Origin of the sequence: Nocardia sp. NPDC050717 (assembly GCF_040654275.1) — a bacterium.
In the GTDB taxonomy this organism is placed as follows: Bacteria; Actinomycetota; Actinomycetes; order Mycobacteriales; family Mycobacteriaceae; genus Nocardia.
In genome coordinates, this window is sequence record NZ_JBFAHR010000007.1 from 169,485 (window position 1) to 279,534 (window position 110,050).

Annotated in this window: 115 protein-coding genes, 1 pseudogene and 1 riboswitch (2 of these 117 only partly in view); of the genes and pseudogenes, 45 read left to right on the top strand and 71 right to left on the bottom strand. The window is 70.3% G+C overall.

Annotated features, from left to right (window positions below):
- Window positions 1-148, bottom strand: the start of a protein-coding gene (locus tag AB0H56_RS16525) for a hypothetical protein (protein WP_357163331.1). It extends 458 nt beyond the left edge of the window; only the first 148 of its 606 coding nucleotides appear in the window; its start codon is at window positions 146-148; its stop codon lies off the left edge, out of view.
- Between the two features lie 12 nt (window positions 149-160).
- Window positions 161-251: riboswitch (SAM riboswitch) on the bottom strand.
- A 222-nt stretch (window positions 252-473) separates the two neighbouring features.
- On the opposite strand from AB0H56_RS16525, the gene AB0H56_RS16530 reads away from it, so the two are divergent.
- Window positions 474-971: a GNAT family N-acetyltransferase gene (locus tag AB0H56_RS16530; RefSeq protein WP_357163333.1), complete on the top strand. Its 498-nt coding sequence runs from the start codon at window positions 474-476 to the stop codon at window positions 969-971.
- A 28-nt stretch (window positions 972-999) separates the two neighbouring features.
- On the opposite strand, the gene AB0H56_RS16535 is transcribed toward AB0H56_RS16530, so the two are convergent.
- From AB0H56_RS16535 to AB0H56_RS16555, 5 genes are all read right to left on the bottom strand, one after another.
- Window positions 1,000-1,611 carry a class I SAM-dependent methyltransferase gene (locus AB0H56_RS16535; RefSeq protein ID WP_357163335.1) on the bottom strand — a complete coding sequence of 204 codons (612 nt, stop codon included), beginning with the start codon at window positions 1,609-1,611 and terminating at the stop codon, window positions 1,000-1,002.
- Window positions 1,612-1,710: 99 nt separating this feature from the next.
- Window positions 1,711-2,049, bottom strand: a complete 339-nt coding sequence (locus AB0H56_RS16540; RefSeq protein ID WP_110039998.1) for an esterase — start codon at window positions 2,047-2,049, stop codon at window positions 1,711-1,713.
- 189 nt (window positions 2,050-2,238) lie between these two features.
- Window positions 2,239-3,324: a metallophosphoesterase gene (locus AB0H56_RS16545; RefSeq protein WP_357163338.1), complete on the bottom strand. Its 1,086-nt coding sequence runs from the start codon at window positions 3,322-3,324 to the stop codon at window positions 2,239-2,241.
- A gap of 37 nt (window positions 3,325-3,361) precedes the next feature.
- Window positions 3,362-4,588, bottom strand: coding sequence for a hypothetical protein (locus AB0H56_RS16550; protein ID WP_357163341.1), 1,227 nt, complete (start codon window positions 4,586-4,588; stop codon window positions 3,362-3,364).
- Between the two features lie 193 nt (window positions 4,589-4,781).
- The gene (locus AB0H56_RS16555) at window positions 4,782-6,260 is read right to left on the bottom strand and encodes a sugar porter family MFS transporter (protein ID WP_232998930.1); all 1,479 of its coding nucleotides are present in this window, start codon (window positions 6,258-6,260) and stop codon (window positions 4,782-4,784) included.
- 180 nt (window positions 6,261-6,440) lie between these two features.
- Here AB0H56_RS16555 and ppk2 point away from each other — a divergent pair, with 180 nt between their 5' ends.
- Window positions 6,441-7,376, top strand: a complete 936-nt coding sequence (ppk2, locus tag AB0H56_RS16560; RefSeq protein WP_357163345.1) for a polyphosphate kinase 2 — start codon at window positions 6,441-6,443, stop codon at window positions 7,374-7,376.
- Between the two features lie 5 nt (window positions 7,377-7,381).
- On the opposite strand, the gene AB0H56_RS16565 is transcribed toward ppk2, so the two are convergent.
- Window positions 7,382-8,110, bottom strand: a complete 729-nt coding sequence (locus AB0H56_RS16565) for a hypothetical protein (protein WP_357163348.1) — start codon at window positions 8,108-8,110, stop codon at window positions 7,382-7,384.
- A gap of 81 nt (window positions 8,111-8,191) precedes the next feature.
- On the opposite strand from AB0H56_RS16565, the gene AB0H56_RS16570 reads away from it, so the two are divergent.
- On the top strand, window positions 8,192-8,914 hold the full coding sequence (locus AB0H56_RS16570) for a Sir2 family NAD-dependent protein deacetylase (protein ID WP_357163351.1): 723 nt from the start codon (window positions 8,192-8,194) through the stop codon (window positions 8,912-8,914).
- Between the two features lie 33 nt (window positions 8,915-8,947).
- Window positions 8,948-9,604: a CPBP family glutamic-type intramembrane protease gene (locus tag AB0H56_RS16575; RefSeq protein ID WP_357163354.1), complete on the top strand. Its 657-nt coding sequence runs from the start codon at window positions 8,948-8,950 to the stop codon at window positions 9,602-9,604.
- A 20-nt stretch (window positions 9,605-9,624) separates the two neighbouring features.
- Here AB0H56_RS16575 and AB0H56_RS16580 read toward each other — a convergent pair whose 3' ends face one another.
- From AB0H56_RS16580 to AB0H56_RS16600, 5 genes are all read right to left on the bottom strand, one after another.
- Window positions 9,625-10,059, bottom strand: a complete 435-nt coding sequence (locus tag AB0H56_RS16580) for a DUF5990 family protein (RefSeq protein WP_357163357.1) — start codon at window positions 10,057-10,059, stop codon at window positions 9,625-9,627.
- A 25-nt stretch (window positions 10,060-10,084) separates the two neighbouring features.
- Window positions 10,085-11,569 carry a hypothetical protein gene (locus tag AB0H56_RS16585; protein ID WP_357163360.1) on the bottom strand — a complete coding sequence of 495 codons (1,485 nt, stop codon included), beginning with the start codon at window positions 11,567-11,569 and terminating at the stop codon, window positions 10,085-10,087.
- A gap of 87 nt (window positions 11,570-11,656) precedes the next feature.
- Entirely contained in the window at window positions 11,657-11,851 is a 195-nt protein-coding gene (locus tag AB0H56_RS16590) for a hypothetical protein (RefSeq protein WP_357163363.1), read from the bottom strand.
- Between the two features lie 7 nt (window positions 11,852-11,858).
- Window positions 11,859-13,106: an MFS transporter gene (locus AB0H56_RS16595; protein WP_357163366.1), complete on the bottom strand. Its 1,248-nt coding sequence runs from the start codon at window positions 13,104-13,106 to the stop codon at window positions 11,859-11,861.
- 42 nt (window positions 13,107-13,148) lie between these two features.
- Window positions 13,149-13,523 carry a nitroreductase family deazaflavin-dependent oxidoreductase gene (locus tag AB0H56_RS16600; RefSeq protein ID WP_357163369.1) on the bottom strand — a complete coding sequence of 125 codons (375 nt, stop codon included), beginning with the start codon at window positions 13,521-13,523 and terminating at the stop codon, window positions 13,149-13,151.
- Window positions 13,524-13,620: 97 nt separating this feature from the next.
- Here AB0H56_RS16600 and AB0H56_RS16605 point away from each other — a divergent pair, with 97 nt between their 5' ends.
- Window positions 13,621-14,325 (top strand): TetR/AcrR family transcriptional regulator, encoded by a 705-nt coding sequence (locus AB0H56_RS16605; RefSeq protein ID WP_357163372.1) that lies wholly within the window; start codon window positions 13,621-13,623, stop codon window positions 14,323-14,325.
- Here the strand turns inward: AB0H56_RS16605 and AB0H56_RS16610 are convergent.
- The 4 genes from AB0H56_RS16610 to AB0H56_RS16625 all read right to left on the bottom strand — a co-directional run bounded on the left by AB0H56_RS16610 (window position 14,319) and on the right by AB0H56_RS16625 (window position 18,359).
- Complete coding sequence (locus tag AB0H56_RS16610; RefSeq protein WP_357163375.1) at window positions 14,319-14,621, bottom strand: hypothetical protein; 303 nt, start codon at window positions 14,619-14,621, stop codon at window positions 14,319-14,321. The two genes, AB0H56_RS16605 and AB0H56_RS16610, sit on opposite strands and share 7 nt — an antisense overlap.
- Window positions 14,622-14,698: 77 nt before the next feature.
- A complete protein-coding gene (locus AB0H56_RS16615; RefSeq protein WP_357163378.1) occupies window positions 14,699-15,232 on the bottom strand; it encodes a DUF4334 domain-containing protein in 534 nt (177 codons plus the stop codon).
- A gap of 17 nt (window positions 15,233-15,249) precedes the next feature.
- On the bottom strand, window positions 15,250-16,914 hold the full coding sequence (locus AB0H56_RS16620) for a GMC family oxidoreductase (RefSeq protein WP_357163381.1): 1,665 nt from the start codon (window positions 16,912-16,914) through the stop codon (window positions 15,250-15,252).
- Window positions 16,911-18,359 carry an NAD(P)/FAD-dependent oxidoreductase gene (locus AB0H56_RS16625; RefSeq protein WP_357163385.1) on the bottom strand — a complete coding sequence of 483 codons (1,449 nt, stop codon included), beginning with the start codon at window positions 18,357-18,359 and terminating at the stop codon, window positions 16,911-16,913. The genes AB0H56_RS16620 and AB0H56_RS16625 overlap by 4 nt, the downstream gene beginning before the upstream one ends.
- Window positions 18,360-18,483: 124 nt before the next feature.
- Here AB0H56_RS16625 and AB0H56_RS16630 point away from each other — a divergent pair, with 124 nt between their 5' ends.
- Window positions 18,484-19,134 (top strand): TetR/AcrR family transcriptional regulator, encoded by a 651-nt coding sequence (locus AB0H56_RS16630; RefSeq protein ID WP_357163388.1) that lies wholly within the window; start codon window positions 18,484-18,486, stop codon window positions 19,132-19,134.
- A gap of 6 nt (window positions 19,135-19,140) precedes the next feature.
- Here the strand turns inward: AB0H56_RS16630 and AB0H56_RS16635 are convergent, their stop codons facing one another.
- From AB0H56_RS16635 to AB0H56_RS16645, 3 genes are read right to left on the bottom strand one after another with little or no spacing between them, the layout of a single operon-like run.
- Window positions 19,141-19,767 (bottom strand): TetR/AcrR family transcriptional regulator, encoded by a 627-nt coding sequence (locus AB0H56_RS16635; protein WP_357163391.1) that lies wholly within the window; start codon window positions 19,765-19,767, stop codon window positions 19,141-19,143.
- Between the two features lie 28 nt (window positions 19,768-19,795).
- Window positions 19,796-20,884, bottom strand: a complete 1,089-nt coding sequence (locus AB0H56_RS16640; protein WP_357163394.1) for an NAD(P)-dependent alcohol dehydrogenase — start codon at window positions 20,882-20,884, stop codon at window positions 19,796-19,798.
- Window positions 20,884-21,354 (bottom strand): DUF4334 domain-containing protein, encoded by a 471-nt coding sequence (locus AB0H56_RS16645; protein WP_357163805.1) that lies wholly within the window; start codon window positions 21,352-21,354, stop codon window positions 20,884-20,886. Before AB0H56_RS16645 ends, AB0H56_RS16640 begins: the two co-directional genes overlap by 1 nt.
- A gap of 94 nt (window positions 21,355-21,448) precedes the next feature.
- Between AB0H56_RS16645 and AB0H56_RS16650 the strand changes: the two genes are divergently transcribed.
- Entirely contained in the window at window positions 21,449-22,009 is a 561-nt protein-coding gene (locus tag AB0H56_RS16650; RefSeq protein ID WP_357163397.1) for a TetR family transcriptional regulator, read from the top strand.
- Between the two features lie 109 nt (window positions 22,010-22,118).
- Window positions 22,119-23,591 carry an NAD(P)/FAD-dependent oxidoreductase gene (locus AB0H56_RS16655; protein WP_357163400.1) on the top strand — a complete coding sequence of 491 codons (1,473 nt, stop codon included), beginning with the start codon at window positions 22,119-22,121 and terminating at the stop codon, window positions 23,589-23,591.
- Here AB0H56_RS16655 and AB0H56_RS16660 read toward each other — a convergent pair.
- Entirely contained in the window at window positions 23,473-25,005 is a 1,533-nt protein-coding gene (locus AB0H56_RS16660) for a carboxylesterase/lipase family protein (RefSeq protein ID WP_357163403.1), read from the bottom strand. The two genes, AB0H56_RS16655 and AB0H56_RS16660, sit on opposite strands and share 119 nt — an antisense overlap.
- Before the next feature lie 79 nt (window positions 25,006-25,084).
- On the opposite strand from AB0H56_RS16660, the gene AB0H56_RS16665 reads away from it, so the two are divergent.
- Window positions 25,085-25,846 (top strand): uracil-DNA glycosylase, encoded by a 762-nt coding sequence (locus AB0H56_RS16665; RefSeq protein WP_357163406.1) that lies wholly within the window; start codon window positions 25,085-25,087, stop codon window positions 25,844-25,846.
- A gap of 262 nt (window positions 25,847-26,108) precedes the next feature.
- Here the strand turns inward: AB0H56_RS16665 and AB0H56_RS16670 are convergent, their stop codons facing one another.
- Genes AB0H56_RS16670 through AB0H56_RS16685 form a run of 4 tightly spaced genes read right to left on the bottom strand, consistent with a single transcriptional unit; the run spans window position 26,109 to window position 29,589 of the window.
- Window positions 26,109-26,318 (bottom strand): hypothetical protein, encoded by a 210-nt coding sequence (locus tag AB0H56_RS16670; RefSeq protein WP_357163409.1) that lies wholly within the window; start codon window positions 26,316-26,318, stop codon window positions 26,109-26,111.
- Window positions 26,319-26,356: 38 nt separating this feature from the next.
- Window positions 26,357-27,040, bottom strand: coding sequence for a type 1 glutamine amidotransferase domain-containing protein (locus AB0H56_RS16675; RefSeq protein ID WP_357163412.1), 684 nt, complete (start codon window positions 27,038-27,040; stop codon window positions 26,357-26,359).
- Between the two features lie 36 nt (window positions 27,041-27,076).
- A complete protein-coding gene (locus AB0H56_RS16680) occupies window positions 27,077-28,663 on the bottom strand; it encodes a succinic semialdehyde dehydrogenase (RefSeq protein ID WP_357163415.1) in 1,587 nt (528 codons plus the stop codon).
- Window positions 28,660-29,589, bottom strand: a complete 930-nt coding sequence (locus AB0H56_RS16685; RefSeq protein WP_357163418.1) for an acetoacetate decarboxylase family protein — start codon at window positions 29,587-29,589, stop codon at window positions 28,660-28,662. Before AB0H56_RS16685 ends, AB0H56_RS16680 begins: the two co-directional genes overlap by 4 nt.
- A 379-nt stretch (window positions 29,590-29,968) precedes the next feature.
- On the opposite strand from AB0H56_RS16685, the gene AB0H56_RS16690 reads away from it, so the two are divergent.
- Both AB0H56_RS16690 and AB0H56_RS16695 read left to right on the top strand, forming a co-directional pair.
- On the top strand, window positions 29,969-31,681 hold the full coding sequence (locus AB0H56_RS16690) for a glycoside hydrolase domain-containing protein (RefSeq protein WP_357163421.1): 1,713 nt from the start codon (window positions 29,969-29,971) through the stop codon (window positions 31,679-31,681).
- Window positions 31,682-31,764: 83 nt separating this feature from the next.
- Window positions 31,765-32,238 (top strand): hypothetical protein, encoded by a 474-nt coding sequence (locus AB0H56_RS16695; RefSeq protein ID WP_357163424.1) that lies wholly within the window; start codon window positions 31,765-31,767, stop codon window positions 32,236-32,238.
- A gap of 10 nt (window positions 32,239-32,248) precedes the next feature.
- On the opposite strand, the gene AB0H56_RS16700 is transcribed toward AB0H56_RS16695, so the two are convergent.
- Complete coding sequence (locus AB0H56_RS16700) at window positions 32,249-32,872, bottom strand: LysE family translocator (protein WP_357163427.1); 624 nt, start codon at window positions 32,870-32,872, stop codon at window positions 32,249-32,251.
- 43 nt (window positions 32,873-32,915) lie between these two features.
- Between AB0H56_RS16700 and AB0H56_RS16705 the strand changes: the two genes are divergently transcribed.
- Entirely contained in the window at window positions 32,916-33,719 is an 804-nt protein-coding gene (locus tag AB0H56_RS16705) for a GTP pyrophosphokinase family protein (protein ID WP_357163430.1), read from the top strand.
- Window positions 33,720-33,729: 10 nt separating this feature from the next.
- Here the strand turns inward: AB0H56_RS16705 and AB0H56_RS16710 are convergent, their stop codons facing one another.
- Both AB0H56_RS16710 and fdxA read right to left on the bottom strand, forming a co-directional pair.
- Complete coding sequence (locus AB0H56_RS16710) at window positions 33,730-34,338, bottom strand: DUF1345 domain-containing protein (protein ID WP_357163433.1); 609 nt, start codon at window positions 34,336-34,338, stop codon at window positions 33,730-33,732.
- Window positions 34,339-34,401: 63 nt separating this feature from the next.
- Window positions 34,402-34,737, bottom strand: a complete 336-nt coding sequence (gene fdxA, locus AB0H56_RS16715) for a ferredoxin (protein ID WP_357163436.1) — start codon at window positions 34,735-34,737, stop codon at window positions 34,402-34,404.
- A 110-nt stretch (window positions 34,738-34,847) separates the two neighbouring features.
- Here fdxA and AB0H56_RS16720 point away from each other — a divergent pair, with 110 nt between their 5' ends.
- The 4 genes from AB0H56_RS16720 to AB0H56_RS16735 all read left to right on the top strand — a co-directional run bounded on the left by AB0H56_RS16720 (window position 34,848) and on the right by AB0H56_RS16735 (window position 39,623).
- Complete coding sequence (locus AB0H56_RS16720) at window positions 34,848-35,801, top strand: LysR family transcriptional regulator (protein ID WP_357163439.1); 954 nt, start codon at window positions 34,848-34,850, stop codon at window positions 35,799-35,801.
- Between the two features lie 80 nt (window positions 35,802-35,881).
- Window positions 35,882-37,279 carry a sensor domain-containing protein gene (locus AB0H56_RS16725; protein ID WP_357163442.1) on the top strand — a complete coding sequence of 466 codons (1,398 nt, stop codon included), beginning with the start codon at window positions 35,882-35,884 and terminating at the stop codon, window positions 37,277-37,279.
- A gap of 8 nt (window positions 37,280-37,287) precedes the next feature.
- Window positions 37,288-37,929 (top strand): response regulator transcription factor, encoded by a 642-nt coding sequence (locus AB0H56_RS16730; RefSeq protein WP_110040107.1) that lies wholly within the window; start codon window positions 37,288-37,290, stop codon window positions 37,927-37,929.
- A 62-nt stretch (window positions 37,930-37,991) separates the two neighbouring features.
- Complete coding sequence (locus AB0H56_RS16735) at window positions 37,992-39,623, top strand: FAD-dependent monooxygenase (protein ID WP_357163445.1); 1,632 nt, start codon at window positions 37,992-37,994, stop codon at window positions 39,621-39,623.
- A gap of 28 nt (window positions 39,624-39,651) precedes the next feature.
- On the opposite strand, the gene AB0H56_RS16740 is transcribed toward AB0H56_RS16735, so the two are convergent.
- Complete coding sequence (locus AB0H56_RS16740; RefSeq protein WP_357163448.1) at window positions 39,652-40,008, bottom strand: hypothetical protein; 357 nt, start codon at window positions 40,006-40,008, stop codon at window positions 39,652-39,654.
- A gap of 84 nt (window positions 40,009-40,092) precedes the next feature.
- Window positions 40,093-40,536, bottom strand: a complete 444-nt coding sequence (locus tag AB0H56_RS16745) for a helix-turn-helix domain-containing protein (RefSeq protein WP_357163451.1) — start codon at window positions 40,534-40,536, stop codon at window positions 40,093-40,095.
- 85 nt (window positions 40,537-40,621) lie between these two features.
- On the opposite strand from AB0H56_RS16745, the gene AB0H56_RS16750 reads away from it, so the two are divergent.
- Entirely contained in the window at window positions 40,622-41,791 is a 1,170-nt protein-coding gene (locus AB0H56_RS16750) for an MFS transporter (RefSeq protein ID WP_357163454.1), read from the top strand.
- Between the two features lie 143 nt (window positions 41,792-41,934).
- Window positions 41,935-43,497, top strand: coding sequence for an FAD-binding protein (locus AB0H56_RS16755; RefSeq protein WP_357163457.1), 1,563 nt, complete (start codon window positions 41,935-41,937; stop codon window positions 43,495-43,497).
- Window positions 43,498-43,503: 6 nt separating this feature from the next.
- On the opposite strand, the gene AB0H56_RS16760 is transcribed toward AB0H56_RS16755, so the two are convergent.
- Window positions 43,504-44,322: a cyclase family protein gene (locus AB0H56_RS16760; protein WP_357163460.1), complete on the bottom strand. Its 819-nt coding sequence runs from the start codon at window positions 44,320-44,322 to the stop codon at window positions 43,504-43,506.
- 51 nt (window positions 44,323-44,373) lie between these two features.
- Window positions 44,374-45,186, bottom strand: a complete 813-nt coding sequence (locus AB0H56_RS16765) for a shikimate 5-dehydrogenase (RefSeq protein WP_357163463.1) — start codon at window positions 45,184-45,186, stop codon at window positions 44,374-44,376.
- Window positions 45,187-45,444: 258 nt separating this feature from the next.
- On the opposite strand from AB0H56_RS16765, the gene AB0H56_RS16770 reads away from it, so the two are divergent.
- Genes AB0H56_RS16770 through AB0H56_RS16780 form a run of 3 tightly spaced genes read left to right on the top strand, consistent with a single transcriptional unit; the run spans window position 45,445 to window position 47,869 of the window.
- Window positions 45,445-46,686, top strand: a complete 1,242-nt coding sequence (locus AB0H56_RS16770; protein ID WP_357163465.1) for an oxygenase MpaB family protein — start codon at window positions 45,445-45,447, stop codon at window positions 46,684-46,686.
- A 28-nt stretch (window positions 46,687-46,714) separates the two neighbouring features.
- Window positions 46,715-47,038: a hypothetical protein gene (locus tag AB0H56_RS16775; RefSeq protein ID WP_357163467.1), complete on the top strand. Its 324-nt coding sequence runs from the start codon at window positions 46,715-46,717 to the stop codon at window positions 47,036-47,038.
- Between the two features lie 51 nt (window positions 47,039-47,089).
- On the top strand, window positions 47,090-47,869 hold the full coding sequence (locus AB0H56_RS16780; protein ID WP_357163470.1) for a GAF and ANTAR domain-containing protein: 780 nt from the start codon (window positions 47,090-47,092) through the stop codon (window positions 47,867-47,869).
- Window positions 47,870-47,933: 64 nt separating this feature from the next.
- Here AB0H56_RS16780 and AB0H56_RS16785 read toward each other — a convergent pair whose 3' ends face one another.
- The 3 genes from AB0H56_RS16785 to AB0H56_RS16795 all read right to left on the bottom strand — a co-directional run bounded on the left by AB0H56_RS16785 (window position 47,934) and on the right by AB0H56_RS16795 (window position 49,332).
- Window positions 47,934-48,560: a PAS and ANTAR domain-containing protein gene (locus AB0H56_RS16785; protein ID WP_357163473.1), complete on the bottom strand. Its 627-nt coding sequence runs from the start codon at window positions 48,558-48,560 to the stop codon at window positions 47,934-47,936.
- 147 nt (window positions 48,561-48,707) lie between these two features.
- Window positions 48,708-48,881, bottom strand: coding sequence for a hypothetical protein (locus AB0H56_RS16790; protein WP_357163476.1), 174 nt, complete (start codon window positions 48,879-48,881; stop codon window positions 48,708-48,710).
- A complete protein-coding gene (locus AB0H56_RS16795; RefSeq protein WP_357163479.1) occupies window positions 48,874-49,332 on the bottom strand; it encodes an STAS domain-containing protein in 459 nt (152 codons plus the stop codon). Before AB0H56_RS16795 ends, AB0H56_RS16790 begins: the two co-directional genes overlap by 8 nt.
- Before the next feature lie 263 nt (window positions 49,333-49,595).
- Here AB0H56_RS16795 and AB0H56_RS16800 point away from each other — a divergent pair, with 263 nt between their 5' ends.
- Window positions 49,596-49,730 carry a hypothetical protein gene (locus AB0H56_RS16800; RefSeq protein WP_357163482.1) on the top strand — a complete coding sequence of 45 codons (135 nt, stop codon included), beginning with the start codon at window positions 49,596-49,598 and terminating at the stop codon, window positions 49,728-49,730.
- Window positions 49,731-49,806: 76 nt separating this feature from the next.
- The gene (locus AB0H56_RS16805) at window positions 49,807-51,588 is read left to right on the top strand and encodes a thiamine pyrophosphate-requiring protein (RefSeq protein ID WP_357163484.1); all 1,782 of its coding nucleotides are present in this window, start codon (window positions 49,807-49,809) and stop codon (window positions 51,586-51,588) included.
- A gap of 261 nt (window positions 51,589-51,849) precedes the next feature.
- Here AB0H56_RS16805 and AB0H56_RS16810 read toward each other — a convergent pair whose 3' ends face one another.
- Complete coding sequence (locus tag AB0H56_RS16810) at window positions 51,850-52,203, bottom strand: hypothetical protein (protein WP_357163487.1); 354 nt, start codon at window positions 52,201-52,203, stop codon at window positions 51,850-51,852.
- A 98-nt stretch (window positions 52,204-52,301) separates the two neighbouring features.
- Between AB0H56_RS16810 and AB0H56_RS16815 the strand changes: the two genes are divergently transcribed.
- Entirely contained in the window at window positions 52,302-53,003 is a 702-nt protein-coding gene (locus tag AB0H56_RS16815) for a hypothetical protein (protein ID WP_357163490.1), read from the top strand.
- Window positions 53,004-53,006: 3 nt separating this feature from the next.
- On the opposite strand, the gene AB0H56_RS16820 is transcribed toward AB0H56_RS16815, so the two are convergent.
- From AB0H56_RS16820 to AB0H56_RS16850, 7 genes are all read right to left on the bottom strand, one after another.
- On the bottom strand, window positions 53,007-54,116 hold the full coding sequence (locus tag AB0H56_RS16820) for a metallophosphoesterase (protein WP_357163808.1): 1,110 nt from the start codon (window positions 54,114-54,116) through the stop codon (window positions 53,007-53,009).
- Between the two features lie 157 nt (window positions 54,117-54,273).
- Window positions 54,274-56,880, bottom strand: coding sequence for a rifamycin-inactivating phosphotransferase (gene rph, locus AB0H56_RS16825; protein ID WP_357163493.1), 2,607 nt, complete (start codon window positions 56,878-56,880; stop codon window positions 54,274-54,276).
- Between the two features lie 112 nt (window positions 56,881-56,992).
- Entirely contained in the window at window positions 56,993-57,616 is a 624-nt protein-coding gene (locus AB0H56_RS16830; protein ID WP_357163496.1) for a class I SAM-dependent methyltransferase, read from the bottom strand.
- A 61-nt stretch (window positions 57,617-57,677) separates the two neighbouring features.
- A complete protein-coding gene (locus AB0H56_RS16835; protein WP_357163499.1) occupies window positions 57,678-58,208 on the bottom strand; it encodes a VOC family protein in 531 nt (176 codons plus the stop codon).
- Between the two features lie 193 nt (window positions 58,209-58,401).
- On the bottom strand, window positions 58,402-59,787 hold the full coding sequence (locus AB0H56_RS16840; RefSeq protein ID WP_357163502.1) for a styrene monooxygenase/indole monooxygenase family protein: 1,386 nt from the start codon (window positions 59,785-59,787) through the stop codon (window positions 58,402-58,404).
- Window positions 59,788-59,831: 44 nt separating this feature from the next.
- Window positions 59,832-61,262: an LLM class flavin-dependent oxidoreductase gene (locus AB0H56_RS16845; RefSeq protein WP_357163505.1), complete on the bottom strand. Its 1,431-nt coding sequence runs from the start codon at window positions 61,260-61,262 to the stop codon at window positions 59,832-59,834.
- The gene (locus AB0H56_RS16850; RefSeq protein WP_357163508.1) at window positions 61,259-62,479 is read right to left on the bottom strand and encodes an acyl-CoA dehydrogenase family protein; all 1,221 of its coding nucleotides are present in this window, start codon (window positions 62,477-62,479) and stop codon (window positions 61,259-61,261) included. Before AB0H56_RS16850 ends, AB0H56_RS16845 begins: the two co-directional genes overlap by 4 nt.
- 104 nt (window positions 62,480-62,583) lie before the next feature.
- On the opposite strand from AB0H56_RS16850, the gene AB0H56_RS16855 reads away from it, so the two are divergent.
- Window positions 62,584-63,867: an MFS transporter gene (locus tag AB0H56_RS16855; RefSeq protein ID WP_357163511.1), complete on the top strand. Its 1,284-nt coding sequence runs from the start codon at window positions 62,584-62,586 to the stop codon at window positions 63,865-63,867.
- A 1-nt stretch (window position 63,868) separates the two neighbouring features.
- On the opposite strand, the gene AB0H56_RS16860 is transcribed toward AB0H56_RS16855, so the two are convergent.
- Window positions 63,869-64,696, bottom strand: coding sequence for an NAD(P)H-binding protein (locus AB0H56_RS16860; RefSeq protein WP_357163514.1), 828 nt, complete (start codon window positions 64,694-64,696; stop codon window positions 63,869-63,871).
- Between the two features lie 83 nt (window positions 64,697-64,779).
- Here AB0H56_RS16860 and AB0H56_RS16865 point away from each other — a divergent pair, with 83 nt between their 5' ends.
- The gene (locus tag AB0H56_RS16865) at window positions 64,780-65,580 is read left to right on the top strand and encodes an LLM class flavin-dependent oxidoreductase (RefSeq protein ID WP_357163517.1); all 801 of its coding nucleotides are present in this window, start codon (window positions 64,780-64,782) and stop codon (window positions 65,578-65,580) included.
- A gap of 26 nt (window positions 65,581-65,606) precedes the next feature.
- Here AB0H56_RS16865 and AB0H56_RS16870 read toward each other — a convergent pair whose 3' ends face one another.
- From AB0H56_RS16870 to AB0H56_RS16905, 8 genes are all read right to left on the bottom strand, one after another.
- Entirely contained in the window at window positions 65,607-66,020 is a 414-nt protein-coding gene (locus AB0H56_RS16870; protein ID WP_357163520.1) for a helix-turn-helix transcriptional regulator, read from the bottom strand.
- Between the two features lie 324 nt (window positions 66,021-66,344).
- The gene (locus AB0H56_RS16875) at window positions 66,345-67,253 is read right to left on the bottom strand and encodes a LysR family transcriptional regulator (protein WP_357163523.1); all 909 of its coding nucleotides are present in this window, start codon (window positions 67,251-67,253) and stop codon (window positions 66,345-66,347) included.
- A gap of 33 nt (window positions 67,254-67,286) precedes the next feature.
- Window positions 67,287-67,538: a TetR/AcrR family transcriptional regulator C-terminal ligand-binding domain-containing protein gene (locus AB0H56_RS16880; RefSeq protein ID WP_357163526.1), complete on the bottom strand. Its 252-nt coding sequence runs from the start codon at window positions 67,536-67,538 to the stop codon at window positions 67,287-67,289.
- An 18-nt stretch (window positions 67,539-67,556) separates the two neighbouring features.
- A complete protein-coding gene (locus tag AB0H56_RS16885; protein WP_357163529.1) occupies window positions 67,557-68,552 on the bottom strand; it encodes an iron-containing redox enzyme family protein in 996 nt (331 codons plus the stop codon).
- A complete protein-coding gene (locus AB0H56_RS16890) occupies window positions 68,549-68,758 on the bottom strand; it encodes a CDGSH iron-sulfur domain-containing protein (RefSeq protein WP_232998997.1) in 210 nt (69 codons plus the stop codon). Before AB0H56_RS16890 ends, AB0H56_RS16885 begins: the two co-directional genes overlap by 4 nt.
- A complete protein-coding gene (locus AB0H56_RS16895; RefSeq protein WP_357163532.1) occupies window positions 68,736-69,404 on the bottom strand; it encodes a HemK2/MTQ2 family protein methyltransferase in 669 nt (222 codons plus the stop codon). The genes AB0H56_RS16890 and AB0H56_RS16895 overlap by 23 nt, the downstream gene beginning before the upstream one ends.
- A 51-nt stretch (window positions 69,405-69,455) precedes the next feature.
- Window positions 69,456-70,010, bottom strand: a complete 555-nt coding sequence (locus AB0H56_RS16900; RefSeq protein ID WP_357163535.1) for a type 1 glutamine amidotransferase domain-containing protein — start codon at window positions 70,008-70,010, stop codon at window positions 69,456-69,458.
- Between the two features lie 26 nt (window positions 70,011-70,036).
- On the bottom strand, window positions 70,037-70,270 hold the full coding sequence (locus tag AB0H56_RS16905; RefSeq protein WP_357163538.1) for a hypothetical protein: 234 nt from the start codon (window positions 70,268-70,270) through the stop codon (window positions 70,037-70,039).
- Window positions 70,271-70,395: 125 nt separating this feature from the next.
- On the opposite strand from AB0H56_RS16905, the gene AB0H56_RS16910 reads away from it, so the two are divergent.
- The 6 genes and pseudogenes from AB0H56_RS16910 to AB0H56_RS16935 all read left to right on the top strand — a co-directional run bounded on the left by AB0H56_RS16910 (window position 70,396) and on the right by AB0H56_RS16935 (window position 76,014).
- The gene (locus AB0H56_RS16910; protein WP_357163541.1) at window positions 70,396-70,884 is read left to right on the top strand and encodes a DUF6328 family protein; all 489 of its coding nucleotides are present in this window, start codon (window positions 70,396-70,398) and stop codon (window positions 70,882-70,884) included.
- Between the two features lie 96 nt (window positions 70,885-70,980).
- Window positions 70,981-71,468 (top strand): annotated as a pseudogene (locus AB0H56_RS16915) (NAD(P)H-dependent oxidoreductase); the annotation flags it as partial.
- A gap of 117 nt (window positions 71,469-71,585) precedes the next feature.
- Entirely contained in the window at window positions 71,586-72,956 is a 1,371-nt protein-coding gene (locus tag AB0H56_RS16920) for an MFS transporter (protein WP_357163544.1), read from the top strand.
- Window positions 72,957-73,002: 46 nt separating this feature from the next.
- Window positions 73,003-73,662: a response regulator transcription factor gene (locus tag AB0H56_RS16925; protein WP_357163547.1), complete on the top strand. Its 660-nt coding sequence runs from the start codon at window positions 73,003-73,005 to the stop codon at window positions 73,660-73,662.
- 16 nt (window positions 73,663-73,678) lie between these two features.
- Complete coding sequence (locus AB0H56_RS16930; protein ID WP_357163550.1) at window positions 73,679-75,100, top strand: HAMP domain-containing sensor histidine kinase; 1,422 nt, start codon at window positions 73,679-73,681, stop codon at window positions 75,098-75,100.
- Entirely contained in the window at window positions 75,097-76,014 is a 918-nt protein-coding gene (locus AB0H56_RS16935) for a TAXI family TRAP transporter solute-binding subunit (protein WP_357163553.1), read from the top strand. Before AB0H56_RS16930 ends, AB0H56_RS16935 begins: the two co-directional genes overlap by 4 nt.
- 5 nt (window positions 76,015-76,019) lie before the next feature.
- On the opposite strand, the gene AB0H56_RS16940 is transcribed toward AB0H56_RS16935, so the two are convergent.
- Together AB0H56_RS16940 and AB0H56_RS16945 are read right to left on the bottom strand one after the other, a co-directional pair.
- The gene (locus AB0H56_RS16940; RefSeq protein ID WP_357163556.1) at window positions 76,020-76,643 is read right to left on the bottom strand and encodes a TetR/AcrR family transcriptional regulator; all 624 of its coding nucleotides are present in this window, start codon (window positions 76,641-76,643) and stop codon (window positions 76,020-76,022) included.
- Window positions 76,640-78,100 (bottom strand): alpha-L-fucosidase, encoded by a 1,461-nt coding sequence (locus AB0H56_RS16945; protein ID WP_357163560.1) that lies wholly within the window; start codon window positions 78,098-78,100, stop codon window positions 76,640-76,642. The genes AB0H56_RS16940 and AB0H56_RS16945 overlap by 4 nt, the downstream gene beginning before the upstream one ends.
- A 253-nt stretch (window positions 78,101-78,353) precedes the next feature.
- Here AB0H56_RS16945 and AB0H56_RS16950 point away from each other — a divergent pair, with 253 nt between their 5' ends.
- The 3 genes from AB0H56_RS16950 (at window position 78,354) to AB0H56_RS16960 (ending at window position 81,609) form a co-directional block, all read left to right on the top strand.
- Complete coding sequence (locus tag AB0H56_RS16950) at window positions 78,354-79,538, top strand: LLM class flavin-dependent oxidoreductase (RefSeq protein WP_357163563.1); 1,185 nt, start codon at window positions 78,354-78,356, stop codon at window positions 79,536-79,538.
- A 2-nt stretch (window positions 79,539-79,540) separates the two neighbouring features.
- Window positions 79,541-80,614: an alcohol dehydrogenase catalytic domain-containing protein gene (locus tag AB0H56_RS16955; RefSeq protein WP_357163566.1), complete on the top strand. Its 1,074-nt coding sequence runs from the start codon at window positions 79,541-79,543 to the stop codon at window positions 80,612-80,614.
- Between the two features lie 137 nt (window positions 80,615-80,751).
- Window positions 80,752-81,609, top strand: coding sequence for a tyrosine-protein phosphatase (locus AB0H56_RS16960; RefSeq protein WP_357163811.1), 858 nt, complete (start codon window positions 80,752-80,754; stop codon window positions 81,607-81,609).
- Window positions 81,610-81,683: 74 nt separating this feature from the next.
- Here AB0H56_RS16960 and AB0H56_RS16965 read toward each other — a convergent pair whose 3' ends face one another.
- The 4 genes from AB0H56_RS16965 to AB0H56_RS16980 all read right to left on the bottom strand — a co-directional run bounded on the left by AB0H56_RS16965 (window position 81,684) and on the right by AB0H56_RS16980 (window position 86,219).
- Window positions 81,684-82,502 (bottom strand): IclR family transcriptional regulator, encoded by an 819-nt coding sequence (locus AB0H56_RS16965; RefSeq protein ID WP_357163569.1) that lies wholly within the window; start codon window positions 82,500-82,502, stop codon window positions 81,684-81,686.
- A 118-nt stretch (window positions 82,503-82,620) separates the two neighbouring features.
- Complete coding sequence (locus AB0H56_RS16970; RefSeq protein ID WP_357163572.1) at window positions 82,621-84,195, bottom strand: LuxR C-terminal-related transcriptional regulator; 1,575 nt, start codon at window positions 84,193-84,195, stop codon at window positions 82,621-82,623.
- A 4-nt stretch (window positions 84,196-84,199) separates the two neighbouring features.
- On the bottom strand, window positions 84,200-84,859 hold the full coding sequence (locus tag AB0H56_RS16975; RefSeq protein ID WP_357163575.1) for an AAA family ATPase: 660 nt from the start codon (window positions 84,857-84,859) through the stop codon (window positions 84,200-84,202).
- Between the two features lie 130 nt (window positions 84,860-84,989).
- Window positions 84,990-86,219 (bottom strand): FAD-dependent monooxygenase, encoded by a 1,230-nt coding sequence (locus AB0H56_RS16980; protein ID WP_357163578.1) that lies wholly within the window; start codon window positions 86,217-86,219, stop codon window positions 84,990-84,992.
- 91 nt (window positions 86,220-86,310) lie between these two features.
- Here AB0H56_RS16980 and AB0H56_RS16985 point away from each other — a divergent pair, with 91 nt between their 5' ends.
- Complete coding sequence (locus AB0H56_RS16985) at window positions 86,311-87,282, top strand: WYL domain-containing protein (protein ID WP_357163581.1); 972 nt, start codon at window positions 86,311-86,313, stop codon at window positions 87,280-87,282.
- 48 nt (window positions 87,283-87,330) lie between these two features.
- Here the strand turns inward: AB0H56_RS16985 and AB0H56_RS16990 are convergent, their stop codons facing one another.
- The 4 genes from AB0H56_RS16990 to AB0H56_RS17005 form a co-directional block, all read right to left on the bottom strand.
- Complete coding sequence (locus tag AB0H56_RS16990) at window positions 87,331-88,548, bottom strand: cytochrome P450 (RefSeq protein WP_357163584.1); 1,218 nt, start codon at window positions 88,546-88,548, stop codon at window positions 87,331-87,333.
- Between the two features lie 126 nt (window positions 88,549-88,674).
- Window positions 88,675-90,273, bottom strand: coding sequence for an ATP-binding cassette domain-containing protein (locus AB0H56_RS16995; protein WP_357163587.1), 1,599 nt, complete (start codon window positions 90,271-90,273; stop codon window positions 88,675-88,677).
- A gap of 411 nt (window positions 90,274-90,684) precedes the next feature.
- Window positions 90,685-91,932, bottom strand: coding sequence for a GDSL-type esterase/lipase family protein (locus AB0H56_RS17000; RefSeq protein ID WP_357163590.1), 1,248 nt, complete (start codon window positions 91,930-91,932; stop codon window positions 90,685-90,687).
- Between the two features lie 28 nt (window positions 91,933-91,960).
- The gene (locus AB0H56_RS17005) at window positions 91,961-93,151 is read right to left on the bottom strand and encodes an MFS transporter (RefSeq protein ID WP_357163593.1); all 1,191 of its coding nucleotides are present in this window, start codon (window positions 93,149-93,151) and stop codon (window positions 91,961-91,963) included.
- Window positions 93,152-93,291: 140 nt separating this feature from the next.
- Here AB0H56_RS17005 and AB0H56_RS17010 point away from each other — a divergent pair, with 140 nt between their 5' ends.
- Window positions 93,292-94,218: a LysR family transcriptional regulator gene (locus tag AB0H56_RS17010; protein ID WP_357163595.1), complete on the top strand. Its 927-nt coding sequence runs from the start codon at window positions 93,292-93,294 to the stop codon at window positions 94,216-94,218.
- Window positions 94,219-94,227: 9 nt separating this feature from the next.
- Here the strand turns inward: AB0H56_RS17010 and AB0H56_RS17015 are convergent, their stop codons facing one another.
- From AB0H56_RS17015 to AB0H56_RS17030, 4 genes are all read right to left on the bottom strand, one after another.
- Window positions 94,228-94,545, bottom strand: coding sequence for a GYD domain-containing protein (locus AB0H56_RS17015; RefSeq protein ID WP_357163597.1), 318 nt, complete (start codon window positions 94,543-94,545; stop codon window positions 94,228-94,230).
- Between the two features lie 141 nt (window positions 94,546-94,686).
- A complete protein-coding gene (locus tag AB0H56_RS17020) occupies window positions 94,687-95,766 on the bottom strand; it encodes an alkaline phosphatase family protein (protein WP_357163600.1) in 1,080 nt (359 codons plus the stop codon).
- A gap of 85 nt (window positions 95,767-95,851) precedes the next feature.
- Window positions 95,852-96,709 carry an acyl-CoA thioesterase domain-containing protein gene (locus AB0H56_RS17025; RefSeq protein WP_357163603.1) on the bottom strand — a complete coding sequence of 286 codons (858 nt, stop codon included), beginning with the start codon at window positions 96,707-96,709 and terminating at the stop codon, window positions 95,852-95,854.
- Window positions 96,710-96,769: 60 nt separating this feature from the next.
- Window positions 96,770-97,462 (bottom strand): TetR/AcrR family transcriptional regulator, encoded by a 693-nt coding sequence (locus AB0H56_RS17030; protein ID WP_357163606.1) that lies wholly within the window; start codon window positions 97,460-97,462, stop codon window positions 96,770-96,772.
- 65 nt (window positions 97,463-97,527) lie between these two features.
- On the opposite strand from AB0H56_RS17030, the gene AB0H56_RS17035 reads away from it, so the two are divergent.
- A complete protein-coding gene (locus AB0H56_RS17035) occupies window positions 97,528-98,439 on the top strand; it encodes an oxidoreductase (protein ID WP_357163609.1) in 912 nt (303 codons plus the stop codon).
- A gap of 120 nt (window positions 98,440-98,559) precedes the next feature.
- Window positions 98,560-99,033 (top strand): nuclear transport factor 2 family protein, encoded by a 474-nt coding sequence (locus AB0H56_RS17040; RefSeq protein ID WP_357163612.1) that lies wholly within the window; start codon window positions 98,560-98,562, stop codon window positions 99,031-99,033.
- Here AB0H56_RS17040 and AB0H56_RS17045 read toward each other — a convergent pair.
- From AB0H56_RS17045 to AB0H56_RS17060, 4 genes are all read right to left on the bottom strand, one after another.
- On the bottom strand, window positions 98,969-99,817 hold the full coding sequence (locus AB0H56_RS17045; RefSeq protein WP_357163615.1) for a CPBP family intramembrane glutamic endopeptidase: 849 nt from the start codon (window positions 99,815-99,817) through the stop codon (window positions 98,969-98,971). The two genes, AB0H56_RS17040 and AB0H56_RS17045, sit on opposite strands and share 65 nt — an antisense overlap.
- 198 nt (window positions 99,818-100,015) lie before the next feature.
- Window positions 100,016-101,152, bottom strand: a complete 1,137-nt coding sequence (locus AB0H56_RS17050; RefSeq protein ID WP_357163618.1) for a 2Fe-2S iron-sulfur cluster-binding protein — start codon at window positions 101,150-101,152, stop codon at window positions 100,016-100,018.
- Between the two features lie 13 nt (window positions 101,153-101,165).
- Window positions 101,166-102,650 (bottom strand): NAD(P)/FAD-dependent oxidoreductase, encoded by a 1,485-nt coding sequence (locus AB0H56_RS17055; protein WP_357163621.1) that lies wholly within the window; start codon window positions 102,648-102,650, stop codon window positions 101,166-101,168.
- Entirely contained in the window at window positions 102,647-103,069 is a 423-nt protein-coding gene (locus AB0H56_RS17060) for a nuclear transport factor 2 family protein (RefSeq protein ID WP_357163624.1), read from the bottom strand. Before AB0H56_RS17060 ends, AB0H56_RS17055 begins: the two co-directional genes overlap by 4 nt.
- Window positions 103,070-103,190: 121 nt before the next feature.
- Between AB0H56_RS17060 and AB0H56_RS17065 the strand changes: the two genes are divergently transcribed.
- The 5 genes from AB0H56_RS17065 to AB0H56_RS17085 all read left to right on the top strand — a co-directional run bounded on the left by AB0H56_RS17065 (window position 103,191) and on the right by AB0H56_RS17085 (window position 106,992).
- A complete protein-coding gene (locus AB0H56_RS17065; protein WP_357163627.1) occupies window positions 103,191-103,784 on the top strand; it encodes a PadR family transcriptional regulator in 594 nt (197 codons plus the stop codon).
- A gap of 159 nt (window positions 103,785-103,943) precedes the next feature.
- The gene (locus AB0H56_RS17070) at window positions 103,944-105,536 is read left to right on the top strand and encodes a 3-hydroxyacyl-CoA dehydrogenase NAD-binding domain-containing protein (protein WP_357163630.1); all 1,593 of its coding nucleotides are present in this window, start codon (window positions 103,944-103,946) and stop codon (window positions 105,534-105,536) included.
- A gap of 445 nt (window positions 105,537-105,981) precedes the next feature.
- Window positions 105,982-106,311 (top strand): PadR family transcriptional regulator, encoded by a 330-nt coding sequence (locus AB0H56_RS17075; protein ID WP_357163633.1) that lies wholly within the window; start codon window positions 105,982-105,984, stop codon window positions 106,309-106,311.
- Window positions 106,308-106,664 (top strand): DUF1048 domain-containing protein, encoded by a 357-nt coding sequence (locus AB0H56_RS17080; RefSeq protein WP_357163636.1) that lies wholly within the window; start codon window positions 106,308-106,310, stop codon window positions 106,662-106,664. Before AB0H56_RS17075 ends, AB0H56_RS17080 begins: the two co-directional genes overlap by 4 nt.
- 1 nt (window position 106,665) lies before the next feature.
- Complete coding sequence (locus AB0H56_RS17085; RefSeq protein ID WP_357163639.1) at window positions 106,666-106,992, top strand: DUF1048 domain-containing protein; 327 nt, start codon at window positions 106,666-106,668, stop codon at window positions 106,990-106,992.
- Between the two features lie 147 nt (window positions 106,993-107,139).
- On the opposite strand, the gene AB0H56_RS17090 is transcribed toward AB0H56_RS17085, so the two are convergent.
- Both AB0H56_RS17090 and AB0H56_RS17095 read right to left on the bottom strand, forming a co-directional pair.
- A complete protein-coding gene (locus AB0H56_RS17090; RefSeq protein ID WP_357163642.1) occupies window positions 107,140-107,889 on the bottom strand; it encodes a cytochrome P450 in 750 nt (249 codons plus the stop codon).
- Between the two features lie 213 nt (window positions 107,890-108,102).
- Window positions 108,103-108,906, bottom strand: coding sequence for a TetR family transcriptional regulator (locus AB0H56_RS17095; RefSeq protein ID WP_357163645.1), 804 nt, complete (start codon window positions 108,904-108,906; stop codon window positions 108,103-108,105).
- Window positions 108,907-109,041: 135 nt separating this feature from the next.
- Between AB0H56_RS17095 and AB0H56_RS17100 the strand changes: the two genes are divergently transcribed.
- A protein-coding gene (locus tag AB0H56_RS17100; protein WP_357163648.1) for an MFS transporter crosses the window boundary here: on the top strand, window positions 109,042-110,050 show its 5' portion. Its footprint extends 449 nt past the window's final position; the window shows 1,009 of its 1,458 coding nt (coding positions 1-1,009); the start codon lies at window positions 109,042-109,044; its stop codon lies off the right edge, out of view.

Here is a 110,050-nt window from a genome sequence, read left to right on the forward strand (position 1 = left end):
GGATGGCTCCGTAGATCTCGTGTTTCACCTCGATCAAACGGTCGAGATGCTTCCCGCCTTGCGAGTCGACCACGAATTTCGTCAGTCCCGCTTCCGCTTCGAACAGTCGCCGACGCCACAGCTGTGCGCCCGCCCCGAATGTAGACACAGATTGCCCTCCAGTTCATCGTCACTGGCATTAGCACCTGCGACCCGTGGTCGTGGTTGCTGCGGCGTCGTCGAGCCAGTCTCTCAGCCGCTCTCGATGAAAAAGTGATCCGGCGACGACTCTAACGCGCACCGAGCACGGGCCACGAAGTCGGCGCTGCCGATCAGGGCGTTTCCGCAGGCCCTGCGGTTCCAATCCGGACGAGCGGAAAGTTCGCATCACTAAATTTCGTTGCGAGGCAAATGATTCCGTCGGCGCCGGAGCGTGGGCCACACTGGGGTCGATGGCGTACGCCACCCGGACGGCTCGGACAGATGGGGACAGCATGGCCGAGGAAAGCTTGCGGCACTGGGAGATTCGCGAGGTCGACTACGACGACCCCGACGCCGTCACGCTTCGTGACGATCTCCAGCGGTTCTATGTCGAGCGCTACGGCGGCCCCGACGACGCGCCGGTGAACCCGGACGACTTCCGGCCACCGCACGGCGCCTGCTTCGTCGGCTACCTCGCGGGCGAACCGGTCGCCGCGGGCTACTGGCACTCCCTCGCCGTGGACCGGCTCGGCACCAGCGAGCTCGTCGAACTCAAGCGAGTGCACGTGATCGCGGCGCAGCGGCGGCGCGGCTTCGCCCAGCGCCTCATCGCCGAGCTCGAACGCACCGCACTCGCCGCCGGGCACAAGGCCGCGGTCCTGTCCACCGGGCTGCGCCAGCCCGAGGCCATCGCCCTGTACAAACGCCTCGGCTACGAGGCCATCGAGGGCTTCGGCCACTACGCCGACGACAGCAATGTGACCTTCCTGGGCAGGCGGCTCAGCCCGTGATGTCCCTGCCGAGCGGGCCGGTGACGGCTCAGCGGGCGACGCCCAGCGACAGGGCACCGAACGCCTTGGGGGCACCGGCCAGGTAGAACCGGTCGAGTTCGGCGGTCTCGAAGCCCGCGCCGGTGATCAGCGCCGGGATGTCGCGGTCGAGGTGGCAGCCGCCCGCGATGCGTTGCTGGATCGGGTTCAGCCGGTGCTGCCAGGTCCGCACCGACGCGTCGGGGGCCAGTCCGTGTTCCACGAAATGCAGTGTGCCGCCCGGTTTCAGCACCCGGCGGATCTCGGCCAGCGCGGCCGCGACGTCGGGGATGGTGCACAGGGTGAACGTCGAGAGCGCGGTGTCGAAGGTGGCGTCCCCGAACGGCAGTGACTGGCCGTCCAGGCCCGCGCGTTCGATCGGAACCGAGCTCGCCGCGACGCGTTTCGCGCCGATCTTCCAGGCGACGTCGGCGGGTTCGACACCGCTGACGCGGTCGACCGCGGCCGGATAGAACCCGACGTTGTTTCCCGACCCGAATCCCACCTCGACGACGGCGCCGTGCAGCCCGGCGCAGGCGCGCCTGCGCAGCGTGTCGTTCGCGGCGACACCGCACACCTTGTCGGTGAGATGGGGCAGGATCCGGTCGGTGTAGAAGCCCATCCCTCGATCATGCTCCTGGGGTCGCGCGTATGCGGCGGGAATACGACGGTGGGCACCGATCCGTTCGGAATCGGTGCCCACCGGGACAGCGTGGCTGGATCAGGCGTTGATCGTCACCGCGTCGTCGGCGATCGAGTAGCTGATCGACCCGTTCTCGAAGTGGCTGATCTTGCCGCCCTCGATGTCCTGCTCGTCGGAGGTCGGGTAGCCCAGACGGCCGCCGGCGCCGCCCTCGGCCTCCCAGGCCTGACGGATCGCGCCGTACACGGTCTTGGCACCGGTCGGGAGCTTGAAGTAGATGACGCCGCCGGTGAACTCCTGGTACTTGCCGCCGTTCGGGGCGTCCAGCTCATCGGAGGTCGGCTGGCCCAGCGGGCTCGACGCGCCACCGGCTTCGTTGTAGTGGTCGCCGATAGCTCCGTTGACTTCGAATGCCATTTCCAGCAATTCCTTTCACACAGATAACGATGGGCAAAGCAGCGGCGAAGTTACCGCAGGTTTGCTCGGCCCGGGCGGCGACGCGCGGGCCGACATGACATCGCCAAGTTCCGTACATCCGTGCGTGGACAGCGATTCAGGTGGGCGGCACCGGCGTGACAGCACGCGGACACCCGGCGGCGGAGGCGGTCAGGCCAGGCGGCGGTCGAAGACCTGAGTGCCCGCGCTGGTGGCGGGGTCGACGGTGACCGCGCGCAGGCGCACGCTCTCGGGGGTCAGGTCCATGACCATGAAGCCCAGTTCGTGCTGGGTTTCGTAGAGTGCGGGGTGGGCGCCCGCGCGCGGCTCGGCCCCTGCGGTCTTGCCCGCCGCGCCGGAGACGATCTGGCGGGTGCCCTTCGACGACGCGGTCGGTTCGAGCACCTGCAGCGTGTGATCGTGGCCGGACAGCAGCAACGACACCTTGCCCAGCACGTGCTCTTCGAAGAAGCGTTTGGCGTGGACGCCGTTGAGCGGTTCGACGGGCAGACCCTCGTAGTTGCCCGCGTCGCCGTGCGGGCCGTTGCTCAGGTAGGGGTGGTGGGTGCAGGCGATCTTCCACGGCGCCGTGGATGCGGCCAGCGCGGTGTCGAGCCAGGCGCGCTGTTCGTTCATGTAGGGGCCGTCGACAGCCCAGTACGGGTCGAGCAGCGGCGGAATGTAGGCCGCCAGCGGGTTGAGGTCGAGGACGAAGAACTCGACCACCGGATTCTGCTCGGGCACCCGCACCGAGTAGTAGCGGCTCGGCATCCACCAGCGGGCCGAGCGGGCGTGGTACTCGACCTCGTGGTTGCCGCGCGCGAGCCATCCGCCGTCACCGGGGAACACCCCGGAGGTGTCGTGGTTGCCGAGCACCATCGCCCACGGAAAGTCCAGTCCCGCATTGGGATCCTCGAACTTGGCCGCGAACTGGGCGTCGTCGGGACCGTTGGGCCCCGACTCGTAGATGTTGTCGCCGAGGCCGACCGCCAGCGCGAACGGTTCACGCGAGTGGAAGGCGCGCGCGGCGTCGGCGACAGCCCACTGGGTGCGGGTGCCGGTGCCCGCGTCGCCGGTGATCAGGATGCGCGCCGAGCGCCCGGTGCGGGGTGGCGTGAACTTCTCGACCTCGGCGGGCACCGCGTGCGCGGGGGTGAGGCCGACGAGGGTCAGGCCGGCGACGACACCGGCCGCACCGGCCAGGACGTCTCTGCGCCCGATGCCGGTGGGGCGCGGATCCGGAGTGGAATGCGACACGTGGATGCTCACCTTCTGGTCAGGGGTCGGGGGAAACCTACACCGCGCACATCGATTGGATGACGCCACGCACGATCGGGGCCCCGTAATCGGTCGGGGCGAATGCCAGTTTCTGCGCGATCGTCAGCGGGGTGAGCACCGTGTCGGCCACGCCCGCGAACCCGGCGATCGAGGTGCCCGCGGAGAACAGCAGACTGGTGATGTCGAGGGTCAGGGTGGCCAGGTCGAACGCGTTCTCCACTTCGACCTGCGCCAACGGCACGGTGTCGAGCGCGCGCCCCTCGGCCAGGTCGGCGCCGAGGTTGGCCAGGAAGGTCACCGGGCCCATGTCGAGAGCCTCGACCAGCGGGCCGAGTTCGTCGGAGCGCCGCGGCAACAGCACCTTGGCGACCCGGTTGGCGGCCAGGAACTCCTGCAGGTCGTCGGCGGCCCGGTGCATGGCGGCCTTGTCGAGCGGCACGGCGCCGCTGTCAAGATACGCGCGCGAACGTTCGATGACGGCGGACAGCGTCAGGTCCGCGATCGGGGTGCAGGTGCCGTCGGCGTTCATGACCATCGCGGCCAGGTCGCGGATCGGCTGCGGCACGTGGACGGGTTCGGCGGTGTCGGGCCCCAGCTCCAGTGGCGGATAGGCATTCGGCGCGACGCAGCCCGCCTCGATCGAGTTCTGCACGGCGCGTGCCAACGTCTTGGTGCCGCTGAAGGCCGCTCCGACAATCGGTTTCAGGAAGAATCCGACGGTGGGCACCATGCCCGCGGCGAGCTTGGCGGGAATCTTCACGATGCCGGTGGCGAGGATGAACACCTCGATCGCGTCGTTGACGGTCAGCCGCGACACCGACATCGTCTCGTCGATCCGCCCGGTGCGCACGGCGTCGAGCCCGTTGACCAGGTAGGTGACCAGGGGGTCGTCGAGCTCGGCGGGCCGGGCGCCGACCTGTTCCGGCCGCACCGGCAGCATGTCGCGGTGGACGCGCTGCGCGGCGATCGTGGCGCGGAAGTCGGCGACCTGCTGGTCGTAGGCGGCGAGCTGGGCCGGTCCGACCACCCCCCGCAGCACCGACGCGGCGGCGGTGACGACGTCGTCGAAGGTCGGCGCGCCCGTCGTGCACAGGGCGACGCTGTCGCTGATCGGCGTGGCGGCCAAGGTGTCCGCGGGTGCGGCGTGCGCGTGGCCGGGCGCGAGCAGGACCCCGGCGGCCAGGGTGATCGCGGTGAGGGATCCGACGCAGGGCGCGGTGAGGCGGGACAGTGGCTTGCGCATGCGCGGTCATCTCCGGGGCTGGGGAACTGTGCGCACCGAAACCTAGGACCGCCCGGTTTCCGAAACAGTGCCATTTACATGAACAGCCGACCAATTTGGTCAAACGTTCAGTTAGGCCCTGGTCCGCACCTCCGGTGGCCGTACACGGGGTCATCCTCCCAGCGGAGGGCGGACGACCCCGAACGACAGCGGATCAGGTTGTGGTCGTGGGCTTTTCGACGCCCGTCTGGCCGTGCATGTCCTCGAGTGACATGCCTTTGGTCTCGGGGACGAAACGGGAGACGAACAGCAACGACAGCAGCGCGAAGGCCGCGTACATGCCGTAGGCGAAGCCGAGGGAGAAGGTCTTCAGGCTCGGGAAGGTGACGGTGATCGCCCAGTTGGCGGCCCACTGGCCCGCCGCCGCCAGCGACAGTGCCGCACCGCGCAGCCGGTTCGGGAACATCTCCCCCAGCAGCACCCACACCACCGGGCCCCAGCTCATGCCGAAGAAGATCACGAACAGGTTCGCCGCCACCAGCGCGATGGGCCCGCTGGCGCCGGTCAGTTGCGGCTGCAGCTCGCCCTCGGCGTCGGGCACCTGGGTGGCGCCGCCGAAGCAGATCGCCATTGTGGCCAGGGTGATCGTCATGCCGATCGAGCCGATCAGCAGCAGCGGCCTGCGCCCGATCCGGTCGATCAGCAGGATCGCCACGATCGTGGTCGCGATGTTGACCACCGAGGTGAACACACTGATCTGGAACGACTGCGACTCCTCGAAACCGACGGCCTCCCACAGGATGTTCGAGTAGTAGAAGATGACGTTGATGCCGACGGCCTGCTGGAAGATCGACAGGAACAACCCCACCCAGACGATCGGGTAGATCCCGCCGGCCGGGCGCCGCAGGTCCTTCCACGACGGCTTCTCCTCGCCTTCGAGGCTCTCCTGGATACGGCCGATGGTCAGCGCGAGGTTCTTCTCGCCGAACAGCATCGTCAGCACGCGGCGCGCCTCCGGGATCTGCTGCGAGGCCACCAGATAGCGCGGCGATTCCGGGATGGTCGAGGCCAGCACGCCGTAGACCAGGGCCGGGATCATCATCGACAGGAACATGAAACGCCACGCCTCGAGCCCGAACCACAGCACTTCGCCCGCGCCACCGGCGATCTCGGCGAGCACATAGTCCACGAGCAGCGCCAGGAAGATGCCGAGCACGATCGCGAGCTGCTGCAGGGAACCGAGCCGCCCGCGGATCCGCGCCGGTGAGGTCTCGGCGATGTAGGCGGGGGCGATGACCGAGGCGATACCGACACCGAGACCGCCCACGACGCGCCCGAGCACCAGGACCCACACGTCGGGGGCGAAGCCGGTCACCACCGCGCTGAGGAAGAACAGGGCCGCGGCGATCTTCATGACCTTGATCCGGCCGATGCGGTCGGCGATGCGGCCCGCCGTCATCGCGCCCGCCGCGGCGCCGAGCAGTGCCGAGGCGACTGCGAAGCCGAGAACGGCGTCGTCGACACCGAATTCGGACTGGATCGCCGCCACCGCGCCGTTGATCACCGCGCTGTCGAAGCCGAACAGCAACCCGCCCAGCGCCGCGACCGCGGCGATCCGGACGACCGGACCGTTGGCGTCGGAGTCGTCGTCGGGCAGCGCGCTCCGGTCGGTGGTAGAGCCTCCGTCGTGCATCGACTTCGTCCTCTCCGCGGCGTGGCGACGCCACGCGTCTCGCTGTGTGGGTCAGGTCGCAGTATGCACCGCGCTGACCTCAGGAGACGGTGAGGACACGCGCCACCCGCGCAGGGTGCCGTCGCGAGCGCACACCGGGAATTCACCTCGACGACACGGTGGCCGTCTAGCGTCCCTGCGATGACCGATGTCGAGACCCGCAGGCCGCCTCGCGATCTCAGCGAGATCGCCGATCTCGCCACCGCCGTTGACCTGGCCGACACCGCCGCGTTCTCCGTCGACGACACCGACGACGACGATCCGCTGCTGCTCACCGAGCCCGGCGGGCGCGTCGTGGACACCTGGCGCGAGGGCTATCCCTACGACGAGCGGCTGGCACGCACCGAGTACGAGTTCGACAAGCGGCTGCTGCAGATCGAATTGCTGAAGCTGCAGAACTGGACCAAGGCCACCGGGCGCCGCATCGTCATCGTGTTCGAAGGCCGTGACGCCGCAGGCAAGGGCGGCACGATCAAGCGGTTCATGGAACATCTGAATCCGCGCGGCGCGCGCGTGGTGGCACTGGAGAAGCCCTCGGCCAGGGAGTCCACGCAGTGGTATTTCCAGCGCTATGTCGAGCATCTGCCCGCGGCGGGTGAGATCGTGCTGTTCGACCGGTCCTGGTACAACCGCGCCGGGGTGGAGCGGGTGATGGGATTCTGCACGCCCGAACAGCATCGGCGCTTCCTCGCGCAGGCGCCGCTGTTCGAGCGGATGCTCGTCGACGACGGCATCGATCTGGTGAAGTTCTGGTTCTCGGTGTCACCGCTGGAACAGCGCACCCGTTTCGCGATCCGCCAGGTCGACCCGGTCCGGCACTGGAAGCTCTCGCCGATGGATCTGGCCTCGCTCGACAAGTGGGATCAGTACACCGCGGCCAAGGAGGAGAACTTCGCGCACACCGACACCGATCACGCGCCGTGGATCGTGGTCAAGAGCAACGACAAGAAGCGCGCGCGGCTCAACGCGATGCGCCATGTGCTCAACCTGTTCGAGTACGAGAACAAGGATGACGAGATCGTCGGCACCGCGGACCCGCTGATCGTGGGCCGCGGGCGCGACGTTCTCGGTTCCTGACCGGTCTAGCGCGTCAGCGCGGCGCGGTGCGCGGCGGCCATCAGCGTCGCCAGCTCGTCGCGTTCGGCGGGGTCGAGGGCGTCGAAGCAGGGGGCGATGAGCTCGTCGGTGGCGGCTTCGGCGGCGGCCCAGCGGGCGCGCTGGTCGTCGGTGATCGGCGCGAACGGCTCCGACCAGCCCAGCATGCGCGCGTGGGTCGGGCCGTCGGCGATCGGGGATCCCGCGATCAGGATGGCCTGCAGGGGAGTCAGCCCGTGCGCGAGGATCGCGAGCAGGTGCAGGCCACCGCGCAGTTCGCGCAGCACATGGGTCAGCTGGAGGGTGGCGGCGCGGCCGTCGGCGGCGACGGGCATGGCCCGCCAGCCTGCGAACAGCGGCAGTCCCGGTGTCGGCGCCGCGGCGACGACCCGGCGGAGCAGTTCGGCGAGCCGGTCGGCCTCGTCGAAGGAGGCCAGTCTGCGGCGACCGAACTCGTGACAGGCCTCGAGATAGCCCTCGGCCGCCTTCGCGGCGGGGACCGGGACCGATTCCCAGGCGGCCCGGACGCAGCCGGGCTCGAAGAACCCGAACGCGGCGGTCACCACGTCGGCGTCGACCTCGCCGAGCACACCGCCGCGCCCCCGGGTGTAGGGGCCGTGGAATCCCGGTACGCCGACCGTGTCGCCGAATTGCCGTGCCTCGCGCGAGATCATGAACGCCCCGCCGAGTTCGAGCACCTGCTGTTTGACCGCCATCGTCTGTCACCTTCCGTAGTGTCGACCAGACTTTAGCTCACAATAGTTAGATCCGAAAGCGGTTCGCACTACCCTGAATCCATGTCCACCCGACCCCTCGTGGCGATCCTGTCCGGCGCCGGTGTCTCCACCGACAGCGGGATCCCCGACTATCGCGGCCCGAACGGCCTGTGGCAGCGCGATCCCGACGCCGAGAAACTCGTCACCTACGACTACTACATGCGCGACCCCGACATCCGCCGCCGATCCTGGCTGATGCGCGGGCAGCACCCTGCGTGGCAGGCCCGGCCCAACGCCGCCCACGACGCGATCACCACGCTGGCCAAGACCACCGCCGTGCGAGTGATCACCCAGAACGTCGACGGCCTGCACCAGGTCGCAGGCCTGCCCGAACGCAAAGTCGTCGAACTGCACGGCAATGCCCGCGCGGTGGTGTGCACCGCGTGCGGCGCCCGCTCCACGACCGAGTCGGCACTGGCGCGCATCGAGGCGGGCGAGGACGATCCGGCCTGCCTGGCCTGCGGCGGGATCCTGAAGACGGCCACCGTGATGTTCGGACAGGCGCTCGACCCCGAGGTACTCGGGGAAGCCGTGGCGATCGCGCGGGCCGCGACGGTGTTCGTCGCGGTCGGCACGAGCTTGCAGGTGCAGCCCGCCGCCTCGCTCGCCGCCATCGCGGTCGAGCACGGCGCGCGGCTGATCATCGTCAACGCCGAACCGACGCCGTATGACGACCTGGCCGACGAGGTGATCCGGGAACCCATCGGCACCGCGCTGCCCGCGCTGCTGGCCACTCTGCGCTGAGCGCGATCCCGGCGCCGCGGCTAGTCTCGGGGCATGACCGTCGAGGCCGGCCCCGGCAGCCGGAAGACATGGCTGGCAGTCGAATTCGTCGTCGTGTTCTTCGGGGTCATCGGCCTGTACGCGCTGCTGCTGCGCGGTGTGAGCCCGTTGCCGTTCCTGCTGGTCGCGGCCATCGGCGTGGTGCTGTATCTGCGCCGATGCGGCTTCGACCGGCGTGATTTCGTCCGGCCCGAGGCGTTGCGTGCCGCGCTGCCGGGGATGCTCGGGCTGTTCGCGGTCGCCGCGGTCGGGCTCGGCGTGGCGGTGGCGGTCCTGCGCCCGGAGTCACTGTTCGATCTGCCGCGGGAACGTCCGCTGATCTGGCTGCTCGTGCTCGTGTTCTATCCCCTGGTCAGCGTGTACCCGCAGGAACTGCTGTTCCGGGCGTTCCTGTTCCGCCGGTACGCGCCGGTGTTCGGCACAGGCACCGGCATGGTCGCGGCCAGCGCCGCGGCGTTCGGCTTCGCCCACCTGATCTTCGGCAGCTGGCTCTCGGTCGTGCTGAGCGCGGCCGCGGGCTGGATGTTCGCCGAACGCTACCGACGCACCCGCTCGCTGCTGACCGTCTCGGTGGAGCACGCCCTCTACGGCTGCCTGGTCTTCACGATCGGTCTGGGCGACTACTTCTTCCACGGCGCGGCGACCACCTAGGCGGGCACGACGGTGCGTGCTCAGGCGGCCCACTGGATGAGCGGGGGCTTCACCCGCGCGCACACCGGGTTTCCGCTGGGGTCGGTGAGGCCGAGGGTCGCTTCGAGGCGGCCGGAGGTGGTCGCGGCAGCGCGGACCGCGGGCGGGATGTCGGCCAGCATCAGTTTGGCGCGCCGGAACATCGAGAACGCGCCCGCGGCATCGACGGTGCCCCAGCTCAGGTAGATGAAGCGCGCGCCGGGGCCGCCCTGGATGTACGGGCCACGGATGTCGGTGCCGTCGACGGTGCAGGTCAACGTCCAGGACACGGTGTCGGCGTCGCCGGGTTGGAGGTCGAGCAGCTCGTCGGGCACGGCTCTGCGCGGGATTCCGACATGGATTCCGGTGTAGGCGGGGCCGGGACCGCAACGGCTCGACAGCCCGGGCAACTGTGTCCCGACGATTCGGATCAGCACCCGGCCATTCTCGCGCACCGCGGCCTCACGCCAGGGCCGGGATCGCCGCGATCCGCAGTAGCGACCAGACCAGCAGCGCGCCGACGCCGACGGTGAAGAAGGCGATCATCGGCAGGTCGACCTCGTCGCGGCGCCGGCTGACGACCTTGACCACGGCGCCCTCGGCGAAGAAGGTCAGCACGAGCACGGCCAGCACGGCGACCGCCGCCCACATCGCCTCGGGCCGGCGAGCGAAGTAGCTCAGCGGCCAGCCGGCCAGCAGCGTGACGGGCAGACCGAGCAGCATCCACCCGAATCCGAGCAGCACCAGATTCTCACCGTGCGCCGCCGGGTCGACCTCGCCCGACTCGTGGCGCGACGGCCGGATCCGGCCGATCTGTACGACCGCGTGCGCGAGGCAGGCCAGCGCGCATGCCGCGACGAGCGTGAAGTACGCCGTCGCGGGCGCCGGAGCCGGACCCGTCCAGCGCATCGGCAGCCAGCCCGCGCACACCATCACCACGACGGCCACCACCACCGCCGGGCGCGCGCCCAGCCCGGCGCGGACGTAACCGGCGGGGAAGAGCCGCCCGGAGCGCCCGTAGAGCCAGCCCAGGCACATCGGCGCCATCACCCCGACGAGCACGGTCAGCCACCGCGACGGCCCGTCCGCCCGGAACATCGACACCATCGCGACCAGCCAGGACGCGACGACGATGAGCACCGCGGGACGGGCCAGCGCCGCCCACAGCGAATCTGCCCGTGCGCGCGACGCCGCCGCTGGATCGACGGGTGGCGAAACCGGTGGCGCGACAACGCTGTGCGCTTCCCGCCAGGCCGCGATCCCGACCCGGTCCGGTGACGTCCACGCCTCGACGTCAGCCGATCCCGCGCACAGCACGGGACTGTCGTCGGCGCGGTGATCGTAGTCGTCGTCCAGCTCGCCGAAGTCGCGCATCGACGCCATGCGCGCGGTGATCCGCAGTCCGTGCCAGGGTTCGTCGCAGTACGGGTTCGGGCAGACGGGATAGGTCGCGCCGTAGTCCGGTTGCTCGCCGTCGCGCAGACTCTCCTCGACGAGTTCGTCGATCTCGTCGAGCAGCCGTCGCACCGCCTCCGCGCCGCGCTCCGGTACCTCCGCGGCGTCGTGCGCGGGCACCCCGGCGCGGACAGGCCTGCCGGTCCCGACAGCGGCCGCGGCCGTCGCGTACTCGGCCACCACCACCGCCGACCTTTCGCCGGATCCGGCGGGCCGCCACACCCGCCCGAACCACTTGCGCCGCACCACGATCGCGTGCGCGGTGCCACCGATCATCGTCAACGACCAGCAGATGTCGAACACCGTGTCCTGAGTGCCGAACGCCCACACGGCGAGCGCGAACAGACCGAGATAGCCCAGCGCGGCCAGCGCCGACGCGACCGACTTCGCCCGAATCGCCAGCACCGCGAACAGCAACCATGTCAGCACGCCGAGCGACAGCAGCGGCACGAACGAGACGACCCAGCTCAAACCCCGGCGTACGGCTGACACGGCACTTCTCCCCCACTACCCGGACACGATCCGCCGATCCTAGAGACGGGCGGGGCGCCGAGTCCACACGATTGCGCCGCGCCGGTACTACTCGGGCGGGGACGCCTCGACGGGGCGCCGCCGGTCGCGCACGAGCAGCACCGCGGCCGCCACCGCCCAGATGATCGCGAACGCGACCGCGCGCATCGGGCTCCAGTTGGTCATCAGCAGCAGTACCGCGACGCCACCGAACAGGCCGAGCAGCCGCATGCTGTGCGCGGAGACTTTCACACGGCCGATCATCGCACGCTCAACGCTGGACGGGGGCGTCGACCGGACGGCTCACCGCGCGGCGCCGCGAGTGCCAGGCCAGCGCGGGCACGATGAGCAGGGCGATCAGGGCGCCGAGGTAGGACAGTCCGGGATAGTCGCTCGCGGCCACGATCACGCCCGAGCCCAGTCCACCGCCCGCGCCTGCGACGGCGATCCCGACATCGACGGTGCCCTGGGTGCGTGCGCGCGACGCCGCGGGGGTGGCGTCGGCGATCATGGTCGTGCCCGCGATCAAGCCCAGGTTCCAGCCGAGGCCGAGCAGGCCGAGCGCGGCGGCGAGCGCGGGAACCGAGTCCGGTGGGGCCAGGGCCGCGGCCAGTCCGGCCGCGACCAGCGTGGTGGCCGCGGTGACCGCGACAAGTGCCGCGCCGAAGCGGTCGACCAGCATCCCCGACAGCAGCGACGGCAGATACATGCCCGCGACGTGCACCGCGATCACGAAACCGGCGGCGCCGACACCGTGCCCGTGTTCCTGCATGTGGATCGGCGTCATCGTCATGATCGCCGCCATCACCAATTGGGTCACCACCATCACGCTCGCCCCGGCCACGATGGGCGCCGACCAGGTCTTCGCCGTCGCCCGCTCGGCGGGAACGCTCGGCTCCTCGATGCGGGCGATCTCGCGCGCGAGCACGAGCGGGTCGGGTCGCAGCAGCACCCACAACACGATCCCGGCCAGCAGGTAGGCGGCGCCGGAGAGCACGAAAGGCCCTGCCAGCGAAGGGATTCCGGCCGAGTCGGCCAGGTCGGCGGTCGGCTGCAGCAGATTCGGCCCGACGACAGCGCCCACGGTCGTCGCGACGAGCACGGTACTGATCGCCCGCGCCCGGCGCGCGGGCGCGGCGAGATCGGCGCCGGCGTATCGCGCCTGCAGGCTCGTCGCGGTGCCCGCGCCGTAGACGATCAGCGCGAGGAACAGCAGCGCGATGCTGTCGGTCACCGCGGCCACGACGACACCGAAACTGCCGAGCGCTCCGGTCAGGTAGCCGGCGGTGAGCCCCGCCCGGCGTCCGGCCCGCTGGGAGATCCGGCCGACGGCGACCGCGGCGGCCGCGGACCCGAGGGTGAACAGGGCGCTGGGCACCCCGGCCAGCCCGGTGGACCCGAGCATGTCCTGGGCCAGCAGGGCGCCGACGGTGATCCCGGCGGCCAGCCCGGCGCCGCTGAGGATCTGGGCCGCGACCAGGACGGCGAGGGTGCGCCGCTGGGCGGGATGTTCGCTCATGAGCGTCAACACTGCGCCACAGATGGACGCTGGTCCAATCCGTTATGCCCCGGCGTGGTCCATGCGCAGGAATTCGCTGATGCGCAGCAGCTTCGGGGGACGGGCCGCGTCGGGAGCCATCGCCGCGAAGGCCTCGGCCTCGTCCACGAGGCGCGGCGCTGTCAGTGCCACCTCGGCACCCTCGACCCGCAGCCGGGCGCTGCCCGCGGCCAGGATGTTGCGCACCCAGTCCGAGCGGGCGCCGTACACGAGCACGAACAGGTAGCCGCCGTCGACGGGAAAGGCATCGAGCGGGGTCTGATAGGTCCGGCCCGAGCGACGGCCGACGTGGGTGAGCACCGGCCACTTCCCGCCCTTGACCGCGCGCGGGTTGAACACCCGCTTGTTGATGTGGCCCCACCACAGTGGCATCGGCATGGGAATCTCCTTCACGGCCAGGCGTTCTTACACATGTAAGGCTGACTTACGCATGTAAGGTTGTCAACACCTGTCCCGCCGTCCCGAGGAGATGACCATGCCGGCGCGACCGCCGCTCACCCGCGACCGCGTGTTCGACGCCGCCATCCGGGTGGCCGACCGAGGCGGCGTCGCGGCGATCACCATGCGCCGCGTCGCCCAGGAACTCGGCGTCGAGGCCATGTCGCTGTACCACCACGTCCCCAACAAGGACGCGATGCTCGACGGCGTCGTCGACGCCGTCTTCACCGCCATCGACCTACCCCCCGACGACCCCGACTGGCGCTCCGCCCTCCGCGTGCGCGCCGCCTCGGCCCGCGCGGTCCTGTCCCGGCACACCTGGGCGCTGGGCCTGGTGGACTCGCGCCGCACCCCCGGCCCCGCCACCCTCCGCCACCACGACGCCGTCCTCGGCGTCCTGCGCCGTGCCGGGTTCAGCCTGCCGATGGCGGCGCACGCGATCTCCCTCGTCGACAGCTACATCAGCGGCTACGTCCTGCAGGAGGCGAGCCTGCCGATCACCACGCCCGACGAGGTCACCGAGGTCGCCGGCGCCCTCCTCACCGACCTGCCCGCGAACGAATTCCCCCACCTCACAGAAATGATCACCGACCACGCCCTGCGCCCCGGCTACGACCACACCACCGAATTCGGCTACGGGCTCGACCTGATCCTGGACGGGCTAGAAGCCCGCCGCACCCGGACGAACGACAGCGGCCGGGCGGGTGATCCCGCGCCCGGTCTCGCACCGACCCGTCAGTGACCGCCGGGGTCGGTCAGATGAAGCCCCTCGTGCACCTTGATCCGCCGATGTTCGGCGAGCACGATCGTCACGCCCGACAGCAGGCAGATCCCGCAGATCACCCCGGCGATCACTGCCCATCCGACATGGCCGGAGGCCGCGGCGGTCAGGGTCGCGGCGAGCGAGACGATGCCGACACCGATGAGGAACAACCCGGGCCAGTTGAGCGAATCCTGAATGGACTCGCCCGCGTGCGACCGGAAGGTGCGCTCGGTATCGGGGAACTTGTGTACATGCGGAACACTACTGGCGTCCATAGCCCTGCCGTCCTTTCGGCGAACGGTTCCTCCTTCAGGAGTACCCCTTGTCGCGCCGAAACACCAGTGCCGATCGATCAGTCCCGCACGAGCACGAAGAAGTACGGTTCGGGCAGATCACGGAAGTCCATCAGACCGAGCACCGTGTCGCCGTCGACGCGCCGGAACACATCGATGATCGGGAGATGGTCATAGACCATCGCCGTCGTCACGACACCGCGATGCTCCACCGACCGCAACCGCGCCCGGTACCGGCGGGTACGCACCGCCGGCTTGACGACGCCCAGGAGCGCACGGCCGCGCTCGACCACCGGGAGCGGGATCTTGTCGGCGATCCCCAGCGGCACCCGCTTCGGATCGACGGCGAAGATCTCGCCGCCGCGATCACCGAACAGCAGCGGATGCACACTGTCGGGGCCGTCGAACTGCTTGCCGTACCAGCCCGAGGCCGCGAGCAGCCCGTCCAGGGGATGGCCGGTGGCCAGCTCACGACCGTGCCAGCGGCCGGTCAGCTCGTCGGCCGACACCGGCGCGAGACTGTCGAACAGGGCCGTCGCCGCCGCCCTGTCACAGGCGGGTTCGAGCGCGGTCAGTTCCTCGATGGGGGTCACGGGTTCCTCTCGATCGTTCACACCGGCAGGCGCAGGGCGCCGGGCGCGGTCGACGGCACCGCGGGGCGCGCGGGCGCGACGGGACTGATCCGCTGGTAGGCCGCGCCGAGCTCGGGCCGCGGATCGGGTTCGCCCTTGTTGGGCCAGAACGCCATCGCGCGCTCGGCCTGCGCGGTGATGGTCAGCGACGGATTGACGCCGAGGTTGGCGGTGATGGCGCTGCCGTCGGCGACGTGCAGGCCCGGATGGCCGTACACCCGCTGATACGGGTCGATGACCCCGGTCTCGGCCGAATCACCGATCGTGCAACCGCCGATGTAGTGGGCGGTCGCGGGGATGTTGAAGATGTCGGTCGCGATATTGCCGCTGATGCCGTCGATGTCGGCCGCGTAGGCGCGGGCGATGTCGTGCGCCAGCGGAATCCACGTCGGATTCGGCTCACCGCTGCCCTGCCGGGTGACCAGCCGCCGTCCCTTCAGATACGAGGTGAGCGAGTTGTCCAGCGACTGCATCACCAGCAGGATCACCGACCGATCCGAGGCACCGTGCGCGTTCTGCGACCGCAGGAACTGGATCGGATGCAGCAGCATCGTCAGCAGCAGGCGCAGGAAGCGGAACGCGCCGCCGTCGACCATCGGCACCGTCTGCAGGAACAGCGCGTTCTGGCCAGACCCGTAGGTGCACACCTCCACATGCGTCTGCGGTTCGGGATGGATCGACGACGTGATCGCCACACCCTGGGAGAAATCCTTGCGCGACTTGCTGGTGACGCCGATGATCGCCTCGGAATTGCTCCTGGTCAGCGCGCCGACGCGCGACGACAACCGCGGCAGGGTGCCGTCGGCGCGCAGCTTGTGCAGCAGCTTCTGGGTGCCGAGCGCGGCCGCCGCGAACACCACCTCCCGCGCGGTGAACGTGCGCCGGTCTTTCCGGAACAGGCGATCGGAGGCCACCGTCTCGATCCGGTACCCACCCGCGCCGTCGGGCGCCACCGAGGTGACCGTGGTCAGCGGATGCACCTGCGCGCCGAGACTCTCCGCCAGGTGCAGATAGTTCACCGTGGTGGTGTTCTTCGCGTTGTGCTTGCAGCCGGTGAAGCACTCCGAGCAGTGGATGCAGCCCGCGCGCCGCGGCCCGGCCCCACCGAAGTACGGGTCATCGACCTCTTTCCCCTCGGCGCCCTCGTTGAAGAACACCCCGACCTGGGTGCGGTGGAAGGTGTCGGCGACGTCCATGCCGCGCGCGACCTGCAGCAGCACCTCGTCCTTGGGCCCGACCCTCGGGTTCTCGACCACGCCCAGCATCCGCTTGGCCTGGTCGTAGTACGGGGCGAGTTCGCTCTTCCAGTCGGTGATGTGCGCCCAGGCGCGATCGCCGTAGAACTCGGGCAGCGGCTCGTAGAGGGTGTTGCCGTAGATCAGCGACCCGCCGCCGACGCCGGAGCCGCTGAACACCAGACACTTCCCGAGGGCGCTGATCCGCTGCGGTCCGGTCAGGCCGAGCCGAGGCGCCCAGATCGACTTGCGGATGTTCCAGTTGGTCTTCGGGTAGTCCTCGGCGTTCCAGCGGCGCCCCGATTCCAGGACCCCGACCCGGTAACCCTTCTCGGTCAGCCGCAGCGCGGTGACACTGCCACCGAACCCGGAGCCGATGACGATCACGTCGTAGTCGTAGTCACTCATGCCGAGATCACCTCGTAGTCAGCGGGATCGAACCGCGCCTGCTTCTTGTATTGGATGCCGAGCAAGGGCCAGTTGGTGGTGATCCGGCCGTCGGCCTGCCGGTACCACGACGAGCACCTGCTCCAGACGCTGCCCGCCAGGACCGCCTGGATCCGCGCGTCGTAGGCCTGTTCCACCTCCGGCCGCACCGTCAGCGCCGATCCGGTCGCCGCGAGATGGGTGACGTAGTCGGCGAGATAGTCGGCCTGGGCCTCGAGGAAGTAGATGATCGAACCGCCACCGGTGTTGGTGTTGGGCCCGTACATCAGGAACAGATTCGGGAACCGGGGCACCGTCATCCCGTAGTAGGCGTGCGCGCCGGTGGCCCATTCGGTCGACAGCGGATGGCCCGCCGCGCCCGTGATGGTCATCGGAGCGAGGAATTCGGTGGTCGCGAAGCCGGTGCCCCAGATGATCACGTCCGCCGCGTGCTCGCGCCCGTCCTCGGTGCGCACACCGGTGGGCGTGATCGCGGCGATCCGGTCGGTGCACAGCTCGACATCCGGCTCGGCCAGGGCGGGAAGGTAGTTGTCGGAGAACAGGATCCGCTTGCACCCGATCTGGTAGTCGGGCCAGACCTTCTCGAACAGGCCCGGCTTGGCCCTGGTCTGGCGGCGCATGTGGAACTTCGACCACGCCTTGATCGCCGCAGCCAGCGGTTTGGCGTACACCCAGGCCACGCTGAGCCCCTCGACCACGCCGTACCAGGTGCCGCGTTCGGCCAGTTCGGTCGCGGGCAGCCGTTCGAAGATCTTGTGGTGCAGCGGGGAGAACTCGCGGTCCGGGCGCGGGATGATGTAGGGCGCGCTGCGCTGGAACACCGTCAGCGAGCCGACCCGCGGCTGGATCTCGGGCACGAACTGGATGGCGCTGGCGCCGGTCCCGATCACCGCGACCCGCTTGCCGGTCAGGTCGACCCCGTGGTCCCATTCGGCGGAATGGAAGCTGTCGCCCGCGAAGGTGTCTCGACCTTCGATCGAGGGCAGCGCGGGTCGCGAGAGCTGGCCGACCGCCGAGACAAGCACGTCCACGACCACCGACTCGCCCGTGCCGAGCTGGACGGTCCACTTCCCGGAGGTGTCGTCGAAGGATGCCCCGGTGACTTCGGTGCCGAAGCGGATGTGGCGGCGCACGTCGTAATCGGCGGCGACCGCGCGGATGTAGTCCAGGATCGCGGGCTGGCGCGAGAAGCGGTGTGGCCAGCGCGGATTCGGCGCGAAGGAGAACGAGTAGAACGGCGACGGCACATCGCAGGCGGCGCCGGGATAGGTGTTCTCGCGCCAGACCCCGCCGACGTCGTCGGCCTTCTCGAAGATGACGATGTCGTCGAATCCCCGCTTCTTCAGGGCGATCGCGGCGGCCAGACCGCCGAAACCACTGCCGATGATCGCGATCGAGGGTGCCATGTGATCCTCTCGTGTTCCAGCGACCAGAAAAACAGTTGCTGCGTACGGTTTCTTCATTGGATCAGGTTTGTTGCCGCCGCGTCAATAGTCGTCTCATTTTCCGTCACGGCGTACGATTTCTCAGGTGACCGTGCCACAAACCCGCCGCACCCAGGCCGAACGCCGCGCCACCACCCGCGCCCTCATCCTGACCAACGCCGCGGACTGCCTGCTCGAACGCGGCTACGCCGCCACCACCGTCACCGCGGTACAGGAACGCGCCGGGCTCGCCCGCGGCACCGTCCAACACCACTTCCCCACCCGCACCGAACTGCTCATCGCCGCCACCACCCGCGTCGTCGACCTGCGCCTGGCAGCCTTCACCCACGCCGCCGAACGCTTGCCCACCGGCAGCGACCGGCTCCAGGCCATCGTCGACCTCGCCTGGCGCGACCTCACCAGCCCCGCCTTCTACACCGCGCTCGACCTGTGGGTCGCCGCCCGCACCGACACCGACCTGCGCGACAACCTCATCCACGAGGAACGTCGCGTCCTCGCCGAGATGCGCACGCGCTACCGCGCGATGATCGACGAACCCTACGACACCGACCCGCGCGCCGAAACGCTCGTCGAATTCACCCTCGACCTGCTCACCGGCCTGTCCATGACCGCGATGCTCACCGGCACCGTCGGCGACCACGACGCCGTCGTGACCCGCTGGAAACGGGCACTCGCGGTCCTGGTCGGACGGCTGCCCGCCGACGAACTGCTCGCCGACACCGCCGTCCGCCCCTGACCCGGCTCAGCCGATCCCGGACAACCCGTTCCAGCACAGCGCGACCGTCGTCGCCACCGCCTCCCGCTTCGGGATCGGGCGCCCCGCGTCCAACCACTGCCGCGCGGCCAGATGACTCGCCCCCACCAGCCCGAACGCGCACGTGAACGCCCGCACGTCGTCCATGCCCGCCGCCCGCAGCTCCGCGCTCACCAGCACCGCGCACTCACTGAACGCGTGCCGCGCCCGCCACCGCACACTGGGCTCACTGGGCACCGGCGACTCGAACACCAGCACGTGCCCGGCCGGATCCTCGTCGACGAAGTCGAAATAGGCCAGCACCGCGCGACGGACCTTGTCCTCCTGCCCGGTGGCACCGACCAGCGCCGCCCGGATCCCGCCCACCATCCGATCCAGATGATGTTGCAGGACAGCCAGATACAGATCCAGCTTGTTGGCGTAGAGCGTGTACAGCACCGGCTTGCTCATCCCGGCGCGCGTACTGATCTGATCCATGCTCGCGCCGTGATAGCCGTGCGCGACGAACTCCGCGCGCGCCGCGTCCAACGCGGTCGTGAGCCGTTCGGCCCGGCTCGGTACCGCCGAACCCGCCGTGGCCAGATCGGCCTCGATGTCGCTGTGCAGGAGAGTCATGCGCTGCCTCGATATTCCGAACGTCCGGTCACCAGGTGAGGACCGGTTTGACGACCCGCCCGGCCCGCTGGTCGGCGAGCGCGGCGTCGATCTCGGTGTGCCGGTAACGGCCGATGAGCCGCTCGGCGGGAAAACGACCGGCGGCGTGCAGATCGAGCAGCCGCGGGATGAACTCGGCGGGCACACTGTCACCTTCGAGACAGCCCCGGATGGTCTTGCCCTGCAACACGATCTCGCTGACATCGATCGGCGGCGTGCCACGACCGAGCCCCACCGCGACCACGGTCGCCCCGGTCCCCACCGCCGCCAGGGCGTCCGCCAGCACCGACGGGATGCCGGTGGTGTCCAGCGCGTGCGTCGCACCGCCACCGGTCAGCTCCCGCACCGCCGCCACGCTCGGCCCGTCGGCCGGATCCACCGCGGCGTCCGCACCCAGCTCGAGCGCGAGATCGCGGCGCGCCGCGGACGTCTCCACGACAAGCACCCGCACATCGTCGAGCGTCCGAGCGGCCAGCACCGCGGCCATCCCGACCGCACCGGCCCCGTACACCGCCAGCCACGCGCCCGCCGCAGGCCGCAACACGTTCAGCACCGCACCCGCACCGGTCTGGAAACCGCAGCCGAAGGGCGCGGCCACCGCCGGATCGATCGCCGGGTCGACCACGATCGTGTTGTCCGCCGTCGTCAGCGCGTACCCCGCGAAACTCGACTGCCCGAAGAAGCCGTCCAGCACCGGACCCTGCGCGTGCGTGACGCGCGGCTCGTCGTGCGCGCGGCGGCCGAACTGGTTCAGCGCCACCGATTCCCGGCAGTAGGCGGGCCGACCGGCCAGGCAGTTCGGGCAGGTGCCGCAGTGCCGGAACGTCAGCACCACATGATCGCCCGGGCGCACCCCACGCACCTGCGGCCCGACCGCGGCGACCACCCCCGCGCCCTCGTGACCGAGCAGAATCGGCCGATCCGCGGCGCCCGCGCGCCGGGTCACCAGATCGGTGTGACAGATTCCCGCCGCCGCGATCCGCACCAGGATCTCCCCTGCGCGCGGCTCGTCGATCTCGACAGGCTCGATGGAGAACGCCGCCGCCGGATCCCGCGACAGCACCGCCGTGGTGCGCATCAGGCGTCCCGTTCCAGCAGGAAGTAGAAGTGCTCGCCCCGCGAGAGCACCAGCTCCGCACGGCCGTTCATGATGCCCATCAGGGTGCGGTCGTCGAGCCACTTGAAGTGGTCGAACACGGCGCGTCCGTCGTAGACCATGGTCGCGGTGACCTCGCCGCGGAACTCGATGTTCCACAGGGTCGCCTCGCCCTGTCCCAGTTCGACATTCGAGAACAGGGTGCCGTCCTCGGCGCGGCAGATCAACGGCTTCGCGTCGTCGACCGCGACGAAGTCCTTGCCGTGCCAGCGGCTCGCCGGCAGCGCGCGGCACAGCGGGTGGCCGGTCTGGAAGGCGGCGCCGCGCCACGACCCGAGAATGTCCTCACTGCGCGCCGGACGCAGCCGGCTCCACAGCTCGTCCAGCTCGGCCGTGGACACGCCATCGGCCTGTTCCCGGAGTTGCTGCCAGCGAGGTTTGTCCGCGCCCATCGTCATCCTCATTTCGCCGATTCGAGAACCTGCCGGTTCCAGAACGGACCCTAGTTCCGAACCAGATGGTTCGGCAAGGGGTACGATGCACCTCATGCGAGCGGCAGGAGAGGCAACCAGGGAACGGATACTCGCGGCCGCCAAGGCCGAATTCGCCGCCTACGGTGTCGCCGGGGCCCGGATCAACCGCATCGCCGAGGCCGCCAACGCGAGCAAAGACCGCCTCTACGCCTACTTCCCCGGCAAGCACGAGCTCTACGCCGCCGTCAGCGCGCGCTGGATCACCGAGACCGCCGCCGAGACCGCCATGACCGCCGACGACATCCCCGGCTACATCGGCCGGCTGTTCGACCACTTCATCGCCCACCCCGACGATGCCCGCCTGCAGGCCTGGTCCGACCTCGAACCCACCGACACCCTCGCCGAGGAACTGCGCCCCGCCATCGAGGCGAAACTCGCCGAACTCGCCCGCGGCCAGCGCGCGGGCCTGATCACCACCGACATCACCCCCTCGATCCTGCTGCGGATGCTCACCGATCTGGTCCGCACCACCGCCATGCACGCCCATTACGCGGCCGCCAAGGGCGAACAGGATCAGCTCACCCGGCGCCGCGCCGCGACCGTCGCGGCGGCCGCGCGCATCGTCAGCCCGTGAGCACCGCCGGGGCGATTCCGCTGTCCCCCGGCGCCGTTGACAGTGTTCCCCGGCCATCGGATCATGATCTTGGTCAGCTGTCCGAGACCCGAGGAACCAGGCGGTACCCATGCCCGACTCCCCCGCCGCGGCGGCCGAAACGGCCGACGTCGTCATCGTCGGCGCCCGCTGCGCCGGCACGGCGAGCGCCACCACGCTGGCACGGGCGGGCTACCGCGTCGTCGTCCTCGACGCCGCACCACTGCCCTCCGACACCCTCTCCACGCACCTGCTCTGGCCCGCGGGCCTCGCCGAACTCCAGACCCTCGGCGCCCTCGCCGACGTGCTCGCACTCGGCGCACCACCCCTGACCAACGCCTACGCCGCGGGCGCCGGGTACGGCATCGGCACCACCTTCCCCGCCGTCGACGGCATCGACTACGCCCTCTGCGTGCGGCGCACCGGCCTCGACGACGTCCTCGTCCGCACCGCGCGCGCGGCGGGCGCCGAGATCAGGCAGCGCTGCCGCGTCACCGCGCTCGTCCACACCGGAAACCGCTGCGCCGGAGTGCGATACACCGACGCCACCGGCGCCACCGGCGAGATCAGGGCCGCCCTCGTCGTCGGCGCCGACGGCCGCGACAGCACCGTCGCCCGCGGCGTCGGCGCGCAACGACCACTGCTCGCCGTGCCCAGCGGCCGCGACTGCTACTACGCCTACTGGCGCGACACTCCGGGCAGCCCCCGCGACACCGCGTCGCAGTGGCGCGTCGGCGCCGACCTCGGCACCGCCTTCCCCTGCGACGACGGCCTCGTCCTCAGCCTCGTCCAACCGCCGGCCGTCCCGGGCCGCTGCGGCCCCAGCGCCGCAGAGCGCCGCTACACCGAAGCCCTGCACCGCATTCCGGCCCTCGCCGATCGGCTCCGCGACCGCGAACGCGTCGGCCGGGTCCGCGCCGCGACCGGTCTGTCCTCCTACTTCCGCCGATCCGCAGGCCCCGGCTGGGCACTGCCCGGCGACGCCGGACACTTCAAAGACCCCGTCACCGCCCAGGGCATCCGCGACGCCCTCCGCTACGGCAGGCTCCTCGGCGAAGCCGTCACCGGGGTCCTCCACGAACCCACACGACTCGACCGGGCACTGCGCGCCTGGGAACGACGCCGGGTCGACGAATGCCGCGCCATGTTCCACTGGACCAACCGGCTCGCACGCGGAGAAGCCATGCGGCCCCTGGAAATCGAGCTCTACCGCCGCGCCGCCGACGACCCGGAACTCGCCCGCATCACCACCGGCATCTTCTCCAGGACCCGCCACCCCGCCGAGCTCCACACCCCCGCACGCGCGCTACGCCTCGTCGCGGGCGCCCTGCGGCATCAGCCCGACACCCGCGCCGTCCTGCGCGACCTCGCCCTGGAACTGCGCATCGGCGCGCGCAACATGCACGCCACGCGCACCGCCCTGCGCGGCGACACTCCCGCCGTCCTCAGGCCCCGGCCTTCCGACGATCGATCGGCCCCTCCGACGCCGCGATCCGCACCCCCTGCCACGCTTCCCGCCGCGCCGCGTCCGGATCGATCAGTACCCGCGGCGGATCATCGATGATGCGCGTCGCCCGCCGCTCCACCGTGTAGGGCGGCCACGACGGCAACGGCGCGCCCGTCCGCGCGAAGCTCAGCCAGTTCTCCTGAACCTGGTCCTGCACCGCACGGAACGCGCGACGACCTCCGGCGGCCGTCATCGCGCGGCCCAGCGGACCGTCCACCCAGCCGAAGACCGGAAGCAGCTCGAGCGCGTGCGTCGCGCCGAATCCGGCCAGCCGCACCGCGCGCGGCGCGAAGTCGAAGCGGTAGGCGTAGGTCGGCGCACACCGGCTGTGCCCGTCCAGCACGGCCAGGGTGGGGCGCCAGAACATGAAGTCGCCCCCGATCCGCACCGCCGTGCGCGGCGCGGGATATCCGGGGTAGGCGCGGATCACGCGCTGCTCGACGCCGGGATCGCAGCGACCGAACGCCGCACTGAGCTGCTCCGGAGTATGCGGCACCGACTTCGCGAAGCGCTGGAACAGCGTCGCCTCGTCGCGGTTCGTGCCGATGATCAGCGGGACCGGATGCGCGCGGCCCGCCGCGATCACCTCCATCGGCGCCTCGGGCAGGAAATCACCGTCGACCACCGGCGAGTACGGGAAACTGCCGGGCGACTCACGCAGCGCGCGGCCGAGCGCGCGGTCCGCCGCCCGGCACAGGTCACTCGCCTTCGCCGTGCGCAGTGCCCGTGCCCCGTCGGCCGGATCGGCGCCGAGCCGCTCCAGACAGGCGCGGGCGAAGCGTCGAGCCTCGTCAGGTCCCGCCGTCCAATCCGCAGGCGCGCTCTGCGCGATCGCGCGGTGGAACAACCCCTTCGCGGCCGGTGTGGCCAGCAGTGTGACCACCGCGTGCGCGCCCGCCGATTCACCGAAGACGGTCACATTCCCCGGATCACCGCCGAACGCGGCGATGTTGCGCCGCACCCACTCGAGCGCCGCCACCTGGTCGCGCAGACCCAGGTTCGATTCGAAAGGCCTTTCCGGCGTGGAGAACTCACTGAAGTCGACGTAGCCGAGCGCACCGAGCCGGTAGGTCATCGACACGACGATCACGTTCCCACGCGCGGCCAGCCGCGCGCCCGAGTACATGCTGGCCGCGCCGATGAGGTACCCGCCACCGTGGATGAACACCATGACCGGCAGCGGGCCCGCCGCCGGCGCCACGGGTGCCGTCACGTTCAGTGTCAGACAGTCCTCCCCCGTCGGCTGCCAGGTCCGCGCGCCGGTGCGGGCGCCGCTGGGGTGCTGGACCGCGGCGGTGCCGAACTCGGTCGCCGAACGCACCCCCGTCCACGGCGTCACGGGCTGCGGTGCACGGAAACGCAGGTCCCCGACGGGCGGGGCGGCATAGGGAACAGCACGCCAGCGGATGACCCGACGGCCTGCTCGACCGCGCACGACTCCGTCGGCGGTCACGATCTCGGTGGACACCATGACTCCACGGTACGTGGTACCAGCGGTACCGCGCAGGCGGTTCGGCCGACCACCGTCGACCCGCGACTAGACTGGCCCGATGGTCGGCGCCGATCCGGAAAACGCCCCACTCGCTGCTGCGACCACCCGCAGCGTCGCCGAACTCGACGCCCTGCTCACCACCTGCCGCGCCTGCCCGCGGCTGGTCGCGTGGCGCGAGGAGGCCGCCAGGGTCAAGCGCGCCGCCTTCCGCGACGAGGAGTACTGGGCGCGCCCCGTCCCCGGCTTCGGGCCCGACGATGCCGAGATCCTCGTGGTCGGGTTGGCGCCGGCGGCCAACGGCGGCAACCGCACCGGACGCATGTTCACCGGGGACCGCAGCGGCGACGTCCTGTTCGCCGCGCTGCACGCGGTCGGGCTGGCGACCGGCGCGCATCCGGTGAGCATCGACGACGGCATCGAACTGCGCAACACCCGGCTCACCGCGCCCGTGCACTGCGCTCCACCCGAGAACAAGCCGACCAGCTCCGAACGTCTTCGCTGCGCCGCCTACCTCACCCGCGAGCTGGAACTCCTCGCGCGGACCGTCCGCGTGATCGTCGTCCTCGGCGGCTTCGGCTGGCAGGCCCTGTTCGCGGTCCTCGCCCAGGGCGGCTGGATCGTCCCCAGGCCGCGCCCCCGCTTCGGCCACGGCGCCCAGCTCACCCTCAGCCACCCCGACGGTCGCGCACTCACCGTGCTCGGCTGCTACCACGTGAGTCCCCACAACACGTTCACCGGCCGCCTCACGCCCACGATGCTCGAAGACATCTTCCGCACAGCCATCAGCCTCACCCACAGAGCCCCGCCCCCGGCGTCCTGAGCTGTTCTTTGAACGGGACGGTTGGGTATCGAGCAAGGCGCGAGGGTGAGACTTCATGTTTAGATGCGCATATCGCAGTATCCTGTTGTTTTATTGTCGACTGACCGATCTGCCTGTCCGGCGGCGTCGTCGACCTAATCGTCGATGCGATAATGAGATCAGTCGCCTGGGCAATCGCACGAACCGTGGTCGCTCCACTCCCCCACGACGGCAGCACGACGCCGGGGCACTCCCCTCCCCCGTCGCGAAACGTGGGCACACGTCAGACGAGAGCGACCTCGTCGAAGGCGACGGTGAGGGTGTGGCGGCGTTCGTGGAGGACGCCGCCCTCCCGATGGACGGCGCCCTCACTGAACTCCAGACGCAGGGTGGTGCGATGCGCGTCGACCTCGCGGACGACGGCGCAGACACCACTGAACGGTCCCGCCGGAAAGTAGACGACATCACCCGGCGCGAACTCGGAAATCCCCACGCCGACACCGTAGTCCATGTCGGGCACCGCGCGCCGGGTCAGAGCAGCGCGGCGACCTTCTTCGCCGTCTCCTTGGCCGAGCCGGGATTCTGTCCGGTCACCAGGTTCCCGTCGACCACGGCGTAGGAGACGAACGGCAGCTTCGCCTTCTCGTAGATCGCGCCGCGCTGCTTCATCTCCGCTTCGGCGTTGTAGGGCACCAGCTTGTCGACCCTGGCGAGCACCTCCTCCTGCCACGCGAATCCGGTGAGCTTGCGGCCGGCCACGAGGTGGGAGCCGTCGGACAGGGTGGTGTTGAGCAGGCCGCAGTAGCCGTGGCAGACCGAGGAGACGATACCGCCGCGCTCGTAGATCTCCCGCGTGATGCGCTGGAGGCCCGCGCTGTCGGGAAAGTCGTACATGACCGCGTGCCCACCGGTGAAGTAGATGGCGTCGTAGTCGGCCGAGTCGATCTCCTCGGGACTCGCGGTCTGCTCGAGCAGCGCCATCTTGGCCGGATCCGCCCGCCACGCCTTCGCGGTCTTGTCGTAGCTGGGGAACTTCAGCGACCGCGGCTCGAGCGGGACCACGCCGCCCGCCGGGCTGACGAGCGTCTGCTCGAAACCGTTCTGCTCGAACACCTCCCAGGCATGGGTCAGTTCGGACAGCCACAGGCCGGTCGAATGGGACGGGTCGTCATAGTGACCGACATTGGTGACGACGTTCAAGATGCGCTTGGTCATGCGTGGTTCTCCTTCGTCCGTCGTGACAACTGGATCTCAGTGTGCGCCCAGGCGGCGCAGGGCCCGCAGCGCGAGGGTCAGAACACGGGACCAGCGCTCGTGCCCCACCCCGCGCGGCGGCGCGAAACCCTGCAGGCGCTGGTGCGCGACGGTCTGCGGCTCGGTGTACTTCAGCAGCCCGTCGGCGCCGTGTCGGCGTCCAAGGCCGGAGTCGCCCATGCCACCCATCGGTGCGTCGATGCTGCCCCAGGCGGCCGCGAACGCCTCGTTGACGTTCACCGTCCCGGCGTGCAGCCGCGCGGCCACGGCCCGGCCCGCGGCGCCGTCGCGCGACCACACACTGGCATTGAGACCGTACGGAGTGGCGTTCGCCGCCGCGATCGCGTCCTCGACATCGCGATAGGGGTAGATCGACACCACCGGGCCGAAGGTCTCCTCGGCGAACAGGGTCATCTCCGGGGTGACGTCGGTCAGGATCGTCGGCTCGTGGAACAGCGGCCCGAGCTCGGGGCGCGCGTGTCCGCCCGCGAGGACGGTCGCGCCCTTGGCGACGGCGTCGGCGATGTGCGCGGTGACCGTCTCGAGCTGCGCCGGGTTGGTCAGCGAGCCCACGTCGACCGAGAAGTCGTAGGCCGCGCCGAGACGGAGCCGGCGCGTGCGTTCGACGAAGGCGGCGACGAACGCGTCGCGGATCTCCTCGGCGACGTAGAGCCGTTCGATCGAGACACACAGCTGCCCCGCCGAGGGGAAGCACGCGGCGACCGCACCCTCGGCGGCGCGGTCGATGTCGGCGTCGGCGAGCACCACCATCGCGTTCTTCCCGCCGAGTTCCAGGGACGCGCCGATGAGGCGCTCCCCCGCGCCGGCCGCGATCCGGCGCCCACTGGCGGTCGACCCGGTGAACATCAGGTAGTCGCCGCCGGCCATCAGCGAGTCACCGATCACGCTGCCGCGGCCGATGACCATCTGCCACACGTCGGTCGGCAACCCCGCCTCGCGCATCAGCGCCAGCGCCCACAGCGCGGTCAGGGCGGTTTGTGTGTCGGGCTTCTGGACCACGGCGTTGCCCGCCATCAGGGCCGGGATCGCGTCACCGGCCGCCATGCTCAAGGGGTAGTTCCACGGCGAGATGACGGTGACCACGCCCTTCGGGTGCCGCAGCTCGGTGGTGTGGGTCAGGACCGGGATGGCGCCGCGACGGCGCCGGGGGGCCAGCAGCCCGGCCGCCGTGCGCGCGTAATACCTCGCGGTGATGGCGATGTCGGTGACCTCGAGAAAGGCGTCCCGCCGCGTCTTCCCGCTCTCGGCCTGCATCAGGTCCAGCGCTTCGTGTTGGCGTGCGAGTACCAGGTCGTGGAAGCGCAACAGGATGCGCTTGCGTTCGCGGACCGGGACCGCGGCCCACCCCGCCTGGGCGGCTCTGGCGCGGACGTACGCGTCCTCGACGGCCGCCGGTGTCGACACCGGGAATTCGGCGAGCCGCAGGCCCGTGTACGGCGCGGTCGTGGTGGTCCGGTCGGCGTCGTCGGCGGCCGCGACGAGCGAGGTCAGCCGGTCGATCAGGGCCGGGGTCAAAGTGGCGGGCAGTCCGGAGCCGCGAACGGCGGTCTCGTCGATGGTCATCGGGTCACCCCCGCGGCGGAGCGCACCGAGGTGGGGACCGGCATGTGCAGCGCGTTCTGCCCCTCGGTCATCACGTCGAGCTGGATGGTCTTGATCGGCTGCAGGGAACGGATGTCGTCGGAGACCCGGCCCGCGCCGAGCCGCAGGTCGATTCCCCGCGGCAGCAGACTCGTGCCCGTAGCGAGGACATTGGTCTGGCTCAGCGTGGAGTGCCATGCGCCGTCGATCCGCGTGTAGGAGGTCAGGCTCGCCACGCGTTCGCCCGAGGCGTGCGCGCGCTGGCGGGGTGTCGGGGCCGTGAAGGCGACATCGGTGGCACCGTCGTCGTTCGCGACGTGCGCGGTGGCGCGCCGGTCGTCGATGTCGACGTCGATGTCGGTCATCCATTTCGGGAAGCCGTAGCCGTCGTGACCGCGCACCTGGGCGATGTCGGTGGTGACGGGCAGCGAGAGGACATAGGAGTGCAGGTGGTCGTTCTTCAGTCCCGAGAGCAGGTCGACGACGCCGAGCCCGCCGTGCCGTGCGGGTTTGACGGCGATGCCGACCGCGGCCTCGGTGTAGAAGTCGATGTCGCAGACGTCGTAGCGGAAGAACATCACCGAGACCAGCCCCAGCCCGGGCGTGAGCTCGAGCGGGTCGAGCTCACGCGGAAGGCGGGAGCGGATCGCCCGGGTCGGCGCGATCATCGTCAGCCGGGCGGTCGAGATGCGGTAGTAGAAGTTCGGCGACCAGGTGGGGCCGATCGGCGAGTCGACGTGCACCTTCGGCAGTTCACGGAAGAAGTCGACGCCGCTCACCCGCGGGTCGGCGGCGACGACGTCCAGGTCGGTCGCCATCCGGAAGCGGTCGTACAGGCCGCCCTGCGGGACGTCGACCGAGCGGCCGCCCAGCTCGACGGTGACCGTGCGGTGCGTGGTACGTGCCATGGCACATCTCCTAATGTTTACATCGCTTACATCAGCCGATGCTAGAGAGTCATGTAAGCACTGTCAACACAGGCGTGCCGGAGCCGGGCGAGACATCGACGCAACGCTCACGTTCGCCACGGAGCTTTGACTTCGGCGACGGACGCTGCGCGGCTACCACGCCTGACCGAAAACCCGTGCCGCATGACATGATCGCGCCGCGGTACCGGTCCGGCTCGCGAATCGCGGTGCCGGGGTGGATGTTTCGCCTAGAATGGATGCCGGGTGAGATCCTCGGTCACCCGGCGCCGATCTGGGGCGCCAGTGTCATCCCGCCGTCATGTCGCGGGACGCGAGCGTGAACCATGCCAACGGATATGAATCATGCAGGGGGTCAACCATGTCCACCGCTGTCGATTTCGCAGCCCGTCTCATCGATCCCGCCGCGATCGCGGCGGCCGGACACTCGGCGGTCCTCGCCTATGTGTCACCGAGCAGGCCGGGCGCGAATTTCGGGGCCAAACCGATCACCGCCGAGTACGCCCGCGCGCTCGCCGCCGCCGGCCTCGATGTCGTCTCGATCTGGCAGTACGGCAAACCCGGCGATCCCACCCCCTCCGACTGGACGACCGGCTTCGACGGTGGCAGGCGAATGGCCGAGCAGGCACTCGCCACACATCTGGAGGTCGGTGGGCCGCGCCGCGCGCCGATCTTCTTCGCCGTCGACGAGGACATCTCGCTGAGCCAGTGGAATACGACCGCCGTGGAGTTCTTCCGCGGGGTGAACTCCGTGCTCGGCACGGAATGGACGGGCATCTACGGCCATTCGCGGGTATGCGCGTGGGCGATCGAGGACGGGGTGGTCGGCCGCCGCGGCGACTTCAGCTGGGTATGGCAGACCCGGGCCTGGTCGGGTGCGGAGCGGGAGCCACGGGCGGTGCTGTACCAGCGGGTGATCGACACCCCGAGCAATCCCGGCCCGGTCATCGACGGCACGCACGTCGATGTCGACGACATCCTCGCGCCCGACTTCGGGCAGTGGAGCCTGGACCGCTCGGTCCAAGTGCCCGTCTTCACCGAGCTCGACCGCCTCGGACCCTCGCATTCCCCCCGCCACGGTGCGCGGATCACCAACTTCCTGCTGCACACACAGGAGGGCAACGGCACCGCCGAATCCCTGGCGGCCTACCTGAACAACCCGGCCAACGGCGTGTCCTATCACTACACCCTGCGCGACGGGATCGTCGTCCGCGTGGTGCCCGAGGAACTCGCCGCCTGGTCGGTGCTCTCGGCCAATCCGTTCACGGTGAATCTGTGTTTCGCGGGCAGCCGGGTGGCGTGGTCACGGGAACAGTGGCTCGCGATCGACGCCGACCTGCGCATCGCCGCGTATCTGGCCGTGCGCAGCGCGCACCGGCACGGCTATGCGACGGAGGTGCTCGCACCGCCCGGGTACCGGGTCGGCGAGGGCATCAGCGACCACAAGTACGTCACCGAGGCCCTGGGCATCGGCACGCACACCGATGTCGGGCCGAACTTCCCGTGGGATGTGTTCGCCGCCCACGTCAACGATTTCGCGGGTACCGGTCATACCGCCATCGATATCCGAGCGGCGGCCTCGCCCTGGCTGGGTGCCCGGCGCACCGACGGCGAACTCGCCACACCGGACGGCATCGGCCGCTTCGCCGAGTTCGAGCACGGCTACGTGTACTGGCATCCGGCCACCGACGCGCACGCCATCCCGACCGCGATCATGACCAAGTACGCCGAACTCGGTTGGGAGGCGGGCCCCCTGGGCTACCCGATCGCCGAGCACGCGGAACTGCCCGACCCACGCGGCACCGGACCGGGCCACGCGCAGGCCTTCCAGGGCGGCACCGTCTATCGCCGGGCAGGCGCGCCGGCCTACTGGGTGCACGGCGCGATCGGTGCCCGCTGGTCGGCGGTCGGATTCGAGAACGGCGAACTCGGCTGGCCCGCCTCCGACGAGATCGCCCACGACGACGGCGTCTACCAGGCGTTCGAATTCGGCCGCATCTACTGGGTGCCCGAAAAGATTGTCGCGCTGCGCAATTCCGGCGACCCCGATACGCCACTGGCCCGTCCCGCCTGAGGTGTCGGGGTGCCCGGCTACGCTGACGGCGCTCGATGCGCATGTCGGCGTAGCGAGCCCCGGCACGGGAGGAGACCCGCACCATGTGGCCGTCCGAGTGGCCCTCGTCCGCGCGCGCGATCGCGATCGCCGTCGACGCCGCCGTCCACGCGGCGCGCGCCGCCGACGAGCCCGCCTTCACCGAGGCGATCGCCGAACTGGCCGAGCTGCCCGCCGATCAGGTCGGCGCGGTGCTCGCGGCGATCGTGCGCGAACTCCTCGAGGTCGCGCACCCGGACGGGCTCACCGGCGACGATGTGCGCGCGGTACTCGAGGCCGTGGTGCGGGCGACGGTGCCCTGGCATCCAAGGCTCGATGTCGCGGCGGTGATCGCGACGCTCACCGGCGCGCTCGGGGTCGACGACGCGACCGAACCGGACGCGCCACCGGCCGATGTCCATCCGGCCGCGGTACTGCTGATCGCCCACCTCACCGAGCGCACCGGTGTGCGGGCCGGTGACACGATCGGCCGGGCCATCGGTGAGATCGCCAGGGCCGAGACCGTCGAGATGCCCTGAGCGGCCGCGCTCAGGACTCGGTGGCCAGCCGCACCCCGAAACCGACGAGCACCAGACCGGTCATCGCGTCGATGCGGCGGCGGATCCGGTCGGTCCGCATCCAGGTGGAGATCGAGCCGGAGGCGACGACGAGGGCGACGCAGTACAGGGCGGTCAGCGCGATGTAGACGGCGCCGAACGCCAGCGTCGTCCAGGTCGGTGAGTAGCCGTCGGGCACGAAGCCGGGCAGGAAGCTGACGAAGAGCACGCCGACCTTGGGGTTGAGGATGTCGGTGAGGAAACCGGCGCCGAAATTGCCCGCGCGATCCAGCGGCGCCACCGACGACGTGTCCGAGGCCACACCGACCGGCCGCCGGAGGGCACGCAGCGACTGCACGCCCATCCACACCAGATAGCAGGCGCCCACGATCTTGAGCGCCTCGTACCCCACCTCGCTGGCCCGCAGCAGGGCCGACAGGCCCACCACGGCGGCCACCACCCACACCGCCAGCCCGCACAGTACGCCGGCCGCGGTCCGGATCCCCGCCCGCCTGCCGCCGCGCACCAGGCTGCGGACCACCACCAAGGTGTCCGGACCTGGCAGGATGACGATGACGAGGGATGCGAGAGTGAAGGAGACGAGCGCGGCGAGCATCCGACCATGGTAGGCGGGCCCGGCCCCGCCGAGGAAAGGCACAATGGACTCGATGAAACCCTGGCAGCTGGATCACGTGATCGAGAACGGGCCGTCCGACGGCGGACGTCGCATCGACGTCGACGTCGACGACATCCGGATGCTGCGGGAACAGTTCGTCGATTTCATGCTCGGCTACAAATTCGCGATCGACGAGGTCACGACCAAGATCAACATCTTGCGCGAGGACTTCAACAACACCCACGAGTACAACCCCATCGAGCACGTCGGTTCGCGGCTCAAGTCGCCCGAGAGTGTGCTGGAGAAGGTCCGGCGCAAGAACTACGCGATGAACCTGTCCTCGATCCGGGCGAACGTCCTCGACATCGCGGGGGTCAGGGTGGTGTGCAGCTTCATCTCCGACATCGAGACGATCAAGCAGATGCTGGCGAGCCAGTCCGACATCACGGTACTGGAGGAGCGCGACTACATCACCCATCGCAAGCCCAACGGGTATCAGAGCCTGCACCTGATCGTGTCGATCCCGGTCTTCCGCTCCGACCGCACCGAGCGGATTCCCGTCGAGATCCAGATCCGCACCATCGCGATGGACTTCTGGGCCAGCCTCGAGCACAAGATCTACTACAAGTACCGCGGCGAGGTTCCGCCGAATCTGCGCAGCGATCTGGCGCAGGCCGCCGAGGTGGCAACCCAGCTCGACGAGAAGATGGAGGCGCTGCACCGCCAGGTCGACCGCGGCGCGCACACGAAGCCGCGCGCCGCCGACTCGCTGGACCTCGGCATGCTCTATCGGAACCTGACCGCCGAGCATCCGGTGCACCTGCGCCCGGGTGATCTGCCGCTCTGAGCAGCCCCGATCAGCCTTTGAGCCAGTCGATCGCGATGGCGACGACAGCGGCGTTGAAGAAGAAGCTGAGCACGCTGTGCGCGACGACGCGCCGCCGCATGGCTCGGTTCACCACATCCACATCCGACACCGCGAACGAGGTGCCGACGGTGAACGAGAAGTACACGAACTCGGTGAGCTGCGGCCACGCGCAGTGCGGGAACTCCAGGCCACCGTCGGCGTAGTGGGCGCGCGCGTAGATCTGCGCGAACGCGGTGTGCAGCAGCAGCCACGACATCAGCACGGTGGCGGCCGCGACGCCCTCGGCGAGCGCGTCACCGCCGCCTCCCTGGCGCGCGACGATCATGATGAAGCCCGCTGCCGCGCCGGAGCCGCTGGCCACCAGCGCCATGGTCGTCGAGAACCAGGTCGGTCCGATCCAGTCGTCCAGATCCGCGGACGGGTCTCTGGGCAGGTCGCGGTACAGCAGGGCCCAGCCGGCGAGCATGTAGGCCACCGCGAGCAGGTTCCACACCAGCAGCAACCCGATCCCGCTCCCGGACCACGAGTACATCGCCAGCCAGACCACGCCGAGACCGGTGAGCCCCAGCTCCATCGCCGCCAACGCTTTCCGGCTCATACCTGCACACCTACCACGAACCCGCGCTCCCGGCCCGCAACCGCGCCCACGGTGCCCCGGGGTTCAGCCTTCGTACGCCGCCACGAAGGGCGTGTCGACGCCGACCACGCCGACCGCGGTCGCCCCGCCCGGGTGTCCCAGCGCCTCCGTGCGCCCCGGCAGCGTTTCCTCGAAGAAGCGGCGGTTCTCGGCCACGAAAACCTCCTGTCCCTCGGGCATGTCGTCCACGTAGTAGATCGCTTCCACCGGGCAGGCCGGTTCACACGCCCCGCATTCGGTGCACTCGTCCGGCTGGATGTAGGCCATCCGGTCGCCGACGAAGATGCAGTCCACAGGGCATTCCTCGATGCACGCCCGGTCCAGGACATCCACGCAGGCCGCGCCGACCACGAACGTCACGATGTTCTCCTCTGTTCTCGGTGCCGCGCCACCCGCGACCGATCTCCATCGTGGTCCGCGCTCGGCGCTCCGAGTAGCCGTCGATTCCCATCACCTCGTAAGGTTTTGTTATGAGCTTGCCGCCGGGGACCCCTGACCTGGAGGTGCTCGATCTCCTGGTCTCCGTAGCGGAACTGGGCAGTCTGGGAGCGGCCGCGCGACGGCACGGCATCAGCCAGCCCGCGGTCGGGATGCGGATCGGTGCGCTGGAGCGGCGCTTGGGATTGCGGCTGCTAGACCGCGGGCCGACGGGATCGGCGCTGACCGACGCGGGATCGGCGGTGGTCGAACTCGCGCGTCCGGTGTTGGCCGCCGGTGGCGCGTTGATGGACGGCGTGGCGGACCTGCATCGCGGCACGCACCTCAGCCTGCGCGTCATGGCCTCGAAAACGATTGCCGACCACCGGATTCCGCAGTGGTTGTCCGCCCTGCGCAAGGTGCGGCCCGACCTCGCGGTGGAACTCGATGTCGCGAACTCCCAGCAGGTGACGGCGGCGATCAGGGACCGAACGGCCGAGCTCGGGTTCGTCGAGGGGCCGCACTCCCCCGTGGGCTTGGGCAGCCGGGTGCTCGTCGCCGACGAACTGGCCGTTGTCGTCGCGCCGGACCACCCGTGGGTCACCCGGCGGCGCGCGATCACGCTCCGGGAACTCGCGCAGACGCCACTGCTGTGGCGCGAGAAGGGTTCCGGTACCCGCGACACGGTGTGGGCGGCGCTCGAGATGCACGGCACCCCGGCTCGCCCCGCGGCCGAACTCGGTTCCGCCGCGGCCATTCTCGCGACCGCGCGCAACGGGACCGCCCCCGCGGTGGTCAGCAGGCTCATCGTCGCGCACGAACTCCGCGCCGGGACACTCCAGGAGGTGACCCTGGCCGATTCCGTCACCCTGACCAGGAAGTTCCGCGCTATCTGGCACCGCCGCACCCCACCGTCCGGACCCGCCGCCGACCTGGTCGGACTCGCGACCCGGATCGAGGCGGCCCGACCGACCCGCCGCGACAGACCCGGGACGTCCACGGGGTAGAAAGGGTGTGGCTGGCTACACCATCGAGTCGGTGGCCTGCTCCATCGAGAACCGGGGCCGCCGCGACAACCATGGGAGTCATGACGGACACACCTGCCGAGCCGACGCTCGTCATCGACAGCTCCGACGCGCCGACCACCGTGCTCGATGTCCCACCGCGAGAGGGTGAGCAGCGCGGCGGCGTGCTCACCGCAGTGCTGCGCGCGCCGATCCAGGCCAGGACATGGAAGGAGTTCGCGTACCTGCTGCTGTCGTTCGTCCTGGGTTGCGTGGCCGTGTGCTACCTGTTCTTCGGGTTCGGCGGTGGCCTCTACGCGTCGATCTTCCTGATCGGTGTTCCGCTGCTGGCGCTGGTTCTGCTCGGCGGCCGGGTCTGGGGCCGGATCTACCGCGCCCTCGGCGCGAGCCTGCTCGATGTCGAGGTGGCGGCGCCCCCGGCCTTCCGCCGCGGGAGCGGCCTCTTCGGATTCCTCCGCGCCGCCTTCACCGACCGGCCTAGCTGGCGCGCGACCCTGTTCCTGCTCGCGCAGTCGGTGCTCGGCGTGGTGGTGGGCTACCTGGTGCTCGTCGTGATCGCGATGGTCGGGTTCACGGCGATCTCCCCGATTCCCTGGGTCCTGGTCGATCCGGTCCAGGTGGACGCCGGTGGAGTCGAGCACCACAGTCTCGTCCAGTTCGGTTCCTTCTACGTCGACACCTGGCCGCGGGTGCTGGCCATGTCGGCCGTCGGCATCGTGCTGTGCTTCGCGCTGCCGTGGCTCGTCCGGGGTGTCTGCTGGCCGCACCGGATGCTGATCACGTACCTGCTCGCGGAGACGCCCCGGGATCGGCAGCTGGCCGAGCTGCGCGCGAGCAGGCGCGCCGCCGTGGACGACGCGGCCGCCACCCTGCGCCGGGTCGAACGCGATCTGCACGACGGCACTCAGGCACGGCTGGTCACCATCGCGATGGCGCTGGGCCGCGCCGAGGAGCGACTGGCCGCCGGTGCTGATGCCGGTGACCTCATCGCCGAGGCCAGGGCGGGCGCCAAGGACGCGCTGACCGAGCTGCGCGAACTCGTCCGTGGCATCCACCCGCCCGCACTCGAGCTCGGGCTCGGCCCCGCGCTGGAGACGCTGACGGCCCGGTGCGCGATTCCCGTCGAGCTGCGGGTGCACCTGCCGCGGCGCCCGAGTCCCGCCATCGAGGCGATCGCCTACTTCTCGGTCGCCGAGCTGCTCACGAACGTGGTCAAGCACGCCCGTGCCACCCACGCGACCGTATCGGTGCTGCCCGACAGCGTGCGATCTCTCGCGATCACCGTGCGCGACAACGGGATCGGCGGGGCGCCGCGGCCCGGCGCCGATCCCGCGGGTGGCACCGGACTGGCCGGTCTGGCCGCCAGGGCGCGCGCGGTCGACGGGACCCTCACCGTGGACAGTCCGGCCGGTGGCCCGACCGTGGTCACCATGGTGCTGCCGACGGCGGGGCCTCAGTGAGCGCGCCGCTGCGGGTGGTGATCGCCGAGGACAGCGCGATCCTGCGCGACGGCCTGGCCGGCCTGCTCACCGAGCGCGGTCACGAGGTGGTGGCGATGGTCGGCGACGCGACCACGCTGAGCGAGGTGGTGGACACCCATCGCCCCGATGTCGCGGTGGTGGACGTGCGGATGCCGCCCAGCTTCACCGACGAGGGGCTGCTCGCCGCCATCGAGCTGCGCCGCAAGTTTCCCGGCACGGGCGTGCTCGTGTTCTCCCAGTGGATCGAAACCCGCTACGCGACAGAACTTCTCGCGGCGGGGGCGAGTGGGGTGGGCTACCTGCTCAAGGACCGGGTGGCCGATGTCGGCGATTTCGTCGACGCGCTGCACCGGGTCGCGACGGGCGGCACCGCCCTCGACCCCGAGGTGGTGAGCCAGCTGATGGGCGCCTCCCGTCAGCAGGACTCGCTGGCCCGGCTCACTCCCCGTGAACGCGAAGTCCTGGAACTGATGGCGCAGGGACTGACCAACAACGCGATCGCCGCCGCCATCACCGTCACCGAGCGCGCCGTCGAGAAGCACATCGGCAACATCTTCACCAAGCTCGATCTGCCGCCCTCCGACACCCGTCACCGCAGGGTGCTCGCGGTACTGCGGCTCCGTGGGTGACGCGACGAGCGTACGATCAGCGAACACACTCACGCGGTTTCCCGAGCCCGAGGTGATGTCATATGGCCGAGACGGATGTCCTCCTCGTCGGCGCCGGTCCGGTCGGATCGGTGGCGGCCATCGAGCTGGTCCGGCGCGGGGTGCGCTGCCGGCTCGTCGACGCCCTCCCCGAACCGCCGCGCTACGCGAAAGCGGTCGGGATCCAGCCCCGCACGCTGGAGGTCTTCGAGTCGATGGGGTTGCTGCACGAGTTCCTCGACGCGTCCATCCAGCTGCGCGGGCAACTCGTCTACGTCAACGGAGCGCCCGCGGGCCGGCTGGAGCTGGCCCTGCCGCCCGAGGTGCCCTTCGGGTTCGTCGGGCTCCCCCAGTACGAGACCGAGCGGATCCTCGCCGATCGGTTGACCGCCATGGCGACCCGGATCGAGCGGGGGACGACGCTCATCGGGTTCAGCCAGGACGCGGACGGTGTCGACGCCGTCCTGCGTGGGCCCGACGGTGAGCAGACCGTGCGTGCCCGCTATCTGGTCGGCTGCGACGGCGCGCACAGCACCGTCCGCAAGGCGCTCGGCCTGAGCTTCGAGGGCGCCGCGTTCGCGGAGCAGTACATGCTCGGCGATGTGGAGCTGGACTGGTCGCAACCGCCCGGCTACGGCGTGCGAGCGCTGCACCAGACCGACGGCGTCACCGACGACGGCCTGGTCTGCATTCCGCTGCCCGGCCACCACCGCTACCGGGTGTCGATGCAGGTTCCCGCCGACCTCGCGGTGGGTGCCGGACCGGACGGCACCGAGCACGGTTTCCGGGCCGGTCCGGGGCCGGGCCTCGCCGACATCCAGGCGGTGCTGGACCGGCTGGCGCCCGAGCCGGTCGTCGCGTCGCGGCTGCGCTGGTCGTCGGTCTTCCGGATCAGCCATCGAATCGTCGACTCGTATTCGCGGGGCCGGGTTTTCGTCGCGGGCGACGCCGCCCACATCCACCCGCCCACCGGCGCGCAGGGCATGAACACCGGCATCCAGGACGTCCACAACCTCGCCTGGAAGCTGGCGCTGGCGGTGGCGGGCACCGGCGGCACGGACCTGCTCGCCAGCTACGACGCCGAGCGGCGCCCGGTCGGCGAGGAGGTGGTCGGGCGCACCGTGCGGCACGCGCGGGAAGGCACCGGCGATGCCGAGGAAACAGATCCCGAGCGGTTTCTGCTGCGCGAGGCTCAGCTGCTGATCGACTACCGTGACAGCCCCCTGGTCACCGCGTCACCCACCGGGTCGCGCATGCCCCCGGCGGGCACGCGCGCGCCCGACGCCCGCGGCCTCACCCGCGGCGCGGTGTCCGCTCCGTTCCGCCTGTTCACCCTGTTCACCGGCACCGAGCACGTCGCGCTCGTCTCGCTCGACGACACGGCCGAGATCACCGAGCTGGAACGAACGCTGGACCGCCTGCGCGCCGAGGCCGCAGGTCGCCTCGACGCGTACGTCATTACGCCGCCCGGCACGGAACCCGTACCGACGGTCCTGCCGCTGCTCAGCGATCGGGACGGCGATTTCGCCCGCCGCTACCGGCCCGAGCCCGGCACCCTGTTCCTCGTCCGCCCGGACGGCTATCTCGGTTACGTCGGTTCCCCGACCGCACCGGCGCTCACCCGTCATCTCACCGCCACCTTCGCCCCGGCACGGACGGCGGACAGGATGGAATGAGCTGCGCGCCAACGGATCCGGTGGATACTCAGGACGTGAGCAGGGCCAGCAGGAGCAGGCCCGAGGCGAGGAACAGCACGGGTGTCAGCACCCGCACCAGACGCACCCGATTCCGCCCCGGCGGTAGGACGAGGGGCGCCGTTACAGCGATGATCGCCGCGGCCGGGAGGGCGCAGATCGCACCGAAAATCAACCCGTAACCGTGCGGATCGGCGAGCGGATCACTCGACCATCGGGACCGCACGACCACGAAGGCACACAGCAGCCAGAACAGCACAGCGCCGGTCGCGACGACACCGGCCGCCGCCGCGGCGGCCACGCGCCGCCGGTCGCGGCCGAGCCGCCGCATCGCATCCCCGCCCCTACCAGGTTCACCCTCGCGCATGACACTCCTCCCCGCACCGATCACAGCACAACCGGTCGGCGCCTGCACCCGATCCTCCACGCTCTTCCGAAAGACCGCGCCGGGCTAGATCTTGCGCACCCGCGTGGTGTCCACATCGAGATCCGCGCCCGTCCGGCTCCGCGGCCGCAGCTCGGCGACGGCACCACCGTCGAGATCGGTGAGGGTCGAATGCTTTTCGGTCGGGGCGAAGGCGTGCCGCTCACCCCACTGGCGCAGGGCCACGATCGTGGTGAACAGATCCTTGCCAGCCGTGGTGAGTTCGTAGGCGTGCCGCTTACCGCCCGGGGCCGTGCTCGTGGTCAGGATGCCGTGCTCGACCAGGCGGCGCAACCGGTCGGACAGGATATTGCGCGCGATGCCGAGCCGCTCCCGGAAATCGGTGAACGAGGCGGCGCCGTCCATGGCGTCGCGAACGATCAGCAACGACCACCGATCCCCGATGAGGTCGACCGTTCGGGCGACCGGGCAGTGCGGGTCGGTCCAGTCCTGGTCCGCGCCGAGCGCCATCGATCTCACCTCCATAGGTTGCGATTCGAAACCATTCTGCCATACGCTCCAATGGTTTCGATTTGCTACCAATTGGAGGATGCCGGTGGATACCGCACAGCGAGTGGTCGCGGCCGGGGTGTGCGCCGTCGCGGTCTCGACGATCTACGCGATCCAGCCGGTGCTCGACGAGGTCGGCGCCGACCTGGGCCTGGCATCGGACGCACTGGGCTGGCTCGTCGCGGCCGGGCAGATCGGTTACGTCGCCGGGCTGCTCCTGCTGGTACCCCTCGCGGATCTGTTCGATCGGCGCCGGCTGATCGTCGGCCACCTGCTGCTCACCGCGACCGGGACGACACTGATCGCGCTCGCGCCGAACGCGCCGATCGCGATGGCGGGGTCGGTGATCGCGGGATTCTTCGCGGTGGTCGTGCAGGTGACGGTCGCGTACGCCGCGGCGGTCAGCGCACCCGGTGCGCGCGGCCGCACGATCGGCGTGGTCACCTCCGGCGTGGTGCTCGGCATCCTCGGCGTGCGGGTGCTCGCCGGGATACTGGGTGACACGGTCGGCTGGCGGGCGATCTATGCCGTGCTCGCCCTGGCCTGCGTGGCGCTCGCGGCGACGGTTCGCCTCGTCCTGCGACCGGACCCCAGGCACCCGGGACGCCGGTACGTCGAAGTTCTGGCCGCGATGGCCAGGCTCACCCGCGAGCCGCTGTTCCTCGGCCGCGGTCTGGTGACGTTCTTCGTCTTCGCCTCCTTCGGCACGCTCTGGAGCGGGCTCGCGTTGCCGCTCAGCTCCGCACCGTGGTCGCTGAGCGCCACCGCGATCGGCCTGTTCGGCGTGTTCGGACTGGCCGGCGCGCTCGGCGCGACCCGCGCGGGCCGCTGGGCCGATGCCGGTCGCGCCCGGACCACCACCGGTTGGTCGCTGGTGGTGCTGGCCGCGTCGTGGCTGCTGCTCGGCCGAACCGAACACACTCTGCTGTTCCTCGCCGTCGGCGTCATCGCCCTCGACTTCGCCGTCCAGGCCGTCCACGTCACCAGTCAGCACCTGCTCACCGGCGCGCATCCCGACCGGGCAGGCAGCGTCATCGGCACCTACATGGCGTTCTACTCGCTCGGTTCCGCGCTGGGCGCGGTCACCACGGCGTGGGCATATACCACCTGGGGCTGGTGGGCGTCCTGTCTCACCGGCGGCCTGTACGCCCTGGCCGCGCTCGCGGTCCACGTCCTGTCGCCGACACCGCGCCCCGTGGCCGTCGCCTCACGCTGAGGTCCGGTCGGGCCGGGGAGCCCTGGATGCAGACGATGCCATCTCGCACGCACTGCACACGCCGCGCGCCCGCGCATGTCCCGCATCGCGGACCGCCCTTCGGCTAGTGTCCGAGCGAACGCCGCTGGGCGGAAGGAAATCCCATGTCGCTCTCCCGTCGCACGCTGATCACCGCCGCCGTGGCCGGTGGTGCGATCGCCGCGCTCGGTGGGCCACCCGCCCACGCCGCGCCGCGTGTTCTCCGTGCGGGCGATCCGGGCTTCGACGCGCTGGTCGGACGCGGATACAACCGCCGCTTCCAGGCCCGGCCCACCCGGATCTACGTGCCGGCCACGACCGAGGAGGTCCGCGACGCGGTCGCGGCGGCGGTCGCGGAGGGTTCTCCCCTCGCGGCGCGTTCGGGCGGACACTGCTTCGACGACTTCGTCGACAGCGCGCGGACCGCCTCGATCATCGATCTCGGCAAGCTCGACGCGGTGTACTGGGACGAGCACCATCGCGCGTTCTCGGTCGCGGCAGGCGCCCACCTCGGCGCGGTCTACGAGGCGTTGCACCGGTGGAACGTCACCGTACCGGCGGGGATCTGTCTGGGCGTCGGCATGGGTGGCCATGTCTGCGGCGGCGGATACGGCCCGCTCTCGCGGCGGCACGGGCTCGTCGCCGACCACCTCGCCGGGGTGGAGGTGGTCACCGTGGATGCCAAGGGGACGGCGAAAGTCGTTGTCGCGAAACGGGACGGCCCCCACCACGATCTGTGGTGGGCGCACACCGGCGGCGGTGGCGGCAATGTCGGTGTGGTGACGCGGTTCCTGCTCCGCTCCCCCGGCACCGAGGGCGCCGAACCCGCGCTCGCCCTGCCGACGCCGCCGCGCGAGATGCTCAGCGGGCGCGTGCTCCTGCCCGTCGCGACGGAGGATTCGTTCGTCCGGTTCGTCGGCAACTACCTGGCCTTCTTCGCACAGCACAGCGAGCCCGGCGACGAGTTCGCCGGGCTGTACGCGCCGTTGATGCTCCGGACCACCGGCACGGCCGCGGCCGAACTGCTCATCCTGCTCGATGCCGAGACCCCGGACGCCCGGGCACGATTCGACACCTTCGTGCGCGCCGTGACCGACGGGGTGTTCCCACCCGCGATCGCCCTGCCGGTCGACCGGCTGTCCTATCCGGAGACCGTGCGTCAGGTCTACTACGCCAAAGGCCCGAGCTCGGTGCGGGTGAAGGTGAAGTCCGCCTATCTGCGCAGGGCCTACACGCCCGAACAGTTGCGCGTCTTCTACCGCTACCTCGTCGACCCGCGATTCCTCGGTGAGTCCCAGCTCGAGTTCCTGCCGTTCGGCGGCGCGATCAACGCGGTCGCGTCCGGCGCGACCGCGATGCCCGCCCGGGACTGCTTCATGACGATGCTGATCCACGCCGCCTGGCGGCTGCCCGGCGACGACGACCGGTACGTGCGGTGGGCCCGCGAGATGTATCGCGACGCGCACGCCGACACCGGCGGCGTCCCGATCCCGAACGAGACCTACGGCGGCAGCTACATCAACTATCCCGACGGCGATCTGGCCGATCCCGCGTGGAACACCTCCGGGATCCCCTGGCACACCTTCTATTACCGCGACAACTACCCGCGGCTGCGCCGGATCACCGCCGAGTGGGACCCGGGAAACGTCTTCGCCCACCAGCTCTCGATCGGCAGACCCGACTGGTGACCACCCTCAGGTGAGGGCGAGCACCCGGCACGGTCCGCCGGTGCCGCCCGCGTGTTTGGGCGCGCCGACGACGACGGTCGCCCCCGCCGGCGGCACGGCGGCGAGCGCGGCGAGCATCTCGACGCCGTAGCGACCCGCCCCGAGCAGGGCGGTGTGCGCGCCGTAGTCGGGATCCGCGCCGCAGTCCAGACTCAGGGTGTCGACGCCGGCGCCGGCGATGCCGCATTGTGTCACCAGGTACTCCACCGCCTCGCCGGCGAACCCCGGCGCGTGTGGCACTCCGCGCGCGTCCAGGTTCAGGAAGGTCGACGGGTCGGCGAGCCGCCGCTCCCACCCGGAATACATCGCCACGAACGCCCGCTCCGGGATCTCCCCGTGTTCGGTCCGCCACCGGTCGATGTCGGCGACGGTCACCACGGCGTCGGCGTCGTTCGCGGCCCTCGCGCTGATGTCGAGGACGACGAGTGGCGCGACGAGGTCCTCGACCGACAGCATGTCGGTTGTCGCGCCGTCGGCGATCCGGTGCGCAGGCGCGTCGAGATGGGTCCCCGTGTGTTCCCAGTAGCCGAGCGCGAACTGCCCGAACCCGCCCATCGCGTGCCAGGCCACCGGCACCGTGGCCGGCGGCGGATTACCCGGCCACACCGGCAATTCCGGCGACAGCGTGTGCGTCAGATCGACCACGCCACCGGCCCGTGGCGCGGCCGCCGCGCGCGCCGGGACCACCGCGGCGAGCGCGGCCCCACCCGCCAGTCCGAGCAGCGTCCGGCGGCTCGGTCGCGAACCGTCACCGCGAACGAGACGAACGATCTCCGGCGAGCACATCGGCTCAAGATAGCCCAGCGGACCAGACGCACACCGCGCATCGGGCGCGTGTCAGGACCGGGAGAACTCCGAGGCCCGCCGCACCTGGTCGGGGGTGAGTCGCACGCCGGTGTACAGGGCGAACTGTTCGGCGGCCTGGAGCGCGATGACCTCCGCGCCGGTGATGACGGGGACGCCGGCCGCGCGGGCGGCAGCGATGAGCGGGGTTTCGGCGGGCAGAGCGACCACGTCGAAGACGGTGGCGGCCTCGGCGATCGTGGCGTCGGTGAAGGACTGCACGTCCGCGTCGGGACCCTGCATCCCGAGGGGCGTGACGTTCACGAGCACTCGCGCCCGCCGGTCACCGACCTCGGCGATCCAGGTCGCGCCGTACTGTTCCGCGAGGGCGCGGCCGGTGGTCTCGTTGCGCGCGACCACCGTGAGGTCCCGGAAACCGGCGCCGGCGAAGGCCGCGAGGACCGCCTTGGCCATGCCGCCACTCCCGCGCAGCAGGACCGACGCGGACGGGTCGACCTCGTGCGTGCGCAGCAGCGCGGCCACCGCGAGGTAGTCGGTGTTGTAGGCCGTGAGCACACCGTCGTCGTTGACGATCGTGTTCACCGAATCGATCGCCGTCGCGCTGGCGTGCATCCGGTCGACGAGGGGAATCACGGCCTCCTTGAACGGCATCGACACCGACGCGCCACGTATCGGCAGGCCACGCACCCCTGCCACGGCCTGCTCGATGTCGACGGGGGCGAAGGCCTTGTACACGTAGTTCAGCCCGAGTTCGTCGTAGAGGTAGTTGTGGAAGCGCGTGCCGATGTTGCTCGGCCGCGCCGCGAACGAGACGCACAACTGCATGTCCTTGTTCAGGATCGGCACGGGGGCTCCTTCCGTCGTCGGCCCGAATCTACCGACGCGCTCCCGGCCGCCACCGCAACCGGGTGAACCGGTGTCAGAAACCGAAGCAATAAGTTACTCGTCATTCGCTAGTATGAGCTGGTCAATAACCTTTTCGGAAACTACTTTCAGCGACTGATATCGATGCTAAGTTACTGTTCATTCCGACACATCACCGGCCAGGAACTGCCTGTTCTCCGGCGTCGGAGGTGTCACGTACTCAATGAGGAGACGACGGCGATGGATGGACTCAACAGGCGCGACGCGTTGAAGGTCGGCGGAATGCTGGGGGCATTCGGTGCGCTCACGCTGACCACGCCGGTCCGGGCCGAACCATGGAGCTGGTCACCCCAGGATTCGGTCGCCGGTTCCGGCGTGGGCGCCGACCCGATGACCGTGTGGGACCCCGAGGCCGACGGGGTGGTCGCCGGCCTGATCGACCGCGGCGAGGTCCCCCGGGTGAACGAACTGCTGCGCACCTGGACCAGGAACGGTCACGCGCTGCCGGACGGATTGCCCACGGAACTGCGCGATTTCATGGAATACGCCCGGCGGCTGCCACACTGGGCCGACCCGGCGCAACTGGACACCGCCATCCAGTTCAACAAGAAGCGCGGCCTCTACCTCGGTGTCCTCTACGGCTTCGCCAGCGGCATGATGAGCACCGTCATCCCGAAGGAGGCACGCGCGGTCTACTACTCCAAGGGCGGCCACGACCTCAAGGACCGCATCTCCAAGACCGCCAAGCTCGGCTACGACATCGGCAGCAACAACGCCTACGGCCCCGACGGGGAAATGGTTGTCACCTGCGTCAAGACCCGCCTCGTGCACGCCGCCGTGCGGCATCTGCTGCCGCAGTCACCGCACTGGGTGCATTCGGCCGAGGAGGACGTGCCGATCAGCCAGAACGACATCATGGTCACCTGGCACAGCCTGCCCACCACGGTCATGAAGCACCTCACGGCGTGGAAGGTCCCGATCCCCGCCCACGAATCGGCGGCGTTCCTGCACTCGTGGCAGGTGGCCGCCCACCTGCTCGGGGTGCGCGACGAGTACATCCCGAACTCGTGGGCATCGGCGAATTCCCAAGCGGCTCAGGTACTCGATCCCATCATCGCCGCCACCCCCGAAGGCGCCAAGCTCGCCGACCGGCTGCTCGGCCTCGGCGCCAACATCGACTTCGCCCTGCTCAGCAAGCCGGTCCTCGGCGCGTTCACCCGCTTCCTGCTCGGCGACACGATCGCCGACGGGTTGTCCATTCCGCGTGAGCCGGTCTGGGATCCGCTGCTGCGCTTCAGCTGGGGGCCGTTCATCGCCGTGCGCGAAGGACTGCTCAGCGCCGTGCCCCCGCTCGGCGATCCGTACTGGCTGCTCGACGAATTCCTGCGCAAGGCGGCGCTGATCTACCTGTCCGAGCTGCGGATGCCGATCAGCATCGAGATCCCGACCATGAACCGCGACATGTCCCAGCCGCCGCGCTGACACATCCACCGAACGAAGGACAACACCCATGCGCAACACTCTCGGCCTCGCCGCCGTCCTGGCCGCGGCGGCACTCGTCGCCACCGCGCCGACGGCGACGGCGGGCCCCGTCGCCCCCACACCGGTCGCCGACACCGGCTCCGCCGCGGCGGATCTCGGCTCCGCAGCGGCGAACTCGGCCGTCCAGCTGGCCCGTGACGGCGATATCATCGGGGTGATCGTCCTGCTCGGCATCACTCCGCTGCACATGCTGACCAGTGGGATCTGCGACCTGGCCACCCTGTCGGCCCTGCCCGATCCGTGTTCGCCGGGAACGACTCGCTATCAGGCGGCGAGCGAGCCCACCGGCTGAGCGCGTCCCTGCGGACCGGCGGGTCCCGTCCCGAGTAGCGTGGAAGGGAGGATGGGAGACTCGGTGGAGGACGCGTTCCAGCGCAGGCCCGATGAGCCTCGGCACCACGGCGGCGCCGAGGCCGCAGGCGATTCGCTGGTCGGGGGCGTCGGGTTGATCTGCTCCACCGCGGTGCGGCTCACCGCGACCGACGGCTGCGCCGTGGCCCTGCTCAGCGCGAGATCCTCAGCGCGCGAACTCGTCTACGCCACCGACGCGACCGCCCAGCGGGTCGACGAACTGCAGTTCGTCGTGGGCGAGGGGCCGTGTCTGGAGGCTTACCGCACCGACCGTCCCCAACTGTGGCCGGACATGTCCGCGCGCGGAACTTCGATCCGCTGGCCCGCTTTCACCGCCGAGGTCGTCGCGCTGGGCGTCCAGGCGATCTACGCCTTCCCCGTGCCGGGCAACGGCAGTCCGCTCGGCGTGCTCGAACTGCACCGCGGCACCGCGGGCGACCTCAGCGCCGCCGAGGAGGAATCCGGCATGGCCTGCGCCACCGCGATCGGCCGCCTGCTCGAGTCCGACGTCGACCGCCTGGCCGTCGCGGCGGAGCTGGAAGATCCAGGGCTCGTCATCGGCGCCGACGACGAGTTCTCGCGGGCACTGGTCTTCAACGCCTCCGGCATGGTCGCCGTGCAGCTCGCGGTGTCGGCGGAGGAAGGGTTGGCGAGACTGCGCGCGTACTGTTTCGCCACCGGCAGGCCGATCGGCGACGTGGCCGCCGACATCGTGGCGCGCAGGCTCTCCCTGCGGGGCCGACCCGACGCGGGCGAAGGCCAGGGCGCCTGAACACGGCACGGGCCCGCCGATCCGGCGTCACCGGCCTCCCTCGGGCCGGTGACTGGTGCCCGGCTCAGGGCAGCGGATCGCGCTCGATGTCCTGATGCACGGTGAGCAGCACGTGATCGAGACGGGTGCGCAACTTGACCTCGTCGCCCGACAGGGTCGGTAGCTCCGCGACGACACGCTCGGCGATCGTTTTGAGCTTGATGTTGGTCTCCTGCGAGCGCCAGCGCAGCACCCGGAAGGCCTGCTCTGCGGTGATGCCGTAGGCGAGCATCAACGCGCCCTTGGCCTGTTCGATGACGACCCTGGCCTCCAGCAGCCGGGGCAGGGCGTTGTCGATCGCCTCGCGGCGATACCCGTCCGCGGTGTCGGACACGTCGACGTAGTAGCCCTCGGTGCCGATCACCGTGCCGTCGTCGTCGACCAGCAGGTCCGACACCACCAGCACATCGCGCACTTTGCCGTGGGTGTCGATGATGCGGTGCCGGCTCGAGAAGGCGCCGCCGTCCTCGACCGAGGTGATGGTGGCCGCGACGCGATCACGATCTTCGGGATGCTTGTGGGCGAGCAGCAATTCGGTGGTCGGTTCCTTGCCGGGCGGGTAGCCGTGCATCGCGGCCACCTCGTCCGACCATTCCCAGCGGCGCGAACCGAAGTGATACCGGAAACGTCCGACAAGCAGCGGATCTCCCACGCCCACAACTTGCTCGACGAGAGCACGTTCGGAACGGGACGTCTGCGCACGGTCTGTCATACCTGCGATTATTCACCCTGGGGAACCATCGGCCGGTCACCTTCGGACGACGTCTTCGTCGGTCGGCGGCGCACCGTGGCCGTGCCGTCACGCCGAGCGCAGCCGTGGTCCCATCGGGCGGCGCGGCACCGCGGGCTTGTTCACCCTGCGCGACGTGGCGCCGCTCATGATCTCGGCCCACCAGGCCTGCAGCGGGCTGGGTTCGGGCCAGCGAACGAACGGCGCGTCGATGTCGGACTCGAAGTCCTCGTGCTCAGGCATGGCTGCGCTTCCTCGGATCGGTGCTGCCGGACCGCGCGGCGCACCGCACGTACTCGATGGTCGCCGCGTCCACGTCCGGATAGACCGGTAGCGCCAGGTCGGCGACGGTGGCGATGTGCACCATCGCCGAGGACGGGCGGACGACGCTCACCCGGAGTCCCTCGCGGTGGGACCGCTCGGCGCTGTCGGCCAGCTCCGCGATCGCCCGGCAGGACATGAACTCGACGGCGTCGAGATCCACCAGGAGGTGGCCGGTGTCCCGGGCCGCCAGCAGGGCGGCGTCGAAGAGCCGTCGCCAGTACGCGAAGGTGTAGGCGTCGATCTCGCCGTGGACGCGCAGCAGAATCCCGTGCCGGACAGTACTGGTCTCGGCGCGTAGGCGGGCGCGGACATCATCGGGTTCGGCACCGGCGGAAGAGTGGGATCGATCGTGGCTGAGTGGGGTGTTCACGAGTACTCGATTCCTCGGCACCGGCAGGCCTCGCACTGCCACCGGCCATCCCTAGGTTCTCAAGAACGGCCGGTACAGCCATTCCAGCACGTTCTGTCCGGTTTGTCACCGATATCGGCGGGCATCTCCACGGATCCCTCCCGATGGTGTCGAGCCGGGCCCGGCGACGGGTACCCTTGCGGCTTTCCGCCTGGGCGCGCGCACCCGCTCGATCGACGGCGCGGCGGCGGTGTCGGCGACCGATTGCGGGGTATCGGCCAGGTATGGCACATCTTCGGCGGTGGGGAGCTGTCTATCTGCTCCTGCTGCTGTTCCTCGGCTCGTGGGGCGCGCAGATCGACGATCTGCGCGGCTATCTCGTCCCGCCCGAGCACCGGACGGAGGTGCCGGGCGACTGAGCGCACCGTCCCGATTGAGCGCGGCGATCGCGGGTAGCGCGCCGGGAAACGACGGTGCGACAGCGAAGGAGAAACCATGGCGACACAGGTGGCCGACTATGTCCAGCGGCGGCTCAGGGAGTGGGGTGTCGAGCAGGTCTTCGGCTATCCCGGTGACGGCATCAACGGGCTGATCGCGGCCTTCGGACGCGCCGACAACGCGCCGCGATTCGTGCAGAGCAGGCACGAGGAGATGTCGGCGTTCGAGGCCACCGGGTTCGCGAAGTTCAGCGGGCAGGTCGGGGTGTGCATGGCGACCTCGGGGCCGGGCGCGATCCATCTGCTCAACGGCCTCTACGACGCCAAACTCGACCATGTGCCGGTGGTCGCGGTGGTCGGCCAGACCGCCCGCAGCGCGATGGGCGGCAGCTATCAGCAGGAGGTCGACCTGCAGGCGCTGTTCAAGGACGTGGCCGCGGACTATCTCGTCGAGGTCAATGTGGCCGCGCAGCTCCCCAACGCACTGGACCGGGCGATGCGGACCGCCCTGGCCCGCCGCGCGCCCACCGCGGTGATCATTCCCGCCGACCTGCAGGAGGAGCCCTACGAGCCGCCGGCGCACGCGTTCAAGGAGGTGCCATCGAGTCCGCCGGATGTGCCATCGACCACCTCGGTGCCCGCGGTCGCCGACATCGAGCGGGCCGCCGAGGTGATCAACGCGGGCAGCCGGGTCGCGATCCTGCTCGGGCAGGGCGCGCGCGGCGCCACCGAGGAGATCCTCCAGGTCGCCGAGCTCACCGGCGCCGGCATCGCCAAGGCGCTGCTGGGCAAGGACGTGCTCTCCGACGAGCTGCCCTTCGTCACCGGTGCGATCGGGCTGCTCGGCACCCGCGCGAGCTACGAGCTGATGCGCGACTGCGACACGCTGCTCATCGTCGGCTCCAACTTCCCGTACAGCCAGTTCCTGCCCGAGTTCGACCAGGCGCGCGCGGTGCAGATCGACCTCGACGGTGCGCTCATCGGCATGCGCTACCCGACCGAGGTGAACCTGGTCGGAGACGCGAAAGCCACCCTGGCGGCCCTGATTCCGCTGGTGGAGCCCCGCACCGACCGGTCTTGGCGCGAGACCGTGGAAGGGAATGTGCGGCACTGGTGGGAGACGCTCGAACGCCAGGCCATGCTCGCGGCCGAACCGGCCAATCCGATGCGGGTGGTGTGGGAGCTCTCCCAGCGCATCCCCGACGACGCGATCGTCACCGCGGATTCCGGATCGTCCACCAACTGGTACGCCCGCTGCCTGCGGATGCGGGCGGGCATGCGTGGCTCGCTGTCGGGCACCCTGGCCACCATGGGGGCGGCGGTGCCCTACGCGATCGGCGCGAAGTTCGCCCACCCCGACCGTCCGGTCGTCGCCCTCGTCGGCGACGGCGCGATGCAGATGAACGGCCTGGCCGAGCTGATCACCATCCACCGCTACCGGCACCTGTGGCCCGATCAGCGGCTCATCGTGTGTGTGTTCCACAACAACGACCTGAACCAGGTCACCTGGGAGCTGCGCGGGATGGGCGGCGCGCCGAAGTTCGAAGAATCCCAGACCCTGCCCGACATCTCCTACGCGGCCGCCGCGACCTGTTTCGGCTTCGACGCGATCGAGGTCGACGACTCCGAGGCCATCGGCCTCGCGTGGGACCGCGCGCTGGCCGCGGATCGCCCGGTGCTGCTCGACATCCGGTGCGATCCGGAGGTGCCGCCCATTCCGCCGCACGCGACCTACGACCAGATCAAGGACATGGGACGCGCTGTCCTGCACGGTGATCCGGGCGCCTGGCACCTGCTGGTCCAGGGCGTGAAGACCAAAGCCCAGGAGCTGCGCCGCTGAGTCCCGGCGTTTGGACCTGCGGCGCCGTGGAATGGCCGCTACGAGAACCGTGCATCCCCGAGGAGGGCCGATCATGACGACACGTCTCACCCGTCCCACGCTCCCCGATCCGGCGGAGCCCATTCCGCCGGTACCGGGCCGCCCCGACCCCGTTCCGCCCGAACCCCGTCCCGACCCGGTGCCGCCTCCCGAACCCGCGCCGCCGCCGGATCCGTTCCCGCCGATCCCCGACCCGGACCCGCCGCTGCCGCAACCGACGGCTCAGGCGGTCGCGCCGGCGCCGGCGCCGAGATAGACGGTCATCAGCAGGAACAGGAACCAGCCCGCGCCCTGCCACAGCGGCCAGCGCTGGCCGCGGCGCCACGCCAGGTAGGTACGGACGAACGCGCCGAGACCGCCGAACAGCAGGATCACGGCCGGGGTCAGCAGGACGGCGGCTTTCGCCGGACCGTCGCACAACGTCGTCGGGGCGTCCGCGCAGGCCGACCTGCCCCCTGCCCAGATCGCGGTCGTGGCGGCCACCAGCGCGGCCGTCACGATCACCGCGACCAGGTAGCGGGCGGCCTGCCTGCCGGCCGGGCCGTTCGTCCAGCGCTTGCCCGCATCATCGACCATCACCATCACCTCGCTGTCCGGGTTTCCGGTCCCACCCGGACCAAACAGCCGTTTCGCCCTCGGTCGGGGCCTACTCACCGTGCGACGAGGAGCGTCGTGTGCCGGAGAGCTGGCCGACCGACGGCTGGCCCGCCGCCGGCTACATGCGCGAAAAGGCTTATTGCGAACGGCTTCTCGACCGGTTCGAGGCGGAGCATCCCGATCGCCGGGTCGTGCGGGTGCGCCCCGCGTTCAGTTTCCGGCGGGAGTCGGCCAGTCAGCAACGGCGGCTGTTCCTCGGCCCGCTCGCGCCGAACGGGCTGCTGCGGCCCGGTCTGGTGCCGGTGCTGCCGGTGCCGCGTGGGCTCCGGTTCCAGGCCGTGCACAGCCGCGATGTGGGGCGGGCTTACGCGCTGGCCGTCACCACCGACGCCAGGGGACCGTTCAATCTGGCCGCCGAGCCGGTGGTGGATCGGACCGTGCTCGGCGATGTCCTCGACGCCAGGACCGTGTCGGTGCCGCGGGCGCCGGTCCGGGCGGGCCTGGCGGCGGCGTGGCACGTGCGCCTGGTCCCCGCCTCGCCGGATCTGTTCGACGCGATGCTGCACCTGCCGCTGATGGACACCGGCCGCGCCAGGTCCGAGCTGGGCTGGACGCCACGCTTCGGCGCGGACGAGGCCCTGTCCCACATGCTCGCCGGTCTGCGCGTGGGCGCGGGCAAGAACACCCCGCCCCTCGATCCGCGCGCCGGCGGACCGCTGCGCGTCCACGAGTTCGCCACGGGGATGGGCAGCCGGGAGGACGCCGAGCTGCGCGTGTGAGGTTCAGCCGGCGCGCAGGGTGAGGACCACGATCTCCGGCGGCACCCCGAGCCGGACCGGCGGTCCCCACGCCCCCGCGCCGACCGTGGTGAAGGTGCGCATGTCGCCGAATCGGTCCCAGCCCGAGACCGTCGGATTGGCCCAGCGCACCGGGTACACGAACGGCCACAGCTGGCCGCCGTGCGTGTGGCCGGACAGCTGCAGGTCGACGTCGCGTTCGCCCGCCGCGGGCGCCTGGCGCGGCTGGTGAGCGAGCAGCAGCGTGAAGCGGCCCGGATCGGTGCCGGCGAGCGCGGCGTCGAGATCAGCGGCGTACGGCGCCGGGGCGGCGTAGTCGTAGACGCCGGCGATGTCGATCGTGGCGCCGTCGATCGACAGCTCGGTCCTGGTGTTGCGCAGCGTCTCGATGCCGAGGGTCTCCCAGTGATCCAGCCAGGAGCCCACCTCGTCGACGTAGCCCTCGTGATTGCCCGCGACGCCGATGACCCCGTACCGGGCGCGCAACTGCGCCAGCGGCGCGATATCGCCGCTGACCAGGTCGACCGCGCCGTCCAGCAGATCGCCGGGCAGCACGATGAGATCGGGCCGCTGCGCGTTGACCAGATCGACGATCCGCGCGGTGAAGCCGGGCCCCCGGGCGGCGCCGACGTGCAGGTCCGACACCACGGCCACCCGGAGCCCGTCGAACTGCCCGGGCAGATCGGCGAAGCGCTCCTCGGTCTCGACAACGCGCACGTTCTCCGCCTGCACCACGCCCACGCCGACCGCGCCGAGGGAGACCACGACCGCCACGGCGGACAGTACCCGGAGCCAGTGGGTGCGCCGCGTCGAACCGGTCAGCCGCAGGACCAGCAGCACCACCCCGATCACCAGCAGCCCGAGCAACAGGTAGAGCAGCACCACGAACCAGGTGTAGCCCAGCCACACCACCGGCCTGACCGGGCCGGGCGCGTACACGCTGCCCGCGCCGAGCGCGATCACCGCCGCGACCCAGAGCAGGCCGAGCAGGATCCCCGCCGCGACCTTGGGCCGGCCGGGCACACCGGTGGCCACCACCAGGCGCCGGTACAGCAGCCAGTGCACCGGCGCGGCCACCGCACCGACGATGATCATCTGCAGCACAACAGGTTTCCTTCTCCGAGACCGATCGACGTCCGGGGGTGCGGACACCTGATTTCGCGCGAATTCCGGCCGCGCGGTCCGGGTTCGGCACCGCGTGCGGGCCGGCCCCCGACGGTACCGGCACCACACCCGCCGCCGGCCGTCGCGGTCAGTCCGCGAGGAGTTCCACGTAGCCCTCCGTGCCGTGCACCCGGATCCGCCTGCCGTCCCGGATCAGCGCGGTGGCGTTTTCCACCCCGACGACGGCGGGCAGCCCGTATTCGCGGGCGATCACCGCGCCGTGGGTCATCACGCCGCCGACCTCGGTCACCAGGCCCGCGATCGCCACGAACAACGGGGTCCAGCTCGGATCGGTGTAGGCGGTGACCAGGATGTCGCCCGGCGCGAGATCGGCCTGGGCGATGTCGGTGAGCACCCGCGCGCGACCTTCGACGGTCCCGGCCGAGACGGCCATGCCGGGCAGCGCGCCCGCGGGCAGGTCGTCTCGCCGGTACGCGCCCGTGAGCGCCTCGCCGTCGGAGGTGAGCACGCGCGGCGCGGTGAGCGACTGGTAGGAGCGGAACGCGTCCTTGCGCTCGTCGAGGAGTCCGGGGCGCACCCGCCGGGTGCGGACCAGCGCGGCGAGTTCGTCGAAACGCAGGTAGTAGATGTCTTCGGGATCGTCGAGGACGCCCGCGGCGACGAGGCGCCCGGCCTCGCGGAGCAGCGCCTGCTTGTAGACGAAGTAGCAGCTCACCATCGCGTACTTCGGATACTCCCGATAGCCGGCGAAGGTGCGGACCCGCTCGATCGTCGCCGCGGTCTCCTCGGCCTTGCGCGCGCCGTCGGGCAGGGCCCGGACGCGGTGCAGCAGTTCGCGTTCGGCCTGTTCCGCGGCGCGCAGCCCGTCCTCGAAGCGCCGCTGTCCGGCACCGGGGGCGAAGGTGCGCACATTGCCGAGGATGGTCGGCACGAGGGTGGCGGGCCGTTCGCGCCAGCGCGGCCTGGTGATGTCGATCTCGCCGACGCACCGCATGCCGTACCGGTCCAGGAATCCCTCGATCGCCGCGCGGGCCGCACCCCCGCCGGGCCGGTCGGCGAGCTCGTCGAGGAACCCGGCGTCGGTGCCGTGCTGCTCGACCTCGGTCAGGTAGGCGACGACCGCGGGCAGCGGGCGGATCACGTCGGCGACATCGAGCAGTGCCAGCCCCATCTCGGAGGTCACGTTGCCGGGGACCGATTGGGTGAGGACGTCGGCGGCGTTCTTCTCTCCCAGCCATTCGCCCAGCCGGTCGTTGAGCCACCAGGTGGCGTCGATGGCGGCATTGATCACCTGGAGGCTGCGCGGCAGGAACAGCGTGCGCCGCAGCTGCTGGATGTCGTTGCCGATGAAGTCCAGCAGTTCCGGACCCGCGAGCGGTTCGATCGCCCGCCGCAACTCGGCCACGTAGTTCTCGCAGTGCGCGATCAGCTCGGCGACGATCGCCGGGTCGGTCGGCAGGGGTTCCGGCGTCGGCACGGCCGGTGCGGTGGCCCGGTCGGCGGGCGGCGCGAGGGGGACGAAGCCGTCGCGGTCGAGGACGGTGCGCAGGGCGTCGCCGATCAGCGGGTCGGACTTGCCGAGCCCGTCGACCACGGCGGCGCGGGTCGCCGGTGCGGAGAGCGCCGCGGTGACGTCGACGAACAGCCGTCCGCCCGCGTCCCGCATCACGGCCGGGCTGGTCAGTTGCCAGACCGAGAGTCCGAGCGGCTTCATCGCGTCGGTCATCATCTGCTGGTGCCCGACCGAGACGTAGACGTGGTTCGCGGTGTCCCCGGCAGCGGGGATCGGGAACAGGGTGGTGATGGGCCTGCTCTGCACGATGCGGAATTCCGTCCCGTCGCAACACCATTCGATGTCCTGCGGGGCGCCGAAGTGCGCTTCGATCCGTCGCCCGAGCCGCGCCAGCCGCAGCACCTCGTCGTCGGTGAGAACGCGCTCGGTGCGGGACTGTTCGCCGAGCTCGCACACCTCGGTGCCGCCGCCGGGAGCAGGGCGCACCGCCAGCTTCTTGGTCGCGATCGACGCGCTGACGACGGCGTCCTCGCGCACCCGGTAGACGTCGGCGTTCACCAGACCGGAAACGAGGGCCTCACCCAGGCCGAAGCCGGCGTCGATGGACACCACCGTGCGGTCGGAGGACACCGGGTCGGCCGTGACCATGATGCCCGCGGTCCGCGCGAACACCATCCGCTGGACGACCACCGCCATCCGGATCGTCCCGCTGTCGAAGCCGTTGCGCAGCCGGTAGGTGATCGCCCGCTCGGTGAACAGCGAGCCCCAGCAGCGGCGCACGTGGTCCAGGATCGCCGCAGCGCCCACCACGTTCAGATAACTGTCCTGCTGCCCCGCGAACGACGCGGTCGGCAGGTCCTCGGCCGTCGCGCTGGAGCGCACGGCGTAGGCGTCGTCGGCGCCGAGCCGGGCGTGCGCGGCGCGGATCTCGGCGGCCACCGCGTCGGGGACCGGCAGTTCTTCGACGGCGCCACGCAGCCGGGCGCTCAGCGCGCCGATCCCCGCGCGGTCGTCGGGCGCGAGCCCGGCGAGCTCGTCGAGGAGCTCGTCGAACGACGGCGCGGCGGCCACCACCGCGGCGAAGGCCTCGGTCGTCACGCAGAACCCGTCGGGCACCGCGACACCGTCGACGCGCGCGAGTTCCCCGAGGTTCGCGCCCTTGCCGCCGACCATCGCGACCTGGGTCCGGTCGATGTCGCCGAAGTCGAGCACATACGCCATCGCGCTACTCCTCACCTGGTGGTTTCGGTTTTCGCGAGCGATTATGGACGACAATTCGGCGCCTCATGAGGGCCCGGAATCGTGTATACAGTAGAAGGGGGAAGGGCAGCGCTCAGTGCGCGCGCGACAGTACCGCGACCAGGAAATCGGCGTCGTCGGCGAAGGGTCGCAGATCCCAGGTCGAGAGCAGCAGATCGGCTGCGAGACCGCATGATTCGGCATCGGCGAGGAATTCGGGGAACGGGTAGCCGCGCTCGGCGCCGAAACCGATCACCGCGCGCCCGCGCGGGCCGAGATGCCGGGCGAATCCCGTCAGTACCGCCGGTCGCGTGCTGGGCGCCAGGAATGTCATCACATTGCCCGCGCACACGATGAGGTCGAAATCGGCCGCGACGCCGTGGGCCGGGAGATCCAGTTCGGCGAGGTCGCCCACCAGCCAGGTCGGACCAGGATGGTCCGACCGTGCCGCCTCGATCAGCACCGGGTCCACATCGACACCGACGACGGTGTGCCCGGAACCGGCGAGATAGCCGCCCGTCCGGCCCGCTCCGCATCCTGCGTCGAGTACGCGGCTGCCGCGCCCGAGCATCGCGTCGACCATCCGCGCCTCGCCGACGATGTCCTCGCCCTGGGCGGCGAGATTCCGGAATCGCTCCACGTACCAGGTGGAATGCGCCGGATCCGCGGCTGTGAGCTCCTCCCAGCGGCTGGGGACCCGCCCGTTGCCTGCACCCATCAGCACCTCCTCGTCACTGGGCAACATACCCACCACGAGCCGGGTGCCCACACCGCGGCGTTCAGGACGACGCGGCCCGGCGTGCCGCGACGCGCGCCCAGACCTGCGGATCGGTGCGAGGCCCGCCGGGGGTCGTCGCGCCGTATCGGTCGATCTGGGCGGCGATGTCCAAGGGCGCGGTCAGCGCCGTTCCCGGCGCCAAGGCCTCCTCGACGTGCTCGTCGGGGACCAGCCAGCACACCTCGAATTCGATGCCGTCGGGGTCGCGAGCGTAGAGGGCCTTGGTCGAGCCGTGGTCACTGGCCCCGGTCAGCGCGTGCGCGGCGGCGAGCCGATTCCTGACCTCGGCCAGTTCCGCGAGCGTGTCCACCTCCCACGCCACGTGGTACAGCCCCACCGAGCCCCCGGGCGCCGCGGGCCTCCCGGCCTGGAACAGGCCGAGGTCGTGGTCGTTGGCCGAGCCGGGATGACGCAGGAACGCGCCACCGGGGAACGACTCGGGCAGTTGCTCGAACCCGAGCACGTCCTCGTAGAAGCCGAGGCTGCGCGGCAGGTCCGCCACGAACAGCACGATGTGATTGATTCCCCGCATCGACGGCGACCTTCCTCGAACGACAGCACTCCCCCACCACGCTCCCACGCGGCCGTCACGGGCGGAACACCGGTGACCACGGAGCGGGAGTTTCGAGTGCCTGTCCGTGTCGTTGCCGGGTGGACGCCGTCGCGGTGCCCCGGAGGACGCCACCACCCGGCAACGAGATCGGTTGTCGTGCAGAGTGATCGGGTCAGGCGCGGGTGAGCGCCCCCGCGTACCCGGAGCGCGCGAACCGTCCGGCGGGCTGGAAACGAGCGAGCAGCTCCGCGGCGGGTACGCCGGTGACCTGCTCGATGTAGGCCCCGGCCTGGTCGACGGTCTCGACGCCGAGGAGGGGCCGCGGCTGATGCAGCAGCCCGACCAGGGCCGAGGCGAACCGGGGGTCGACCGCGGCGGCGGCGAAGAACTGACCGCCGATGTCGGCGAACGCCGGGTCGCTGAGGAACAGACGGGTCACCTTGGCGGCGGCATCACCGCGGGCGGCGAGGAATTCGGCGTAGCGCGCCGCGATCCAGGCCTCGTCGAAGGCGCCGTCGTGCACCGCGGCGGCGGCCACCAGGCGCTGCGCCTGGATCAGGCCGCTCTGCGCGCCCTGTCCGGCGATCGGGTCGTAGGCCACCGAGGTGTCGCCCAGCGACGCCACGGGATGCCCGCTCGCCGTGCGGCCGACGCCCGCCCGCACCACCGGCCGGACCGAACCGGTCAGCCACGAGTGCGGGTCGTCCTCGATCACCCTGGTGGCCAGCACTTCCGGCAGATCCCAGTCCGCGTAGTCGCGGTAGAGCTCGGTGACCACGCGGTGGGCCGATGCCGCCGAGTCCGCGGTGGCGAAGCGGCGCTCCCAGTCGCTGCCCGGCCGGGCCCAGCCCAGGAACGCCCAGCTCGGGCCCGCGTCCTTGTGCAGGTAGGGACCCCACCAGCCCTCGCCCTGATCGGCGAAGATGGAGAAGCCGCTGTGCGCGCCGCCGGCCGGGCCGCGATGGGCGAACACGTCCGGGTCGTGACCGAGGCCGGTCACCGTCACGGTGAGCAGCTTCCGCTGCGGTGCGTCGTAGACCGTGCGGCCGGTGTCGATGGGGAACAGATCGGACAGCCCCGCGCGGCCGGTCGCGACGAGGGTCAGGTCGTGGGCGGCGGCGATACCGTCCAGGGTTTCCGGGGTGACCTGCTCGACCACGAAGCGGCCACCGCGCGCGCGGAACGCGGTGAGCCGTTCGTCGGCCTTGAGCCTGGTGTCGACCGCGACCCCGACGTAGCCGTCGAAAGCGCCGTCGAAGGCGATCAGTTCGTTGCGGTCGGGGTCGACCACACGAACGCTGAGCCCGGTGTGCCGGGGAGCCCTGGCGGTGTAGGTGTCGAGTCCGAGTGCCAGCTCGGCCTGTTGGGCCTCACCGAATTCCAGGGCGGTGCCGGTGGCCGGAACGTCGTCGCGGAGGGCGGGCTGGTCGCGGTCGCTGTAGAGCGTGACCGTGAAGCCGGCGTCGAGCAGACCTAGCGCCGCGGAGACGCCGGTCTGTCCGGCGCCGACGATCGCGGCCGAACGCGTGGAACGTGAAGCGGGATTCTGCGATGTCATACCGGAATGGTGCGCGATTCCGCTCCGCCGCAGCAGGGTTGTACTCAGCGGGAGTCGATGGCCGAACCGGGCCGGGCCACCGCGTCGGCCAGCACGGTCGAATTCGGCCCGCCCACGCGGTAACTCGCGCCGCGATGCCCGTCCGGGAGCCGGTCACCCGCGCCGAACAGCGCGTGCCGCAGGGTGCCGCCGCTGTATTCGGCGGCATACGCGCCTCGCGCCGTGAGCACCGGAACCACGTGCCGCACAATGTCTTCGAACGTGCCCGGGGTGATCGCGTACGCCAGGTTGAATCCGTCCAGGTCGGTGTCGGCCACCCACTCCTGCAGCTGGTCGGCGACGGTCTCCCCCGAGCCGACGAACACCGGTCCCATGCCGCCGATGCCCGCCCAGCGGCCGATGTCGCGTACGGTCCACTCGCGCCCGTCGTCGTCGAACTCCTGGAACGCGGCCACCGCCGACTGGATGGCGTTGCTGTGCACCTCGCCGATGGGATCGTCGAGGTCGTAGCGCGACAGGTCGATGCCCATCCACCCCGACATGAACACCAGGCCGCCCTCCACGCTCGCGTAGGACAGGTACTCCTCGTGTTTGGCGCGCGCGGCCTCGTCGGTGGCGTCGGTGACGATGGTGGCCAGGGCGTAGATGCGCGCCGCGTAGCGATCGCGGCCCGCCTGCTCGAGCGCGTCCCTGATCCGCGACACCGTCTGGGTGAGTACGCGTTTCGAAGGGGCGGCGACGAAGATCGCCTCGGCGTTCTCCGCGGCGAAGCGCACACCGCGCGGTGAGGCGCCCGCCTGATAGATCACCGGCGTGCGCTGCGGCGACGGCTCGGACAGGTGGATGCCGGGCACGCTGAAATGCCGTCCGCGATGGCCGATGTGGTGCACCTTGGCCGGATCTACGTAGACCCCGCTCGCGGCGTCGCGGACCACCGCGTCGTCCTCCCACGAGCCCTCCCAGAGCTTGTAGAGCACCTCGAGGTACTCGTCGGCCTGGTCGTAGCGGTCGTCGTGGTCGAGCTGGTCGTCGGCGCCCATGTTGCGCGCGGCCGACGGCAGATAGCCCGTCACCACGTTCCAGCCGATCCGGCCGTCGGTGAGATGGTCCAGGGTCGACAGGCGGCGGGCGAACGGGAACGGATGCTCGAACCCGGTGCCGGTGGTGACGCCGAAACCGAGATGCTCGGTCACCGCGGCCATCGCCGTCACCAGCAGCAGCGGGTCGGCCACCGGCACCTGCGCGCCCTGGCGTAGCGCGGCGATGTCGTTGCCGCCGTAGGCGTCGTAGATGCCGAGCACGTCGGCGATGAACAGACCGTCGAAGCGCCCCCGCTCGAGCAGCCGGGCGAGCTCCGTCCAGTAGCCGAGCTCCTTGTAGCGGTGCGACTGATCGTCGGGGTGGCGCCACAGTCCCGGCGACTGGTGGGCCACGCAGTTCATGTCGAAGGCGTTGAACCGGATCCGCCGCGTCATCGGTCCCCCTCCACCGCGGCCCGCTCGCCCGCGCTCCAGCCGAACGGCAGGTCGGTGCCGTTGAGCAGATGATCGCCCACCACCCGTGCCTTCTGGATGGCCGGATTGTGGACGGAGATGGTCCGCGCGTTGCGCCAATGCCGGTCCAGGCGAAGGCCTTCGGAGACGATGGACGCACCGCCGACCTCGAACAGCAGGCTCGTCGCGGGCAGCACGGTGTCGATCACCGCGAGCTGGGCCTGGGCGGCGGCCAGTTCCACCTCGGTGAGCGCGCGGTGGTCAGTCGCGCCCGCCGCGAGTACCTCGTCGAGCAGATCGGCGACCGCGAGCACGGTCGCGCGGGCGGCGAAGGCGGCCGCGGACAGCTTCCCGATCACCTGCTGCACGAGCGGATCGTGGCGGGGCAGATCGGCGGCCGAATGGGTGTAGCCGCGGGTGCGGCGCGACACCCATTCCCGCACATCGCTTTCGGCGCGCTGCGCGATGCCTGCGAGCACCGCGAGCTGGACCAGCTGGAGGTAGGCGGTGGCGTAGGTGGGACCGGGCACCCCGTAGCCGGGCCCGAGGATCTGCTCGTCGGTGACGCGGACCGCGGCGAACTCGGTGGTGCCGCTGGCGGTGAGCCGCTGGCCGAACCCGTCCCAGTCGTCGTGCTGGCGCACACCGTCGGCGCGGGCGCCGACCAGCACGCCCACGCGTTCGCCGTCGCGGTCCGCCGCGACGAGGATGTGGTCGGCGTACAGCGAGCCGGTGCTGTAGTACTTGGTGCCGTCGAGGCGCCAGTGCTCGCCGTCGCGGGTGAGCCGGGTCCGGTAGCGGTCGACGGCGCCGACCCCCGGCTCGGTGATCGCGTTGCCCACCAGCGTGCCCGCGCTGATCGCGCGCAGCCACCGCTCCCGCCCCGGCCCGGCGTCGGCGAGCAGCTGGTCCTCGACGAAGGAGAAGTGCACGCGCAGCGCCTGCGGCAGGTTCGACTCGGCCGCGGCCAGGGCGATGAGCTGGCGGAACAGCTGGCGCACGCTCGCGCCGTGGCCGCCGTACTCCACCGGCACCCGCAGCGCGCCGAAGCGGGCGGCCCGCAGGGCGGCGATCTCGGTGTGCGCGAGTTCCCGATCGGTCTCGCGGGCGACGGCGCCCTCGGCGATGCGGGCGAAGATCGGGGCGAACAGCTCGTCCAGGGCGGAATCGGCGACGCGTGCCTTCTCTGTGGATGTCATGTCCTCACCATGACCCGGCCGGGCCGCACGCTCACCGGTTGCGCGCAGCGCGATCACAATGGGTGCGCTCGGCGCGCGGGCGCCGGCTCTGCGACGATGACCCCATGAGCACCACCACCCGTCCGGGTGTGATCACCGCGAGCACGCTGGCGCTGCTGTCGTCGCTGTATTTCGCCCAGGGTCTGCCGTTCGGCTTCTTCACCCAGGCATTGCCGGTGGTGCTGCGCGAATCCGGTTTCTCGCTGGTGGCGATCAGCGCCTCGGGGGTGCTGTTCCTGCCGTGGGCGCTGAAATTCCTGTGGGCGCCCTATGTCGACAGGTACGGCACCCGCCGCACCTGGCTGCTCGTCCTGCAGCTGACCGCGGCCGCGATCGCGATGCTGCTGGCCTGCCTCGACCTGTCGGCCTCGCTGCGCTGGCTGTTCGTCGGCATCGTGGTGGTGAACCTGCTCTCGGCGACCCAGGACGTGGCCACCGACGGCCTGGCCGTCCGTCTGCTGGGACCACGCGAGCGCGGTCTCGGCAACGGTATCCAGGTGGGCGCGTACCGGATCGGGATGATCGTCGGCGGTGGCGCGCTGCTGTGGCTGTTCGCCGTGTCCGGCTGGCGGCTGCTGTTCCTAGCCATGGCCGCGCTGATCCTGCTCACCACGGTGCCGGTGTGGCTGCTGCGCGAACCGGTCGCCGACCGCGCACCGCGCCCGCGTTCGGTGGCGATGCCGGTGGCCTGGCTGACCCGGCTGCGCAGACCCGGCGTGCTGACCTTCATCGCGCTGATCGGGGCGTTCAAGTTCGGTGACTCGATGGCCGCCGCGCTCACCGGGCCGTTCCTGTCCGACGCCGGGCTCGATCTCGGCCAGATCGCGCTCGTCAAGGGCGTGCTCTCCTCGGCCGGGGCCCTGGCCGGCGCCGCCGTCGGCGGGTGGCTGGCCTACCGTTTCGGGCGGCGCCGCGCCCTGCTCCTCGGGGGTGTCACCCAGACCGCCAGCATCGCCCTGTATCTGGTCGCCGCCCTGGGGCTGGGTGGCTTCGAGCTCCTCGTCGCCGCCTCCCTCGCCGAGCACGTCTTCGGTGGCGCGGCGACCGTCGCGGTGTTCGCCCTGATGATGGACGCCGCCGACCCCGACTACGCGGGCACCGATTACACGCTGCTGGCCTGTGCCATCGTCGTGGTCCAGGGGACGGCGGGCATGGCGGCGGGCATCGTCGGCGACCTGTTCGGCTACCCGGCCCTCTTCGGCACCGGCCTGGTGCTGTCCGGGCTGGGGTGCGCCGCACTGCTCGCCGGCCTGACACGGCGCCTCGGACCCGCGACCTTGTACACGCACGACACCGCGCCCCGCGTCCGCGGGGAGGCCACCGCGGAGCACGGCGTCACGCCACGCTGACTCAGCGGAAAGCCTCGACGTTCTCCTCGGCCCAGCGCTGAAAAGTCCTGGCTGAGCCGGTGATCCGGGTGACCGTGTCGCGCACACGCAGCAGGTCGTCGTTCACGTCGCCGCCGGTGACGTCGAGGACCGCGTCGGCGGCGTCCCCGAAGACCTCGCGCATGCGTGCGAGGGCTTGCGCGCGGGTGATCTCGACGATGTCGATCTCGCGGCCGAGCAGCGCGGCCAGGGTCTCGATCTGCCTGCGTGCGCTGATCGGCGCCGGTCCGGTCAGCGCGTACCGCTGCCCGCGGTGGCCCGGCTCGGTCAGCGCGACCCGGGCCACCGAGGCGATGTCACCGGGATGGATCGTGGGCAGCGCGGTGTCGGCGAACGGAAGCCGGATCGGTTGTCCCGCTTGGATCTCCGCGGCCCAGAGGAGCGCGTTGGAGGCGAACTGGGTGGGCCGCAACACGGTCAGGTCCATGCCGCTCGCCGCGAGGAGCTTCTCGACACGCGCGTTGCCCGCGGCCGCGGGCAGATGCGGGTGGGTCTCGACGGTGATCGACGACACCAGGACCACGTGCTCGACCCCCGACCTGCGCGCGGCCGCGATGATCTCGGCATCCGGGCCGAGATTCGGCACCAGCACCATCGCGCGCACCCCCTCGAAGACGGCGGGCAGCACCGAGACGTCGGCCAGGTCGGCCTCGACCGCCTCGACTCCGGCTGGGAACTCCGCGCCGCCCACATCCCGCGTGACCGCTCTGAGCGGTTCGTCCGCGCCGATGTGGAGCTCCCGAAGCAAGGTGCGGCCGATGTTCCCGGTGGCGCCGGTCAGCAGAATCATGAGCGTGTCCTCTGGTCGAATGCGCTGGGCGACACCACGCTAAAATCTCAACCATTGTCGAGGTCAAGCCCTAGACTGCGGGCATGGTCCTGCGACACGGGGTGTACCTGCCACCATTCGGCGAACTGGCCGATCCGCGAGTGCTGGTGGACCTGGCGGCCGAGGCCGAGGCAGCCGGGTTCGACGGGGTCTTCCTCTGGGATCACGTCGCCCGTCCGCGTGAACCTGGCCTGCCGGTGGGTGACGCGTGGATCGGGCTGGCCGCGATCGCGGCCGCCACCCAGCGGGTCGTCCTCGGGCCGCGAGTCACGCCGCTCTCGCGCAGGCGCCCACAGGATGTCGCCCGGGAGAGCGTCGCCCTCGACCTGCTCAGCGCGGGCAGGCTCGTGCTGGGGGTCGGCCTCGGTTCCGACGCCACCGGCGAATTCGCCCGCCTCGGTGAAGTGACGGCGCCACGCGACCGGGCAAAATTGCTCGACGAGGCACTCACGGTACTCACCGCACTGTGGTCGGGCGAGGTCGTCGACCACCCGGGTCCGGCGTTCCCGGTCGACAATCTCCAGTTCCTGCCACGCCCGCTGCAGCGGCCACGTATCCCGATCTGGGTCGCCGCCCAGTCGGTCCGTCAGGCACCGCTGCGGCGCGCGGCCCGCTACGACGGGCTGTGCCCGGAAGCCACACCAGCCGAGCTCGCCGCCATGCTCGCGATCGTCGCCGAGCACCGCGGTGGCGATCTCACCGACTACGACGTCGCGATCGCCGCCCCCACCGACGACGAGCGCGCGGCCTATGAACGCGCGGGCGCCACGTGGTGGTTGACCCAGCTGCCGCCGGGCATCACCCGCGACGCGGCTCTCGCCCGGCTGCGCAGGGGTCCGAACTGATCGAGATCCCTTGACACACAGCGTGATCAGGCGTCGTGGTGGATGTCGACCAGCAGGCCGTCGCCGGCGCGCAGGCGCTCCGCCATGGTGACGAGAATGTCGAGGGATTCGCTGGACAGACCGATCACGCGGGTCAGCAGCGCGCGTGGTTGCGCGAGTTCGAGGCTGCCGATGATCACATGGTCGTCGGAGGTCGGGTCGGGCAGTTCGGTGACGAAGAAATACGCGGGCTCGACCTTGAAGTATTCCGCCAGTGCCGCAACGGTTTTGGGTGACGGGTTGCAACGGTCACCGGACCGCAGCTGCGACAGGTACGGCGCCGAGATGCGATGCCCGGCCGCGCGCAACGTGCGGGCGACGTGACGGTTCGTGCACTGCGGCGCGCCCGGCGCGGCGGCATTGTCGAAGAGCTCGTTGAGGCGGGCGGCGAAGTGCGTCACGGTATTTCCTCGGCTTCAGAAACGTCGAGATCCATGGTGGGCCACGGAGTGTGGTCCTGGCAACATCCGCAGCAAACCTGCGGCTTTCATCACAAAGCCAAGGGGCGCCGCTTGTTTCACCCGTAGAGGGCGAACCCGCGGCCGCGCCGGGGTTGCCTCCCAGCCGCCCTGGCGCGTCGCGCCATCACTCCGCCCGCGTTCCTGGCGTGGCCACTGCTGGCCTGGACGGCGTGCTGCCGGCTGATCTTCGAACCCGCGCCCTGGCTGCTGGCCACCACCGCCGTGGCGCTGTTGCTCGTCGGCATCTGGCGGGCGAGCGCCCCGTCACCGGCTCCCCTGGCCACCGCCGACCGGTGACGCGACGTCGAGGGCGCCCGTGACCGCGCCGAACGCGCGGATCACGGCGTTCTCGGCGTCGGTGCGCCACACGAACGCCCAGCGGCAACGCGGCCCGTCCGACATCGGCACGTACGCGATGCCGGGGCGGGCGTAGTAGTGCACGCAGTGCTCCTGCACGAGGGCCACCGCCCGCCCGGTCGCGATCGTCGCCAGCATCTCCTGGAAGGTGTGCACGCACGGGCCGCGCCCGATCGGACGGCCCGACGGCGTACGCGGGGGAATCAGCTCGTCCGCCCAGTAGCCCGGGGCGACCGTGCCGATATCACACAGGCTCCGCATGCCCAGATCCTCCAGCGATATCGTTGCGCGAGTGGCCAATTCGTCGGTGTTCGCGACCGCGAGGCGCATCGGTTCGGCCAGCACGACCGGACCGACGGTGAGGTCGGGTTCGCGCAGCGGTAGCCACACCAGCTGGACATCGACCGCGCCGGCGCGCACCGGGCCGAGCGGGTCGGCGAAGTGCGCCTCCCGCAGCACCAGCTCGATCCCGGGATAGGCGTCGGCGAAGGCACGCAGCGGGGACGCGATGACGTGCCCGAGCGCTCCCATGATGCCGACCGTGAGGACCTCCCCCATCCCGCGCGCGGCCGACCGCGCCCTGGCGACCGCCGATTCGATCAGCAGGCTGCCGCGCCGCAGTTCGTCACGCAGCTGCGCACCGATGGGCGTGAGTGCCACCGCTCGGCTCGTGCGGGTGAAAAGCGGTGCGCCGATGCGCCTTTCCTGCTTCTTGATCGCGTGACTGACCCTGGACTGGCTGATGTGCAGCCGCGTGGCCGTCCGGCCGAAGTGCAGTTCCTCGGCGAGCGTCAGGAAGATCTCGATGTCACGCATTTCCATGAGCGGACCGGACGGCGTGGTGTGCGCCTACGCCGGAACGACGCCGGTGGCGAGCGCGGTGGTCGCGACCACGCGGACCAGCTCGGGGACGCGGGCCGGGTCTTCGTCGAGCACGATCAGCCACGCGTAGAGCGGACCGAGCAGCAGTGCCTGCACCAGTGCGGGATCGGGCCGACTCGCGAGTTCGCCGCGCCCGATCGCGCGATCGAGCACCGCCGCGATCGAGGTGTCGACCCGCTGCTCGCGGGGCCGCCCGCCCGACTGCTTCGCCTTCACCACCGGGCCAGCATACGAAACTTACAGTTTCGAAAGCAAGCGATCCGACCGCAGCGAGCTGCGCCCCTGCTGCCACGCGCCGAGAACGTGCTCGGTGAAGCGGCTCTCGAGCAGATCGGTGGCCTGGATACCGAACACGATGCCCGCCGCGTGCGCGGGGTCGGCGGCGAGCAGACCGTCGATGACGCGATGACGCATGACCTGTTCGTGCACGGCGTCGGCTTCGACGTGCTCGGTGTAGAAGCGGACGCAATCCGGATGTGGGAGCAGCTGACCGACGACCTCGGCCAGCCGTCGCGAGGCGGGCGAGGAGGTGATCTCCACGGCGGCGAAGTGACCGACCGTCGCCGCGCGCAGCGATCGGTGCAGCCCGAACAGCGACATCATGTCGACCAGGGCGAGCATGGGCGCGCCGACATCGTCGAGATAGTGCAGGTAGCCCGGATCGAGGCCGGCCCCGGCGAGGAGGTCGGCATAGAGCTGGGCGTGCACGTTCTCGCCACGCCCCCCGCCGAATTCGTCGAACTCGACGGCCACCAGCGCCGCCTTCGGATCGCCGCGCAACCGCGGGATCACCCACGCGTACGGGTCCGCCTCGATGTGGTGGTAGATCGAACGGTGCGCGAAGTATTCGCGCAACTGGCCGGGCTCGCCCTGGTCGGCGAGGAATCCGGCGATGTCCGGCTGGGTGCGCGGCGCGGTGAGCAGACGGTCGAGTTCGGCGTGCACGTCGTCGCCACCGGGGACGTGCTCGCGCAGGTCTGCGAGCAGAACCGCTTCCAGGGCGGCCCGCCACGCGAGCAGGCCGGGGTCCCATTCCCAGTCCTCGTCCACGTCGGCGAATCCCTGATAGTGCAGCTCATAGCAGGTGTGCAGGGCCAGCAGCAGGTCCTCGTCGCAGGCGTGGCCCGGCGCGATTGCGGGCAATGGCGAGCCGGGGTCCTTCAGTAGCACCTCGGCGGTGGCGCGGGACAGTTCCCCGCGAGGCTCGGGAAGCGGGCGGGCGGCGGCGCTCATGTGGCCTGTCTCCTGGTCCGGCGATGGCTGGTGTCGCACAGCGGATAGTTCGCCGAGCGGCGGCACAGGCACAGCGCCACCACGAAGCGGTCGCTGCGCACCACGCGGCCGTCGGGCATGTGCAGTTCCACCGGTCCCTCGATCAGCGCGGGACCGTCGGCGGTGTACTCCACGCGGCGCCGATCACGGGAGCGCGAGCTCGACACTGGGTTCTCGTTCGGCACGGATCACCACCAATTCCTCGGTCCGCTGGGATGTCTCGATCAGTCCGCGTTCGGCCAGCCACACCGACCTGGACCGCAGGACGGGTCCGAACGCGACGCGCGCCCGCGCGACCACCGAGGCACCGGCCAAGCCGGCCCGCAGCTGCGTCACCGTGCGCTCGGCGTCGCTGAGCGCCGAGTGCACGATGAGCGCCACGCCGCGCTCGGTCAGCAGATCCGGCAGCGTGGCGCACAGCCGGTCCAGCACGCTGCGGCCGTCCGGCCCGGCGTCCCAGGCCCTGGCGCGACCGCGGCTCGGCGTCCCCGGCGCGGGGACGTAGGGCGGGTTCGCCACCACCACGTCGAACCGGGGCAGTGCGCGCGCGGACTCGAAGCCGCCGTGCACCAGTCGCACCGGAACCCCCCTGGCCCGGCAGTTGAGCCAGGCCGAAGCGAGGGCGCGACGCGAGATGTCCACCGCGGTCAGCTGGGCGCCGAGCAGACCGGCCGCGGTGCAGCCGAGAATGCCGGTGCCCGCGCACACGTCGAGCACGGAACCGCCGCGGGGCAGCGGTGCCTGCCGCAGGGTCTCGGCCAGCAACCAGGTGTCGGCCTGCGGGCGGTAGACGCCCGGGATTCGGAATACCATCACACGGCGGATATAGCCCGGCCGGGGATTTCCAATCAGCGCACCCGAGCGTCAGTGCCTGCCCTCGGCGAATTCCTCGACGATCTTGGCGCAGAACGCGGGGAGGTCACCGGGATTCCGGCTCGAAACGAGTCCGTTGTCGGTCACCACTTCTTCGTCGACCACCGTGCCGCCCGCATTGCGGATATCGGTGCGCACACTGGGATAGGCGGTGAGGGTCCGGCCGCGCACGGCATCGGCTTCCACCAGGGTCCACGGCCCGTGACAGATCACGCCGATCGGTTTTCCGGTGGCGACGAATTCCTTCACGAAACCGACCGCCGACGGATCCTGCCGGAGTTTGTCCGGATTCGTCGTGCCGCCGGGGAGCAGCAGCGCGTCGAAATCGTCGGGGCTGGCCTCGGCGACGACCTGGTCGACCGGGAACGTGTCGCCCTTCTCGACATCGTGATTCATCGCCTGGATGGTGCCGGATTCCAGGGACAGCAGCGACGTGGTCGCGCCCGCGTCCTCCACCGCGGCGCGCGGCTGGACGAGTTCGACCTGTTCCACTCCGTCGGTGGCGAGAATGGCGACGCGCTTTCCGGTCAGGGTGTGCTGGGGCATGAATGTTCCTTTCCTCGACTACGGATTCAGGCGCTGTCGACCAGCGCGTCGTGACCCGCGTGGCGGGCGCAGTTGGCACAGCAGTACACGGTGTCGGCGGATTCCACGCCGTGGCCGAGGACGCGGCAGCCGCAGTGCGCGCAACTGGGCGCGATCTTCGACGCCGCGCATTCGATGCTGTCGAAAGTCCAGTTCTCGCTGTCGCGGCTCACGGTGAAGGCCCTGGCGTATTCGTTGCCGCAGGTGTCGCAGACGGCCATGGTGACCACCTTTCGTCGGTCGGCACGTTCACAGGGCGCGCGTACCCGGCCGCGCGCGTCCGAATCGGCGACGCGGAACTGGGTATGCGCGTGCTGTGGGAACGCGCACTGCGAGGTGATGACCGATGGACGACTCCGCCTGGAATCTCGATGTCCGCGGCGAGAACGAGACGCAACGCCTCGACCGGAACTGGTCGTCGCTGCTGCAGGAATTGCGCGTGGTGCAAACCGGGGTCCAGCTCCTCACCGGCTTCTTGATCGTGTTGCCGTTCCAGCCGCGCTTCGAGGCGATGAGCACACCGATGCGGGTGCTGTACCTGATCGTGTTGTCGTCCTCGATCGGCGCGACCGCGCTGCTGGTCGCGCCGGTGGCGGCCCATCGGATCGTCTTCCGGCAGCATCAGCTCGCCTGGCTGGTCCACACGGCGCATCAGCTCGCGCTCGGCGGACTGGCTCTGCTCGGCGTCGCGCTGGTCGGGGTCGCCGTCCTGCTCTTCGACGTGGTCGCCGGGCCGCTGGCCGCGGTGGTGGCCGGCGTGCTGTTCGGCGCGCTGTTCGTCGTGACCTGGCTGGTGCGGCCCCTGCTCGAACGCCGCCGATCCGCGCGCCGGTGATCCTCGGCCACCGGTTCCCGTTTCACGCTGACCGATCCGGGAACCACCGCTGAGTGGAAGTCGGGCGACCGGATGCATACGGGCGCCGACGGCGCATCGATCCGCATCGCCGATTTCGACATCCGGCCCGGCGTCAGCGCCGACGAAGGCGACGGCGACCAGTGGCCGCTGATCCGGCGTCGCGTCCTCGACGCCGACATCGTGCTGCTCGCCACCCCGACCTGGCTGGGCCATCTGTCCTCGGTCGCGCAGCGGGTGCTCGAGCGCCTCGACGCCGAGCTGTCCAGCACCGACGACGCGGACAGGCCCATCCTGTTCGGCAAGGTGGGCATCGCCGCCGTGGTCGGCAACGAGGACGGCGCGCACAAGATCGTCGCCGACACCTTCAGGCGCTCGACGACGTGGGATTCACCATCCCCGCCCAGGGGTGCACGTACTGCAACGGGGAAGCCATGCAGGGCGTCGACTACAGCGACCTGCCCGAAACACCCGACCCGGTCCGCGCGACCACCCGCACCATGGCGCGCAACGCCGCCCACCTCGCCCGCCTGCTCCGCGCCGAGAACTACCCGGCGCAGAGCTGACCCGGCGATCGTCCTAAGGGAACGTTAGGAACCTCCCGCGCGGCTTCCGTCCCGCCTGTGACAGCCGACACAGTGGTCTCCGACGGCGCAATGCCGCGCCGATAGAGGAGGTCCAAGGTGACAACGACACAGGCCGGTGGGGAACGTCGAGTGGTGGCGAACGTGCTGCGCGGCTCGATCGGCAACCTCGTCGAGTGGTACGACTGGTACGTCTACGCCGCGTTCAGCGTGTACTTCGCGAAGGCGTTCTTCCCCGACGGTGATCCCACGGCGCAACTGCTCTCGACCGCGGCGGTGTTCGCGGTCGGCTTCATCATGCGCCCGATCGGGGGCTGGGCCCTCGGGCGCTACGCCGACCGGTTCGGCCGCCGCGCCGCGCTCACCCTGTCGGTCACCGTGATGGCGGCCGGGTCGCTGATGATCGCGGTGACACCCGGCTTCGCCACCATCGGCATCGCGGCCCCGGTGCTGCTGCTCCTGGCACGGCTGCTGCAGGGTCTCTCGGTCGGCGGCGAGTACGCCACCAGCGCGACCTATCTGTCGGAGGTGGCCTCGCCCGGCCGTCGCGGCTTCTACTCCAGCTTCCAGTACGTCACCCTGGTCGCGGGCCAGCTCACCGCCCTCGGCGTGCAGATCGTCCTGCAGCAGGTGCTCACCGCCGAGCAGATGTACAGCTGGGGTTGGCGCATCCCGTTCCTGATCGGCGCGGGCGGCGCGATCGTGGTGATGCTGCTGCGGCGCGGCATGGACGAATCCGATTCGTTCAAGGCCGTCGCCGGTTCGGCCGAATCCGCCGCGACGTCGACCGGCAACGCACGCGGCTCGCTGCGGGTGCTGCTGCAGTACCCGAGGGAATGCCTGCTGGTGGTCGGCCTGACCATGGGCGGCACCGTGGCGTTCTACACCTACACGACCTATATGCAGAAGTTCATGATCAACACCTCGGGCATCTCCAAGGACACCGTGGCCTGGATCAACTTCCTCGCGCTGCTGTTGTTCGTGGTGCTGCAGCCGATCGCGGGTGGCCTCTCGGACCGGGTGGGTCGCCGCAAGCTGCTCATCTTCTTCGGTGTCTCCGGCACGCTGCTGACGGTGCCGATCATGTCCCTGCTCGCCCACACCTCGAACCCGTTCGCCGCCTTCGGCCTGATGATGACCGCGCTGGTGATCGTCACCGGCTACACCTCGATCAACTCGATCGTGAAGGCCGAACTGTTCCCCACCAAGATCCGTGCGCTCGGCGTCGGGCTGCCCTACGCGCTCACGGTCGCCGTGTTCGGTGGCACCGCCGAGATGATCGCCCTGGCTCTGAAGAAGGCCGGTCTGGAGTCGCTGTACTTCTTCTACGTCGCCGGGTGTGTCGCGATCTCGCTGCTCACCTACTACTTCATGCGGGAGACCTCGACCGAATCGACCATCGACGCCGAAGGCGCTGTCGCGGCCGACCCGGTCGAGCCGGAACCGGCGATGGCCGCCGTGCGTGGCTGACCGTCCGGCATCCGCGCCGGTCCTGCCCCTGTGGGAGGATCGGCGCGTGCGGCTTGCGGTGGTCGAGGACGACGACGGAGTGGGCGACGCCCTGGTGGAGGCGCTGTCCGCGCGGGGCTACCGGGCCGAGCGGCTGCGCCGCGGCGCCGATCTGCTCATCGCCCACCGCGACTACGACGCCGTGCTGCTCGACCTCGGCCTGCCCGACGCCGACGGATTGCAGATCCTGCGCCAACTGCGTGAGGTCAGCGCGATCCCCGTCCTGATCCTGACCGCCCGCAGCGACGAACGGTCCATCGTGCGCGGCCTGCGCGCTGGCGCCGACGACTACGTCGTCAAGCCGCCGCGCATCGCCGAGCTGATGGCGCGGCTCGAGACCGTGCTGCGCCGGGCCGCCGCCGTCGCCGTGCGGGCCAGGACGGAGGTCGTCACCGGTGACGTCCGGGTGGACCTGCGGGCCCGGGTCGTCGAGGTGGCAGGCGCGCCGATCGCGCTGACCCAGAAGGAGTTCGAGCTCGTCGAGGTCCTAGTGGAACGTCCGGGCGCGGCGGTGAGCAGGCAGCAGCTGATGGACCGCATCTGGGGCGACGCCTTCGTGGCGGTCTCGCGCTCCCTCGACGTCCACATGACCGGGCTGCGCGCCAAGCTGGGCAGGCCGGGCCTGATCACGACGATCCGCGGCTACGGATATCGGTGGGGCGAGTGAGCACCGGAGGACCGCCGTGCGGCGCAGGCTGCTGAGCGCGCTGACCGTCTTCGCCGCCCTCGCGGTGCTGGCGTTCGCGGTGCCGCTGTCGCTGACCGCCGCGACCAGCCGCACCCAGCAGCTGGTGCTCGGCCGCTCCGGCGACGCCGACCGCTTCGCCACCCTGGCCGACGCGACCGGGTCGACCGGCGGCGTGCGGGCGCTGGCCGACGAGGTGACCCGCTATCACGAGCTGTACGGCGAGAACGTGCTCGTCGTCGATGCCCGCGGCGCGCCGATCGTCAATGCCGGTGTCGCGGTGGACGATCCACAGATTCGTGCCGCGGTGGCCGCGGCTCGGCGCAATCAGCGGCCGCAGCAGGTGGACCGGCTGACACCGTGGGGCGCGCCGGTCATGCTCATCGCGCGCCCGGTCGGCTCGGGTGTGCAGGTGAACGGCGCCGTCGTGATCGAGGCGTCCACGGCGGCCGCGCGCACGGACATCGCCCGGGTGTGGGCGGTGATCGCGGTCGGCGCGCTCGGCGCGATGGTGGTGTTCGTGCTGCTGGCGCTGGTGCTGAGCCGGTGGGTGCTGCGCCCGCTGGCCGCCATGTCGGACGCGGTCACCGACCTCACCGCGACCCTGCCGAAGCCACGCGGGCGCGCCCCGATCACCCGGCGGTACGGCGGTCCGCCCGAGGTCAGGGCGCTCGCCGAGTCGGTCGACGCGATGGCCACCGCCGTGGCCGACTCCGCGGACGCGCAGCATCAGCTCGTCGCCGACACCGCCCATGCCATGCGGAATCCCCTCGCCGCCTTGACGATTCGGCTGGACTCGCTCGAATCCGCCGTCCCCGCCGCGGCGTCGCCGACCTTCCGCGGCGCCACCGCCGAGGTGGAACGGCTCACCGCGCTGCTGGACGATCTGCTGCGGCTGGCCGTCGCCGAGACACCCGCGGCCTTCGGCACGACGGCCTCCGCCGAGGAGTGCTGCGATCCGGCGCAGGTCGTCGCCGATCGCCTCGACGCGTGGACCTCCGCGTTCGACGAGGCGGGGATGCGGTTGCGCACCGCGCCGCCGTCCGTCCCGGCCGTGCCGGGTGGCGCGCGCCCGCTCGCCGCGATCAGCGCCGCCGCGCTCGCCCAGATTCTCGATGTGGCCCTGAGCAATTCGTGCCGGTACGCGGGATCGGGCGCGCACGCGGTCGTCACGGTGTCGGCCGAGGCGGGCACGGTGACGGTGCGCGTCGCCGACGACGGACCCGGCGTGGCCCCCGACGAACTCGACCGGCTCACCGCCCGGTTCTTCCGCGGTTCCGCGGCGGCCGCGGGCGGCACGGGTCTCGGCCTGTCGATCGCCCAGGCCCTCGCCAAAGCACGCGGCGGCGCATTGACGGTCGAGGCGGTGCGCCCGCACGGGCTCGCCGTCGCGGTCCGGGTCCCGGCGGTGGCGCGATGAGCGGGGCGCCGATCAGCCGTCGCCGGATGCTGGCCCTGGCCGCGCTGGCATCGGCGGGGGTGTTCGGCTGCGATTCGGGCAGCCCGGCGACGGTCCGGCTGGCCTCCGGGGAGGACGGCGGCTTCTACTTCGCCTTCGCCCAGTTGCTGGCGGCCGTCGCGCGCGAGACCGGCGACCTGCGGATCGAACCGGTGCAAACCGCGGGCTCGCAGCAGAACCTGCGGATGGTGGCCGACGGGGAGGTCGACACCGCGCTGGCCCTGGCCGACTCGGCGAGCGATTTCGGCGGTCGCGTGGTGGCCCTGGGCCGCGTGTACGAGAACTATCTGCAGCTGGCGGTCCGCGCCGACGGCCCGCTCACGCAGATCGGCGACCTGCGTGGCCGCCGCGTCAATCTCGGCGCCGCCGGCTCCGGCGCCGCCGTCACCGGCGCGCGCCTGCTGAGCACGGCCGGTCTCGACCCCGCCGACGTCGCCGTCGAACATCAGCCGCTGCGTGCGGCCGCCCAGGCATTGACCGACGGCACCATCGACGCCCTGCTGTGGGCCGGTGGGGTGCCGACCGCCGCGCTCACCGTGCCCGACCCCATGCGGCTGCTCGACCTCGGCGCGCTGGCCGCGCCGATGCGCGAGGCCTACGGCCCAGTCTACGACCGCGTCGCGATTCCCGCCGACGCCTACCCCGGCAGTCCGGCGGTGCACACGATCGGCGTCGCGAACCTGCTCCTCGCCACCGCCACCCTGCCCGACGAGACCGCGGGTGCCCTCGTCGACCTGCTCGTCCGGCACGCGGACGCCCTCGTTCCCGCCGAGGCCGCGGGCACCCAGTTCCTCGACGGCCGCTTCCTCATCGGCACCGGCACCGTCCCGCTGCACCCGGGCGCGGCCGCCGCCTACCGCCGCAGGCACGGCTGACACCGTCACCCGGTGGCGTCTCGGGCCGCCGCGTCCCGCGGGGCGACGGTCGCGAGCTGGATCGTGGCGAGCAGTTCAGTGGTGCAGGCGCTCAGGTCGAAGTCGGGTCGGGCCGCGGCGCGCAGGATGACGCCGTTGCGGAGGGAGAGAATGAATCCGGCCATGAGATCTGGATCGAACGCCCGGAAGTCCCCGGCTCGTTGCCCCTCCGCCAAGAGGCCGGCCAGCTTCGCGCGATCCGAATCAGCTTGCCTGTCCCGGGCTTCGGTGTCCGCGGCGACCGTCTGCAGCTGCAGCATCGTCACCAGATGATTGCGGTGCTCGCGGATGAACGTGCAGTTGGCGGTCACGAAGTCGGCGAGACGTTCGGCCGGGGTGCCGTGGCCGGTCCGGGCGGCGACGAAGGCGGTGAAGTCGGCCATGATCGTCGCGATCACCTCGGTCATCAGGTTCTGTTTGCTCGCGAAGTGGTAGGAGATCAGGCCCGTGCTGCTGAGCCCCGCCGCGGCCGCGATGGCGCTGAACGACGCACGGGGATAACCATTCTCGGCGATGGTGTCGATCGCCGCCCGCACGATCTGGGCGCGTCGCGCGCGCTCGATCGCCGTGGGCTCCGTCCGCTTCCTCATCGCGCGCCGATCGCCAGCACGTAGGCGTGCCGCTGCGGCGCCGCCTCGGGCGGCAGGTCGATCACCACGTCGCCACCGCTTCGGCGCCACGGCAGCTCGGCCCGCCCGCCGACGAGCCCGACCGTATCGATGTGCGGTAGCCGGACATCCCGCAGGACGATCTCGCCACCGGGCTGGTCCTCGAGCACGATCACGAAAACGGTGCCGTCGGTACCGCGGGTGAACCTGACCTGGGCGCCCGAGGCGGTCGTGGTCGACGGCCGTTCCCACGGCTCGGTGTCGTAGATCGCGGCCGCGTTCCTGGCCAGCCAGGTACCGAGTGCGCGCAACGGCGACAGTTGCAGCTCCGGGATCCGTCCCGCACCGTCGGGACCCACGTTGAGCAGCAGATTCCCGCCCTTGGCGACGACGTCGGCGAACAGGTGGATCAGCTCCGCGCCGGTCAGGGTGTCGGCGGCGGTTTCCTGGGCGTTGTAGCCGAACGAGCGTCCGAGCCCGCGGGTGAGCTCCCACGCACCGGCCGGGGCGGTGGCGGGGGGCGTGTATTCGTGGGTCGCGATGTCGTAGTGGAAGTTCTTGGCCGGTTCGGGAATCGGGGTGCCCCGCGCGGCCATCACCTTCAGCGCGACATCGAGGAATCGCAGATACACCGCGCGCACCACCCGGTTGCCCGGCAGTGCGGGTTGCACCCAGCGATCGTTGACGAGGCCGTCGTCGACCGTGTCGTAGAAGTGGGCCATGATCTCGTGCGGGTCGACCTCCGCGGGCCAGCCCATGTCGTTCCACAGGATCGAGGGCCGATAGGTGTCGATCAGTTCGCGCCACTGCGCGGCCGCGTAGCGCGCGTAGCCGGGGCCAAGCGCCTGATGGCGGATCAGGTCGGTCATGGTCCGCATCGGCTCCGTCCGGAACGACCAGTCCATCCCGCCGCAGTAGTAGAGCCCCATCCGCAGGCCCTCTGCCCGCACCGCCAGGGTGAGGTCGCCGACCAGGTCGCGACCCGCACCCGAGTGCCACGGAAGGTGCGGGTGCTCGACCGCGGTGGGCCACAGTGGGTAGCCGTCGAGGTGGCGCGTCACCAGGACGACATACCGCGCGCCGACCTCGGCGAAAAGCCGTGCCCAGCCGGCGAAGTCGACATCGCGTGCCGCCCGCTCGAACGGCGGGCCGAACTCGGCGTAGGGCGCGTCACCGTAGGTCGCCGCGTGATGAATCGCGGTCGGCGAGCCGGGCACGCGCAGGGAGTTCTGATACCACTCGGCGTACGGGATCCGGTCCGCCGTGGTCTTCCCGGCGGTCAGATCTCGCATGAAGGCGGTGTAGTCGGCCTCGGCGCGCTCGGCATAGGCCGGCACCGAGTACAGGCCCCAGTGCACGAAGATCCCCAGCTTCGCCTTCCGGTACCACTCCGGGACCGGCCGCGCCGCCAGCGATTCCCTGTCCGGCGCATACCTCACGACCGACCTCCACCTCAGCGCACACACGATTTTGCTTGTCCGAGCAAAACTAGCACGCGCGAGCAAACTCATCAGAACGCGCGCCGAACGGAGCTGGGATGCCGACGATCTCGCGGCTTCCGCTGTCGCCGATCCGGTCTCGCGAAGGTTCCCGGTGACCGGGAGGCGCTGTCCTGGATCGGGTCGCCGGTGCCGAAGGTGGGCACGACGCCGTGAGTCCGCTCACCGCACCGTTTCGACGAGGAGACGCACCATGTGGAGCCCCAGTTCGATGAGATTCGGCGCCTTCCTGGCCCCGTATCACCCCCTCGACGCCGATCCAGCCCTGCAACTGCGGCGCGATCTCGATCTGATGGAGCATCTCGACCACCTCGGCTTCGACGAGGCGTGGATGGGCGAGCACCATTCCACGGGCGCCGAGATCGTGCCCGCCCCGGACATTTTCATCGCCGCGGCGGCCGAACGCACGCAACGCATCCGGTTCGGCACCGGGGTGACGTCGCTGCCGTACCACCACCCGCTGGTCACCGTCGACCGCATCACCCAGCTCGACCTGCAGACCCGTGGGCGGGTCATCCTGGGCACCGGCCCCGGCAAGATCCCGCTCGACGCGCACATGATGGGCATCGACCCCTCCGATCAGCGCCGCCGCCAGGGTGAGGCGCTCGAGGCGATCGTGCGGCTGCTGCGGGGCGAGGTCGTCGACATGCGCACCGACTGGTTCACGCTGCGCGACGCCCGAGCGCAGCTGCCCACCTACGACCCGGCCGGCCTCGAGGTCGCCGCGGCCTCGACCATCTCGCCGAACGGTTCGGTGCTCGCGGGCACACACGGCCTGTCTCTGCTCTCGCTAGCGGCTGGTTCACCCGCGGGTTTCGCGGCGCTGGACCGCAATTGGGGCGTCTACGAGAAGACCTGCGCCGAGCACGGCCACCGCGCCGACCGCGCGGGGTGGCGGCTGGTCACCCCCATGTTCCTGGCCGAGTCGCGGGCCGAGGCCGAGCGGGCCGTCGCCCGGCGCATCGGGTCCATGGCGGCCTATGTCCACCGGCAGACCGGGCAGCAGCCGGAGTGGGCGCAGACCTCGCGCGGCATCGTCGAGCAGTGGCGCGAGGACACCCTGGGCGAGTTCGGGCAGGCGATCATCGGCACGCCGGACGAGGCCGTCGACCGGATCCAGCGGCTCATCGACAAGACCGGCGGCTTCGGCACGCTGCTGATCCTGCACGTGGACATGGCCAGCTGGGCCGACACCCAACGCAGTTTCGAACTGTTCGCCGCCGAGGTGATCCCCCATTTCAAGAACCGCAACGCCGGACGGCAGGCCAGCCTGCAGTTCGCCGAGGACCACCGCGAGGCACTGATCGGCGGGCTGGTCACCGCGATCACCAAGGCCCACACCGACTACTACGGCGCCGACGCCGCGACGGGAGCGTGAGCATGCGCGCCGTGCGATTCCGTGACGGAGAATTCACCGTCGGCGATGTCCCCGACCTCCCCGCGACCGGTCCCGGCCAGGTGCGCATCGCCGTGGCCGCCTGCGGCATCTGCGGCAGCGATCTGTCGGTGTCCAAGGACGCGTGCCGCTTCGTCGAGGTGGCGCGGGCGGGCGGGTACCCGCTCGCGGAGTTCGACCCGGCCCGGCCCGTGGTGCTCGGGCACGAGTACGCCGGGGTGATCACCGAAATCGGCGCGGGCGTCACCGATTTCGCGGTGGGCGACCGGGTGGCGGGCATCGGTCTCGCGACCGAGAGCGACACCGGCATCCCCACCATCATCGGCTACTCCAACACCTATCACGGTGCCTTCGGCGAGGCGATCGTCGTCGACGCGTTCTGGGTCCGCAGGGTCCCCGACACTCTCTCGCTGGATCACGCGACGCTGGCCGAACCGCTGCACGTGGGCGAGATGCATGTCCAGCAGTCACAGCTCACCCCCGCCGACTCGGCGCTCGTGATCGGCTGCGGCACCATCGGTCTCGGTGCGATCGTCGCGGCCAGGGCACACGGCGCGAAGCGGGTGATCGCGTCGGAGCCGTCACCGCGACGCCGCGAGCTCGCGGCGCTGCTGGGCGCCGACATCGTCGTCGACCCGGCCGACCAGGACCCGATCGACGTGTGGCACACCCTGATCGCCGAGGACCCCGTCGTCGGCGCGGCCGAGGGCGGCATCCTCATCGCCTACGAGTGCAGTGGGCGCGCCGGGATCCTGAACGAGCTCACCCATCGGATGCCGTTCAACTCCCGCATCCAGGTGCTCGCGGCCGGGTTCGCCGCCGAATCACTCACGCCGGTGGTGCCCCAGTTCCGGCGCATCGCCGTCAATTTCGGGCACGGCGACTATCGGGACGCCTACGACATCACCCTCGGCCGGTTGGCGTCGGGCTCGATCGACGCCGAGGCGATCATCACCGGTCGCGTCGGCCTCGACGGTGTGCGGGACGCGTTCACCGCCCTGCGCAGCCCCGAGGAGCACGTGAAGATTCTCGTGCGCCCCGGTCTGGACGCCGAATGAGCAACGCCCGCACCGGGATCGCGGCGATGTCAAGCCGCAATCCCGGCCATTGATGGTGGCGGCCCCGGCCCCTCGGCGGCCTCATAGCGTCGCTGCCCGTGAAAGCAATTCGCACGAAACGCAGCATCGCCTCCGTGATGGCCACCGTACTCGCCGCCTTCGCGCTCGCCGCCACCGCCGCCTCGCCACCGGCGGTGGCGGCGCCGAGCGCGGGCGGGCAGATCCCGTTGCAGGGCGCGGTCAATGTCCGCGACATCGGCGGTCATCGCACCTACGACGGCGCGACGGTCAAGTCCGGCAAGGTGATCCGCGCCGACGCCCTGTCCGGACTGACCGACGCCGATATCGCCGCCCTGGCCGGTCGCAATCTGAAATCCGTGGTCGATCTCCGCACGCCCGGGGAGGTGCAGTTCATGGGGGCCGACCGGCTGCCCGCCGGGGTGCCGCTCGTCGCGCGGCCCATCGACGACACCGGGCTGTTCACCCGGATGATGCAGATCATCCAGTCCAAGGATCCGCAGCGACAGCAGGACGCGCTGGGCGACGGCGGCGCCGAGCAGATCATGAACGGCGTCTACGCCAGCTTCCTGACCGCTGGCTCCCGTGCCGCGTTCGGGGCCACGATCCGCGAACTGGCGGCCACCGACGGCGCCGTGCTCTACCACTGCACATCCGGGAAGGACCGCACCGGTTTCCTCACCTATGTGCTGCTGCGCGCGGTCGGTGTGCCCGAGCAGACGGCGCGGCAGGACTATCTGCGCTCCAACGACTTCCGTGCCGCCGCGGACGCGAAGCTGCGGGAGCAGGTGAAACAGGCCGGCTACATGCAGAACCCGGACCTGCTCATCCCGCTGCAGGAAGTGCGCGGCGAGTATCTCGACACCGCGGTGCGCACCCTGGAACAGGAATACGGCAGTTTCGGCAAGTTCCTCACCGACGGCCTCGGCATCGACGGCTTCACGCTGGTGAAGTTGCGGAAGAACCTCGTCGGCTGAGCACGACACGACCGATCGGTGGGTCGGGGCGCACGCCCCGACCCACCTCTCCGTGCGCGCTCCACCGCGCCGGGTCACCGCTGGTGGGATCGCCCGCGTGGTGTATCCGTCGCGCGCGCGGCCGCGTCAGCGGCGTCGACCAGGATCTGCGCCAGCCGTCCCGTCCCGGACGCGCGTTCCCCGCCGATCGGGCCCGACAGCGACATCGCCGCGCCTGCCCGCTCCGCGCCGACCTCGATCGGCACCGCGACACACACGACGCCGGTCATCGACTCCGCGCGGTCGAGCGCGACGCCCCGATGACCGCGCACCCGCTCCAGTTCGCCGTGCAACTCGGCGCGGCGGGCGATGGTGCGTGTGGTCAGCCGGGGCAGACGCGGCGGGAAGGCCAACTCGATGAGGTCAGGGCGCAGGGTGGCCAGCAGCGCCTTGCCGACCGCGGTGCAGTGCGCGGGCATCCGGCCGCCGAGGCGCGTCGGCACGGGCGCGGCGCCGCGCCCGACCTCCTTGTCGATGAGGAGCACTTCGGGACCGTCGAGCACGCCGAGGTGGGCGACCATGCCGGTGCGCTGGCACAGCTCGTGCAGTACCGGTCCCATCGCGTCGCGGATCTCGTTGTGCTCGATGGCGAGTCCGCCGAGTTCCAGTGCGCGGGTCCCGAGCCGGTAGCCGCCGGGGGCGTGGGCCAGCCAGCGCAGCCGGATCATCTGGTCGATGATGCGGTGCGCGCTCGAGCGGGGCAGTCCGGTGCGGTCGGCGACGTCGACCGGGGTGCGCATCGGCACCGGCCCGTCGAAGGTGTCCAGGATCAGGGTCATCCGCTCGATCATCGACGCCGGCGTGCCACCGGTGTGTGCTGTCGACCTGGGCACGATGCGCTCGTCGACCGTCATGGGCCACCTCACTGCTGTTCGCTGCGCTGTCGGCATCACCTTGCCGTCCCGGCGCCGCGCGGGAATCGCGGAAACTACGGAGATCGCGGAGGACGACTACGGAGAACGGGTCCGGGCGTCAGCCGGTGACGCGGCTGACCCAGGCGGCGATCTGGGTGCGGGAGGTGAAGCCCAGTTTGGTGAGAATGTGGTCGACGTGGCTCTCGGCGGTCCGGATCGAGATCACCAGTTCCTGCGCGATCCGGCGGTTGCCGTGGCCGCGGGCGATCAGCAGGGCCACATCGCGCTCGCGGCGGGTCAGCACGTCGAGTCCGGCGGGTTCGACCGCGGGTTCGGCCGCCGGCGCGGAGTCCATCGCGTAGTCGACGGCGTCCTCGACGGCCAGCGCGGCTCCGGCGTCGAAGCGGGCGGCGAATTCGCGCGCGCCGAGCGCGTCTTGGACCTGGTCGCGGATCCGCCCGCCGACGAGCTGGGTCATTGCGTGCGCGAGGCGCTGCGAACTGCCACGGCGGATCGCCGACGCGGCGCCCATCAGGCGCGCCGCGCGGTCGAGGTCGCCCTCGTCGGCGGCCGCCCAGGCCAGGCCGTCGACGCTGGTGGCGATCCAGGCGCACCGATCGAACAGCCGGAACAACTCGATCGATCGGCGCAGGGCGGCCACCGCGGCGCGCGGATCGCCGTCGCGCCGCCGCTGGGTGCCGACCGCCCAATGGGCGAGTCCGCCGAGCAGGTGGGAGCCGTGCTCGGTGGTCAGGATCAGCAACTGGTCGGCGAGGGCGCCCGCGAGCGGGTCGTCGAGAGCCAGCGCGCACACCGAGGCGAAGGCCAGGGTCTCCATCTCAACCCGGGGGTGGTCGCACTCGTGCGCGGACACGGACACCGCCACGGCGATGTCGAGCGCGGCGCGCAGCTCACCCGCCCCGAAAGCCAGTACGGCACCGGCCATCTCGGCTTCGGCCAGCACGCGCACCGATCCGGTTTCGGCGGCGATCGCCGCGGACGCCTCGGCCAGCTCGGCCGCCGCCCCGGTCTCCGAGCGCATGGCCGCGATGACCGCGGCGGCGGCCAGCGCCCTCGCCCGGACGACGGTGTGTTCGGTGTCCTTCGCCAGCGCCTCCGACAGCCAGCGGTAGCCCTCCAGCAGCAGATGGCAGTGCTCCCAGAACGGCCACAGCTCGGTCGCGAGCTCGAGCGCGCGCCGCGCGCCGGCGGGATCGTCGAGGGAGAACTGCAGTGCGGCACGCAGATTGGCGTGTTCGCGGGCGACGTCACCGAACCAGGCGGTGTCGGCGGCGCTCCAGTACTCGGCGCGCCCGCGTCGCGCGAGCCGGTAGTAGTACTCGCGATGGGCGAGGCGGACCGCGTAGTCGTCGCCGCGCGCCCGCAGCCGGTCACCGCCGAACTGGCGCAGCGGTTCGAGCATCGTGTACCTGGCCGTGCCGTCGGCGCCGGGCCCGTAGCTCAGCACGGACTTGTCGACCAGCCCGGTCAGCGCGTCGAGCAGGGTCGGTGGCGCGCCGACCCGGCAGACCGCTTCGGCGGCGGCGAGGTCGACCCCGCCTGCGAAGACCGACAGGTGCTCCCACAGCCGCTGCTCGTCGGGCGTGCACAGGTCGTAGCTCCAGCGGATCGCCGAGGCCAGCGTCTGCTGACGCTCCGGCGCGGCGCGCGGTCCGGTGGTGAGCAGCCCCATCGCGTCATCGAGGCGGGCCAGGACCTGCTCGGGGGGTGAACATCCGCATCCGCAGCGCCGCCAGTTCCAGCGCGAGCGGGATGCCGTCGAGGCGGCGGCAGATCGCGGCCAGGGTCGCGGCGTCGGTGGCGCGCTGCCCGAAGTTCGGGTCCGCCGCGGTGGCGCGGTCGACGAGCAGCCGGGTCGCGGGGCTGTCGAGGTCGGCCTGCTCGGGGACGGGCAGCGGCGCCACCGGCAGGATCTGTTCCCCGGGGACGCCGAGCGGTTCCCGGCTGGTCGCCAGGATGCGCAGGCCGGTGGTCGCGGGAACGAGCCGGTCGGCGAGTGCGGCGCACGCGCCGATCACGTGCTCGCAGTTGTCCAGGATCAGCAGCAGTTCGGCCTCGGCCAGGTGTGCGGTGAGGGCGGCCTGCGGTGTGGCGGTGTCGTCGCGCACGCCGAGCTCGCGCGCCACGGTCGAGGCAACGAGATCGGGATCGCTCACGTGGGCCAGTTCCACCAGCCACACACCGTCGGGGAACGCCCGCCGCGCGACCGCGCCGACCCGCCTGCTCAGCCGGGTCTTGCCGACGCCACCCACCCCCGTCAGCGTGAGCACCCGCGTCCCGCCGAGCAGCTTCCTCGCCGTCGCGACATCGTCGTCGCGACCGACGAAGCTGGTCACCTCCGCCGGGAGATTCCCCGGCACACGCCTGCCCACGCCCTACTGTCGCACACCCCGATTCGCCGTACAGGCAGTCGGGACCGCGGATTCCCGGGCGTTCCGGGTCGCCTCGCCGGTCGTCCGTGCGGCGTCACCGCCACAGCCGCGCCGTCGCGGCCAGGATCGGGGTGCTCACGGCGGTGGCCGCGGCGCCGAGGGTGGTGTCGGTGGCCAGGATCCACCGGACGGTTCGCATCGCCAGGGTGAGGACTTCGCCGCCGCGCGTTCGCATATCGGCTTCGAACCGCCCCACCGCGGTGGGGAGGGTGGTGGCGCCGGACGTCACGTCACGCAGGTGTGCCGCCAGACTCGCGGCGTCACGAATGGCCGCGCCGGCTCCCATTCCGGCGGTGGGTGGGGTGGCGTGCACCGCGTCGCCGAGCGCGGTGACGGGACCCGCCGGCCAGGGCGCGAGGTCGGATGCGCGGGTCGAGGCGGCATTGAAGCGGAACGCGGCCACGGTGTGCGGGTCGGCCCGGGCGACGACCTCGAGGGCGTGCTCGGCCCAGCCCCGCGCCCGGAACCGGTCGAGCAGGGCGTCGCGGAGATCTTGCCCGCGCAGCGCGGCGGTGCCTGCGGATTCGGTGAACATGGCGCCCCAGATGTAGGTGGGTTCGGTGGTGACCGACATCCGCAGTTCGGGAGCGTCGAGTGCGGCGTTGCCCACGGGGTCGAGGAACCCGATATAGAGCGCGGCTCCACGCGGACCGATCGCGAGCCCCGATCGTCGTCGCAGCCGCTGCCGCTCGGCGGGGGTGAGGTCGCGCACGAGGGTGCGCCCGGAGAACCCGATGATCCCCACCGGACTGTTGGTCGGTCCACCTGCCAGATGACGCGCGACGAGCGAGTGCGTCCCGTCCGCGCCCACCACCAGATCCGCCGGCATCGGCGCGCGATCGGCGAACAGCACCCGCGGTGCACCGGAGCGGTCGAGGCCGACGCCGGTCACGGCGCAACCCAGCTGCAGCGTCTCCCCCGCCGCTTCGGCGAGCAGGGTCCGCAGGGTGATCCGGTCGACGTCGACACTGTCGCTGCCACCGAGGTCCGGCCCGTGCCCCAGCAACCGGCCTGCCTTGTCCCACAACGCGTCCCGCTCCCGCAGGCGCAGCGCCGAACCGGAGGCGAGCAAGCGCCGCATGATCTCCGGCGCGACCAGCTCGCGCAGCGCCGCCTGGGCCCGCCCGTCCAGGGTGATGTGGTAGCCACCCGTCGCCGCGACGTCGGTGTCGCGCTCGAGAACCGCCACGTCGAATCCCCGGCGGCGCAGTCCCGCACCCAGTGCTAGTCCACCGATTCCGCCACCGACCACTACCACCCGCATGTCTGTTCCTGTCCGTCGTTCCGCGCTGACGGACCGACGATGGCATCGGTGGTGGACACCGAGTGGCCACCACCGATGCCATGATGGGCCGATGGCTGATACCGCGCACCGTGCGTTGCGTCTGCTGTCGCTGCTCGGATCGGGCCGGCGGTGGCCGTTGCGCGAGCTGGCCGCCCGGCTCGAAGTCAGCGAGCGCACCGTGCGCCGCGACGTGGAGACCCTGCGCAGGCTCGACTATCCGATCAGCACCGTGCACGGCCCGGACGGCGGTTACCGGCTCGGCGGCGGGCACACCCTGCCGCCGCTGCTGTTCGACAACGACCAGGCGCTCGCGGTGGCGGTGGCGCTGCAGACGGCGCCGAGGACGACGTTCGGTCTGGGTGACGACGCGGCACGGGCACTGGCCACCCTCCACCAGGTCCTCCCGCCGGCGTCACGGGCCGCGATGGAATCGATGCGCCTGACCCGCCTGCGCAACTACTGGGAGTTCCCCGCGCCTCCCCTCGACCCCGCCGCGCTCACCGCCGTCGGCACCGCGGTGCGGCACCGCCACGTCCTGGCGACCGAGCTGCTGCGCCCCGACGGCACCCGCCCCGCTCCAGGGGAACCCGACTTCCGGGCCGCCCGCCGTCTCGAACCACACCACCTCGTCGTCTGGGCCGGCCGCTGGTACGTGGTCGCCTACGACCTCGCCGACGACGAATGGCGCGTGCATCGCGTCGATCGATTGCACGTCCGGCCCACCACCCAGCGCTTCGCCGCGCGTGCCGTACCCGGCGACGATCTCGCCCACCTCGTGATGAGCACCCACGATCGCGGAGACACACTCGCCGCTGGCCGTGCTCGGGCAGCGCCCGACTCGCCCTGCCCGCCCACATCGTGGCCCGGTGGGCGCCGGGCGGCTCCGTCGTCGAACAGCTCGACGACAGCCACTCCCGGCTCACCCTCGGCGCCTGGTCCTGGGCGGGCATCGCCGGCATCCTCGCCACCTTCGACACCGATCTCACCGACATCCGGCCCCCGGAGCTCGTCCACGCCTGTCATCAGCTCGCACGCCGCTTGAGTGGCGTCGGAGGATCTCCGTGAAGTCCCGCAGTGCCGAAACCGGGGCCTAGTCGGGGCGCAGGTACACCGGAACCGTGGTGTGCCCGTTGGAGATGAAGCTCGACACCGGCACCAGCTCGCCGGGGCTCGTCGCCAGTCGCATCGCGGGGAAGCGCTCGAACAGCGCCGGTAGCGCCACCGCCGCTTCCAGCCGGGCCAGGGACGCGCCGATGCAGTGATGCGCGCCGTGCCCGAAGGCGAGGTGGTGCTCGCGGGTGGCGCGGGTGGGGTCGAACTCGGCGGCGGTGGCGTGCACTTTCGGGTCACGGCCAGCGCCCGCGTAGGAGGCGAGGATCGCCGCGCCCTTGGCGATCCGAGGTCCCCCGGCGATCTCGATGTCGTCGACGGCGTAGCGCAGCGGCAGGTGCGCGACGGGGGCCTGGAACCGCAATGTCTCCTCCACCACGTCGGCCCACGACACCGCGCCGTCGACCACCGCGGCACGCTGGTCGGGATGGGTGAGCAGGGCGACGATGGCCTGGTCGAGCAGATTGACCGTCGTCTCGTGACCGGCGTTGATCACCAGCATCACCGTGTCGACGAGCTCCTTCTCCGTCAGCGGGGCGTCCTCGCCGCGCGTGGCGAGGAGCACGCTGGTGACGTCGTCGCCCGGATGCGCGCGCCGGTAGGCGACGAGTTCACCGACCAGGCCGTACATCTCGAGGTAGTTCGCCTGTGCCTGCTCCGCGGTGAACGTGCCGTCGAAGAAGCCGTCGACGCACCTGTGCATCGCCGGGCCCAGTTCGTCGGGCACGCCGACCAGTTCGGTGATCACCCGGATCGGCACCGGATAGGCGAATCCGGCGCGCAGGTCGACCGGCTCGCCGGCCGGGGCGGCGGCCAGCCCGTCCAGCAGGGTCTCGGTGATCTCGGCGATCCGCGGGCGCAGCGCGGTGCTGCGGCGGTGGCTGAATGCGGGCGAGACCAGCCGGCGCAGCCTGCGGTGGTCGGCGCCGTAGGCGGTGAACATGTTGTCGACCGCGACCCAGGGCAACAACGGCCACGACTCGGTGATCTCGCCGTTGACGAACGACAGCCAGTGCTGCCTGGGATCTTTGGACACCCGCGGGTCGGCGAGCAACTGGCGCAGCACCGCCTGGTCGGTGACCGACCAGGCGGGCACCCCACCGGGCAGCTCCACCAGCGCGACCGCGCCGCGCTCCCGGATCCGATCCGACTCCCCCTGGATGTCGGCGCCGGTCGAATCGAGCACGATCGGTTCCATGACACTCTCCTCCACCCCGCGACGGCAGCCGTGATCGACAGCGCCGCAGCTGTTTTCACCACTGCGGGCAACTTACCCCGCGAGGCGGAGCGACCAGGGGGATTCAGCAGGACCGGAACTGTCAGCTCACTCCAGCGCGCCGCCCTGATGCAGATGACCCTCGGTGTCGAGTTCCACGACGGTATCGATGCCGAGTCGCCGCAGGAAGGGGTAGTCGTGGCTGATCACCAGCACGGCGCCGCGATACGCGGTCAGTGCTTCGACGAGTCGATCGACACTGGCGATGTCGAGGTTGTTGGTCGGCTCGTCGAGGACGAGCAGCTGGACGGGCGGCTCGGCGAACAGCAGTCGCGCCAGCGAGACCCGGAAGCGTTCGCCGCCCGACAGCGTCGAGACGGGGCGCTCGACGCTGTTACCGCGCAACAGCATCCGGGCGAGGTGGTTGCGGATCACGCCGGGCGCCGCCGTCACCGCGGCGGCCTGCACGTTCTCGAGCGCACTGGCTTGCTCGTCCAAGCCGTCCAGGCGTTGCGGCAGGTAGCCCACGCGATCGGTGAACAGGACACCGCGTGCCGGATCACGACCGTGCAGCAGGTCCTCGATCAAGGTCGTCTTGCCGACTCCGTTGCCGCCGACGACCGCGACCCGCTCCGGCCCCTGCACGCTGATCACCCGCTCGCCGTCGCGGAGTTCCGCGATCCGCCTGCCACGCTGTACATCGGGATCGGGCAGGTCGAGCCGGATGTGTTCCTCCCGGCGCACCCGCTCGGCCGCCGCGTCCAGAACTTCTTGGGCCGCAGTGACTTTCGCGTCGAGCATGGTGCGCATCGACCCCGCCGCGGCCTGCGCCTTACTGGCCCGGTTGCCCGCCAGGATCCGGGGGATGCCGCCGTTGCGCTGGGTGGCGCGACCGGTCCGCTCCCGCCGGGCGAGCTTGGTCTCGGCCTCGATCCGTTGCCGCTTCTCGACCTTCAGCGCCTGCTCGGCGCTGCGCGCCGCCTGCGCGGCCGCGGCCTGTTCCTGGTCGACGTACTCCGTCCAGGCACTGTAGGGACCACCGAACACGGCCAGGTTCGCACCGTGCAACTCTGCCGTCGCATCCATGTGCTCGAGCAGTTCGAGGTCGTGGCTGACCACCACGAGGGTGCCCGGCCAGGAGTCGACGAACCCGGTGAGCGAGGAGCGGGTCGCCCGGTCCAGGTTGTTGGTCGGCTCGTCGAGCAGGGTGATCGGGGTGCGCTGGATCCGCAGCCCCGTGATCGCGACGAGAACGGCCTGGCCACCGGAGATCGCCCCGACTCGGCGGTCGAGATCGGCGGCGCTGAAACCGATCTCGTGCAGTGCCTCGTCGGCGCGGGCTTCGATGTCCCAGTCGTCGCCGATCATCTCGAAGTGCCGGTCCGCGACCTCGCCCGCCTCGATCGCGCGCAGTGCGGCCAGTTTCGCGTCGATACCCAGCAGGTGCGCGATGGTCTGCTCGCGGTGGAGCGTGAGGGTTTGGGGCAGATATCCGACCTCACCGGTCGTCTCGATGTACCCGGACGTCGGCGTCAACAGCCCGCCGATCAGGCGCAGCAGCGTGGATTTGCCCGCGCCGTTCCGACCGACCAGACCGGTGCGCCCGGTGCTGAACGCGCCGTTCACTCCGGCGAGCGCGACGGTGCCGTCGGGCCATTCGAAGGTCAGGTCGTGCAAGGTGATCGCGGAATGCGTGAAGGATGACATGGGTCGTTCGACTCTTCCTGCTCGTGACACGAGCGGCCGCAAAGGTTCGGAATTCGCGGAAACCGTCGAAGGCGACGAGGGGCGCGTGGAGCGCGGGCTCGATCGGGGTACGCCGAAGACACATTCCGGCGCGAGCGGGAACGTGAGTCCGGGAGGCCGCCTTCGAGAGGGCGGCTAGAGTCTGTCGACCTCGATGAGCACGGGGCCAGGCTAACACCCGGCTGCCGGGCGAACCCACGCGCTTCTCCCATCGCGCTGTCACATCCGCGGCGGCCTTCTGTCGTCGGCGGGGTCGGCGGGCTCACCATGATCGGACTCGGCGTCACCGTCGCCGCGACCGGGCGCAAGGACTGAATCGCACCCGGTCCCGCTCCTGTCGCGGGAGCCGGGACCGGGTGCGCCCGGTGATGGTCAGAGGGTGCTCAGGTCCACGGCCGCGGCCATGGCGCGGTATCCCGCGGCGTTCGGATGCTTGTGATCACCGGAGTCGAAGGCGGGGTTCAAGCGGTCCGGGTCGGCGGGGTCGGCGACAGCGACCGCGAAGTCGGCGACGGCGTCGAATTCGCCACTGGTGCGGATCCATTCGTTGACCGCGCGGAGCTTGGCGGCCGAGGTCGGCGTGTAATACTCGGCGCCCTTCATCGGCAGCAGCGTTCCGCCCACGACGGTGAGTCCGGCTCGATGGGCACGGGCGATCAAGTCGCGGTAGGCGGCGATCAACTGCTCCACCGACACCACCGGGTTCGGCTTGTAGGTCGGCAGATCCACCTCCGAGAAGCCGATGTCGTTGAGCCCGCCCAGGAGCACGACGGTGCGCACACCGTTGTGCGCCAGCACATCTCGGTCGAAGCGCCGCGTCGCGCTCTCGCCGTACCAGGGCGAATCGCTGAGCAGCGTGTTCCCGCCGATGCCCGCGTTCAGCACCGCGCGGGGCGTCCCGGCCGCAGCGAGGCGATCCGCCAGCGCGTCGGGATAGCGGTTGTCGCCGTCGTTGTCGGAACCGAAGCCGTCGGTGATCGAGTCACCGAAGGCGACGATCGCCCCCGCGGTGGCGGTGCCGCCGGTCATCTCCACGCTCGTCAGGTAGTACCAGGAGTGCGTGGTCTCGGTGAACGCGGCGCCGTCGGCCGCGTCGGCGTGGTCACCGGAGGCCCGGTAGGACGTGGCGTAGCCCTGGGCGTGGAAGGTGGCCGGGCCCGACGGTTCCCGCAGGTAGAGCGTGATGGTCGCGGATTCCAGTGGGGCCAAGCGCAGTTCGGTGGCATCGCTGGTGAGGTCGGCGCCCGGTGCGATGGTGGCGGTCTCGTTGCCGTGGAACCGCAAGGGCCGCAGGCTGTCCGCACGCACGGCGGCGCCGGATTCGGTGCGACCGATGGTGGCCGCGGCGATGCGGAGTTCGTCGCGCCCGAACCGGTTCGACAGGGTGATGCGCGCGGAGTCGCCGCCGCTGGTGACCCGGACGACCTGCCGGAGGGTGTGCTCGGCGAAGCCGTCGAGGGACCAGTTCGGCTCGAAACCCACACTGGGCTGCTGCATCGGCACCGACCAGGCGAGGCCGGGTTCGTCGCCGGGGGCCGCGGAGGTGTCGTCGCAGGCAGCGGTGGCGACGGTGGCGGTGAGCGCCAGGGCAGCGGTCATGATCTTCTTCCAGACGTGCATGATGTGTGTCGCTTCTCGGGAGTGGGGTTTACCCGCGGCTGTCGAGCGCGCGGGAGACAAGGATGACGACCAGCGCGGCGGCCGCCAGCCCGGCGCCGATCCAGGCGGGCGCGGTGAGACCGAGCCCGCGGTCGATGGCGGCGGAGCCGAGCCAGGAGGCGGCGGCGATGCCGACATTGAAGGCGGAGATGTTGGCCGCCGAACCGAGCGTCGACGCGCGACCTGCGGTGTCGAGCACACGCATCTGTACCGCGGGGACGATCGCGAAACCGGTCGCGCCGAGCGCGAGGATCGCCACGGTGGCTCCGATCGGGTGCCCGGCGACGGCGGCGAAGACCACCAGCACCACGGTCAGTGCGGCGAGCGCGCCGATCAGGGTGGGCAGCACCGCGCGGTCGGCGAGTCGGCCGCCGACGAGATTGCCGCCGAACAGGCCGACACCGAAGACGACCAGCAGCCACGGCACGGCCGCGTCCGGCAGGCCGGTCACCTGGGTCAGGATCGGCTCGAAGAAGGTGAACACCGCGAAGACGGCGCCGAAGCCGAGTGCGGTGGTCAGCAGCGCCGCCCACACCTGCACTCGCGCGAACACCGCCAGCTGTGCGCGCAGATCCACGGATTCGCGCGGCTGCGGCGGCACCAGCGCGAGAACGGCGGCCAGCGCGGCCACGCCGACGGCGGTCACCGCCCAGAACGTCGACCGCCAGCCGAAGGCCTGGCCGAGCGCGGTGCCGAGCGGCACGCCGGCCACATTCGCCAGGGTGAGCCCGGTGAACATGGTGGCGATGGCGCCGGCCCGGCGCTCGGGCACGACCAGGCCCGCCGCCACGACCGCACCGATCCCGAAGAACGCGCCGTGGGTGAGCGCCGCGACGATCCGGCCCGCCAGCAGCACTTCGTAGTTCGGCGCCACGGCCGACAGCAGGTTGCCCGCGACGAAGATCCCCAGCAGCGACGCGAGCATCGTCTTGCGGGGAACGCGAGCGCCCAGCGCGGTCATCAGCGGCGCGCCGACGGCGACACCGGCGGCATAGCCGGAGACCAGCAGGCCGGCAGTCGGCACCGAGATCGCCAGGTCGTCGCCGATCACGCCGAGCAGTCCGACGAGGACGAACTCGGTGAGGCCGATGCCGAACGCGCCCAGTGCCAGGGCGCCCAGCGCGTATTCCGGTCTGTGTATTGTCTCCGCCCGGGGTGGGGCGGTCGATATCGATGTCATGCGCGGGCTCCTCGGAGGTGCGAGATCTTCTGCTCAGCAAAGGTGTCGGTGGCGATCGTTAGGGTGATCGTGTTTTCAGATTGCTGGCGAGATGCCGAACCATCAACGGCCAGTGGCGACATGACCGATTAGCGAGAGTTATGGAACGGCAGGAGATCGAGATCTTCCTCGCGCTGTGCGAGGAACTGCACTTCGGCCGGGCCGCCGAACGCCTGTTCCTGACGCAGGCCAGGGTCAGTCAGACGATCAAGAAGCTCGAACGCCATTTCGGCGCACCCTTGTTCGAGCGCACCAGTCGGCAGGTCCGCCTGGCGCCCGTCGGGCGCATGCTGCGCGACGACCTGCTACCGATCCGGGCCCAGCTGGACCGGGCCGTGGAGCGGGCCATGGCGGCGGCGCGCAGCGTGGAAGGCACGCTGCGCGTGGGCTACCTGGGCGGGCTCGCGGCCGGTCTGCTGGTCGACTCCGTCCCGATCTTCCGTAGCCGTCATCCCGACTGCGAGGTGCACGCCCGCGAGGTCCACCTCGGCGACGTCTTCGGCCCGCTGCGCCGCGACGAACTCGACCTGGTGATCAGCCACTCCCCCGTCGGCGAACACGACCTGGTCGCCGGACCCGCGCTGCTCACCGAACCCACCGGACTCGTCGTCCCCCGCGACCACCGGCTCGCCCGCGCCGGTTCCCTCGGCGCCACCCTGACCGGACTCGAGGTGATCTCCATCGGTGGCCCGTCCGGCATCTACTGGCAGCGCTACCTCGACGAGACCTGGCACATCAGCCCCGCCAACCCGATCGGCGCGCACACCTTCGAAGATGTCCTGACCGCCGTGTCCTTCGGCGCGGGTGTCCATCCGGCCGGCGCGCACGCCGAACGCCACTACCCCCGCCACGGCGCCGTCTACGTCCCCTTCGACGACGGCCGTGGCCATGTCTGGCGGCCGGTATGGGTCCCGGGCGCCGACAACGCCCGGCTCAGGGCCTTCGTTCGCGCGGTGGTCGACACGGTCGCGGATCGCGGCGCCGAGCACTACTTCACCACCCCGCCGGATCCCCGCGGGGCGCGGTGAGTCGAGCGGCTAGGCCGGCGGCCGGTAGGTGACGTCCAACGCGACGGCTGCGTCGACCTGCGCCGGCGTCAGCAGATTCACCGTATGGGACACCGCGGCGCCTGCGGCGGCCGTGCGGATCGCCAGCGCCGCGGCCGCGACATCGTCCGGAACCTCGCCGATCACGAACAGATCGTCCTCCCCGAACGCGAAGTGGCACGACTCGACCGATCCCCCGACGCTTTCGACCATCTCCGTGATCGCTGCCTGGCGCGCGCTACCGCCCTGCGCCAGCAGCCCCTGCGCGCCTTCCTGGAAATAGCTGACCCGCCACAGGTACTTGGGCATCTCCACCATCCTCCTCGGTCGGACACGATCTCGTCGAGACCGAGCCTAGGCGGCGGGCGGTGCGGCAAACATCCGGCGCGAATCGCTGTCGCCGCACTGATGCGGCACCGCAACTACCGCGATACCTCGGAGCCCGGCGCGTCAGCGGTCGGCCGAGCCGCTCGCCGATCCACTCCCCAGCAGGCACAACGGATTCGCCACCATCGCCGCCTGCGCCGAGCCGGACGACGAGCCGGTGATCCCGGCATCGACCGGGGGCGTGTTCGGCACCGGCGCGGCCGGGTCGCCCGAGCCACCCGTCAGCATCGACTCGCCGTCCGCGTACGGGGGTGCGGAGACATCGAGCAGGTCCAGCACGGTCGGGGTGATGTCGGCGAGGGTGTACCCGTTGTGCTGTGCCCCTGCCGCGAATCCCGCTCCACGCGCCAGCACGAAACTGGCTGTCTCGTAGGCACTCTGGCCACCGTGCCCACCGTCCGGCTTGTGCCCGTGGTCGGTGGTGACCAGGATCGTCCACCGCTCGTCCGGATGCGCCGCCGCCCGCGCGTCCACCGCGGCGGTGATCTTGCCGACCAGCGCGTCGGCGCGGCCGATGGCGTCGCGATACGCCTGCGGCCAGATTCCGCGCAGCGTGTGGCCCACGATGTCCACCTGATCGAGGTGCGTGAACAGCAGATCGGTCCCGTCCTCGGTGATGGCCGAGACCGCCGCCGCGGTGGCATTGGCGTCGGCGGTGGTCTCACAGGCGCCCGCACCGGTGGGGTCGAGCTGGGTGACCGTCACCCGGTCGGCCGCGGGGCTGCCGGTCCGCGCGATCATCCCGATCGTGTCCCAGGTCCCGATGGACGCCGTCGACAACGCCGGCCGCTCCCGCTCCACCTGCGTGAACACCGTCGGATATGCGGCGAAAGCGCCTGCGGCGCAGGTGGACCCGTTGTCCCGGATCCCGTGCTTGGTGTCCCACACGCCGGTCAGCGCCGTCGCCCAGGAGACGCACGACATCGTCGTGTGCGGGGCGATCGAGGTGCGTGCCAGGGTGCCCTCCGCGGCCAGGCGGTCGAGATTCGGGGCGTCGGCGGCCGCCACCTCGCTCCACAGCGTGCCGTCGATGCCGATGACCACGACCTTGTCGACGACCGGCGCCGCCGACACCGGCGCCGTCGCGGCGAGGGGAACGGCGGCCAGGGCGGCGGCCGCGAGCATGTGCTGAGTACGAGCCATGCGCGGCACCGTAATACCCGGACGGCCGCGATACGCGAAAATTGGACAATTGACCGATAAGCCGTGTGCGTCGGCTCCGGAACGCTCAGGCCTTCGCGGCGGGTTCCTGCGCGCGCATCAGGCCCTGCGCGTCCGCCGAGGCCACCAGCTCTCCCGCGCGCGTGAATATCTGGATGCGAGAGTACATGCGTCCCGCCCCCGCGAACGGGCTCTCGCAGCGCAGCAGCAGCCAGTCGTGCACGGTGAACGGCCGATGGAAGGTGACGGTCTGGGCGAGCATGGCCGACCGCCCCCGGCCGCCGCGCCGCGCGATCTCGGCCTGCGGATACGGCCGCAGGGTGACCGGACCGAGGAACCCTTCACTGCCGTGCGCCAGCAGAGCGCGCGAGAGCATCGGCAGATCGGGAGCCTTGTCGCAGCGCATCCACACATCCAGCGACGGCGGGCCCGCGAGGTCGAGTGCCAGCGCGTCGGCGCCACCGAAAGTCCTGACCTCCCACGGCAGCAGCGCACACGGCAGGTCAGCGCATTCCTGCGGCCCCGGCACGTCGGCGGGCAGCGCGGCCTGGTGCGCGAGGAAGTCCGGCTCGTCGACGCTGAGCATGGTCAGCACCCGCGCGTGCTCGCGCCCGTCCTGCCGGAACGTCACCTGCGCGGTGGCCAGCGACCGCCCCGACTGAACGACTTCGACGTCCACGTCGACCGCGCGATCGGCATATCCCCCACGAGGGAACACACCGTGCATCGACTGCACCGCCATGTGCCGCACCGTCCGCTCGGCCGCGACCACCGCCTGCGCCAACGTCTGACTGCCCAACGTGGTCGGCAGCGTCGAGGTCACATTCCGCGCCCGGAACCGCCCGGACGCGATCTCCTCGAGCTCGAGCACATCCAGCAGGTCGACCAGGTCGACAACCGGCCAATTATCAGTTCCACCAGCCACCGCGGAATGCTCGCACACCCCTCGACCACCGGAGAAGACCGGTGCGCGGTGAGCGGGACACTACGGCCCGGCAGGTCGCCGTCGCGAGCGCCTAGGGCTCTCCCGCCGCCCCGCCCGCGTCGCGCCGAGCATCTCGGCGCGACGCGTTCGACGTGTCGGGCGGTTGCCCTGGAGGAACTGCTCGGCGGCGTCGTCGATCAGCCCGTCGAGCAGTTCCGGGGCCACGAAACTGCCGTTGACCAGGGCAGCGATGCCCTGCATGGTGGCGAACAGGACGATGCCGACCCGTTCCGACGGACCCGCGCGGAGGTGGCCGGTCTGCTGACCTTCGACGATCACGGAATTCAGCAGCCCGAAGGGCGCCTCCGCCGCGGCGGCGATGCGGGTCGCGTCGGGCCGGTGTTTGCTGGAGTACATCAGTTCCAGCAGTGCCGCGTTGTCGGTGGCGAAGCCGATGTAGGCCGCCATCGCGGCCCGGACGCGAGCCGCGAATTCGTGGTCGGCCGCGGCCAGCGCCGTGCTCAACGCGGCATGTAAGCGGGCGAAACCAGTTTCGGCGAGGGCATCGAGCAGCCCTTGGAGGTTGCCGAAATGCCGACGCGGCGCGGTATGGCTGACCCCGACCTCCTTGGCCAGATCACGCAGCGTCAGCCGGGCTTGACCACCCTCGCGCAGCGCCCGCTCCGCCGCCGCGAGCATGGCCGTGGGCAGATTCCCGTGGTGATAGGGCCGGTTGTCGATCGTCTCGGGCACGGGGCCGATCGTACCGGGCGATGTTTCCGTTGACGACATTGTTTCCAGTGTTTACTTTGTAACCCATGGAAACATTTGATCGATCGCACCTCTCCGCCCTGGCCGGACACACGGTCGTCATCACCGGAGCCAACTCCGGCATCGGGCGTGCCGCCGCCCGGGCGCTTTCCGCCGCGGGCGCCCGGGTCGTGCTCGCCGTCCGCGATCCCGACAAGGGGCACCTGGCCGCCGCGGACATGACCGGGGACGTGACGGTCCGCCGGCTGGATCTCGCCGATCTCGCCTCGGTGCGCGCCTTCGCCGAACAGACCGACGAGCCCGTCGACATCCTCGTCAACAACGCCGGGGTGATGATCCCCCCGCTCTCACGCACCGCCGACGGATTCGAAATGCAGTTCGGCACCAATCATCTGGGCCACTTCGCGCTGACCAATCTGCTGCTTCCGCGGATCCGCCGACGAGTCGTCACGGTCTCCTCCAACGGCCACCGAGCGGGATCGCTCGACTTCGACGACCTGAACTGGGAGCGCAAGCCCTACCGCGCGATGGCCGCCTACGGACAGTCCAAACTCGCCAACCTGCTGTTCACCACCGAACTGCAGCGCCTGCTCACCGACGCGGGCTCACCGATGATCGCGACCGCGGCCCACCCCGGGATGGCCGCGACCAACCTCTTGCGCCCGACAGGGAAATCCCGTCTGCGCGAACGCATCCAGAACGCCGTGATGAGCGTTCTCGCGCAAAGTGACGAGGACGGTGCGCTACCCACGCTGTGCGCGGCGGTCGCCGACATCCCGGGCGACAGCTACATCGGCCCGAGTGGATTCCTGCAGGGTCGCGGCGCGCCGGACGTGGTCGGCCGCTCGGCCGCGGCACGCGACGCCGCCCTCGCCCATCGTCTGTGGGCGGCCTCCGAGGACATGACCGGTGTCACTTTCCCGCGCGATCGAGTCCGTCCCACACGAGGAGCGTCGTAGGCGCCCGTTCGGCCACAGGTAGTTTAGAGAATTGAACCAGTGAGTCAACTTTTCTGGTCGATTTGGGATAGTCTGCGGTGGCAACTCCGATGACGCGGACCGGACAGCGAAAGGACCGACGTGACCGCACTGCAGGGCGACCTCCTCGCCACCATCGAAGCGGAGCGGGCGATCTTCCGCACGTTCCACAAGTTCTTCCGGATCGCCGACACCCGGGAGAGTGAGCGGTTCTCCGAGTGCTTCACCCCCGACGCGCTGATCGAGTACCGGATCATGCCGGGCCCACCGGTGCTGTTCCACGGCAGGGACGAGTTCACCGCGCACATGAGCCGGGTGCCCAAGTCGCGACGCTCCCTGGTCGCGCACGTCATCGGGCAGGCCACCATCGAGTGGAACGGCGACACACCCCTGCTCACGGCGTATGCCACGGTGTGGCACTGGTTTTCGAGCATCGACGTCGGGCGACCGGCCGACTGGGTCGTCATAGGACTGGTCCAGGACGAGTTCGCGCAGCACGAGGGCGAGTGGCTCATCTCCCATCGCGACGTCCGCCACGTCGCCGGCCGGGTCGCCGCGGGCCACGAACCGATCTGACATCGGGGCGCATCAGCCACAGCGCGGCGGCGAGTGTGAGCACCCAGCCGATCACTTCGATGAGCAGATGATCGGTGGCGTCGGGGACCGATTGCAGCAGGTACACGCGGACGCTGTTGATCGCGCCGTGCGTCAGCACCGCAGGCCAGACACTCCCCGACCGCCAACGCAGGGCGAGCAACAGCGGCGCCCACGGCAGCATGCCCGCGAAATAGATGACGATGTCCCACGGTGGGCGATCACCGATGACCGCGATCACCGGCAGGTGCCAGACGATCCACACCGCGCCGCTGACGAGGGCCAGCGGCCAGAACCCCCACGAGGCGGCGCGGGTCACCAACCAGCCGCGCCAGCCGAACTCCTCGCCGACCGCGAACACCGACTGCAGGACGAAGACCGGAACGATCCAGACGCTCGCCGCCAAGATCTCGTCGAGCGGGTTGAGCGGCCAGATCCCCCACGCCAGCGCGATCGCGGCCTGACCGGCGGCGATCGCGGTGATGAGGCCGATGCCGATGCTCGCCCACCTGAGTGTGCCGTGCCAGCTCGTGGCGAAGGTCTCCCGGAACGTGCCGGGTCGCCGGACGAGCCACATGATGATCGCCGCGAGCAGCGGAGTCAGCTGCAGGATCGGAACGATCAGGTTGTTGAGATCTGCCGGAACGAGCCGAAACACCATCGGAACCGACAGCGCGTAGCAGAGCGCGACGGCGATCGCGAAGAACCACGCCACATCGGTGACAGCCGATCGGCCGGAATCGGAGCGCGCACGGATCGCCGTCATGACGGTCTCCCTCGGTTCATGCACGGACCGTAGCAATCCGGTCACCGTCGCCGGATCCTGGAAAAACCCTGAGGTGCACCCTGAAAAGGCGCTGAGACTCCCCCTTTTCCCGCTGCCGGAGTCGCCGCCGTCGAGCCCGAGCACCCCGAAGAGATCGAATCTCGAGGTCGCGCCGGTCACTGCGCTAGTGGCTCGCGGTCACAGGTTGAGCTCGACATCGGTGATCGGGTAGGCCACACACGAATGGGTGTAGCCGAACCGGTCGTCGGACAGTCTCAGTGTGGCCTCCTCGGCGGTGTGCACCTGGCCCTTGACGATCCGTACGCGGCACAGGCTGCACTCCCCCGACCGGCAGGCGGCCTCGGGCCGGATGCCGTTGTCCTCCAGGGCATCCAACAAGGGACGGTTACGGGGTGTGCGGAAAAATGTGGCACCGACGGTGACCGTCACTTCGTCGGCCGGATCGGCCCCGGCCGGCCAATGTGGCTGGGCGGCGGGATCATGGGGCGCGCCGTTGGCCTCGAAGCGGATCCGCTTGCGCGGCTGCCCCAGAGCGGTGAGCTGGTCGAGCGCGAAGGGATACAGCGCTTGCGGTCCACACACGTAGGCCATGCGGCCGTCGAGTTCACCCAGCAGGGCGGAGATCGTGTCGGCGGTGAGGAATCCGGTGGCACCGGTCCAGTCCGCGTCGGGTTCGGCGATGACATGGTCGACGTCGACGCCGGGGTGGATCGCCGCGAGCTCGTCCAGCTCGTCGCGGAAGATGACATCGGCGGCATCGCGCGATCCGTAGACGAGATGAAAGGTGCGGTTGAGTCCGAGGTCGGTGATCTCGCGGATCATGCTCATCGCGGGCGCCACCCCGGAGCCGCCGGCCAGGAATACGAGGTCGTTGCCGTGGAAGAGCGGGTTGTGGTGGAAGGTCCCCCTCGGGCCGGTGGTGGTCAGCACGTCGCCGAAGCGCACCGCGTCCAGCAGCGAGTTGCTGATCCGTCCGCCGGGGACCCGGCGGACGGTCAGGTCGTAGTGGTCGAGGCGAGCCGGGCTCGACGAGATGGCGTACGGCCGGCTGGTTCCGCCGAAGAACAGGTTCACGTACTGGCCGGCCAGGAACGGCGGCAACTCGGCCCGATCGTGTCCTTCGAGCCGGAAGGTCTTGGTCGTCGCGGTCTCCTCGACGACATCGGCCACGACGAGCTTCAGCCGCTTGGGGTGATAGGTCTCGATGGTGGCCCGGGTCTCGGCGGGATGGTCCCGGGTGTCGGGGGTGCGGGTTTCGATCGTGGCGAGAATCGCGTCCGCGCCATCGAATCGCTGAACAAGGGGATGATTCACTGGGTGCTCCGTTTCAGGCCTTGCGGCGCAGCAGACGGCGGGCCACACGCGCGCCCGCTTCGAGAGTGGGCTGGAATCCGCCGATGCCTGCCCAGGAACCGGCCAGGTGCAGACCGGGGACGTGGGTTTCGCGTTCGCTGTTGCGGAACAGCCAGCCCTCGGTGGCGTCCTGGTCGTAGCCGTAGATGGCGCCGCCGGGATGGCCGAGGTAGCGCATCATCGTGAGCGGGGTCGCGACGTCGACCTCCTCGATGGCGTCGCGAATGCCCGGGGTGACGGTTTCGCACAGGTCCAGCAGCGACTCCGCGTACGCGAACTTGGTGCGGGCGTAGTCCGCGGGCGCGACATTCTTCCAGTTGTCGGCGTACTGCAGGGTCATCAGGCTCACGTGATTCGCCCCTGCCGGGGCGAACCCGATCGGGGCGACATCGTAGGAGCTGACGCAGATTCCGCGCGCGGGCTCGAAGGATCGCCAGCTGTTGTACGTGCGGTCGTCGTCGGTGTCGCGGTTGACGAACGTGGTGCTGGTGGTGAACCCGAGTTCGGCCGGGGTGGCGTCCAAGCCCATGTGCAGTACGAAGCCGGAAACGCCGATCCGCCTGGTGGACATGTCCTTTCGTACCGCGGCCGGTAGCTCGATGCCCTCGAGCATGCCGTAGGTCGCGGGCAACGACGCGTTGGACACGACATCGGAGGCGATGACCTCCGACCCGTCGTCGAGGCGCACGCCGAACGCGCGACCGGACTGCGTGAGAATCGCGTCGACGCCGGTGTTGAACCGCACCTCCCCGCCCGCCGCGAGGAAGGCGTCGAGGATCGCGGTGGACATCGCCTGCGATCCGCCACGCACGTGCCACGGCTTGAACTCGAAGTAGGCGAACAATGTCAGCGCCAAGTCCTGGAACAGCAGTTTCGACGGCGGCTGACCCAGGTAGGTCCAATACATCCCCAACGCGACCCGGATGCGCACGTCATCGAAGAACTCGGCCAGAACATCCTCGAGCGGACGCAATCCATAGGTGAACAGCACCGCATCGATCTGCTCGGCCGGCATGCCGCGCATGGCGCAGATCTGCCAGAACGTCACCTGCTTGATCAGCTCGAAGAACCTGGCCGTGCGATCACGGTTGCCAGGGAACTCGGCCTCGATCGCGTCGATCGCCGCGTCCCAGTCCGCGGGCAGGGTCAGATCGAGCCGGCCGGGCACCACCGCCCGGTACAGGTCGTGTTCCTGGACGAATTCCAGCTTGTCGTTGATGTCGAGCTGCGCGAACAACCCTTCCCGCAGCGAGATCGGCTGGCCTTCGACACCGACACCGGAGAGCTGATGCAGCGCGACCTCGAATTCGAAACGTCCGCGCCGGAAGGAGGTTCCGCAGCCGCCGGGCACGTTGTGGCGTTCCAGCAGCAGGGTGCGCGCGCCCGCGCGTTGCAGGGTGGCCGCCGCGGTCAGCCCCGCGTTGCCCGCGCCGATGACGACAGCGTCGTAGTCGTTCACGTCCGCTCCGCCTCGGCCTGGAGCTGCGCGGTCGCCTCGGCCTTGATCCGTTCGAACTGCTCGCCCATCCGGGCGGCCAGCGCGGTCGCGGCCGACAGCGGCCGCACCATCACGGTGAATTCGTCGATCTTGCCGTTCTCGTCGAAGTGCAGGAAGTCGCAGCCGGTGAGCTGCTTCCCGTCGACGGCGGCCGCGAACACGAACGCGTGGTCGCGGCCGTCGGCACTCGCGATCTCGCGGACGTAGTGGAAGTCCTCGAACACCCGGATCACCGCGCGCAGGATCGCCGCGGTGATCGCCTTGCCGGGGTAGGGCTTGAACGCCACCGGGCTGGTGAACACGACATCGTCGGCCAGCAAAGCCTCGATAGCGGCCTCGTCGCGGTTCTCCACGGCAGCACGAAAGGGGTGCGTACTCAATGTCACTCCTAGTCAACTTCTTTGGTATGTAGGCTGCAACGCTACTGACAACCGCCGCAGCTGTCCAGCCCCAACAAAGGACAACTAATTGAATAGTTACCTAGAGTGATAGTCTCAATGAATGGCACTACGAAACGCCGTGCTGGCGGCCCTGCTGGAAGGTGAGGCATCCGGCTACGAACTGGCCAAGGGTTTCGACGCCTCGGTGGCCAACTTCTGGATGGCGACCCCGCAACAGCTGTACAAGGAACTCGAACGGATGAGCGCCGACGGGCTCATCACCACCAGGCTCGTCCAGCAGGAACGTCGACCGAACAAGCGCCTGCACACGATCACCCCGGCGGGCAGGGCGGCCCTGCACGCCTTCCTCGCCGAACCCGCCAAGCCCACCGCGATCCGCGACGAGATGATGGTCAAACTGCAAGGCATGGACAGCGAAGACGCTCCCGCCGTCCGCGCCACCGTCGCCGAACGGATCGAATGGTCCAGGGCCAAGCTCGCCCGCTACGAGCGGCTGCGCGCACGCCTGATGAACGGCCGCAGCGAACAGGCCTACCTGGCCGAAGCCGAGCGGATCGGCCCCTACCTGACCCTGCTGCGCGGTATCGCCTTCGAGCAGGAGAACATCCGCTGGGGCGAATTCGCCGTGGCCGCCATCGATCGGCGCATCAGCGCAGCGCTCGAGCCGGACCGCGCCCCCACTGCCGACCTCTGATCGACCCCCGGTAGCCAGCCCCGACCCGGACACATTCTCGGCGACTCCACGCGCCTGACCACCACCGCCGACTCACCGATCAGCCGACCGCGCCGTCTCCGCGACAAAGTTGGGAGCCACTGTGGCTTCGACGATTTCGACCAACCGCGGGGCCAGTAGATGCAGGTCGTCCATGTCGTGATCGGCGAGGTATTCGATGATCAGCTCGATGGCGCTCGCGACGAGCGCGCGACAGATCCCGATACTCAGCGGAGGCAATCCGGGCTCATACTTCGCGCGTGCCGCCTGCAGTGGCGGCGCGATGACCTCGACGAATTCGGCGATGGCCTCGTTGCGCCTGCTGCGCACGCGCGGACCGGCGCCGACGGCTTCGAAGAAGAACATCTGGGTGGCGGCAGGCACGAACTGCATGAACAGCAACAGCCGTTCGACCGCCCCGGCGAGCTCGTCCAGTTGGGGGTCCGCCGCCGAGTCACCGGCCACTTCGGCCAGTCCGGCCTCCGCGACGAGCACCTCCACGGCGTGGTAGTCGAGCTCGACACCATGATCAAAACCATCGACCAGTTCGCGGCAGCGCTGAACCCCGAACCCGGACAGGAAGGACTCGGCCCGCTGTCCGGACGCGTGCTCCATCCCGTCCTCAACGGCAACGGCGCGAAGATCCGGGAAACCCTCGACGCGCTGTCCGCGGCGTTGAAGGTCGGCCTGGACAACAAGGACGCCCTCTCGACCATCATCCTCGAGCTCAACGAGCCGACCACCATGCTGGCCGACAACGACCAGTCGGTCCGCGACTTCAGCGACCGGATGACCGCCATGTCGGCACTGCTCGCCGAACAGGCCCCCGGCCTGCAGGCCACGCTCGATCAACTCAGCCAGTTCCTGTCCAACACCAGCACCACCTTCGCCGGCCACGAGCGGGAACTCGCCGGAGCACTGACCGGTCTGACCACCGTCACCGATCAATTGCGAAGCACCGACAACTCCAGGGCGCTCACCGAAATCGTCGACCTGCTATCGAGCCGATATCGGCGTCGGCGACGGTGCGCAGCACACCTTCGTCGAAGCAGCGCACGGTGTCGACCGACTGCCGGATCATCATCCGGTCTGCATCTCCCGCAGCGGGATCTCGGTGGTGCCGCCGAAGGCTTCGCGCAGACCGGGCCAGAGCTTGCCGCGTTTGCCGTCCTCGTCGTAGTCGTAGAAGCCCGCGCCGGCCGATCGGCCGCCCCGCCCCAGTTCCTCGACCATCCGCGCCAGCACGCCGGTGGCATGCTGCGTGTAGACCGGCCTGCCCTCGGCCGGGTACCCGGCCTGCACACCGGCCTGTTCGATGGAGACGGGGCTGACCCCTTCGTCGGTGCGCCCGACGCCGAAATGCTTCTTGCCGGAATGACGGTGCTGCTCAAGGACCTGGGCATCGAGGCCGCCGAGAAGGGCAAGGACTACTCGCGCGGGCTGCTCGACAAGGCCGTCGCCAAGGGGAAGATGACGCCCGAGCGGCGCGACGAGATCCTGGATCGGATCATCCCGACCGCGGACTATGCCCGCCTCGAAGGCGCGGATCTAGTGGTGGGTGAGGTCCAGGCCGCCCTCCAGCCACATGGTGGACGTTTCCATCAGCGCCCCGAAGAGCTGGACGCCGGCGAAGTGGGCCATGCTCCACACCTCGCGCGCCGAATTGATCGACCGCACGACGGACTGGCCGTCAACACCATCGAGTACATCTACTCCACCGACCGTCGCGAGTGAGCCGGGGGCCGAGCGACCACTCCCCGATCGCCTGTCTCCGCGAAGACCAGATCGTCGATCCCCTCGACAAGTGGCTGGCGCAGGTATTCGCACCCGGACAGACTGAGCAATCGTTGGCGACGCTCGAACAGGGGCTGATCCACAACTCGTGGCTTCGTGGACAAGCCACAGGATCGCCATGCCACCGACCACGTGCCGATGACCGGTCAAGAGTCAAGGCCTTGGTCGATATCTGAGTGGGCTGCGGTCGTCCTGCGTCGAGCCGACCTTCGTCGACCTGTCTCGGTTACTCGCCCAACCAGTAACGGCCGGCCAGGGCGACCCATCCATGCAGGCATCCCGCAGTTCGGGCACCGATCTGTCGAACATCCCCGCCACCCGCTACTCGGTGATACAGTATAGTGGTATTCAGTGCTACGCAGTACCGGGAGGATAGGAGGAGCCTGTGACGGACGACTTGACGGAGATGTTGAAGGGCACGCTCGAGGGCTGCGTGCTGGAAATCATCGGCGGCGAGGCGACCTACGGGTACGCCATCACGCGCCGGTTGAACGACCTCGGCTTCGCCGACGTCATCGAGGGGACGATCTACACGATCCTGGTGCGACTGGAGAAGAAAGGGCTCGTCCAGGTGACGAAACGACCCTCCGAGATCGGTCCGCCGCGCAAGTTCTATGCGCTCAATGATGCGGGCCGCGAAGAACTCGGGAGGTTCTGGTCGAAATGGGAGTACCTCTCATCGCGAATCGACAAGCTCAAGGAGGGCGGGAGATGAACTTCTGGGAGACCATCACGGGCAGCGATCTCACCAGGGAATGGAAAGCGTTCGAAACCCGGGCCGAGGCATTGCCGGCCGACTTTCGGGAGGCATGGCGACAGATCACAGCCCATCTCTTACCTTACGCGGGCTTCACAGGGCGCAACCTGATGCCGATCCTCGACGGTGCCCTGGGGCTGCTCGAAGAGACAGCAGCGGATGGGCAGAGCATCCACGAGGTGGTTGGCGACGACATCGAGGGCTTCTGCACGGCGCTGGCCGGCGGGGAAGGGGCCCGGAGCTATCGCGATCGGTGGCGCGAGCAGTTGAACAGGAACGTCGCAAGGAAATTGAGCCGGCTGGGAGGCTGACGTGGGCATTCAGGACATTATCGAGGGCAAGAAGCAGTGGCGGGCGCACATGGCACGGGTCAAGGCACTCCCACCGGACTACCAGATCGTCTACAAGGAGATGCAGAAGTACCTCTTCAAGGTCGGACCGATCGACTTGTCTGACGGGCATCTGCTCGCAGAGATTGTCGATTTCTTCGAGGGAGGTGCCGCGGCAGGCAAGGGAGTCCTGGAACTCATCGGCAACGATGTCGCTGCCTTCTGCGACGACCTGGTCAAGGACTCGCGTACCTACGCGGACATCTATCAGGAGTCCATCAGCGGGGAACCCGGCACGCCCCAGAAGTAGGAACGGCACAACCAGCGAGTGCTGGCCCGCTGCCCAACGGTGACCGTGGCGGCCTGTCCGGTTTCGGCAGCGTGTTCACTGACCCACCCGATGATCACTCATCTCCGCTGGGCGGAAGACATCCCTCCGCCCATACGCGGCGACGGGTCAGCGCGCGACGATGCGGACCGGCATCTCCACGATTCCGGTGAAGTGATACGACCGCAGACGCGGAGTCGGACCGGTGATCTCGATCCGGCCGACCCGCTTCGCCAGCGCCTCGAACAGCAGCTCGATCTCGAGCACGGCCAGATGCTTGCCGATGCAGAAGTGCGGACCGCCGCCACCGAAGCCCAGGTGCGGGTTGGGGTTTCGCCCGATATCGAAGGTCTCGGGGTCGGTGAACACCGTCTCGTCCCGGTTCGCCGACACCAGGTGCGCCATGATCTTGTCACCGGCGCCGATCGGCTGACCGCCCACTTCGGTGTCCACCACGGCGGTGCGGCGGAACACCTTGGTCGGCGACACCCAGCGCACGATCTCCTCGGCGGCGGTGCGCGCCAGGGTCGGGTCCGCCTGCAGGCGCGCCCACTGGTCGGGGAACTGCGCGAACGCCTCGACTCCACCGGCGATCGAGTAGCGGGTGGTTTCGTTGCCCGCGACGGTCATCAGGATGAAGAACGCCTGGAATTCCTCCGGGGTCAGCTGATTGCCTTTGTCGTCGGCGCTGACCATCTTGGTCACGGTGTCGTCCATCGGGCAACGCCGCCGCTCGGCGCCGAGTGCGTCGCCGTATCCGGCCATGTCCACGACCGCTTGGCGGGTCGCCTCGGCCCCGCCGTGCTCGTGGTCGGTCTGGCCCGCGATCGCCTTGGACCATTCGAAGATGTGGTGGCGATCGCTGCGCGGAATCCCCATCAGCGGGGTCGTGCCGCCGAGCACCCCTAAGAGCGCCGCTCGGTCCCCTAGAACTGGGCGCGCGACGGGCTCGGTCAGGGGTATCGCGGCAGTGCCGGACGGGCGTACGAATGGGCCCGGCGCACTGCCGCCGCAGACACCATCGACAACCCGAGTTGTCAAAGGCTCCCGCCGACTACGACCAACCGCACCACGAAGCCTCGTGTGACAACTTTAGTTGTCATCATCGGCGATGCCGTCCAGCGGCCACCGCTTGCGCGCCGCCTGTCGGCTGATTCCGACCGATCGACCCACATCGCCGTACGAAGCGCCGGCGGCGAGCGCCGATCTGGCGCACTCGTCGACCCGTTCGGCGGCCGCCCGACGCGCGGCATCAGCCTCGGCCAGCGCGGCCAGGGCGGTGCACGGCTCCGGCTGCTCGGGCGCGATCCCGTCCATGACCAGCGGCCGCAGGCACGGCCCGAGCAACTCGACCAAGCGCTCCGCCGGCGCGTCCGACACCCCGGGAATGTGCACCATGTAGCGCGCCACCAAGACGCCGAGCACGAGCGTGCCGATCAGCGCGGACCGTCGCTCCGCGTCGGGGCCGACCAGCACCCGCGTCCACGGACTGGTCTCCGGATTCATGATCGCGCAGCGCACCGCGTGCGCGGCCTCCGGATGCGTCAGCATCGACCGCAGGACCGGCATCGTCCGGTCGTCCTTGCGATCCACATCCGCCAGCGCGTGCCGCAGCAGGCGCTCGCCCAGCTCCTCGGGCGGGCCCTCCAGCGCGTCGTCGAGGGTGACCGGAATGCCCGACACCGCGTCGAACAACGCGCTCTTGGCGCCGAAATGCTGCATCACCAGCGCCGGGTCCACATCCGCCCGCTGGGCGATGGCCCGGATGGTCGTCTCGATATAGCCGCGTTCGGCGAAGAGTTCACGGGCCGCGTCCAGAATCAGCTGCCTGGTCTGGCTGCGCCGCTCGGCCCGGCTGACGCGCGCGGGCGAGTCCTCCAGTTCATGCACTGTCATCGCGACCTCGCTCAACATCTGTAGACGAAACTCGGTGTGTTCCCTATGCTGGACTCAGTCCACAAGCGTAGAGCCGAAACGCAGCGTTGCACAGCAGCTCGCACCGTCCCTCCCGAATCCTTCGAACGGATGTCGATGACCAGCCGAGATACTCAGCCCGTTACCCGCGCTCCCGACGAGGACCTGCCGACCGGACCCGCCAAGGACCGTCGCCTGTCCATCGTGTTGGGCGTCATCGTGACCTGCCAGCTCATGGTCGCTGTCGACAGCAACGTCGTCAATATCGCTCTGCCCGAGATCCAATCCGGGCTCGGCATGTCCGCCTTGGCACTGGCCTGGGTGTTCAGCGCCTATTCGCTGGCCTACGGCGGCCTACTGCTGCTCGGTGGCCGAGCCAGCGACCTGCTCGGCAGGCGCCGGATGTTCGTCTGGGGCCTCGGCTTGGTTGTCGTGGCCTCGATCCTCGGCGGCATCGCCTCGAACGAGGCCGTGCTGATCGCCGCGCGGGCACTGCAGGGCGTCGGCTTCGCCTTCGCCGCGCCCGCCGCCCTGTCGATGATCGCGGCCACCTTCGCCGAGGGGCCCGAACGCACCCGCGCGCTCGGGGTGTTCTCCATGGTGACCGGATTCGGCATCACCCTCGGCCTGATCCTCGGCGGCATCCTCACCACCCTGAGCTGGCGGCTGGTGTTCTTCATCAATGTGCCGATCGGCGTGGTGACCATCATCCTGGCCCTGCGCTGCCTCACCGAAACCGAGCGCCACACCGGCACATTCGACGTGCTCGGGGCGATCCTGTCCACCCTCGGCATGGTCGGCATCGTCTACGGCCTGACCCACGGGTCCAGCGGCTGGACCGAGGCGGGCACCGTGGTGCCGATCGTCGTCGGTGTCGTGCTGCTCGGGGTGTTCGTCTACATCGAACGCCGCGCCGACCATCCGATCATGCCGTTGCGGCTGCTCGCCGACCCGGTCCGGGCCGGGGCCTACCTCACCTTCGTGCTGTTGATGGCGTCGATGGCGGGCACCTACATCCTGCTCTCGATCTATATCCAGGAATCGCTCGGTTTCAGCCCGCTCGTCGCCGGAATCGCCTTCCTGCCCATGGCATTGGTCCAATTCGCGGTGGCGAAGTCGGCGCCGA

Bases quoted from the DNA above. Each gene is read 5' to 3' on its own strand.
- AB0H56_RS16530 (WP_357163333.1), top strand. From the start codon at position 474: ATGGCCGAGGAAAGCTTGCGGCACTGGGAGATTCGCGAGGTCGACTAC.
- AB0H56_RS16535 (WP_357163335.1), bottom strand. From the start codon at position 1,611: ATGGGCTTCTACACCGACCGGATCCTGCCCCATCTCACCGACAAGGTG.
- AB0H56_RS16540 (WP_110039998.1), bottom strand. From the start codon at position 2,049: ATGGCATTCGAAGTCAACGGAGCTATCGGCGACCACTACAACGAAGCC.
- AB0H56_RS16550 (WP_357163341.1), bottom strand. From the start codon at position 4,588: ATGCGCAAGCCACTGTCCCGCCTCACCGCGCCCTGCGTCGGATCCCTC.
- AB0H56_RS16555 (WP_232998930.1), bottom strand. From the start codon at position 6,260: ATGCACGACGGAGGCTCTACCACCGACCGGAGCGCGCTGCCCGACGAC.
- ppk2 (WP_357163345.1), top strand. From the start codon at position 6,441: ATGACCGATGTCGAGACCCGCAGGCCGCCTCGCGATCTCAGCGAGATC.
- AB0H56_RS16565 (WP_357163348.1), bottom strand. From the start codon at position 8,110: ATGGCGGTCAAACAGCAGGTGCTCGAACTCGGCGGGGCGTTCATGATC.
- AB0H56_RS16570 (WP_357163351.1), top strand. From the start codon at position 8,192: ATGTCCACCCGACCCCTCGTGGCGATCCTGTCCGGCGCCGGTGTCTCC.
- AB0H56_RS16575 (WP_357163354.1), top strand. From the start codon at position 8,948: ATGACCGTCGAGGCCGGCCCCGGCAGCCGGAAGACATGGCTGGCAGTC.
- AB0H56_RS16590 (WP_357163363.1), bottom strand. From the start codon at position 11,851: ATGATCGGCCGTGTGAAAGTCTCCGCGCACAGCATGCGGCTGCTCGGC.
- AB0H56_RS16595 (WP_357163366.1), bottom strand. From the start codon at position 13,106: ATGAGCGAACATCCCGCCCAGCGGCGCACCCTCGCCGTCCTGGTCGCG.
- AB0H56_RS16600 (WP_357163369.1), bottom strand. From the start codon at position 13,523: ATGCCGATGCCACTGTGGTGGGGCCACATCAACAAGCGGGTGTTCAAC.
- AB0H56_RS16605 (WP_357163372.1), top strand. From the start codon at position 13,621: ATGCCGGCGCGACCGCCGCTCACCCGCGACCGCGTGTTCGACGCCGCC.
- AB0H56_RS16610 (WP_357163375.1), bottom strand. From the start codon at position 14,621: ATGGACGCCAGTAGTGTTCCGCATGTACACAAGTTCCCCGATACCGAG.
- AB0H56_RS16620 (WP_357163381.1), bottom strand. From the start codon at position 16,914: ATGAGTGACTACGACTACGACGTGATCGTCATCGGCTCCGGGTTCGGT.
- AB0H56_RS16625 (WP_357163385.1), bottom strand. From the start codon at position 18,359: ATGGCACCCTCGATCGCGATCATCGGCAGTGGTTTCGGCGGTCTGGCC.
- AB0H56_RS16635 (WP_357163391.1), bottom strand. From the start codon at position 19,767: ATGACTCTCCTGCACAGCGACATCGAGGCCGATCTGGCCACGGCGGGT.
- AB0H56_RS16640 (WP_357163394.1), bottom strand. From the start codon at position 20,884: ATGCGCACCACGGCGGTGCTGTCGCGGGATCCGGCGGCGGCGTTCTCC.
- AB0H56_RS16645 (WP_357163805.1), bottom strand. From the start codon at position 21,354: ATGGGCGCGGACAAACCTCGCTGGCAGCAACTCCGGGAACAGGCCGAT.
- AB0H56_RS16650 (WP_357163397.1), top strand. From the start codon at position 21,449: ATGCGAGCGGCAGGAGAGGCAACCAGGGAACGGATACTCGCGGCCGCC.
- AB0H56_RS16655 (WP_357163400.1), top strand. From the start codon at position 22,119: ATGCCCGACTCCCCCGCCGCGGCGGCCGAAACGGCCGACGTCGTCATC.
- AB0H56_RS16660 (WP_357163403.1), bottom strand. From the start codon at position 25,005: ATGGTGTCCACCGAGATCGTGACCGCCGACGGAGTCGTGCGCGGTCGA.
- AB0H56_RS16665 (WP_357163406.1), top strand. From the start codon at position 25,085: ATGGTCGGCGCCGATCCGGAAAACGCCCCACTCGCTGCTGCGACCACC.
- AB0H56_RS16675 (WP_357163412.1), bottom strand. From the start codon at position 27,040: ATGACCAAGCGCATCTTGAACGTCGTCACCAATGTCGGTCACTATGAC.
- AB0H56_RS16680 (WP_357163415.1), bottom strand. From the start codon at position 28,663: ATGACCATCGACGAGACCGCCGTTCGCGGCTCCGGACTGCCCGCCACT.
- AB0H56_RS16685 (WP_357163418.1), bottom strand. From the start codon at position 29,589: ATGGCACGTACCACGCACCGCACGGTCACCGTCGAGCTGGGCGGCCGC.
- AB0H56_RS16690 (WP_357163421.1), top strand. From the start codon at position 29,969: ATGTCCACCGCTGTCGATTTCGCAGCCCGTCTCATCGATCCCGCCGCG.
- AB0H56_RS16695 (WP_357163424.1), top strand. From the start codon at position 31,765: ATGTGGCCGTCCGAGTGGCCCTCGTCCGCGCGCGCGATCGCGATCGCC.
- AB0H56_RS16700 (WP_357163427.1), bottom strand. From the start codon at position 32,872: ATGCTCGCCGCGCTCGTCTCCTTCACTCTCGCATCCCTCGTCATCGTC.
- AB0H56_RS16705 (WP_357163430.1), top strand. From the start codon at position 32,916: ATGGACTCGATGAAACCCTGGCAGCTGGATCACGTGATCGAGAACGGG.
- AB0H56_RS16710 (WP_357163433.1), bottom strand. From the start codon at position 34,338: ATGAGCCGGAAAGCGTTGGCGGCGATGGAGCTGGGGCTCACCGGTCTC.
- AB0H56_RS16720 (WP_357163439.1), top strand. From the start codon at position 34,848: ATGAGCTTGCCGCCGGGGACCCCTGACCTGGAGGTGCTCGATCTCCTG.
- AB0H56_RS16725 (WP_357163442.1), top strand. From the start codon at position 35,882: ATGACGGACACACCTGCCGAGCCGACGCTCGTCATCGACAGCTCCGAC.
- AB0H56_RS16735 (WP_357163445.1), top strand. From the start codon at position 37,992: ATGGCCGAGACGGATGTCCTCCTCGTCGGCGCCGGTCCGGTCGGATCG.
- AB0H56_RS16740 (WP_357163448.1), bottom strand. From the start codon at position 40,008: ATGCGCGAGGGTGAACCTGGTAGGGGCGGGGATGCGATGCGGCGGCTC.
- AB0H56_RS16745 (WP_357163451.1), bottom strand. From the start codon at position 40,536: ATGGCGCTCGGCGCGGACCAGGACTGGACCGACCCGCACTGCCCGGTC.
- AB0H56_RS16755 (WP_357163457.1), top strand. From the start codon at position 41,935: ATGTCGCTCTCCCGTCGCACGCTGATCACCGCCGCCGTGGCCGGTGGT.
- AB0H56_RS16760 (WP_357163460.1), bottom strand. From the start codon at position 44,322: ATGTGCTCGCCGGAGATCGTTCGTCTCGTTCGCGGTGACGGTTCGCGA.
- AB0H56_RS16770 (WP_357163465.1), top strand. From the start codon at position 45,445: ATGGATGGACTCAACAGGCGCGACGCGTTGAAGGTCGGCGGAATGCTG.
- AB0H56_RS16775 (WP_357163467.1), top strand. From the start codon at position 46,715: ATGCGCAACACTCTCGGCCTCGCCGCCGTCCTGGCCGCGGCGGCACTC.
- AB0H56_RS16780 (WP_357163470.1), top strand. From the start codon at position 47,090: ATGGGAGACTCGGTGGAGGACGCGTTCCAGCGCAGGCCCGATGAGCCT.
- AB0H56_RS16790 (WP_357163476.1), bottom strand. From the start codon at position 48,881: ATGCCTGAGCACGAGGACTTCGAGTCCGACATCGACGCGCCGTTCGTT.
- AB0H56_RS16800 (WP_357163482.1), top strand. From the start codon at position 49,596: ATGGCACATCTTCGGCGGTGGGGAGCTGTCTATCTGCTCCTGCTGCTG.
- AB0H56_RS16805 (WP_357163484.1), top strand. From the start codon at position 49,807: ATGGCGACACAGGTGGCCGACTATGTCCAGCGGCGGCTCAGGGAGTGG.
- AB0H56_RS16810 (WP_357163487.1), bottom strand. From the start codon at position 52,203: ATGGTCGATGATGCGGGCAAGCGCTGGACGAACGGCCCGGCCGGCAGG.
- AB0H56_RS16820 (WP_357163808.1), bottom strand. From the start codon at position 54,116: ATGATCATCGTCGGTGCGGTGGCCGCGCCGGTGCACTGGCTGCTGTAC.
- rph (WP_357163493.1), bottom strand. From the start codon at position 56,880: ATGGCGTATGTGCTCGACTTCGGCGACATCGACCGGACCCAGGTCGCG.
- AB0H56_RS16830 (WP_357163496.1), bottom strand. From the start codon at position 57,616: ATGGGTGCAGGCAACGGGCGGGTCCCCAGCCGCTGGGAGGAGCTCACA.
- AB0H56_RS16835 (WP_357163499.1), bottom strand. From the start codon at position 58,208: ATGCGGGGAATCAATCACATCGTGCTGTTCGTGGCGGACCTGCCGCGC.
- AB0H56_RS16840 (WP_357163502.1), bottom strand. From the start codon at position 59,787: ATGACATCGCAGAATCCCGCTTCACGTTCCACGCGTTCGGCCGCGATC.
- AB0H56_RS16845 (WP_357163505.1), bottom strand. From the start codon at position 61,262: ATGACGCGGCGGATCCGGTTCAACGCCTTCGACATGAACTGCGTGGCC.
- AB0H56_RS16850 (WP_357163508.1), bottom strand. From the start codon at position 62,479: ATGACATCCACAGAGAAGGCACGCGTCGCCGATTCCGCCCTGGACGAG.
- AB0H56_RS16855 (WP_357163511.1), top strand. From the start codon at position 62,584: ATGAGCACCACCACCCGTCCGGGTGTGATCACCGCGAGCACGCTGGCG.
- AB0H56_RS16860 (WP_357163514.1), bottom strand. From the start codon at position 64,696: ATGATTCTGCTGACCGGCGCCACCGGGAACATCGGCCGCACCTTGCTT.
- AB0H56_RS16865 (WP_357163517.1), top strand. From the start codon at position 64,780: ATGGTCCTGCGACACGGGGTGTACCTGCCACCATTCGGCGAACTGGCC.
- AB0H56_RS16875 (WP_357163523.1), bottom strand. From the start codon at position 67,253: ATGCGTGACATCGAGATCTTCCTGACGCTCGCCGAGGAACTGCACTTC.
- AB0H56_RS16885 (WP_357163529.1), bottom strand. From the start codon at position 68,552: ATGAGCGCCGCCGCCCGCCCGCTTCCCGAGCCTCGCGGGGAACTGTCC.
- AB0H56_RS16895 (WP_357163532.1), bottom strand. From the start codon at position 69,404: ATGGTATTCCGAATCCCGGGCGTCTACCGCCCGCAGGCCGACACCTGG.
- AB0H56_RS16900 (WP_357163535.1), bottom strand. From the start codon at position 70,010: ATGCCCCAGCACACCCTGACCGGAAAGCGCGTCGCCATTCTCGCCACC.
- AB0H56_RS16905 (WP_357163538.1), bottom strand. From the start codon at position 70,270: ATGGCCGTCTGCGACACCTGCGGCAACGAATACGCCAGGGCCTTCACC.
- AB0H56_RS16910 (WP_357163541.1), top strand. From the start codon at position 70,396: ATGGACGACTCCGCCTGGAATCTCGATGTCCGCGGCGAGAACGAGACG.
- AB0H56_RS16935 (WP_357163553.1), top strand. From the start codon at position 75,097: ATGAGCGGGGCGCCGATCAGCCGTCGCCGGATGCTGGCCCTGGCCGCG.
- AB0H56_RS16940 (WP_357163556.1), bottom strand. From the start codon at position 76,643: ATGAGGAAGCGGACGGAGCCCACGGCGATCGAGCGCGCGCGACGCGCC.
- AB0H56_RS16950 (WP_357163563.1), top strand. From the start codon at position 78,354: ATGTGGAGCCCCAGTTCGATGAGATTCGGCGCCTTCCTGGCCCCGTAT.
- AB0H56_RS16955 (WP_357163566.1), top strand. From the start codon at position 79,541: ATGCGCGCCGTGCGATTCCGTGACGGAGAATTCACCGTCGGCGATGTC.
- AB0H56_RS16960 (WP_357163811.1), top strand. From the start codon at position 80,752: ATGGCCACCGTACTCGCCGCCTTCGCGCTCGCCGCCACCGCCGCCTCG.
- AB0H56_RS16965 (WP_357163569.1), bottom strand. From the start codon at position 82,502: ATGACGGTCGACGAGCGCATCGTGCCCAGGTCGACAGCACACACCGGT.
- AB0H56_RS16970 (WP_357163572.1), bottom strand. From the start codon at position 84,195: ATGGGGCTGCTCACCACCGGACCGCGCGCCGCGCCGGAGCGTCAGCAG.
- AB0H56_RS16980 (WP_357163578.1), bottom strand. From the start codon at position 86,219: ATGCGGGTGGTAGTGGTCGGTGGCGGAATCGGTGGACTAGCACTGGGT.
- AB0H56_RS16985 (WP_357163581.1), top strand. From the start codon at position 86,311: ATGGCTGATACCGCGCACCGTGCGTTGCGTCTGCTGTCGCTGCTCGGA.
- AB0H56_RS16990 (WP_357163584.1), bottom strand. From the start codon at position 88,548: ATGGAACCGATCGTGCTCGATTCGACCGGCGCCGACATCCAGGGGGAG.
- AB0H56_RS16995 (WP_357163587.1), bottom strand. From the start codon at position 90,273: ATGTCATCCTTCACGCATTCCGCGATCACCTTGCACGACCTGACCTTC.
- AB0H56_RS17000 (WP_357163590.1), bottom strand. From the start codon at position 91,932: ATGCACGTCTGGAAGAAGATCATGACCGCTGCCCTGGCGCTCACCGCC.
- AB0H56_RS17005 (WP_357163593.1), bottom strand. From the start codon at position 93,151: ATGACATCGATATCGACCGCCCCACCCCGGGCGGAGACAATACACAGA.
- AB0H56_RS17010 (WP_357163595.1), top strand. From the start codon at position 93,292: ATGGAACGGCAGGAGATCGAGATCTTCCTCGCGCTGTGCGAGGAACTG.
- AB0H56_RS17015 (WP_357163597.1), bottom strand. From the start codon at position 94,545: ATGCCCAAGTACCTGTGGCGGGTCAGCTATTTCCAGGAAGGCGCGCAG.
- AB0H56_RS17020 (WP_357163600.1), bottom strand. From the start codon at position 95,766: ATGGCTCGTACTCAGCACATGCTCGCGGCCGCCGCCCTGGCCGCCGTT.
- AB0H56_RS17035 (WP_357163609.1), top strand. From the start codon at position 97,528: ATGGAAACATTTGATCGATCGCACCTCTCCGCCCTGGCCGGACACACG.
- AB0H56_RS17045 (WP_357163615.1), bottom strand. From the start codon at position 99,817: ATGACGGCGATCCGTGCGCGCTCCGATTCCGGCCGATCGGCTGTCACC.
- AB0H56_RS17065 (WP_357163627.1), top strand. From the start codon at position 103,191: ATGGCACTACGAAACGCCGTGCTGGCGGCCCTGCTGGAAGGTGAGGCA.
- AB0H56_RS17070 (WP_357163630.1), top strand. From the start codon at position 103,944: ATGCAGGTCGTCCATGTCGTGATCGGCGAGGTATTCGATGATCAGCTC.
- AB0H56_RS17080 (WP_357163636.1), top strand. From the start codon at position 106,308: ATGAACTTCTGGGAGACCATCACGGGCAGCGATCTCACCAGGGAATGG.
- AB0H56_RS17090 (WP_357163642.1), bottom strand. From the start codon at position 107,889: ATGGGGATTCCGCGCAGCGATCGCCACCACATCTTCGAATGGTCCAAG.
- AB0H56_RS17095 (WP_357163645.1), bottom strand. From the start codon at position 108,906: ATGACAGTGCATGAACTGGAGGACTCGCCCGCGCGCGTCAGCCGGGCC.